This is a genomic window from Neobacillus sp. GCM10023253, assembly GCF_042653105.1.
GTDB classification, from domain to species: Bacteria; Bacillota; Bacilli; order Bacillales; family Cytobacillaceae; genus Neobacillus; species Neobacillus citreus.
Map to the genome: position 1 here is coordinate 173,014 of NZ_JBHSHV010000027.1, position 115,343 is coordinate 288,356.

General features: G+C 45.6%; 114 protein-coding genes, 2 pseudogenes and 1 riboswitch (1 of these 117 running past the window's edge). Of the genes and pseudogenes, 91 read left to right on the forward strand and 25 right to left on the reverse strand.

The genetic code is table 11. The features are described 5' to 3' along the window. The first annotated feature begins 125 nt into the window (after window positions 1-125). The 7 genes from ACFPA1_RS24370 (at window position 126) to ACFPA1_RS24400 (ending at window position 9,526) form a co-directional block, all read left to right on the forward strand. The gene (locus ACFPA1_RS24370) at window positions 126-1,256 is read left to right on the forward strand and encodes an acyl-CoA dehydrogenase (RefSeq protein WP_378586557.1); all 1,131 of its coding nucleotides are present in this window, start codon (window positions 126-128) and stop codon (window positions 1,254-1,256) included. A 141-nt stretch (window positions 1,257-1,397) separates the two neighbouring features. Beyond that, the gene (locus tag ACFPA1_RS24375; protein WP_213147953.1) at window positions 1,398-2,537 is read left to right on the forward strand and encodes an acyl-CoA dehydrogenase; all 1,140 of its coding nucleotides are present in this window, start codon (window positions 1,398-1,400) and stop codon (window positions 2,535-2,537) included. A 142-nt stretch (window positions 2,538-2,679) separates the two neighbouring features. Beyond that, on the forward strand, window positions 2,680-3,312 hold the full coding sequence (locus ACFPA1_RS24380) for a TetR/AcrR family transcriptional regulator (protein WP_213147954.1): 633 nt from the start codon (window positions 2,680-2,682) through the stop codon (window positions 3,310-3,312). A gap of 45 nt (window positions 3,313-3,357) precedes the next feature. Beyond that, complete coding sequence (icmF, locus tag ACFPA1_RS24385) at window positions 3,358-6,618, forward strand: fused isobutyryl-CoA mutase/GTPase IcmF (protein ID WP_378586562.1); 3,261 nt, start codon at window positions 3,358-3,360, stop codon at window positions 6,616-6,618. A gap of 135 nt (window positions 6,619-6,753) precedes the next feature. Next, window positions 6,754-6,951: a hypothetical protein gene (locus ACFPA1_RS24390; protein ID WP_213117109.1), complete on the forward strand. Its 198-nt coding sequence runs from the start codon at window positions 6,754-6,756 to the stop codon at window positions 6,949-6,951. A 114-nt stretch (window positions 6,952-7,065) separates the two neighbouring features. Further along, complete coding sequence (gene rpoE, locus ACFPA1_RS24395; RefSeq protein ID WP_378586566.1) at window positions 7,066-7,665, forward strand: DNA-directed RNA polymerase subunit delta; 600 nt, start codon at window positions 7,066-7,068, stop codon at window positions 7,663-7,665. 265 nt (window positions 7,666-7,930) lie between these two features. Next, window positions 7,931-9,526, forward strand: a complete 1,596-nt coding sequence (locus ACFPA1_RS24400) for a CTP synthase (protein ID WP_213147956.1) — start codon at window positions 7,931-7,933, stop codon at window positions 9,524-9,526. 178 nt (window positions 9,527-9,704) lie between these two features. Here the strand turns inward: ACFPA1_RS24400 and ACFPA1_RS24405 are convergent, their stop codons facing one another. Next, the gene (locus ACFPA1_RS24405; RefSeq protein WP_378586568.1) at window positions 9,705-10,235 is read right to left on the reverse strand and encodes a DUF2529 domain-containing protein; all 531 of its coding nucleotides are present in this window, start codon (window positions 10,233-10,235) and stop codon (window positions 9,705-9,707) included. 181 nt (window positions 10,236-10,416) lie between these two features. On the opposite strand from ACFPA1_RS24405, the gene ACFPA1_RS24410 reads away from it, so the two are divergent. From ACFPA1_RS24410 to spoIIR, 12 genes are all read left to right on the forward strand, one after another. After that, window positions 10,417-10,788 carry a response regulator gene (locus ACFPA1_RS24410; protein WP_213117113.1) on the forward strand — a complete coding sequence of 124 codons (372 nt, stop codon included), beginning with the start codon at window positions 10,417-10,419 and terminating at the stop codon, window positions 10,786-10,788. A 257-nt stretch (window positions 10,789-11,045) separates the two neighbouring features. Further along, the gene (locus ACFPA1_RS24415) at window positions 11,046-11,900 is read left to right on the forward strand and encodes a class II fructose-bisphosphate aldolase (RefSeq protein WP_213147958.1); all 855 of its coding nucleotides are present in this window, start codon (window positions 11,046-11,048) and stop codon (window positions 11,898-11,900) included. Window positions 11,901-12,006: 106 nt separating this feature from the next. After that, window positions 12,007-12,657: a fructose-6-phosphate aldolase gene (gene fsa, locus ACFPA1_RS24420; RefSeq protein ID WP_213147959.1), complete on the forward strand. Its 651-nt coding sequence runs from the start codon at window positions 12,007-12,009 to the stop codon at window positions 12,655-12,657. A 335-nt stretch (window positions 12,658-12,992) separates the two neighbouring features. Beyond that, entirely contained in the window at window positions 12,993-14,279 is a 1,287-nt protein-coding gene (locus ACFPA1_RS24425) for a UDP-N-acetylglucosamine 1-carboxyvinyltransferase (RefSeq protein WP_378586571.1), read from the forward strand. Window positions 14,280-14,337: 58 nt separating this feature from the next. Further along, window positions 14,338-15,297, forward strand: coding sequence for a class II fructose-bisphosphatase (glpX, locus tag ACFPA1_RS24430; protein ID WP_213147961.1), 960 nt, complete (start codon window positions 14,338-14,340; stop codon window positions 15,295-15,297). A 291-nt stretch (window positions 15,298-15,588) separates the two neighbouring features. Continuing rightward, the gene (gene rho / locus ACFPA1_RS24435; protein ID WP_213147962.1) at window positions 15,589-16,854 is read left to right on the forward strand and encodes a transcription termination factor Rho; all 1,266 of its coding nucleotides are present in this window, start codon (window positions 15,589-15,591) and stop codon (window positions 16,852-16,854) included. A gap of 203 nt (window positions 16,855-17,057) precedes the next feature. Then, window positions 17,058-17,267 carry a 50S ribosomal protein L31 gene (rpmE, locus tag ACFPA1_RS24440; protein WP_378586575.1) on the forward strand — a complete coding sequence of 70 codons (210 nt, stop codon included), beginning with the start codon at window positions 17,058-17,060 and terminating at the stop codon, window positions 17,265-17,267. A 124-nt stretch (window positions 17,268-17,391) separates the two neighbouring features. Then, window positions 17,392-18,003, forward strand: a complete 612-nt coding sequence (locus ACFPA1_RS24445; RefSeq protein ID WP_213147964.1) for a thymidine kinase — start codon at window positions 17,392-17,394, stop codon at window positions 18,001-18,003. 240 nt (window positions 18,004-18,243) lie between these two features. After that, window positions 18,244-18,708 carry a hypothetical protein gene (locus ACFPA1_RS24450; protein WP_378586578.1) on the forward strand — a complete coding sequence of 155 codons (465 nt, stop codon included), beginning with the start codon at window positions 18,244-18,246 and terminating at the stop codon, window positions 18,706-18,708. A gap of 631 nt (window positions 18,709-19,339) precedes the next feature. After that, window positions 19,340-20,413, forward strand: a complete 1,074-nt coding sequence (gene prfA, locus ACFPA1_RS24455; RefSeq protein WP_378586581.1) for a peptide chain release factor 1 — start codon at window positions 19,340-19,342, stop codon at window positions 20,411-20,413. Then, a complete protein-coding gene (gene prmC, locus ACFPA1_RS24460) occupies window positions 20,406-21,275 on the forward strand; it encodes a peptide chain release factor N(5)-glutamine methyltransferase (RefSeq protein WP_378586933.1) in 870 nt (289 codons plus the stop codon). The genes prfA and prmC overlap by 8 nt, the downstream gene beginning before the upstream one ends. Window positions 21,276-21,380: 105 nt before the next feature. After that, window positions 21,381-22,340, forward strand: coding sequence for a stage II sporulation protein R (spoIIR, locus tag ACFPA1_RS24465; protein WP_378586935.1), 960 nt, complete (start codon window positions 21,381-21,383; stop codon window positions 22,338-22,340). A 159-nt stretch (window positions 22,341-22,499) separates the two neighbouring features. Here the strand turns inward: spoIIR and ACFPA1_RS24470 are convergent, their stop codons facing one another. After that, window positions 22,500-22,745, reverse strand: coding sequence for a hypothetical protein (locus ACFPA1_RS24470; protein ID WP_378586583.1), 246 nt, complete (start codon window positions 22,743-22,745; stop codon window positions 22,500-22,502). 152 nt (window positions 22,746-22,897) lie between these two features. On the opposite strand from ACFPA1_RS24470, the gene ACFPA1_RS24475 reads away from it, so the two are divergent. From ACFPA1_RS24475 to nuoN, 30 genes are all read left to right on the forward strand, one after another. Continuing rightward, window positions 22,898-23,344, forward strand: coding sequence for a GNAT family N-acetyltransferase (locus tag ACFPA1_RS24475; RefSeq protein ID WP_378586586.1), 447 nt, complete (start codon window positions 22,898-22,900; stop codon window positions 23,342-23,344). 186 nt (window positions 23,345-23,530) lie between these two features. Beyond that, window positions 23,531-24,574 carry an L-threonylcarbamoyladenylate synthase gene (locus ACFPA1_RS24480; RefSeq protein WP_213147968.1) on the forward strand — a complete coding sequence of 348 codons (1,044 nt, stop codon included), beginning with the start codon at window positions 23,531-23,533 and terminating at the stop codon, window positions 24,572-24,574. Window positions 24,575-24,718: 144 nt separating this feature from the next. Next, complete coding sequence (locus tag ACFPA1_RS24485) at window positions 24,719-25,276, forward strand: manganese efflux pump MntP family protein (protein WP_213147969.1); 558 nt, start codon at window positions 24,719-24,721, stop codon at window positions 25,274-25,276. Window positions 25,277-25,347: 71 nt separating this feature from the next. Next, window positions 25,348-25,788: a low molecular weight protein arginine phosphatase gene (locus tag ACFPA1_RS24490; RefSeq protein ID WP_378586590.1), complete on the forward strand. Its 441-nt coding sequence runs from the start codon at window positions 25,348-25,350 to the stop codon at window positions 25,786-25,788. Between the two features lie 239 nt (window positions 25,789-26,027). Continuing rightward, complete coding sequence (gene rpiB, locus ACFPA1_RS24495; RefSeq protein WP_213147971.1) at window positions 26,028-26,474, forward strand: ribose 5-phosphate isomerase B; 447 nt, start codon at window positions 26,028-26,030, stop codon at window positions 26,472-26,474. A 114-nt stretch (window positions 26,475-26,588) separates the two neighbouring features. Further along, window positions 26,589-27,155 (forward strand): TIGR01440 family protein, encoded by a 567-nt coding sequence (locus ACFPA1_RS24500; RefSeq protein ID WP_378586593.1) that lies wholly within the window; start codon window positions 26,589-26,591, stop codon window positions 27,153-27,155. A 175-nt stretch (window positions 27,156-27,330) separates the two neighbouring features. Beyond that, window positions 27,331-28,572: a serine hydroxymethyltransferase gene (glyA, locus tag ACFPA1_RS24505; protein WP_378586595.1), complete on the forward strand. Its 1,242-nt coding sequence runs from the start codon at window positions 27,331-27,333 to the stop codon at window positions 28,570-28,572. A gap of 159 nt (window positions 28,573-28,731) precedes the next feature. After that, window positions 28,732-29,361: a uracil phosphoribosyltransferase gene (upp, locus tag ACFPA1_RS24510; RefSeq protein ID WP_213117131.1), complete on the forward strand. Its 630-nt coding sequence runs from the start codon at window positions 28,732-28,734 to the stop codon at window positions 29,359-29,361. A gap of 273 nt (window positions 29,362-29,634) precedes the next feature. Next, window positions 29,635-31,965 carry a S8 family serine peptidase gene (locus ACFPA1_RS24515; RefSeq protein ID WP_378586598.1) on the forward strand — a complete coding sequence of 777 codons (2,331 nt, stop codon included), beginning with the start codon at window positions 29,635-29,637 and terminating at the stop codon, window positions 31,963-31,965. Window positions 31,966-32,324: 359 nt separating this feature from the next. Beyond that, window positions 32,325-32,549 carry an AtpZ/AtpI family protein gene (locus tag ACFPA1_RS24520; RefSeq protein WP_378586938.1) on the forward strand — a complete coding sequence of 75 codons (225 nt, stop codon included), beginning with the start codon at window positions 32,325-32,327 and terminating at the stop codon, window positions 32,547-32,549. Between the two features lie 2 nt (window positions 32,550-32,551). Next, window positions 32,552-32,926, forward strand: a complete 375-nt coding sequence (locus ACFPA1_RS24525) for an ATP synthase subunit I (protein WP_213147975.1) — start codon at window positions 32,552-32,554, stop codon at window positions 32,924-32,926. Window positions 32,927-32,947: 21 nt separating this feature from the next. Next, window positions 32,948-33,661, forward strand: coding sequence for a F0F1 ATP synthase subunit A (gene atpB, locus ACFPA1_RS24530; RefSeq protein WP_213117134.1), 714 nt, complete (start codon window positions 32,948-32,950; stop codon window positions 33,659-33,661). Window positions 33,662-33,717: 56 nt separating this feature from the next. Beyond that, window positions 33,718-33,930, forward strand: coding sequence for a F0F1 ATP synthase subunit C (gene atpE / locus ACFPA1_RS24535; RefSeq protein WP_027323467.1), 213 nt, complete (start codon window positions 33,718-33,720; stop codon window positions 33,928-33,930). A gap of 108 nt (window positions 33,931-34,038) precedes the next feature. Then, window positions 34,039-34,569 (forward strand): F0F1 ATP synthase subunit B, encoded by a 531-nt coding sequence (locus ACFPA1_RS24540; protein ID WP_378586603.1) that lies wholly within the window; start codon window positions 34,039-34,041, stop codon window positions 34,567-34,569. Beyond that, window positions 34,566-35,102: a F0F1 ATP synthase subunit delta gene (locus ACFPA1_RS24545; RefSeq protein ID WP_213117136.1), complete on the forward strand. Its 537-nt coding sequence runs from the start codon at window positions 34,566-34,568 to the stop codon at window positions 35,100-35,102. Before ACFPA1_RS24540 ends, ACFPA1_RS24545 begins: the two co-directional genes overlap by 4 nt. Before the next feature lie 16 nt (window positions 35,103-35,118). Beyond that, window positions 35,119-36,630 carry a F0F1 ATP synthase subunit alpha gene (atpA, locus tag ACFPA1_RS24550; protein ID WP_378586606.1) on the forward strand — a complete coding sequence of 504 codons (1,512 nt, stop codon included), beginning with the start codon at window positions 35,119-35,121 and terminating at the stop codon, window positions 36,628-36,630. Between the two features lie 90 nt (window positions 36,631-36,720). Next, on the forward strand, window positions 36,721-37,578 hold the full coding sequence (gene atpG, locus ACFPA1_RS24555) for an ATP synthase F1 subunit gamma (protein WP_378586608.1): 858 nt from the start codon (window positions 36,721-36,723) through the stop codon (window positions 37,576-37,578). A gap of 65 nt (window positions 37,579-37,643) precedes the next feature. After that, a complete protein-coding gene (gene atpD / locus ACFPA1_RS24560) occupies window positions 37,644-39,065 on the forward strand; it encodes a F0F1 ATP synthase subunit beta (RefSeq protein WP_378586941.1) in 1,422 nt (473 codons plus the stop codon). A gap of 21 nt (window positions 39,066-39,086) precedes the next feature. Further along, entirely contained in the window at window positions 39,087-39,491 is a 405-nt protein-coding gene (locus tag ACFPA1_RS24565; RefSeq protein WP_378586611.1) for a F0F1 ATP synthase subunit epsilon, read from the forward strand. 652 nt (window positions 39,492-40,143) lie between these two features. Continuing rightward, window positions 40,144-40,518 carry an NADH-quinone oxidoreductase subunit A gene (locus tag ACFPA1_RS24570; RefSeq protein WP_213117141.1) on the forward strand — a complete coding sequence of 125 codons (375 nt, stop codon included), beginning with the start codon at window positions 40,144-40,146 and terminating at the stop codon, window positions 40,516-40,518. Further along, a complete protein-coding gene (locus tag ACFPA1_RS24575) occupies window positions 40,509-41,021 on the forward strand; it encodes a NuoB/complex I 20 kDa subunit family protein (protein WP_213117142.1) in 513 nt (170 codons plus the stop codon). The genes ACFPA1_RS24570 and ACFPA1_RS24575 overlap by 10 nt, the downstream gene beginning before the upstream one ends. Before the next feature lie 3 nt (window positions 41,022-41,024). Then, window positions 41,025-42,431 (forward strand): NADH-quinone oxidoreductase subunit C, encoded by a 1,407-nt coding sequence (locus ACFPA1_RS24580; RefSeq protein ID WP_378586615.1) that lies wholly within the window; start codon window positions 41,025-41,027, stop codon window positions 42,429-42,431. Between the two features lie 3 nt (window positions 42,432-42,434). Further along, window positions 42,435-43,535, forward strand: a complete 1,101-nt coding sequence (locus ACFPA1_RS24585) for an NADH-quinone oxidoreductase subunit D (protein WP_213147981.1) — start codon at window positions 42,435-42,437, stop codon at window positions 43,533-43,535. Continuing rightward, on the forward strand, window positions 43,535-44,539 hold the full coding sequence (gene nuoH / locus ACFPA1_RS24590) for an NADH-quinone oxidoreductase subunit NuoH (protein WP_378586618.1): 1,005 nt from the start codon (window positions 43,535-43,537) through the stop codon (window positions 44,537-44,539). Before ACFPA1_RS24585 ends, nuoH begins: the two co-directional genes overlap by 1 nt. A gap of 79 nt (window positions 44,540-44,618) precedes the next feature. After that, window positions 44,619-45,038, forward strand: coding sequence for an NADH-quinone oxidoreductase subunit NuoI (gene nuoI / locus ACFPA1_RS24595; protein WP_213147983.1), 420 nt, complete (start codon window positions 44,619-44,621; stop codon window positions 45,036-45,038). Then, the gene (locus ACFPA1_RS24600; protein ID WP_213147984.1) at window positions 45,035-45,562 is read left to right on the forward strand and encodes an NADH-quinone oxidoreductase subunit J; all 528 of its coding nucleotides are present in this window, start codon (window positions 45,035-45,037) and stop codon (window positions 45,560-45,562) included. Before nuoI ends, ACFPA1_RS24600 begins: the two co-directional genes overlap by 4 nt. Beyond that, on the forward strand, window positions 45,559-45,873 hold the full coding sequence (gene nuoK, locus ACFPA1_RS24605; protein ID WP_213147985.1) for an NADH-quinone oxidoreductase subunit NuoK: 315 nt from the start codon (window positions 45,559-45,561) through the stop codon (window positions 45,871-45,873). Before ACFPA1_RS24600 ends, nuoK begins: the two co-directional genes overlap by 4 nt. Window positions 45,874-46,042: 169 nt before the next feature. Further along, complete coding sequence (nuoL, locus tag ACFPA1_RS24610) at window positions 46,043-47,911, forward strand: NADH-quinone oxidoreductase subunit L (RefSeq protein WP_378586624.1); 1,869 nt, start codon at window positions 46,043-46,045, stop codon at window positions 47,909-47,911. Next, window positions 47,908-49,413, forward strand: coding sequence for an NADH-quinone oxidoreductase subunit M (locus tag ACFPA1_RS24615; RefSeq protein ID WP_378586627.1), 1,506 nt, complete (start codon window positions 47,908-47,910; stop codon window positions 49,411-49,413). Before nuoL ends, ACFPA1_RS24615 begins: the two co-directional genes overlap by 4 nt. A gap of 6 nt (window positions 49,414-49,419) precedes the next feature. Continuing rightward, window positions 49,420-50,958, forward strand: coding sequence for an NADH-quinone oxidoreductase subunit NuoN (gene nuoN, locus ACFPA1_RS24620; RefSeq protein WP_378586629.1), 1,539 nt, complete (start codon window positions 49,420-49,422; stop codon window positions 50,956-50,958). A gap of 406 nt (window positions 50,959-51,364) precedes the next feature. Here the strand turns inward: nuoN and ACFPA1_RS24625 are convergent, their stop codons facing one another. The 6 genes from ACFPA1_RS24625 to ACFPA1_RS24650 all read right to left on the reverse strand — a co-directional run bounded on the left by ACFPA1_RS24625 (window position 51,365) and on the right by ACFPA1_RS24650 (window position 56,746). Then, window positions 51,365-52,513, reverse strand: coding sequence for a Ger(x)C family spore germination protein (locus tag ACFPA1_RS24625; protein ID WP_378586632.1), 1,149 nt, complete (start codon window positions 52,511-52,513; stop codon window positions 51,365-51,367). A gap of 31 nt (window positions 52,514-52,544) precedes the next feature. Continuing rightward, complete coding sequence (locus ACFPA1_RS24630; RefSeq protein WP_378586634.1) at window positions 52,545-54,080, reverse strand: spore germination protein; 1,536 nt, start codon at window positions 54,078-54,080, stop codon at window positions 52,545-52,547. A gap of 12 nt (window positions 54,081-54,092) precedes the next feature. Continuing rightward, complete coding sequence (locus tag ACFPA1_RS24635) at window positions 54,093-55,190, reverse strand: GerAB/ArcD/ProY family transporter (protein WP_378586637.1); 1,098 nt, start codon at window positions 55,188-55,190, stop codon at window positions 54,093-54,095. Between the two features lie 241 nt (window positions 55,191-55,431). Then, window positions 55,432-56,211, reverse strand: coding sequence for a general stress protein (locus ACFPA1_RS24640; protein ID WP_378586639.1), 780 nt, complete (start codon window positions 56,209-56,211; stop codon window positions 55,432-55,434). A 48-nt stretch (window positions 56,212-56,259) separates the two neighbouring features. Then, window positions 56,260-56,430 carry a CsbD family protein gene (locus ACFPA1_RS24645; protein WP_213147992.1) on the reverse strand — a complete coding sequence of 57 codons (171 nt, stop codon included), beginning with the start codon at window positions 56,428-56,430 and terminating at the stop codon, window positions 56,260-56,262. Window positions 56,431-56,497: 67 nt separating this feature from the next. Then, window positions 56,498-56,746, reverse strand: a complete 249-nt coding sequence (locus ACFPA1_RS24650) for a hypothetical protein (protein WP_378586643.1) — start codon at window positions 56,744-56,746, stop codon at window positions 56,498-56,500. Between the two features lie 203 nt (window positions 56,747-56,949). On the opposite strand from ACFPA1_RS24650, the gene ACFPA1_RS24655 reads away from it, so the two are divergent. Both ACFPA1_RS24655 and ACFPA1_RS24660 read left to right on the forward strand, forming a co-directional pair. Then, window positions 56,950-58,452 carry a mechanosensitive ion channel gene (locus ACFPA1_RS24655; RefSeq protein ID WP_378586646.1) on the forward strand — a complete coding sequence of 501 codons (1,503 nt, stop codon included), beginning with the start codon at window positions 56,950-56,952 and terminating at the stop codon, window positions 58,450-58,452. Window positions 58,453-58,524: 72 nt separating this feature from the next. Continuing rightward, the gene (locus ACFPA1_RS24660) at window positions 58,525-59,823 is read left to right on the forward strand and encodes a hemolysin family protein (protein WP_378586649.1); all 1,299 of its coding nucleotides are present in this window, start codon (window positions 58,525-58,527) and stop codon (window positions 59,821-59,823) included. A 262-nt stretch (window positions 59,824-60,085) separates the two neighbouring features. Here ACFPA1_RS24660 and ACFPA1_RS24665 read toward each other — a convergent pair whose 3' ends face one another. Next, complete coding sequence (locus ACFPA1_RS24665; protein WP_378586652.1) at window positions 60,086-60,772, reverse strand: hypothetical protein; 687 nt, start codon at window positions 60,770-60,772, stop codon at window positions 60,086-60,088. Between the two features lie 215 nt (window positions 60,773-60,987). Further along, window positions 60,988-61,266 (reverse strand): hypothetical protein, encoded by a 279-nt coding sequence (locus ACFPA1_RS24670; RefSeq protein WP_378586654.1) that lies wholly within the window; start codon window positions 61,264-61,266, stop codon window positions 60,988-60,990. Between the two features lie 125 nt (window positions 61,267-61,391). On the opposite strand from ACFPA1_RS24670, the gene ACFPA1_RS24675 reads away from it, so the two are divergent. The 5 genes from ACFPA1_RS24675 to ACFPA1_RS24695 all read left to right on the forward strand — a co-directional run bounded on the left by ACFPA1_RS24675 (window position 61,392) and on the right by ACFPA1_RS24695 (window position 65,409). Next, window positions 61,392-62,318 carry a magnesium transporter CorA family protein gene (locus ACFPA1_RS24675; RefSeq protein ID WP_378586657.1) on the forward strand — a complete coding sequence of 309 codons (927 nt, stop codon included), beginning with the start codon at window positions 61,392-61,394 and terminating at the stop codon, window positions 62,316-62,318. 180 nt (window positions 62,319-62,498) lie between these two features. Further along, window positions 62,499-62,810: an anti-sigma factor antagonist gene (locus ACFPA1_RS24680; protein ID WP_378586659.1), complete on the forward strand. Its 312-nt coding sequence runs from the start codon at window positions 62,499-62,501 to the stop codon at window positions 62,808-62,810. Between the two features lie 12 nt (window positions 62,811-62,822). Next, window positions 62,823-63,296, forward strand: a complete 474-nt coding sequence (rsbW, locus tag ACFPA1_RS24685; protein WP_213147998.1) for an anti-sigma B factor RsbW — start codon at window positions 62,823-62,825, stop codon at window positions 63,294-63,296. Next, window positions 63,262-64,053 carry an RNA polymerase sigma factor SigB gene (gene sigB, locus ACFPA1_RS24690; protein WP_378586662.1) on the forward strand — a complete coding sequence of 264 codons (792 nt, stop codon included), beginning with the start codon at window positions 63,262-63,264 and terminating at the stop codon, window positions 64,051-64,053. Before rsbW ends, sigB begins: the two co-directional genes overlap by 35 nt. A 219-nt stretch (window positions 64,054-64,272) precedes the next feature. Further along, entirely contained in the window at window positions 64,273-65,409 is a 1,137-nt protein-coding gene (locus tag ACFPA1_RS24695) for a PP2C family protein-serine/threonine phosphatase (protein ID WP_378586664.1), read from the forward strand. Window positions 65,410-65,712: 303 nt separating this feature from the next. Here the strand turns inward: ACFPA1_RS24695 and ACFPA1_RS24700 are convergent, their stop codons facing one another. Then, window positions 65,713-66,183 carry a Dps family protein gene (locus ACFPA1_RS24700; protein WP_378586667.1) on the reverse strand — a complete coding sequence of 157 codons (471 nt, stop codon included), beginning with the start codon at window positions 66,181-66,183 and terminating at the stop codon, window positions 65,713-65,715. Window positions 66,184-66,300: 117 nt separating this feature from the next. Between ACFPA1_RS24700 and ACFPA1_RS24705 the strand changes: the two genes are divergently transcribed. Then, window positions 66,301-69,114, forward strand: a complete 2,814-nt coding sequence (locus tag ACFPA1_RS24705; protein WP_378586670.1) for a CHASE3 domain-containing protein — start codon at window positions 66,301-66,303, stop codon at window positions 69,112-69,114. Beyond that, window positions 69,107-70,006, forward strand: coding sequence for a CheR family methyltransferase (locus ACFPA1_RS24710; RefSeq protein ID WP_378586673.1), 900 nt, complete (start codon window positions 69,107-69,109; stop codon window positions 70,004-70,006). The genes ACFPA1_RS24705 and ACFPA1_RS24710 overlap by 8 nt, the downstream gene beginning before the upstream one ends. 50 nt (window positions 70,007-70,056) lie before the next feature. Here ACFPA1_RS24710 and ACFPA1_RS24715 read toward each other — a convergent pair whose 3' ends face one another. Then, window positions 70,057-70,311, reverse strand: a complete 255-nt coding sequence (locus ACFPA1_RS24715; protein WP_378586676.1) for a GlsB/YeaQ/YmgE family stress response membrane protein — start codon at window positions 70,309-70,311, stop codon at window positions 70,057-70,059. Between the two features lie 143 nt (window positions 70,312-70,454). Then, a complete protein-coding gene (locus ACFPA1_RS24720; protein ID WP_213148003.1) occupies window positions 70,455-70,772 on the reverse strand; it encodes an IDEAL domain-containing protein in 318 nt (105 codons plus the stop codon). A gap of 213 nt (window positions 70,773-70,985) precedes the next feature. On the opposite strand from ACFPA1_RS24720, the gene ACFPA1_RS24725 reads away from it, so the two are divergent. From ACFPA1_RS24725 to ACFPA1_RS24755, 7 genes are all read left to right on the forward strand, one after another. Then, window positions 70,986-71,312 (forward strand): general stress protein, encoded by a 327-nt coding sequence (locus ACFPA1_RS24725; RefSeq protein ID WP_378586679.1) that lies wholly within the window; start codon window positions 70,986-70,988, stop codon window positions 71,310-71,312. 77 nt (window positions 71,313-71,389) lie between these two features. Further along, window positions 71,390-71,569, forward strand: coding sequence for a hypothetical protein (locus tag ACFPA1_RS24730; protein WP_241113944.1), 180 nt, complete (start codon window positions 71,390-71,392; stop codon window positions 71,567-71,569). Between the two features lie 167 nt (window positions 71,570-71,736). Beyond that, window positions 71,737-71,970 (forward strand): DUF1146 family protein, encoded by a 234-nt coding sequence (locus ACFPA1_RS24735; RefSeq protein ID WP_378586683.1) that lies wholly within the window; start codon window positions 71,737-71,739, stop codon window positions 71,968-71,970. Window positions 71,971-72,172: 202 nt separating this feature from the next. Next, window positions 72,173-73,009, forward strand: a complete 837-nt coding sequence (locus ACFPA1_RS24740) for a YwmB family TATA-box binding protein (protein WP_378586686.1) — start codon at window positions 72,173-72,175, stop codon at window positions 73,007-73,009. Between the two features lie 32 nt (window positions 73,010-73,041). Continuing rightward, on the forward strand, window positions 73,042-74,352 hold the full coding sequence (gene murA, locus ACFPA1_RS24745) for a UDP-N-acetylglucosamine 1-carboxyvinyltransferase (RefSeq protein ID WP_213148007.1): 1,311 nt from the start codon (window positions 73,042-73,044) through the stop codon (window positions 74,350-74,352). 390 nt (window positions 74,353-74,742) lie between these two features. Beyond that, on the forward strand, window positions 74,743-75,780 hold the full coding sequence (spoIID, locus tag ACFPA1_RS24750) for a stage II sporulation protein D (RefSeq protein ID WP_213148008.1): 1,038 nt from the start codon (window positions 74,743-74,745) through the stop codon (window positions 75,778-75,780). Between the two features lie 559 nt (window positions 75,781-76,339). Further along, the gene (locus ACFPA1_RS24755) at window positions 76,340-77,320 is read left to right on the forward strand and encodes a nuclease-related domain-containing protein (protein ID WP_378586691.1); all 981 of its coding nucleotides are present in this window, start codon (window positions 76,340-76,342) and stop codon (window positions 77,318-77,320) included. A gap of 23 nt (window positions 77,321-77,343) precedes the next feature. Here the strand turns inward: ACFPA1_RS24755 and ACFPA1_RS24760 are convergent, their stop codons facing one another. After that, window positions 77,344-77,811: a VanZ family protein gene (locus ACFPA1_RS24760; RefSeq protein ID WP_378586694.1), complete on the reverse strand. Its 468-nt coding sequence runs from the start codon at window positions 77,809-77,811 to the stop codon at window positions 77,344-77,346. Window positions 77,812-77,942: 131 nt separating this feature from the next. Between ACFPA1_RS24760 and ACFPA1_RS24765 the strand changes: the two genes are divergently transcribed. The 4 genes from ACFPA1_RS24765 (at window position 77,943) to ACFPA1_RS24780 (ending at window position 83,665) form a co-directional block, all read left to right on the forward strand. After that, window positions 77,943-78,800: a peptidoglycan DD-metalloendopeptidase family protein gene (locus tag ACFPA1_RS24765; RefSeq protein ID WP_378586697.1), complete on the forward strand. Its 858-nt coding sequence runs from the start codon at window positions 77,943-77,945 to the stop codon at window positions 78,798-78,800. A gap of 367 nt (window positions 78,801-79,167) precedes the next feature. Beyond that, window positions 79,168-79,280: riboswitch (TPP riboswitch) on the forward strand. Window positions 79,281-79,433: 153 nt separating this feature from the next. Then, window positions 79,434-81,197, forward strand: a complete 1,764-nt coding sequence (gene thiC, locus ACFPA1_RS24770; RefSeq protein ID WP_378586700.1) for a phosphomethylpyrimidine synthase ThiC — start codon at window positions 79,434-79,436, stop codon at window positions 81,195-81,197. Beyond that, window positions 81,172-81,375 carry a hypothetical protein gene (locus tag ACFPA1_RS24775; protein ID WP_378586703.1) on the forward strand — a complete coding sequence of 68 codons (204 nt, stop codon included), beginning with the start codon at window positions 81,172-81,174 and terminating at the stop codon, window positions 81,373-81,375. Before thiC ends, ACFPA1_RS24775 begins: the two co-directional genes overlap by 26 nt. A 244-nt stretch (window positions 81,376-81,619) precedes the next feature. Next, window positions 81,620-83,665 (forward strand): penicillin-binding transpeptidase domain-containing protein, encoded by a 2,046-nt coding sequence (locus tag ACFPA1_RS24780; protein WP_378586706.1) that lies wholly within the window; start codon window positions 81,620-81,622, stop codon window positions 83,663-83,665. 654 nt (window positions 83,666-84,319) lie between these two features. Here the strand turns inward: ACFPA1_RS24780 and ACFPA1_RS24785 are convergent. Beyond that, on the reverse strand, window positions 84,320-84,649 hold the full coding sequence (locus tag ACFPA1_RS24785; protein ID WP_378586943.1) for an MGMT family protein: 330 nt from the start codon (window positions 84,647-84,649) through the stop codon (window positions 84,320-84,322). Between the two features lie 676 nt (window positions 84,650-85,325). On the opposite strand from ACFPA1_RS24785, the gene spoIIID reads away from it, so the two are divergent. From spoIIID to ACFPA1_RS24810, 5 genes are all read left to right on the forward strand, one after another. Next, the gene (gene spoIIID / locus ACFPA1_RS24790) at window positions 85,326-85,598 is read left to right on the forward strand and encodes a sporulation transcriptional regulator SpoIIID (protein ID WP_007086083.1); all 273 of its coding nucleotides are present in this window, start codon (window positions 85,326-85,328) and stop codon (window positions 85,596-85,598) included. A 223-nt stretch (window positions 85,599-85,821) separates the two neighbouring features. Beyond that, window positions 85,822-86,823 (forward strand): rod shape-determining protein, encoded by a 1,002-nt coding sequence (locus tag ACFPA1_RS24795; protein ID WP_213117187.1) that lies wholly within the window; start codon window positions 85,822-85,824, stop codon window positions 86,821-86,823. Window positions 86,824-87,331: 508 nt separating this feature from the next. Further along, entirely contained in the window at window positions 87,332-87,652 is a 321-nt protein-coding gene (locus ACFPA1_RS24800) for a DNA-directed RNA polymerase subunit beta (RefSeq protein ID WP_378586708.1), read from the forward strand. Window positions 87,653-87,743: 91 nt separating this feature from the next. Continuing rightward, the gene (gene fabZ / locus ACFPA1_RS24805) at window positions 87,744-88,178 is read left to right on the forward strand and encodes a 3-hydroxyacyl-ACP dehydratase FabZ (protein ID WP_378586710.1); all 435 of its coding nucleotides are present in this window, start codon (window positions 87,744-87,746) and stop codon (window positions 88,176-88,178) included. 216 nt (window positions 88,179-88,394) lie between these two features. Beyond that, window positions 88,395-88,778, forward strand: coding sequence for a hypothetical protein (locus ACFPA1_RS24810; RefSeq protein WP_378586713.1), 384 nt, complete (start codon window positions 88,395-88,397; stop codon window positions 88,776-88,778). 48 nt (window positions 88,779-88,826) lie between these two features. Here the strand turns inward: ACFPA1_RS24810 and ACFPA1_RS24815 are convergent, their stop codons facing one another. After that, window positions 88,827-89,084 (reverse strand): hypothetical protein, encoded by a 258-nt coding sequence (locus tag ACFPA1_RS24815; protein WP_213148018.1) that lies wholly within the window; start codon window positions 89,082-89,084, stop codon window positions 88,827-88,829. A gap of 118 nt (window positions 89,085-89,202) precedes the next feature. Continuing rightward, entirely contained in the window at window positions 89,203-89,637 is a 435-nt protein-coding gene (locus ACFPA1_RS24820) for a YwpF-like family protein (RefSeq protein WP_378586717.1), read from the reverse strand. A gap of 245 nt (window positions 89,638-89,882) precedes the next feature. Between ACFPA1_RS24820 and ACFPA1_RS24825 the strand changes: the two genes are divergently transcribed. Beyond that, a complete protein-coding gene (locus ACFPA1_RS24825) occupies window positions 89,883-90,401 on the forward strand; it encodes a single-stranded DNA-binding protein (RefSeq protein ID WP_378586720.1) in 519 nt (172 codons plus the stop codon). A gap of 26 nt (window positions 90,402-90,427) precedes the next feature. Continuing rightward, window positions 90,428-90,613: a hypothetical protein gene (locus ACFPA1_RS24830; RefSeq protein ID WP_213118011.1), complete on the forward strand. Its 186-nt coding sequence runs from the start codon at window positions 90,428-90,430 to the stop codon at window positions 90,611-90,613. Window positions 90,614-90,623: 10 nt separating this feature from the next. Here the strand turns inward: ACFPA1_RS24830 and ACFPA1_RS24835 are convergent, their stop codons facing one another. Next, complete coding sequence (locus tag ACFPA1_RS24835; RefSeq protein WP_378586723.1) at window positions 90,624-90,872, reverse strand: hypothetical protein; 249 nt, start codon at window positions 90,870-90,872, stop codon at window positions 90,624-90,626. Window positions 90,873-90,954: 82 nt separating this feature from the next. Further along, window positions 90,955-91,368, reverse strand: a complete 414-nt coding sequence (locus ACFPA1_RS24840) for a helix-turn-helix domain-containing protein (protein WP_241113941.1) — start codon at window positions 91,366-91,368, stop codon at window positions 90,955-90,957. 217 nt (window positions 91,369-91,585) lie between these two features. Here ACFPA1_RS24840 and ACFPA1_RS24845 point away from each other — a divergent pair, with 217 nt between their 5' ends. The 3 genes from ACFPA1_RS24845 to ACFPA1_RS24855 all read left to right on the forward strand — a co-directional run bounded on the left by ACFPA1_RS24845 (window position 91,586) and on the right by ACFPA1_RS24855 (window position 94,707). Beyond that, a complete protein-coding gene (locus ACFPA1_RS24845; protein WP_378586726.1) occupies window positions 91,586-92,032 on the forward strand; it encodes a hypothetical protein in 447 nt (148 codons plus the stop codon). A 432-nt stretch (window positions 92,033-92,464) separates the two neighbouring features. Then, entirely contained in the window at window positions 92,465-93,559 is a 1,095-nt protein-coding gene (locus tag ACFPA1_RS24850) for a 3D domain-containing protein (protein WP_378586729.1), read from the forward strand. Between the two features lie 440 nt (window positions 93,560-93,999). Next, window positions 94,000-94,707: a hypothetical protein gene (locus ACFPA1_RS24855; protein ID WP_378586732.1), complete on the forward strand. Its 708-nt coding sequence runs from the start codon at window positions 94,000-94,002 to the stop codon at window positions 94,705-94,707. A gap of 458 nt (window positions 94,708-95,165) precedes the next feature. Here ACFPA1_RS24855 and ACFPA1_RS24860 read toward each other — a convergent pair whose 3' ends face one another. Beyond that, complete coding sequence (locus ACFPA1_RS24860; protein ID WP_378586735.1) at window positions 95,166-96,005, reverse strand: bifunctional 5,10-methylenetetrahydrofolate dehydrogenase/5,10-methenyltetrahydrofolate cyclohydrolase; 840 nt, start codon at window positions 96,003-96,005, stop codon at window positions 95,166-95,168. A 261-nt stretch (window positions 96,006-96,266) separates the two neighbouring features. On the opposite strand from ACFPA1_RS24860, the gene ACFPA1_RS24865 reads away from it, so the two are divergent. Both ACFPA1_RS24865 and ACFPA1_RS24870 read left to right on the forward strand, forming a co-directional pair. Next, window positions 96,267-97,037, forward strand: coding sequence for a diguanylate cyclase domain-containing protein (locus ACFPA1_RS24865; protein WP_378586738.1), 771 nt, complete (start codon window positions 96,267-96,269; stop codon window positions 97,035-97,037). Window positions 97,038-97,272: 235 nt separating this feature from the next. Then, a complete protein-coding gene (locus ACFPA1_RS24870; RefSeq protein ID WP_378586742.1) occupies window positions 97,273-97,989 on the forward strand; it encodes a DUF7507 domain-containing protein in 717 nt (238 codons plus the stop codon). A gap of 508 nt (window positions 97,990-98,497) precedes the next feature. On the opposite strand, the pseudogene ACFPA1_RS24875 reads toward ACFPA1_RS24870, so the two are convergent. The 3 genes and pseudogenes from ACFPA1_RS24875 to ACFPA1_RS24885 form a co-directional block, all read right to left on the reverse strand. Beyond that, window positions 98,498-100,108: pseudogene (locus ACFPA1_RS24875) on the reverse strand (DEAD/DEAH box helicase); the annotation flags it as partial. Window positions 100,109-100,284: 176 nt separating this feature from the next. Next, window positions 100,285-101,656 (reverse strand): annotated as a pseudogene (locus ACFPA1_RS24880) (SNF2 helicase-associated domain-containing protein); the annotation flags it as partial. A 455-nt stretch (window positions 101,657-102,111) separates the two neighbouring features. Then, complete coding sequence (locus tag ACFPA1_RS24885; protein ID WP_378586745.1) at window positions 102,112-103,515, reverse strand: SWIM zinc finger family protein; 1,404 nt, start codon at window positions 103,513-103,515, stop codon at window positions 102,112-102,114. A 532-nt stretch (window positions 103,516-104,047) separates the two neighbouring features. Here ACFPA1_RS24885 and ACFPA1_RS24890 point away from each other — a divergent pair. Further along, window positions 104,048-104,575, forward strand: coding sequence for a hypothetical protein (locus ACFPA1_RS24890; protein ID WP_378586748.1), 528 nt, complete (start codon window positions 104,048-104,050; stop codon window positions 104,573-104,575). A 432-nt stretch (window positions 104,576-105,007) separates the two neighbouring features. Here ACFPA1_RS24890 and ACFPA1_RS24895 read toward each other — a convergent pair whose 3' ends face one another. Next, window positions 105,008-106,252 carry a LysM peptidoglycan-binding domain-containing protein gene (locus ACFPA1_RS24895; protein WP_378586751.1) on the reverse strand — a complete coding sequence of 415 codons (1,245 nt, stop codon included), beginning with the start codon at window positions 106,250-106,252 and terminating at the stop codon, window positions 105,008-105,010. Between the two features lie 229 nt (window positions 106,253-106,481). Between ACFPA1_RS24895 and ACFPA1_RS24900 the strand changes: the two genes are divergently transcribed. Beyond that, a complete protein-coding gene (locus ACFPA1_RS24900) occupies window positions 106,482-106,634 on the forward strand; it encodes a hypothetical protein (RefSeq protein ID WP_378586754.1) in 153 nt (50 codons plus the stop codon). Between the two features lie 189 nt (window positions 106,635-106,823). On the opposite strand, the gene ACFPA1_RS24905 is transcribed toward ACFPA1_RS24900, so the two are convergent. Then, on the reverse strand, window positions 106,824-107,672 hold the full coding sequence (locus tag ACFPA1_RS24905; protein ID WP_378586757.1) for an SGNH/GDSL hydrolase family protein: 849 nt from the start codon (window positions 107,670-107,672) through the stop codon (window positions 106,824-106,826). Between the two features lie 230 nt (window positions 107,673-107,902). Between ACFPA1_RS24905 and ACFPA1_RS24910 the strand changes: the two genes are divergently transcribed. The 8 genes from ACFPA1_RS24910 to ACFPA1_RS24945 form a co-directional block, all read left to right on the forward strand. Continuing rightward, window positions 107,903-108,652, forward strand: a complete 750-nt coding sequence (locus ACFPA1_RS24910; protein ID WP_378586760.1) for a YveK family protein — start codon at window positions 107,903-107,905, stop codon at window positions 108,650-108,652. Next, window positions 108,642-109,358: a CpsD/CapB family tyrosine-protein kinase gene (locus tag ACFPA1_RS24915; protein WP_378586763.1), complete on the forward strand. Its 717-nt coding sequence runs from the start codon at window positions 108,642-108,644 to the stop codon at window positions 109,356-109,358. The genes ACFPA1_RS24910 and ACFPA1_RS24915 overlap by 11 nt, the downstream gene beginning before the upstream one ends. Window positions 109,359-109,456: 98 nt before the next feature. Beyond that, window positions 109,457-110,221 (forward strand): tyrosine-protein phosphatase, encoded by a 765-nt coding sequence (locus tag ACFPA1_RS24920; protein ID WP_378586766.1) that lies wholly within the window; start codon window positions 109,457-109,459, stop codon window positions 110,219-110,221. Window positions 110,222-110,548: 327 nt separating this feature from the next. After that, window positions 110,549-112,375, forward strand: a complete 1,827-nt coding sequence (locus tag ACFPA1_RS24925; RefSeq protein WP_378586769.1) for a polysaccharide biosynthesis protein — start codon at window positions 110,549-110,551, stop codon at window positions 112,373-112,375. A gap of 75 nt (window positions 112,376-112,450) precedes the next feature. After that, on the forward strand, window positions 112,451-113,332 hold the full coding sequence (gene galU, locus ACFPA1_RS24930; RefSeq protein ID WP_378586946.1) for a UTP--glucose-1-phosphate uridylyltransferase GalU: 882 nt from the start codon (window positions 112,451-112,453) through the stop codon (window positions 113,330-113,332). A gap of 140 nt (window positions 113,333-113,472) precedes the next feature. Next, window positions 113,473-114,627, forward strand: coding sequence for a DegT/DnrJ/EryC1/StrS family aminotransferase (locus ACFPA1_RS24935; protein WP_378586772.1), 1,155 nt, complete (start codon window positions 113,473-113,475; stop codon window positions 114,625-114,627). Further along, a complete protein-coding gene (locus ACFPA1_RS24940) occupies window positions 114,588-115,253 on the forward strand; it encodes a sugar transferase (RefSeq protein ID WP_378586775.1) in 666 nt (221 codons plus the stop codon). The genes ACFPA1_RS24935 and ACFPA1_RS24940 overlap by 40 nt, the downstream gene beginning before the upstream one ends. Continuing rightward, window positions 115,228-115,343: the beginning of a GNAT family N-acetyltransferase gene (locus tag ACFPA1_RS24945; RefSeq protein WP_378586778.1), read on the forward strand. Its footprint extends 379 nt past the window's final position; the window shows 116 of its 495 coding nt (coding positions 1-116); the start codon lies at window positions 115,228-115,230; the stop codon falls past the right edge of the window. Before ACFPA1_RS24940 ends, ACFPA1_RS24945 begins: the two co-directional genes overlap by 26 nt.

Consider the following 115,343-nt stretch of genomic DNA (forward strand, 5'->3'; position numbering starts at 1 on the left):
AAGAATAGCAGTAGGGGTCTTAAAAATAGGGGTAGCAAGATTCAAGCAAAGAATACAGTATCCTCGAGAAAGGGGCTTTAAAAATGAGTTCGGTCACACTACTTTCTCCAAAAGGGGAGTTCAGCATGAATCTTACATTTACAGAAGAGCAAGAAATGATGCGCAAAATGGTGCGCGACTTTGCCGCCATTGAAGTTGCGCCGTTTATAGAAAAAATGGAGAAAGGGGAATTTCCGCGTGAGATTCTCCGCAAAATGGGCGGGCTAGGCTTAATGGGCATCCCGGTTCCAGAGCAATACGGCGGTGCTGAGATGGATTTCACCTCCTACATCATCGCGATCAACGAGCTTTCCAAGGTCAGCGCGACAATGGGTGTGATCTTGTCGGTACACACCTCTGTTGGTACGAACCCGATTCTTTACTTTGGAACGGCGGACCAGAAGCAAAAGTACGTACCAAAGCTTGCTTCAGGCGAGTATCTTGGGGCCTTTTGCTTAACCGAGCCGAGCGCCGGGTCGGATGCTGCCAGCATGAAGTCGCGGGCGGTTCGCGACGGCGGCCATTATGTGATTAACGGTTCCAAGGTCTTCATCACCAATGGCGGCGAGGCCGATGTTTACATCGTTTTTGCAAAAACTAATCCGGAATTGGGCGCCAAAGGGGTATCTGCTTTTATTGTAGAAAAAAATACCCCTGGACTGGTGATTGGCAAGGACGAGAAGAAAATGGGCCTGCATGGCTCGAGAACGGTACAGCTTACATTTGAGGATATGCGCGTTCCGGTTGAGAACTTGCTTGGTGCTGAGGGCGAAGGTTTTAAAATTGCGATGGCGAACCTCGATGCCGGACGCATCGGAATTGCCGCCCAGGCGCTTGGAATTGCCGAAGCCGCACTGTCGGCCGCAACCGAATATGCGAAGGGGCGCCATCAGTTTGGGAAACCGATTGCCGCCCAACAAGGCATCGGGTTTAAACTTGCCGACATGGCAACAAATGTGGAGGCTGCTAGATTACTAGTCTACCGAGCTGCAGATTTGCGTGGGCAAGGCTTGAAGTGCGGTATGGAAGCGTCGATGGCGAAGCTTTTTGCAACAAGAACAGCGGTTGAGGTGGCGACAGAAGCGATTCAGGTCTTCGGCGGCTACGGCTATACGGAGGATTATCCGGTTGAGCGCTACTTCCGCGATGCCAAAGTGACGGAGATTTATGAGGGAACGAGCGAGATTCAGCGGATTGTGATTAGCAAGCATCTTTAAGGATGGAATTGTAGATATCCTTTGAAAATTTGTAGATATATTTTAAAAATTGTAGATATCCCTTGGAATTTTGTAGATAAATTTAAAAATTTGTAGATATCCAATCAATATTTGTAGATAAATATGAGGAGGACACCCAAAATGAACTTCAAATTAACCGAAGAACATGAAATGATTCGCAAAATGGTGCGCGATTTTGCGCAAAACGAGATTGCTCCGACGGCCGCTGAGCGCGATGAGGAAGAGCGCTTTGACCGGGAGATTTTTGACAAAATGGCGGAGCTTGGCTTAACCGGAATTCCATGGCCGGAAGAGTACGGCGGCATCGGCAGTGATTATCTTGCTTACTGTATCGCGGTTGAAGAGCTTTCCCGCATCGATTCATCAGTCGGGGTTACCCTTTCCGCACACACATCTCTTGCCAGCTGGCCAATTTACAAGTTCGGTAATGAAGAGCAAAAGCAAAAATACCTTCGTCCACTGGCCGAAGGTTCAAAAATCGGTGCTTACGGCTTAACGGAGCCTGGCAGCGGCTCTGACGCAGGCGGGATGAGAACGATGGCACGCCTTGAGGGCGATCACTACGTGCTGAATGGTTCAAAAATTTTCATTACCAATGGCGGTGAGGCCGACATTTATGTCGTATTTGCACTAACCGATCCATCCAACAAGCAGCGCGGTACAACAGCATTTATCGTTGAAAAGGATTTCGCGGGATTCTCTGTTGGGAAAAAAGAAAAGAAACTGGGTATTCGTTCCTCACCGACAACAGAAATTATTTTTGAAGATTGCAAGGTTCCGGTTGAAAATAGACTTGGCGAAGAGGGCGAAGGCTTTAAAGTGGCGATGATGACACTGGATGGCGGCCGCAACGGCATCGCGGCGCAGGCAGTCGGTATTGCTCAAGGCGCGCTTGATGCAGCAGTTGACTATGCGAAGGAACGCGTTCAGTTCGGCAAGCCAATCGCCGCCAACCAAGGCATCAGCTTCAAGCTTGCCGATATGGCGACAAACATTGAAGCAGCAAGACTATTAACCTATCAGGCAGCATGGCTTGAGTCCAACGGTCTTCCGTATGGTAAGGAGTCCGCTATGTCTAAACTGTTTGCAGGCGATACCGCGATGAAGGTAACAACAGAAGCAGTTCAAGTGTTCGGCGGCTACGGCTATACGAAGGATTATCCGGTCGAACGCTTCATGCGCGATGCGAAAATCACGCAAATTTACGAGGGCACTCAGGAAATTCAGCGCCTTGTTATTTCTAGAATGATTACGAAGTAAAACGAAAAGCGGAAGCGCCTTGACCAGGGGCACGAGGCTAGACGAGCCGGCGAGAAGGCTGCTTTTTAGCCTTCTTGACGGATTGGCTGTAGACCTTCGAGCCCCTAGGCGCTGTAGCTAGACAAGGAGCGGTTCGAGCGCGATGAATAAACGGGAGGTTCAGGCCTCGGTCAAAGACGAACGCCTTGTGCAAAAAAGGCGTGATCAAATGATCAAAGGGGCCGTTGCACTTTTTAAAGAAAAGGGGTTTCATCGGACAACGACCCGGGAAATTGCCAGAGCGGCGGGCTTTAGCATCGGGACATTGTACGAGTACATCCGGACGAAGGAAGATATTTTATATCTGGTCTGCGACAGTATCTATGATCATGTGAAGGAGCAGCTCGAGGAGAACCTTGATCACAAGCAAGGGACATTAGAGAGCTTAAAAGTGGGAATTGCAAACTTTTTCTATGTTATGGATGAATTGCAGGACGAAATCCTCGTCATGTATCAGGAAGTAAAATCCTTATCCAAGGACGCCCTTCCATATGTGTTAAAAAAGGAATTAGAGATGGTCGCCATGTTTGAAAATATGCTCCACAAATGTGTGGAGAACGGCGAACTTGAGCTGTCGGAAAAACAAATCAAAATCATCGCCCACGATATTTTTGTCCAGGGGCAAATGTGGGGCTTCCGCCGCTGGGCGCTCCGTAAGCTGTTTACGCTTGAGGAATACATCGAATTGCAGACTGAGTTTATTTTTAAAGGGCTTGGGGTAAAAAGGGACGGTTAAAAGAAGTAATTCAAGAATTTTAAAATACAAGGGGGCCAAATTGAGATGAGTACAACCGGAAAATATCAGCCGAAGCATCATATTCGCTTTGTGACCGCGTCGAGTTTGTTTGACGGCCATGATGCTTCCATCAATATCATGCGGCGCATCCTTCAATCAAGCGGAGCCGAGGTTATTCACCTTGGCCACAACCGCTCGGTCGAGGAGGTTGTCAACGCCGCCATTCAGGAAGATGCCCAGGGAATTGCGATTTCCTCTTATCAAGGAGGGCACGTTGAATACTTTAAATACATGTACGACCTATTAAAAGAAAAAGGCGCATCGCATATCCGCATTTATGGCGGCGGCGGGGGCGTCATCATCCCAAGAGAAATCAATGAACTCCAAGAGTACGGCATTGCCGGAATCTTCTCTCCGGAAGACGGCCGAAAGCTCGGGTTGCAGGGCATGATCGACCAGATGATTCAAGAGTGTGATTTTTCAACGGTTGCTTCAGAAAATATCCCAGAGCAAATCGAAAAGCTGCCGACGGGTGACACGAATGCCATTGCCAAGTTGATTACAATTGCGGAAAATCATGTTGACCAAAAAAATGAGGCGGCTGCCACGGCTGAGCAGGTTCTTGAAAAAGTGAAGGAGCTTGAGAAGTCGATTCCGGTTATCGGGATCACCGGTACGGGCGGCGCGGGAAAAAGCTCACTGACGGACGAGTTGATCCGCCGTTTTATCAACGAATTTCCAGCCAAAAAGGTTGCGATCCTTTCCGTTGACCCAACCAAGCAAAAAACGGGCGGGGCGCTTCTTGGCGACCGAATCCGTATGAATGCGATTTTTTCACCAAACGTCTACATGCGCAGCTTGGCAACCCGTGCTTCAAGGAGCGAATTGTCGCTGGCCATTAAAGACGCCGTAGCGGTCACGAAGGCAGCCGGCTTTGACTTGGTCATCGTCGAAACAAGCGGAATCGGCCAGGGCGACGCCGGCATCACGGAAATTTGCGATGTCGCGATGTACGTCATGACCAGTGAGTTCGGGGCGCCGTCACAGCTTGAAAAAATCGACATGATTGACTTTGCCGATCTGATTGTCATCAATAAATTTGAGCGCAAGGGCTCGGAGGATGCGAAGCGTCAGGTGCAGAAGCAGTACCAGCGCAGCCATATGCTTTTTGAAAAAGATCCATCCGAAATGCCGGTGTACGGAACAATCGCCAGCCAGTTCCATGACCCTGGCACGAACGCCCTGTTTGCAGCCCTCGTTGAAAAAATCAATGAAAAAGCGGCGACCAATTGGGTGACATCATACAGCAAAGAGGCGAAGGTCGAAAAGCAAAACATCATCATCCCGACGGACCGCCGTTATTACTTACGGGAAATTTCCGAGACCGTTCGCGGCTATCATAAAAAAGCGGAGCAGCAGGCGAATATTTCCCGGAAATTATTCCAGCTGGAAGGCGCCATAGAAGCGGTGAAGGACCAGCCGGAAGTCGTTGCAGCCCTTGAAGCGGTTAAACAGCAAACCGAAGCGCAGCTGACACCAGAGTCAAAGCGTATTCTTGACGGCTGGGAAAAAACAAAAGAAGCGTATTCCTCTGATAAGTTCGTCACAAGAATCCGCGACAAGGAAATCATTACAATTTTAAAAACAAAGAGCTTATCAGGGCTTGATATTCCAAAAGTGGCCCTGCCGAAATACAAGGATTACGGCGAAATCCTGCGCTGGGTGTATCGTGAGAACCTGCCGGGCTCCTTCCCATACACAGCAGGGGTATTCCCGTTCAAGCGTGAAGGGGAGGATCCAAAACGCCAGTTTGCCGGCGAAGGCACACCGGAACGGACCAACCGCCGTTTCCACTATTTATCGAAGGACGATTCGGCAAAACGCTTAAGTACGGCGTTTGATTCAGTAACCCTATACGGAGAAGACCCGGACTACCGTCCCGACATTTACGGTAAAGTCGGCGAAAGCGGCGTCAGCGTTTGTACGTTAGACGATATGAAAAAGCTGTACGATGGCTTCGACCTTTGTCATCCGTCGACATCCGTATCGATGACGATCAATGGTCCGGCACCAATCATCCTGGCGATGTTCATGAACACGGCAATTGACCAGCAGGTGAAACGTAAAGAAGCTGAACTAGGCCGCGTTCTGACCGTCGAAGAATTTGCTGAAGTCCGCGCCTACACGCTGAAAACCGTCCGCGGTACGGTCCAGGCTGATATTTTAAAAGAAGACCAAGGCCAAAATACATGTATTTTTTCAACAGAATTTGCTTTAAGGATGATGGGCGATATCCAGCAATATTTTATCGACCATCAGGTGCGTAACTATTATTCCGTGTCGATTTCCGGGTACCATATTGCCGAAGCGGGAGCGAACCCGATTTCGCAGCTGGCATTTACCTTGTCGAACGGTTTCACGTACGTTGAGTATTATTTGAGCCGCGGCATGAACATTGATGACTTCGCGCCAAACCTGTCGTTCTTCTTCTCGAATGGTTTGGATCCGGAGTATACTGTGATTGGCCGGGTGGCTCGTCGCATTTGGGCGACTGTCATGCGTGACAAGTATGGTGCCAACGAGCGCAGCCAAAAGCTAAAGTACCATGTGCAGACATCGGGACGTTCGCTGCACGCGCAGGAAATCGATTTTAATGATATCCGCACCACGCTTCAGGCATTAATGGCGCTTCACGATAACTGTAACTCGCTGCATACGAATGCATACGATGAGGCGATTACTACACCGACCGAGGAATCGGTCCGCCGGGCAATGGCGATTCAGATGATTATCACTAAGGAGCACGGCTTGACGAAGAATGAAAATCCGCTTCAGGGCTCGTTTATCGTAGAAGAGCTGACTGATTTAGTTGAAGAAGCGGTACTTCAAGAATTCGAACGGCTGAATGACCGCGGCGGCGTGCTGGGCGCAATGGAAACTCAGTACCAGCGCGGCAAGATTCAGGATGAGTCAATGCACTATGAAATGTTAAAACATACGGGCGAACTGCCGATTATCGGGGTAAATACGTATTTGAATCCAAATCCTCCATCCGAGGAAGCGATTGATAATATGGAATTGGCTCGGGCAACGACGGAGGAGAAAGAGCTGCAGATTCACAATTTGCGTGCCTTCCAGGATGCGCACGCAGCAGAATCCGATGCAGCGCTGAAGCGGTTGAAGGAAGCGGCCACAAGCGGCGGCAACATCTTTGCCGAACTTATGGAAACCGTCAAAGTCGCCAGTCTCGGCCAAATCACACGCGCCCTATACGAAGTAGGCGGACAGTATCGCCGAAATATGTAATGAGTGGAGACGTTAATCAAAAGGGGGGCACTTCCCCCTTTTTTGATTTTCAAAAAATATTTTCCAATATTATGATATATCCTATATAATCAATATAGTATTTTACCTCCAGAGGTTATGGGCAGGTGTCAGCTTATGAGAGTAAATCATATCATCATGGTTTTAATAATTACAGCCTGGCCATTATATTATCTTTATGAACTGCAACTAGGTGCTGTTTCGTTCCTGTTGCTGGCCATCTTCTTTTTGTACATATCTCTTAAAGAGCTAAAAATAGTAAGAGAACAGATTAAAAAGAATGAAGAGAAGCCAAAAAAGGAAAAAATCAAGTAAAACAAACAGCTAGAACTAGCATAAACCTCTAGAATTTGTTTATAATGAGGAATATGTATTTTTTTAGATTAGCCCTTATTCATTCTACATAAGAGTGTTAAATAGAGAAAGGAAGTGCCGATATTGAGTTTAGCAATGTACTCAAAAGAGGAGCTGCAAGAGTTATCGCTCATCGAAATGGCTTATGAATTTATGAAAAATAGTAAGCAGCCAGTCGCCTTCGCCGATTTAGTGAAGGAAATTACCAAGGCTGCGGGTATTTCTGAATCAGAAATGCGTGCTCGTCTGGCACAGTTTTACACCGATTTAAATATCGATGGCCGATTCTTGACTTTAGGTGAAAACCGCTGGGGACTTCGCGTCTGGTATCCGGTTGATACCCAAGAGGAAGAAGTTGTCGCAGTCGTCAAATCGAAGAAGAAGAAGAAGAAGGTTGTCGAAGACGAGGATATCGATGAAATCGACGAATTTGCAGAACTTGATGACGAAGACTACGACGATGTCGACGACTTTGAAGAGGAAGATGATCTCCTTGACGATGAAGAGGAGAACCTTGACGAGATTGATGAAATCGACGACGAATTCGAAGATGAAGATGACGTTCTTGAAGATGACGAAGAACTTGAATTCGAAGATGATGAAGAACTTGAAGATGACCTGGAAGAGGAAGAAGAACTTGAACTAGAAGATGAGGAAGAGGACGAGGATCTCTAATCTTAAACATCTCATCTCGGGATGAATAGGCTTGACTTTTTCATCAGCCCCTTGTATCATCTTGTTTGGGCTCCTTAAAAAGGACCATTCGAACGAATGTATACGCGCTCCCTTACAATGCGTAAGAGGAGCGCTTTTTATTTTGATAAAAACCCAGCTTTTATGGGGTTTTTTATTTTTTGGAGCAGCAGAAAAATAATTTTTGCAAAAATACCCTTTAACATTCTGAATAATGCACAAACTGTATCTGAGGGGGAATATTTACATGACAAAGTATATTTTTGTAACTGGCGGTGTTGTTTCATCGCTTGGAAAAGGAATTACCGCCGCATCTTTAGGACGCTTATTGAAAAATCGCGGCTTAAGCGTGACCACTCAAAAATTAGACCCGTACATCAACGTTGACCCGGGAACAATGAGCCCGTATCAACACGGCGAAGTGTTCGTAACCGATGATGGTGCGGAAACCGATTTGGATTTGGGCCACTATGAGCGTTTTATTGATATTAACGTAAACAAATACAGCAACGTGACAACTGGAAAAATCTATTCTACTGTCCTTCGCAAAGAGCGCCGCGGTGACTATCTTGGCGCAACCGTGCAGGTTATCCCGCACATCACGAACGAAATTAAAGACCGTGTCTTCCGTGCCGGCAAAGAAACCAATGCTGATGTGGTGATTACGGAAATCGGCGGTACTGTCGGTGATATCGAGTCCTTGCCGTTTTTAGAAGCAATCCGCCAAATTAAGAGCGATATTGGCAGTGAAAACGTCATGTATATTCACTGTTCACTTGTTCCTTATATTAAAGCGGCTGGTGAAATGAAGACAAAGCCAACCCAGCACAGCGTAAAAGAGCTGCGCAGCCTTGGCATTCAGCCAAATATTATTGTTGTTCGTACTGAAATGGAAATTTCGCAGGATATGAAAGATAAACTAGCGTTATTCTGTGATATTGATGCAAAAGCGGTCATCGAGTGCCGTGATGCCGATACGCTATACTCCATTCCGCTAGCTTTGCAGGAGCAGAACATGGACCAAATCGTCTGCGACCATTTGAAGCTGCAAACTGGGGAAGCGGATATGACTGAGTGGAAAGCGCTGGTTGACCGCGTGTTGAGTCTTGCTAACAAGACTCGCATCGGGTTAGTCGGTAAATACGTGGAACTTCAGGATGCCTATATTTCCGTTGTCGAAGCGATGAAGCATGCTGGTTATGCATTTGATTCCGATGTAGAAATTAAATGGATCAATGCCGAAGAGGTTACCCGTGAAAATGTGGTGGAACTTCTTGATGAGGTAGATGGAGTGCTGATTCCAGGCGGCTTCGGCGACCGCGGTGTCGAAGGGAAAATAGAAGCGATCCGCTATGCGCGTGAGTCTAAAAAGCCATTGCTTGGCATTTGCTTAGGCATGCAGCTGGCGACTATTGAATTCGCCCGCAATGTCCTTGGCTATAAAGATGCTCATTCTTCTGAGTTCGTACCGGAAACACAGCATCCGATCATTGACCTGCTTCCAGAGCAGAAGGATGTCGAGGATTTAGGCGGAACGTTACGTCTTGGACTGTACCCTTGCCGTGTTGTTGAGGGAACAAAAGCCCATGAAGCGTACGAAAATAATGTCGTTTACGAGCGCCATCGTCATCGTTATGAGTTCAACAATCATTATCGTCAAGAAATGGAAGAGGCAGGCTTTGTCTTCTCAGGGACAAGCCCAGACGGCCGTTTAGTGGAAATCATTGAGTTGAAGGATCACCCATGGTTTGTGGCATCCCAATTCCATCCGGAATTCATCTCTAGACCAAACCGCCCTCAGCCATTGTTCCGTGACTTTATTAAGGCTACTTTACAGAAATAATTTTTTGAAATAATAAGACCAGTTATCCGGGTGCGGGACTGGTCTTTGTTTTTTGGTTAAAAATGGGCGGTTGGCGGGTGAAATGAGGAATTTGGCGAGTAAATGGTGATATTCGGCGAGTAAATTTCTATTTTAGGCGAGTAAATCAAAACGGCCCTCATTACAAGGACCGTTTCGCTTACATTTCGTATTCCGCCAAGATCTCTTCAATCGTAAATTTCAATCCATAGTACACAAACAATGCTGCCATCGAGGACGGATAGCCAATTCGGTTCCCGAACTCGTCCGGCAGCAAGCCTTTTGTCAGCCGCAAATCAATATGAACATCAGCAATTTCTGCTAACCCACCCGCAGAATCATCCATCACAGTCGAAATAGCCACGAACGGAATTCCTTTTTCCTGAAGTTGACTCGCAATCGACAAAGCTGCCTCATCCGCAGAAGTCCGCGCGAAAATCAATACACGATCGGCGATATCCAGGTCAGCCGCAGATTCCATAGACAAAGCTTTCGCTGATTTTAAAGGCTCAGCACCATCCACAGCTTCAGCTGAAACAGCCTTCATTTCTTTTTCACCATAAATATAAATAGAGCCGTCGCCGACAGGGGCCTGGGCAAGCAGGCGGGCAGCATCCTCAAACGCAAACTCTTCTTTTTCCTCTATTCTTTTAAATAAACCCATTAATTGAGTAGTGAACATTTTTAACATAAAAACCCTCCTCATATGCACTAATATTATAGACCTTTTTATAAAAATGCCAAAATAAATAAATTTCCATAAAATAACATGGTCAGTTTCTAAAAATGATGCAGGATTTTTTCCTCGAGGAGGAGAATTTAATAAAGATATATACATATGGAATATATTAAATGAGGGAAGAGGTGGAAGAATGAAGGAGAAAATTTTAATCGTTGACGACCAGTTTGGCATCCGCATTTTATTGAATGAGGTTTTTCAAAAAGAAGGGTATCAGACCTTTCAGGCAGCCAACGGGGTGCAGGCGCTGGAGATTGTGAAAACACATGACCCGGACCTAGTGCTGTTGGATATGAAAATTCCAGGCATGGACGGGATTGAAATTTTAAAAAGAATGAAAGTGCTCGACCCGGACATTCGCGTTATTATCATGACCGCTTACGGCGAACTGGACATGATTCAGGAAGCAAAAGACCTTGGCGCCATCACCCACTTTGCCAAGCCGTTTGACATCGACGACATTCGCGCTGCCGTCAGAAAACATATCCCGCAAAAAACGAATTAATATATTTTTGAAAAAAAGCAACGTCATATCGTTTGCTTTTTTTCATCCAGCGGAATGACGGCGTTTTCATTATGACACTTTTACAAAACGCTGTTAGATTAATAGCAATTCTTACTTTCTTTTGATATGATACATAGTGAAAATTTGATTGGCTGCTATCTTTTGGAAACGATACATAATCAGCCATATGGTGGGGAAAATCAATATGGATAAACTCATTTCTGAAAGATACCGACCGAATTTAAGGAGGAAGAGATATGCCATTAGTTTCCATGACAGAAATGCTCAACAAAGGTAAAGCAGAAGGCTATGCTGTAGGGCAATTTAACATCAATAACTTAGAATTCACACAAGCTATTCTTCAAGCTGCTCAAGAAGAGAATTCACCTGTAATCCTTGGTGTCTCTGAAGGCGCTGGCCGTTACATTGGCGGATTCAAAACCGTTGTGAAAATGGTAGAAGGCTTATTGGAAGATTATAAAATTACGGTACCAGTGGCTATTCACCTTGATCACGGTTCAAGTTTTGAAAAATGTAAAGAAGCAATTGATGCAGGTTTTACATCTGTTATGATCGATGCTTCACACCACCCATTCGAAGAGAACGTGGAAATTACTAAAAAGGTAGTAGACTACGCTCATTCAAAAGGTGTTTCCGTTGAAGCTGAACTAGGAACAGTTGGCGGACAAGAGGACGACGTTTCTGGAAGCATTATCTATGCTGACGCTAACGAGTGTGTTGAATTAGTTAAACGCACAGGTATAGACTGCCTAGCTCCTGCATTAGGTTCAGTACACGGCCCTTATAAAGGCGAACCAAATCTTGGTTTCAAAGAAATGGAAGAAATCGGTAAACTTACTGGTATGCCACTAGTATTACACGGTGGTACTGGAATCCCAACAAAGGACATCCAGCGTTCTGTTTCACTTGGAACTGCAAAAATTAACGTAAACACTGAAAACCAAATTGCTTCTGCAAAAACAGTTCGTGAAGTGCTAGCTGCTAAACCAAACGAGTATGACCCACGCAAATACTTGGGCCCTGCTCGCGATGCCATCAAAGAAACCGTAATTGGCAAAATGCGCGAATTCGGTTCTTCAGGCAAAGCCTAAAAAGCACTTTTTTGTAGTTATGATAAAATAAACCGCCCTACCAATAGGGCGGTTTCCGTGTGTTCAAAGTATATAGAAAATTTAGGCAAAAATGGAGGAGAGCAACATGAAATTTTTTATTGATACAGCCAACCTGGAAGAAATCCGCGAAGCGCATGACCTTGGTTTATTAGCAGGTGTTACGACAAACCCATCCCTTGTGGCTAAAGAAAAAGGCGTTTCTTTTCACGATCGTTTAAAAGAAATTACCGCCCTTGTTCCTGGTTCTGTTAGTGCAGAAGTAATCGCCCTTGATGCTGAAGGCATGATCAAAGAAGGCCTAGAGCTTGCTGCCATCGCACCAAATATCACCGTCAAAGTTCCAATGACTCCAGACGGCCTGAAAGCGGTCCATGCTTTTTCAAAAAAAGGCATTAAAACAAACGTAACTTTAATCTTCAACGCGAACCAAGCTCTGCTTGCTGCCCGCGCCGGTGCAACCTATGTATCTCCATTCTTGGGAAGACTGGATGATATCGGCCAAAACGGCTTAGACTTAATTTCCACGATTGCTGATATTTTCGCCGTTCATGACATTAAAACGGAAATCATCGCGGCGTCTATCCGCCACCCGCTGCATGTTACGGAGGCAGCATTAAGAGGTGCGCATATCGCGACCATTCCTTACAAAGTATTGATGGGACTTACTCAGCACCCACTAACAGACAAAGGGATTGAAGCTTTCTTGAAAGATTGGAATAACCGCCAAGAAGCGTAAGATTTTTATGGAAATTTCCGCCTTTTTAAAATGCTGGAATCCCTGTAAAAAAGGCATAATGATTCCGCTGTTTTTCCATTTTCGTGTAAATTTTTTTATTTGTCATACATGAAAATATAATTTTCGTGTAAACTATAAATTAGACAACCTGTCGGAATTTGACTTATAATGTTGGAAAAATATACCTGAGGCCTTATTTTGGTTTAAAGGTGCTTTTTTTCGGGCAGTCTGCTAGAAAAGCTCGGTGAAAAAACAGACTTGCGTCACGGTCAAAAAAGTACCATTCCATTCAATCGATAAATCAATTTTTACATAGGCTTAGAAGGGAGTCGAAAATGGAAAAACTTAAAATTGCGGGCGGATATCCATTAAAGGGAACTGTAAGGGTCAGCGGTGCCAAAAATAGTGCTGTTGCCCTTATACCTGCGACGATTTTAGCGGAATCACCCGTTACAATCGAGGGACTGCCTGATATTTCCGATGTTGAAATTTTAAAGGACTTGCTTGAGGAAATTGGCGGCACAGTGAATATTACAGACGATGAAATGACGGTTGACCCATCGGCAATGATCTCCATGCCGCTGCCAAACGGCAAAGTTAAAAAGCTGCGCGCTTCTTATTATTTAATGGGCGCGATGCTCGGCCGCTTCAAAAAGGCAGTGATTGGTCTGCCCGGCGGCTGTCACTTGGGACCAAGACCGATTGACCAGCATATCAAAGGCTTTGAAGCGCTTGGTGCTCAAATCACGAACGAGCAGGGAGCTATTTATCTGCGCGCGGACGAGCTTCGCGGCGCCCGGATTTATCTGGACGTCGTCAGTGTCGGAGCAACGATTAATATCATGTTGGCAGCGGTAAGAGCGAAAGGCAGGACAATAATTGAAAACGCCGCCAAAGAGCCGGAAATCATTGATGTCGCCACTTTGTTAACTAACATGGGCGCGAAAATTAAAGGTGCCGGAACCGATGTTATCCGGATTGACGGGGTGGACAGCCTGCATGGCTGCAGACACACGATCATTCCAGACCGGATTGAGGCCGGAACCTATATGATTCTTGGTGCGGCAATGGGCGAGGGCGTGCTGATTGATAACGTGATTCCGCAGCACTTAGAATCGTTGATTGCTAAGCTTCGCGAAATGGGCGTGAATATCGAATCCGGCGATGACCAGGTGTTTGTCAACGGCCCTTCGAACCTGAAAGCCGTCGACATCAAAACGCTTGTTTATCCGGGCTTTCCAACCGACCTGCAGCAGCCATTTACAGCCCTGTTAACAAAGGCAGCGGGCTCAAGTGTGGTAACTGACACTATTTATGGTGCCCGATTTAAGCATATTGATGAGTTAAGAAGAATGAACGCCAACATTAAAGTGGAGGGACGATCTGCTATTATCAACGGACCGATCCAGCTCCACGGCGCCAAAGTCAAGGCGAGCGACCTTCGTGCCGGAGCAGCGCTGTTCATTGCCGGTCTGATGGCGGAAGGAATCACCGAAGTAACCGGTCTCGACCACATCGACCGCGGCTACAGCAACCTGGTCGAAAAATTAAACGGCCTTGGCGCCACCGTCTGGCGGGAGGCATTAACGCAGGAAGAATTAGAGCACCTTAAAAACACATAATGAGATATACTTATGAAGGAACGAAGTCTCATCAGAAAAAAATGGGGGATGGAGAACAATGGAAAGAAGTTTAACGATGGAGCTTGTCCGGGTAACTGAAGCAGCAGCGCTTGCTTCCGCACGCTGGATGGGCCGCGGTAAAAAAGACGAAGCAGATGGAGCAGCCACTTCGGCGATGCGCGATGTGTTTGACACCATTCCGATGAAAGGAACTGTTGTCATCGGTGAAGGGGAAATGGACGAAGCGCCAATGCTTTATATTGGAGAAAAGTTAGGGAATGGCTACGGGCCTCGTGTCGATGTTGCCGTTGACCCGCTTGAAGGTACCAATATTTTGGCGTCCGGCGGCTGGAATGCATTAGCTGTTCTCGCTGTGGCTGACCATGGCTGCCTGCTCCATGCTCCAGATATGTATATGGAAAAAATCGCAGTCGGACCGGAAGCCGTTGGGCTAATTGATATCGACGCTCCTGTCATTGATAACCTGAAGGCTGTAGCGAAAGCAAAAAATAAAGATATTCAAGACGTGGTTGCGACTGTGCTGAACCGTCCGCGCCACGAGCATATCATTGCCCAAATTCGTGAGGCGGGTGCCCGCATTAAACTTATTAATGACGGTGATGTGGCCGGGGCCATCAATACTGCTTTTGATAATACCGGTGTTGATATTCTGTTCGGTTCGGGTGGTGCACCGGAGGGTGTTATTTCAGCAGTCGCCTTGAAATGCCTTGGCGGTGAACTGATCGGCAAATTGCTGCCGCAAAATGATGCTGAACTTGAACGCTGTAAAAAAATGGGCTTGGACGTGAGCCGCATTCTCCGCATGGAGGATTTGGTCAAAGGCGACGACGCTATCTTTACGGCAACAGGCGTAACGGACGGGGAACTGTTGCGCGGTGTCCAGTTCAAGGGCTCTCACGCTTCGACCCATTCTGTTGTTATGCGGGCAAAGTCAGGAACTGTTCGTTTCATCGACGGGCGACACAGCCTAAACAAAAAACCAAATTTAGTACTATAGGTAGCGAACACCGGGTGGTGCCTTCCACCACCCGAAATTTGCAGAAATCTCCCCATTCTCCATGAGGATTCCTTCCAGAAAATATTTCCAATAAGGGATGTTTGAAAAATAAGTTGATTAACTTTTCGCTGAGAGGGTAAAATAGAGATTGTTTTATCATGCAAGTTTTCTGCCAATCTATTCATTTCTATCAACTTCTATTCATTTCCTCAACTCTATTATCTTACTATCATTTCTCGCTCCTAATTGACAGCGGATATGAAGGAAAAATTTAAAAGCGTGGTGTACACATTGGAATTAACGATTTCAAGTTTAGAAAATATGAAGCTGAAGGAGCTTTATGAGCTTGCGCGCGAATATAAAGTGACCTATTACAGCAAATTAACGAAAAAAGAATTGATTTTTGCAATTTTAAAATCCCGTGCCGAGCAGCAGGGCTATTTCTTCATGGAAGGCGTTTTGGAGATTATCCAGTCAGAAGGCTTCGGCTTCCTGCGCCCAATCAACTATTCGCCAAGTTCGGAGGATATTTATATTTCGGCATCGCAGATTCGCCGTTTTGACCTCCGCAATGGGGACAAGGTATCCGGTAAGGTTCGTCCGCCAAAGGAAAATGAGCGTTATTTCGGATTGCTTCATGTAGAAGCCGTTAACGGTGAAGATCCGGAATCTGCGAAGGAACGCGTTTACTTCCCGGCGTTAACGCCTTTATATCCGAACCGGATGATGAAGCTCGAAACAACGCAAAAGCATTTATCAACCCGGATTATGGACCTTGTGGCACCAGTTGGTTTTGGCCAGCGTGGTCTGATTGTCGCGCCTCCGAAGGCTGGTAAAACAATGCTTCTGAAGGAAATTGCTAACAGCGTTACCACAAACCACCCGGATGTCGAGTTAATCGTCCTGTTGATCGACGAGCGTCCGGAAGAGGTGACCGACATCGAGCGTTCCGTTGCCGGTGATGTAGTCAGCTCGACGTTTGATGAGGTTCCCGAGAACCATATCAAGGTTGCTGAGCTTGTTCTTGACCGGGCGATGCGTCTTGTTGAGCACAAACGCGATGTTGTTATCCTGATGGATAGCATTACTCGCTTGGCGCGTGCCTATAACCTAGTGATTCCGCCAAGCGGCCGGACGTTGTCCGGTGGTATTGACCCGGCGGCGTTCCACCGTCCGAAACGCTTCTTCGGGGCGGCCCGTAATATTGAAGAGGGCGGCAGCTTGACGATCCTAGCGACGGCGCTGGTTGACACCGGTTCGCGTATGGATGACGTCATTTATGAAGAATTTAAAGGTACGGGTAACATGGAACTGCACCTTGACAGACAGCTTGCAGAACGCCGTGTGTTCCCTGCTCTTGATATCCGCCGTTCCGGAACGCGTAAGGAAGAGCTGCTTATTCCGAAGGATCACTTGGATAAGTTATGGGCGATTCGCAAATCAATGTCAGATTCCCCAGATTTTGCCGAGCGTTTCTTGAAAAAGTTGCGTCAGACGAAGTCCAACCAGGAGTTTTTCGATCAGCTTGGTGAGGAGCTTAAGGCGCGCCGCTCTTAGGTTTTGAGTTTGGGGCGAGGTACCTGAGCGAACCCGATATTTTGGTTTTGTTTTTTCAAAAAGGCTGAAAATCCCAACTTGCAAACAATTAGTCTGGCTGTTATAATGTGGTCAGTGTGTTTTTTGTAATTCTGTGACTTGTTAAGACAAGCACTGTATATAACTCTGTTTCGAATGATTCAGGGCGGAAGGAGATGAAAAGAATGAAAGCAGGAATTCATCCAAATTTTAAAACAGTAATGGTGACTTGCGCATGCGGCAACACTTTCGAAAGCGGTTCTGTAAAGAACGAGATCCGCGTTGAGACTTGCTCTGAGTGCCACCCATTCTATACTGGTCGTCAAAAATTCGCTGAAGCAGGCGGACGTGTTGACCGTTTCAACAAAAAATACGGTCTTAAGACACAAGAATAATACTCGCGCAAAAGACAGGCAAGATGCAACATTGGCTTGCCTGTTTTTTATTGGCTAATAATAAAAATATGATTTTGTATATGATAAATAGAGATGGTTTCGTTTGAGGAAGGAGACGCCGTTAATGTATGTTATGACGCAAAGCGGATGGGTTGAGGTTATCTGCGGCAGTATGTTTTCTGGAAAATCAGAGGAGTTAATTCGGCGCGTGCGGCGTGCCCAGTTTGCTAAACAAAAAATAGCTGTATTTAAACCGAAAATCGATAATCGCTATCATGACCAGTCTGTTGTTTCCCATAATGGCACTTCTTTTGAGGCGAAGCCGATTTCCCATTCGATTGAGATTTTGCATCATGTGGAAGCGGATATGGATATTGTCGCAATTGATGAGGCGCAGTTTTTCGATGAAGGCATCGTAAGAGTTGTCCAGCAGCTGGCGGATTCCGGCCACCGCGTGATTGTCGCGGGGCTTGATCAGGATTTCCGCGGCGAGGCGTTCGGACAGATGCCGAAGCTGATGGCGATTGCCGAGTCAGTGACAAAGCTGCAGGCTGTCTGTGCTGTTTGCGGATCACCGGCAAGCAGGACGCAGCGTTTGATTGACGGACATCCGGCTTCCTACCATGATCCGGTGATTTTGGTTGGTGCCTCGGAAGCATATGAGCCGCGCTGTCGTCATCATCATGAGGTGCCTAGGACTGCGGCGGTGCGCCAGGCGGTTGAAGAGGGCGTATAAGTTTAGGTTTTATTTTTGAAGGGTGTCAGTGCTGCCATGTTCGCGTGGTGCCGGGCACCTTTTTGTTGTTTTTAGGAGGCCGGCGGCAATGGGTGGGGAGAGTGACAGGTATTTATGTGAAATTTCGAAAAGGTGCCTGTCACCTTTTGCTGTATTAAGACTGTGTTTAAGGTTGGAAAGAATTCACTCGGGGATGGCTGCGTGTGGCAGGGCATGCTAGTACCATGGAGGTGTAATTCGATGAAAAAGTTGATGTTTCTTGTCGGTATCATGCTTTTATTGGCGACGGGCTGCCAAAATGGCCGTAGTGCCGATGATGATGCGGCTAATGACTTGCGCGGCGACCGACAGACGAGGAATCTTGTGTCCAATCATGATATCAACGATCAGCATATGGTCGAAGACGATGTGACCAACCAAAACCCGAACTTCCTTGACCTGACGGGGACCGGAAGCGGCAGCGAAGCCGGTGCTAACAACCAGGGCAACGATATCGCCAAAGCTAAGCAGGTGATTGCAGACACGCATGAATTTGTGACGGATTCTGTTTGGATTAATGGCGACAGAATGTGGGTGAAGGTTTACAAAAAAGGGATGCTTTCTAGTGGTGACAAACGGGATGCGGAGGCTAGGCTGCATAAGAAGCTGATGCGTGCGTTGCCGCGTTATAATATTGAAGTTAATGTACAGGAAGATAGGAGATAATGGGCATGCTCTGGGGACCAGGGCATGTTTTTTTGATGTGATGTGTGTATATTTGGTGATTTTAGAGGTAATTTATAGAGTTAATTAAGGGGGTTTTTTAAAAAAAGGTATCTTGCTCGCCTGATTTAGGGATTTACTGGTCTGATTTGGCGGTTTACTCGCCCAAATTTAGAATTTACTCGTCATTTTTATCTATTTACTCGCCAACTAACACAATTCTGATATTGGAAGTGCCTCTTTTGCACCCTTTTGATACACGAGATCCGTCCCCGCGCATCAAAATTACCAGTTATTTGGATATGCTTTCCGATTTGGGACGTTTACTTTCCAATTCAGAGTGGGTACTTTCCAATTTGCCGGTTTTACTTACATTTTTTGAACAAATACTTTCCAAATTTCCTGTTTTACTTTCCTGGAGTATCAATTCGGATACGATACAGAAATTGTGAGGCATGAGAACCGTCCCCGTGCATCACTTGTGCATCAATTTGTGAGGCATGAGAACCGTCCCCATGCATCACATTGACGCGGGTTTTTAGCTATACTATAATTAGAATGTTATGGACAATTTTCGGCCCGGTGTTGCGGGTGTTTAGATAGAAGTTTTGAATTTAATTTGAGGTGAATGACTGTGTTTGATCGTCTACAATCGGTAGAGGACCGTTATGAGCGGCTTAATGAGCTGCTGAGCGATCCGGAAATTATAAATGATTCTAAAAAGCTTCGTGATTATTCGAAGGAACAGGCGGATCTGCAGGAGACTGTGCAAGCGTACCGCCAGTATAAGGAAGCGAAAGCCCAGCTGCAGGACGCAAAGGCGATGCTTGAGGACAAGCTTGATGCGGACATGCGCGAAATGGTTAAGGAAGAGGTAAGCGAGCTTGAGGCGCAGATTGAAGAGCTTGAAGGGAAGCTGAAGATTTTGCTTGTTCCGAAGGACCCGAACGATGACAAGAACGTTATCATGGAAATCCGCGGCGCAGCGGGAGGCGACGAGGCGGCTTTGTTTGCCGGTACGCTTTACCGTATGTACAGCCGCTATGCTGAATCGCAAGGCTGGAAGACGGAAGTAATCGATGCCAACGAGACGGGTCTTGGCGGCTTCAAAGAGATTATTTTTATGATTACTGGCCATGGCGCGTTTTCTAAATTGAAATTTGAAAATGGCGCGCACCGGGTACAGCGTGTGCCGGAAACGGAGTCTGGCGGCCGGATTCATACATCCACAGCGACGGTTGCTACCCTTCCGGAAGTTGAGGAATTTGATATCGAAATTAACGATAAGGATATCCGCTTTGATACGTTTGCATCAAGCGGTGCCGGCGGACAGAGCGTTAACACCACAATGTCAGCGGTTCGTTTGACGCACATTCCGACTGGTATTACGGCAACCTCCCAGGACGAGCGTTCTCAGCACAAAAACAAGGACAAGGCGATGAAAATCTTGCGGGCCCGTATTTATGATAAATTCCAGCAGGAAGCCCAGGCAGAGTATGACCAGGTGCGGAAATCAGCGGTTGGTACGGGTGACCGTTCTGAACGGATTCGGACGTATAACTACCCGCAAAACCGGGTGACCGACCACCGGATCGGCTTAACGATTCAAAAGTTGGATCAGATTATTGAGGGCAAGCTGGAAGAAATCATTGAGGCATTGGTGCTCGATGACCAAGCGAGAAGATTGGAAAATGCCACAAATGAGTAAAAAGGTATTCGAAGCTCTGAAATGGGCTTCTTCTTTTTTAGTTGAAGCAGGACGGGATGAGAATGCAGGGGAATTGCTGCTAAGGCATTTCACCGGCATGACACGGTCGCAGCTGTTTGCGAATGTGCGCGAGGAGTTGGAGCCTGAAGTGTGGGGGCATTTTGAAAAAGCAGTCCACGAACACGCCACGGGGGTTCCAGTGCAATATATTATTGGCACGGAGGAGTTCTACGGACGGACGTTTGTGGTTACACCGGAAGTGCTCATTCCAAGGCCGGAGACGGAGGAGCTGGTTTACGGGACGTTGCAGCGGATTGGCCGGCTATTTAGTGAGCGCGAGGAAGTTAGGCTTGCTGATATTGGAACAGGCAGTGGGGCAATTGCTATTAGCTTAAAGCTGGAACAGCCGTCTTTAAAAGTAACTGCTACAGATATTGCTGAATCCTCTTTGGAGGTGGCGAAGGAGAATGCCCGCCAGCTTGGCGCGGATGTCCAATTCATCCAAGGTGACTTGTTGCAGCCGTTTATAGCGGCCGGTGAGAAGCTAAATGTAGTGGTGTCAAATCCGCCGTATATTCCGGTTGCTGACATTGAGAGCATGTCCGAGGTGGTTACTGATCACGAGCCGCACCGGGCACTCTTCGCAGGCGCGGATGGACTGGATTTTTACCGCCGCTTTATGGTGGAGCTTCCGCAGGTGCTCGCGCCGGGCGCGCTGGTATGTTTCGAGATTGGGGCCGGTCAGGGCGAAGCGGTAGCGGAGCTTTTTCGAAAAGGATTTGAGAATGTTAAGGTTGAAGTAGTGAATGATATTAACGGCAAGGACCGGATGGTGTTTGCGGAGATTGGCTTCGGGAGTTAAGAACCCGGGGCTTTTTTTGTACTTGAAAAATAGTAAAATTTAATAGTTTAAGATTCTGGCATTTTGTCCACAATGGTAAGGCAAAGGGAAGGGACGGTGCTAGAGATGAGAGGGAAACTGGTAGTTTGGGGATATTTGGTGGTTTTATCGTTAGCGACAATGCTAAATTTATATATGCCGAAAACAGAAGCAGCTCAGAAGGAGTCGATTGTGATTCCTGGAGAGGCAATTCGCTTAAGGATTTTGGCCAACAGCGATTTTGAAGAGGATCAGGCGATTAAGCGCAAGGTACGCGATGCGGTGAATGCACAGATTACACTGTGGGTGCAGGATTTAACTTCGATGGAAGAGGCTCGGAAGGTGATCAAGGGCCATTTACCGGAGATTCAAGCGATTGGGGAAAAAGTGGTCCGTGAATCGGGTTCGGATCAGTCGGTGAAGGTAGAGTTCGGAAAGGTGCAGTTCCCGACGAAGCTGTACGGGCAGTTTTTGTATCCTGCAGGAAAGTATCAAGCAGTGTTAATTACGCTGGGTGCGGGTGAAGGGGCGAACTGGTGGTGCGTGCTGTACCCACCGTTATGTTTCCTTGATTTTTCAAATGGGGTAGCTGTCAGTGAGGGGTTTGAGGAAAAAGAAACGGCTGCTGTTGCTGAAGCGAAAGAGGAAGCTCCTGTAGCCGTCCAGGTGGAAGAGAAGCGGTCCAATGTGAAAACAAAGTCTGTGGAAGAAAAAAAGGAAGTTGCTGTTCAAAAAAAGAATACTGAGGTAAAAAAGGTGCAAAAGCCGGACTTTGAAGAGACGCGTTCAGTTAAGGATAATGATGATGATATACCTGTGATGAAGAGCAGGGATTTTGAAAAAACGGAAACGGCTGTGGTGAAGAAGCAGGATTCATCGAAAAAAATGAAAACGGCTGTGGAGGAGGAGCAAGATTCAGAAGAAGCCGAAGAGATTGTGGTCAAGAAACCGGTAAAGAAGGATAAGCCAGTTTACGTTTCGGAGGACGAGCAGCCAGTAAAAGTGAAGTTCTTTGTGGTTGAGATGTGGAATAAGCTTTTTAACTAACAGCTCTTTGAGGGGGCTGTTTTTTTGTGTGTATGAGGACAAATGGACTGGAAAATTGAGAGGAAGTGTTCTCATAGAGGGTTCATGAGGACACCTCTGCTTCTTTTTCAAGCGGTTTCGTCCGAAGGTTGTTCTGGTTCGGACACTTCTGTCACTTTTTCAAGTGGTTCTGTCCGAAGGGTGCATGGGTTCGGACACTTCTGCCGCTTTTTCAAGTGATTCTGTCCGAAGGTTAGACTGGTTCGGACACTTCTGCCGCTTTTTCAAGTGATTCTGTCCGAAGGTTGGACTGGTTCGGACACTTCTGCCGCTTTTTCCAGCTATTCTGTCCGAAGGTTGTTCTGGTTCGGACACTTCTATCACTTTTTCAAGCGATTCTGTCCGAAGGTGGACTGGTCCAGACATTCCTGACTAAAAATTGAAAGGAGTTGTCCCCATACACTCTCTCACCTAGGTCCGAATGTTCAAAAAATATGCTAGAAATAGCCCCAACCTGTTCTACTTTTTCTATTTTTTCATATTCATAGAGTAGAATCTAAAAAAATGGGGTGGATGGGATGCAGACGTTGATTCGCAAGGCTACTAAAGGGGATTTGGACAGGCTGAAAGGCTTTCTTACGAGGGCTAATCTAGGGACGGATGGACTCAGCGAAGAAACAATAGAATGGTTTTTGTTGCTAGAGGACGAGCAGGGAGAGCTGGTCGGATCACTTGGAATGGAGGTTTGTGAACAGTTTGGGTTGCTGCGCTCGCTAGTGGTCACGGCGGGGCAAGCTGAAAAGGAAATCTTCGTTCTGTTTGACCAAATGGTGAAGCTCGCTAAAGAAAAGGAAATGGAAAGTTTATTTTTGGCCACAAATAAGGGGGCGGCGTTGCCGCTTTTTGAACTGATGGGGTTTGAAAAGATTGGGCGCGGGGAACTGCCGGTCGGGTTTTATCAATCTGAGCACATTCGACACGTTTTAAATGTGGATAACTCGTTGTTTTTGAGACTAACGATATAATATTGTGGATATACCGCCAAAGTTATCCACTTTTTCGGGTGAGTTATGCACAATTTGTGGATATCACTTGTGTTTAGGTCTGCCTTCTTTTATACTTTCAAACGTATCATGCGAAAAATATGAGTTTATACGCCGAAATTCGTCAAAATTCGATAAAAAACGAGATAGGTTTTGAAGGTGGATAACATGAACACAAAAGTTTGGAAAGTGGATAAGTATGTGGATAATTTAGAAAGTAATCCACATATTGTGGATGCTGCACATTTTTTAAAGGAAAATGAAGTTGTTGCGATGCCGACGGAGACGGTTTATGGGTTGGCCGGGAATGCCGAGAATGACGAGGCTGTGGCGAAAATTTTTGCAGCCAAGGGGAGGCCTGCGGATAATCCCCTGATTATCCACATTGCTGAACAGGAACAGTTGAACCGCTTTGTGGCAGAGGTTCCTGAGAAGGCGGCCATCCTAATGGATAAGTTTTGGCCTGGGCCGCTGACGATTATTTTTAAAATGAAGGAAGGCGTGCTTTCGGAAAAAGCATCAGCGGGTCTCGGGACGGTTGGAGTGCGGATGCCGGACCACCCGGTGGCACTGGCGTTGCTCAAAGTGAGCGGGCTGCCGATTGCTGCACCGAGTGCGAACTCCTCAGGGAAACCGAGCCCGACTACGGCCGGGCATGTGCTGGATGATCTTGAAGGAAAAATTGCCGGCGTGGTGGACGGAGGTCCGACCGGAGTCGGTGTTGAATCAACTGTCATCGACTGTACGGAAACAGTACCAGTAATCCTACGGCCAGGCGGGGTGACCAAGGAGCAGCTTGAGGCCGTGGTGGGCGAAGTCCATATCGACCCGGCTTTAACAAATGAAGCGGCAAAACCGAAGGCGCCGGGTATGAAGTACCGCCACTACGCGCCAAATGCTCCGCTCTATTTGGTGTCAGGCACCCGGGGATTTTTGCAGGGGCTTGCTGCCGAAAAACGTGCGGAAGGTTTGCGTGTCGGGGTGCTGACGACAGAGGAGCATGCGGACGAGTACGAAGCCGATGTCGTCCTCACCTGTGGAAGACGCGCTGAACTCGAGACCGTCGCAGCTGCGCTTTACGATGTTTTGCGTCGATTCAATGAGCAGCAGGTCGATGTGATTTTCAGCGAAATGTTCCCGTATGAAGGCGTGGGATATGCCATTATGAACCGGTTGGAAAAAGCGGCCGGGAATAAAGTGATCAAGGAATAAAAAATAACCACCTAGACCAGTTCTCCTTAAATGGAGGGCTGGTCTTTTTTTAAAAAGGGCTTTCCGCTAATTTCCCAGCTTGGCTTCTAAACCGATTTGGACGTGCATATGCTGAAATAGTTAGTCCAAGGGGGAGAAGTCAGAATGTCTGAAATGGTTGGGGAAATTATCACACTCATGTTGATGGCAGCGGCTCTAGGAATGGATGCTTTCTCAGTCGGCCTTGGCATGGGGATGTACAAATTGCGGCTTCGAAAAATATTTGAAATAGGAATTGTCATTGGAATCTTTCATGTGTTGATGCCGCTAGCTGGCATGACGGCTGGAAGGTTTTTATCAGAAAAATTTGGAGCGCTGGCCTCCTTTATCGGCGGCCTGCTGTTAATCCTTTTAGGGATGCAGATGATTTGGTCGAGCCTGAAGGACGATGATGAAAAGGTGATTACCCCGGTCGGCTTTGGCCTTTTGTTTTTTGCGTTGAGCGTAAGTCTGGACAGCTTTTCCGTCGGTTTGACGCTGGGGATTTATGGGGCAAAAACTGTTTTGGTCCTGATCTGTTTCGGTGTTATGGCCACCGTGCTGACATGGGCAGGCCTGCTTTTGGGCAAAAAAGTCCGGGGCTGGCTCGGTGCCTACAGCGAGGCGCTTGGGGGAGCGATTTTACTGGCGTTCGGCATTAAGCTGATGGCTGTGTTTTTATAAGAAATTTTTAGAAAAACAACGGTTTGAATGTGGAAAATTGTTCTATAATAGGTGGGGAAGGGGGCGTACATATGCAGCGGATATTATTTGTTTGTACAGGAAATACCTGCAGGAGTCCGATGGCGGAGGCCATTTTAAAAAATAAACAGCTGGACGGAATCGAGGTCAAGTCCGCCGGAATTTATGCCGCAAGCGGAAACGATGCCTCGGCGAACGCAAAAGAGGTGCTCGCGAACAACAAGATTACGCAAAATCACCGCTCCACCTTGCTGTCCAGTGATGAGGTCGACTGGGCGGATTTGATTTTAACCATGACAACCTCGCATAAGTTCGCCATCCAGCAGCAATACCCAAAGGCGATTGAAAAAGTGTTTACATTAAAGGAATTTACCGGCGAAGATTTCGACCACGACGTTACCGATCCGTACGGCGGCAGCCTTGCTATCTATGAAGAAACCTACCAAGAACTCGAAAAGCTGATTGACAAAGCGATTGAAAAGATAAAGCCATAGAAAAAGGTCAGGAGTGTCTTACTCTTGGCCTTTTTCTATGGAAGGTGTTAGACGCCGCACGTGTACAAATTGACGTTTTGTTCGGATCGAATGGACACAATTTTTCATTCAGTTAATTCTATTGTTTTTTGGAGGGTCTTTCATTATTTGATTTAGTTGCGGTGTTCTTGCTTTATATTTTTAAGGCTGTATGTCAAAATTAAGTACAGATTGATGTTATGAATAGGGGGATTTTTGAGATGAGAGTGGCTTTAGCGTCTGACCATGGCGGCATGAATATTCGTAAGGAAATTGCCAGCTTGCTTGAGGAATTAAAGATTGAGTATGTGGATTTTGGCTGCGAATGTGAGTCGTCTGTTGATTATCCGGATTATGCCCTGCCTGTAGCGGAAAAGGTAGCGAGCGGCGAGTTTGACCGCGGGATTTTAATTTGTGGGACAGGCATTGGCATGAGCATTGCCGCTAACAAGGTGAGAGGTGTACGTTGTGCACTTGTGCACGATACCTTTAGTGCAAAAGCAACACGTGCCCACAATGACAGCAACATCTTGGCGATGGGCGAACGCGTCATCGGTCCTGGACTGGCCCGTGATATTGCCCAAATATGGCTCACTGGCGAATTCGAAGGCGGACGTCACGCCAACCGCGTCGGTAAAATCACGGATTATGAGGAGAAACAACAATAGATACCACATCGGATTAAGCAGCGGAGTGGCTGGGGACAGGTCCCCCAAGAGAGTAAAATATTAAAGTGGCGGGGCCAGGACACTTGGAACATGAATGATGGGAGGTCAATGGGTATGATTCAGCAATGGGAGAACGAACTTGAAGCAATTTTAACGGAATTTAAGGAGCAGGCATCCTTGAGTCCGGGGCAGCTTCTCGTGATCGGCTGCAGCACAAGCGAGGTTATCGGCGAGCGCATCGGAACGGCTGGAACGATTGAAGTAGCCGAAATGATTTTTCGCCAAATGCAAAAATTCCAAACCGAAACCGGAGTTCACCTAGCCTTTCAATGCTGCGAGCACTTGAACCGGGCACTCGTGGTGGAACGGTCGGTTGCCTTCGTGCGAGGCTTCGAAGAGGTTTCGGTCGTCCCGGTCCGGAAGGCAGGCGGAGCGATGGCAACATTTGCTTTTGAAAAAATGAACGACGCCGTTGTGGTCGAGTTTGTAAAGGCGGAGGCAGGCATTGACATTGGCAGCACCCTGATCGGCATGCACCTGAAACATGTTGCCGTCCCCGTCCGTGTTAAACAGAAGTTCCTGGGACATGCCCATGTGACAATGGCTAAAACAAGACCAAAACTTATCGGCGGGGCCCGCGCGGTTTACGAACGGACCGACGCTAATTCAAGCTGCAGTTAGAAATATTTGACTAAACACGAACGATTAAGTTGTAGAGTAACTTATTTGTTATATGAAACACGAACGATAAAAATGACAAAAATGAAATCTTACGTGTTTACATAATAAAAAAACATGTTACAATAAAGAGGGAATTTTCTAACGTCTTTTATTTACATATGAGGGGGAATGAATCATGAACCATTTACCTAAAGCCGATGAACAGGTTTTTCAAGCAATCCAGCAAGAATTAGGCCGTCAACGTTCTAAAATTGAACTGATTGCCTCCGAAAACTTTGTCAGTGAAGCAGTAATGGAAGCCCAAGGCTCCGTTTTAACGAATAAATACGCAGAAGGCTACCCTGGACGCCGTTACTATGGCGGCTGCGAATATGTTGATGTTGTTGAGGATTTAGCTCGCGAGCGCGCCAAGAAAATTTTTGGAGCAGAATATGTCAACGTTCAGCCGCACTCTGGTGCACAGGCAAACATGGCCGTTTACTTCACCGTCCTTCAGCAAGGTGACACAGTGCTTGGCATGAACTTATCCCATGGCGGCCACTTAACACACGGAAGCCCAGTTAACTTCAGTGGTGTTCAATATAACTTCGTTGATTATGGTGTCGACAAAGAAACGCACCGCATCGATTATGCTGATGTTCGTGCGAAAGCTCTTGAGCATAAGCCAAAAATGATTGTTGCCGGTGCCAGCGCGTATCCTCGCGAAATTGATTTTGCGAAGTTCCGTGAGATTGCTGATGAAGTTGGCGCGTACCTAATGGTCGACATGGCGCACATCGCCGGTCTTGTTGCGGCAGGTCTGCACCAAAACCCAGTGCCATATGCTGATTTCGTAACAACTACTACTCATAAAACCCTTCGCGGTCCACGCGGCGGGATGATTCTAACCTCTGAGGAATGGGGCAAGAAAATCGATAAGTCGATCTTCCCTGGAATCCAAGGCGGTCCGCTTATGCACGTTATCGCTGCAAAAGCTGTTGCTTTTGGCGAAGCGCTTCAGGACAGCTTTAAAGATTATGCTCGTCAAATCGTGGCGAACGCTCAGCGTTTAGCAGAAAGCCTGCAAAAAGAAGGTTTGAAGCTTGTTTCCGGCGGTACGGACAACCACTTAATGCTTGTCGATGTGACAAGCCTTGGTTTAACCGGGAAAGTAGCTGAAAAAGTGCTTGACGAAGTCGGCATTACTGTTAACAAAAACACCATTCCATTCGACCAGAACAGCCCGTTCGTCACTAGCGGCGTCCGCATTGGTACTGCTGCTGTAACAAGCCGCGGCTTCGGGCTAGAAGACATGGACGAAATTGCTTCCATCATCGCCTTCACGTTGAAAAATCACGAAGACGAAGCAAAGCTTGAAGAAGCGCGCAAACAAGTTGACGCATTAACAAGCAAATTTACCCTTTACCCTGAATATTGATGCATGGGGACGGTTCTCATGCCTCACTTTTGTGAGGCAGAAGAACCGTCCTTTTGTTTCAGAAAAATCTAACATCAGTCTGCGAGTTGCTCGCGGGCTTTTTTTTCTGTAAAATGAGACGACTGCAAAAATTAAATCTTTAAAAAAGGGGCGATCGCTGTGGCAAAGGTATATGTTTTTGACCATCCACTCATTCAGCACAAGCTTACTTACATACGTGATAAACATACAGGAACAAAGGAATTCCGAGAGTTGGTCGACGAAGTGGCAACCTTGATGGCGTTTGAAATCACAAGAGACATGCCGCTTGAAGAAACTAACATCGAAACACCTGTGTGTCCGGCAAAATCGAAAATTCTTTCTGGTAAAAAAATCGGCCTTGTGCCAATTTTACGCGCTGGTATTGGCATGGTGGACGGAATCTTGAAATTAATCCCGGCTGCAAAAGTGGGCCATATCGGTCTATACCGCGATCCGGAAACGCTAAAGCCGGTTGAATATTACGTCAAGCTTCCAAGTGATGTCGAAGAGCGCGACTTCATCGTAGTTGACCCGATGCTCGCAACTGGCGGCTCAGCCGTTGAAGCGATTCATGGCCTGAAAAAGCGGGGAGCCAAAAATATCAAATTTATGTGTTTGATTGCCGCACCAGAAGGCGTTGAAGCTTTGAAAGAGGCGCACCCTGACGTCGACATTTACATCGCTGCCCTTGACGAAAAGCTGAACGACCATGGCTACATCGTACCAGGACTTGGTGATGCTGGAGACCGGTTGTTTGGGACGAAATAATTCTAAAAATAAGGTAATTTTTTAAAAAGTCGGGTGCTGCCCGGCTTTTTTTTCTGGGAAATTGTTGGTTTGTTACCCTATTGGGTATTTGGGAGTTACCTTTTTTTGTTTTACTCGTCACTATGTCCAGTTTACTCGTCTAAATTTAGGATTTACTCGCCAACTTTTTACTTTTACTCGCCAAAATAACAAATTTACTCGCCAACCCCTCATATAAACCTGCATACTTTCCCCTTCCAAAGAAAACGATATGGAAAAAAGGGGGATTTTCACATGAAATTGGTACTCGCACTGCTCCTCACGTTCGGAACTATTAATGTTGGGACCACCGGCATCCCGGCCATACCGAAAATCCTAATCCATCCCCCAATCCAAAAATCAACAAAAGATACCGTCGCCATCGTCATGCTCAACCATCCGAAAACAGAACAGGAAATCAAGCAGCTGCTCGCACCCTATAAGGATATCAAGCTGCGCCGCGTGTATGAGAAAGCCATTGACGGTTTCTCGATACAAGGGCCGCCAAACGCCATCGCCAGGCTAACCGAAGACCAGACCCGGAACAGCCAGCTCACCTCTATCCAGCATGTCTCCCCGGTAACAGAGTATCGGGTCGAAACTGAGGAAAGCGTGAAAATCATTGGCGGTGAGGCGGTGCGCGGTTTTTTTTCAAAGAAGAATGAACGTCTGACCGGCCGAGGTGTGACGGTCGGGGTCATCGATACCGGGGTGGACTACACCCATCCAGACCTCGCTCGGAATTATGCGGGCGGCCATGACCTTGTTGATAACGACCAAGACCCGATGGAAACACTCACGCAAGGCCGGGCGACCATCCACGGTACCCATGTCGCCGGCATCATTGCCGCCAATGGAAAAATCAAAGGCGTGGCCCCCGAGGCAAAAATTGTTGCGTACCGCGCGCTTGGTCCGGGCGGCGGGGGAACGACCGAGCAAGTGCTGGCTGCGATTGACCAGGCCATCAAAGACAAGGTCGACATTATGAACCTCTCGCTTGGCAACAGTATTAACGGTCCAGACCTGCCAATCAGTCAGGCGCTCGACCGTGCTGTCGAGAATGGGATCGTCGCCGTCGCTGCATCGGGCAATTCTGGACCGAATGTATGGACGGTCGGTTCACCGGGAACATCCGCAAAAGCAATTTCGGTAGGCGCCTCGACGCCTACCATGGAAATTCCCCAACTATTAATAGAAGGAATGCAAAATCCGCTCCGGGTCCAGCCAATGGAGGGGTCGGGGAATTGGGCGCTTGACCGGACGCTCCCAATCGTCGACGGCGGCATCGGCCAACCCAACGAACTCGAGAATGTTCAGGGGAAAATCGTTCTAATGAAGCGTGGCGAATTGACTTTTTCGGAAAAAGCAAAAAATGCCCATGAGGCGGGGGCTAAGGCGGTGGTAGTCGCTAACAATCTCAAGGGCACCTTCATCGGCAATCTCGATGCGCCCGCTGCTATACCGATCGGGTCGATTACCAAAAGCGAGGGGGAATTTTTACGAAAAAAACTGAAAAACACCAGTGTGACGGCAAGACTCAAAATAAATGAAGAAATTGACCGGCTTGCTGACTTCAGCTCCAGGGGGCCGGTCACGGATACATGGGATATCAAACCGGACCTCGTTGCCCCGGGGGTGGCCATCAATTCGACGATTCCTGGCGGCTACTTGAGCCTGCAGGGGACGAGCATGGCCGCACCGCATGTAGCCGGCGCCTGTGCACTGATCAAGCAGGCCCATCCGGATTGGACGCCGGAGCAGATTAAGTCGGCGCTGATGAATACCGCAAAACCGCTGGCCAAGGAACCCGGTGAGCCAAGTAGCAGCATGGGCCCGGGGACAACCCGGAAACCAATCGAAATCGGTCCAATCGGCAAGAACCAAAACAAAACCAAGCTTACCCCCGGACCCTATTACCGCACATACGAGCAGGGGGCCGGCCGCATCCAGGTCGATGATGCGATCCAGACGGACTCGCTAGTCATGCCGGGGAGCATACGGTTCGGAAAGTTTAGCAGCCTGAAAAATGTTCATAAAGCCCAATTAAAAGTCGAAAATATCTGCGACAGTCCAAAACGCTACACGTTTGACATCCCGCAGCACATCGATGGCCTCGAGTGGCGTTTCCCGCTCGCATTCACCCTGGAGCCGAAAGAAACAAAAGACATTACTGTGGAGCTCGCCGTCGACCCGCAGATTTTTAAAGGTAAAATTCACGATGGTTTTCTAACCTTACATGCTGGGAGCCAGTCCATTCATATCCCGTTTTTGTATGTTCTTGAGGAGCCGGGATACCCAAGGATTATGGGCTTTGATTTTGCAGAAGGAGATGAGCCGGGCACTTACCAGTATGAGGTCTACGTACCGGGGGGAGCGGAGGAATTTGGAATCGCCTTATTCAACCCTGACGATTACCGCTTTGTCGGCTTTCTTGACACAAGCACCGATGTAAAGAAGGGACTGATCCGTAAAGCCTTCAAAGCTGAAGACCTTCCATACGAAGGGACTTACCGAGCCAAAGTCTTCGCCAAAAAGGCGGGCAAAGAGGATTTTATTGAAACGATGATTTCTATTTATAAAAATTAAGACAAAAATTAGGGCGGTAAACGAAGTGAGAATGCCGCCCGCAATTCCGCCTAACCTTTGGGAAATTATTTAAAAAGTCAGAAATAAATGTTCACAAAATGGACACAAAATAGCCAAAAAAACTTCAAAAATTACAATACAATAAGAGTGTTGACTTTCACTTCCAAATCACAAAAAAATTGGGAAATTGTTTGTGGAATAATTCACGTAAATTCATTGACAATGCATGGTGCCTATTGTATGCTAACAAAGGGTGTGCATGGTAGGGTTTTCATCAAAATTTAATTTGACAAAATCCCGCGCATGATTTATCATAATCACCTTTTGTTTTTCATTCTCTACGCAGTGAGGATGATTTTATTATGCAAAAGAACCGCAATCCTTTTCAAGCCATGGCTTTAATGTCTGCAATTGTTTCCCAGTTGGTCGGCTCCATCCTGATTGGCATTTTTGCCGGAAGGTGGCTGGACGGAAAGTGGGGTACAGAACCAATATTCTTAATAATCGGACTGCTCCTGGGTCTTGCGGCAGGGGTTTATTCTATGCTTGTCTCAATCCGCCATTTCTATTCAGGAGATAAATAACCATGCCAGATTTCAGAGAAATGTACAACAGGCAGAGAAAATGGATGTTTTACTTGTTGTCCATCTATGTTCTTGGCTGGGGCTTCACTACATACAAAACGACTTTCCTTGGGTTGATCCTTGGGACATGCTTTAGCTTCATTATGCTTTGGATGTTAGTGAGAAAGACAGAGAAATTCGACAAAGCCGTTTCGGCAGGGAAAAAGGTCAAATCATTGGGCTCGCTGCAAAGAATGGCGATCTCGGCAATAGCGGTAATGATTGCGTTAGAATACCCTGATTATTTTCAAATAGTTAGTGTTGTTTTGGGACTAATGACAGCCTATATTGTCATTATGATAGATTATTTTTATCATGCTCTGCATGCTCAAAAGTGAAGGGAAGCGAGGTGAGTTTATATGCATCATGGGGCTCCTGAGTTTGAATTGTTTGGTCTCTGGTTTAACGGGGCAAACGTTCTTATGATCACAATTGCAAGTGCAATTGTATTTCTTATTGCCGTATTAGCAACCCGCAAGCTGGCAATGAAACCTACGGGGATGCAAAACTTTATGGAATGGGTGATGGACTTTGTAAAAGGCATCATCAACAGCACAATGGATTGGAAAGAAGGCGGGCGATTCCACATCCTGGGGATTACATTAATCATGTATATTTTTGTATCAAATATGCTGGGTCTTCCTTTCGCAATCGTCGTTGACGATAAGCTTTGGTGGAAATCACCGACAGCTGACCCGATTATTACGTTAACCCTAGCGGTCATGATTTTGGGTCTTACCCATTATTACGGCGTCAAGCTAAAGGGCGCAAAAGGATATGGAGAAGGCTTCTTCACTCCAATGAAATTCTTATTCCCGTTAAAGATTATCGAGGAATTTGCGAACACATTGACGCTTGGTCTGCGTCTTTACGGTAACATTTACGCTGGTGAATTGCTTCTATCGCTCTTGGCAGCGGGATTAGCACACCAAGGAATCGCCGGCACAATCGCCGCCATTCCGCTTACACTTGTATGGCAAGGCTTCTCGATCTTCGTCGGATCCATCCAAGCGTACATCTTTACTATGTTAACGATGGTTTATATGGCACACAAAGTGAGTCATGACCATTAATATAATTTTTTATAAAAAATAAAACATATTTATACATTTTAAGGAGGAACAAAATAATGAATCTTATAGCAGCAGCAATTGCAATTGGTCTAGCAGCAGTAGGCGCAGGTATTGGTAACGGTCTTATCGTAGGACGTACAGTTGAAGGTATCGCTCGTCAGCCAGAAGCACGTGGTTTACTACAAACTACAATGTTCATCGGGGTTGCGTTAGTAGAAGCATTACCGATCATCGGCGTTGTTATCGCGTTCATGGTCTTAAACCGATAAAATTAAAAAACTCCAGATGGCGAAGAGACTTTCATCTAACTTCGCCATTCATTTATGTTCGTTTATGCATTTCTAGTGTGAGCAACTCTTGAAAGGAGTGAACCCAGGGTGTTAACAAGCAGTTTAGTATTAGGTGCAGCCGAGCAAGCGGGCGGCCACGTTAATTATGGAGATATCTTCTTCCAACTGATCGTGTTTATTGTCCTCTTGGCATTGCTGAAAAAGTTTGCGTGGGGTCCATTAATGGGCATCATGAAACAGCGCGAAGAGCATATTGCAAGTGAAATCAACGCAGCTGAAGAAAGCCGCGGAGAAGCGAAGAAGCTTTTAGAAGAACAAAGAAATCTTTTAAAAGAAGCCCGTGCAGAAGCACAGAGCTTAATTGAAAGTGCGAAAAAGCAAGGCGATATCCAGCGTGAGGAAATCATCGCAGCGGCCCGACAAGAAGCGGAACGCCAAAAGGATTCTGCCAAGCTTGAAATCGAACAACAGAAAGAAAAAGCTGTTGCCGCTATTCGCGAACAAGTGGCTTCATTGTCTGTGTTAATTGCTTCTAAAGTAATTGAAAGAGAATTATCTCAAGCGGACCAAGATGCGCTTATTAACGAATATATCAAAGAGGCAGGAGAAGGGCGATGAGCAACCAACTAGTAGCAAAACGCTACGCGTCGGCTCTTTTTCAAATTGCAAAGGAACAGCAGATTCTAAGTACAGTAGAAGAAGAACTTCGTGTAGTCAAGGAAGTTTTACAATACAATCCTGATTTAAAAGCTGTTCTCAAATCTTCGAAGCTTCCTATTGAAAAGAAAAAAGAGATTGTGAAAAACGCTTTTACATCTGTTAATCAATATGTCTTAAATACAGTATTGATCCTAATCGAACGTCATCGTGAAGGCGAAATCGTGGAAGTTGTGAATCAATTCACGGAGTTGACAAATGATGAACTCGGCATTGCCGAAGCGGAAGTGACCAGCATCCGCCCGCTTTCAGACGCGGAGCGTGAAGCTATTTCTGCGACATTTGCAGCTAAGATTGGGAAGAAATCATTACGAATTGAAAATATCGTGGATTCCGATTTGCTCGGAGGCGTTATGCTTCGCATCGGAAACCGTATATATGATGGATCATTACGCGGCAAGCTAAGCCGTTTAGAACGTAAATTGTTATCGTAGATAAGGGGTGAAACTCATGAGCATCAAAGCTGAAGAAATCAGTGCCCTGATAAAGAAGCAGATTGAAAACTATCAGGCAGAAATTCAAGTGACCGATGTTGGTACTGTTATCTCCGTTGGTGACGGTATCGCACGTGTCCATGGTCTTGACAATGTCATGGCCGGAGAACTTGTTGAATTCTCAAACGGCGTTATGGGTATGTCGCAAAACCTTGAAGAGAATAACGTCGGTATCATTATTTTAGGACCTTTCACTGACATCAAAGAAGGTGACGAGGTTCGCCGTACAGGACGCATCATGGAGGTTCCGGTTGGTGAGGAACTAATTGGACGTGTAGTTAACTCATTAGGACAACCAATCGATGGCATGGGTCCAATCAATGCAAAAAAAACCCGCCCAGTTGAGCAAGTAGCAACAGGCGTTATGGCTCGTAAATCCGTTCATGAGCCACTGCAAACTGGTATTAAAGCGATTGACGCACTAGTGCCAATCGGACGCGGACAGCGTGAGTTAATCATCGGTGACCGTCAAACAGGTAAAACATCCGTTGCAATCGATACGATCATCAACCAAAAAGGTCAAAACATGATCTGTATCTATGTTGCGATTGGACAAAAAGAATCAACAGTACGTAACGCCGTTGAATCACTTCGTAAAAATGGCGCATTAGAATACACTATCGTTGTTTCTGCATCTGCATCACAGCCTGCTCCAATGCTATTCTTAGCACCATATGCAGGGGTTGCAATGGGTGAAGAATTTATGTTCAACGGTAAGCACGTATTAATCGTATATGATGATTTAACAAAGCAGGCATCTGCATATCGTGAGCTTTCCTTGTTACTTCGCCGTCCTCCAGGCCGTGAAGCATATCCAGGGGATGTATTCTACTTACACTCACGCTTACTAGAGCGCGCTGCAAAATTAAATGATGAGCTTGGCGCTGGTTCGATCACAGCATTGCCATTTATTGAAACACAAGCAGGTGACGTTTCTGCTTATATTCCAACAAACGTTATCTCCATCACTGATGGACAGATTTTCTTACAATCCGACCTTTTCTTCTCTGGCGTACGTCCAGCGATCAACGCAGGTCTTTCCGTTTCCCGTGTAGGGGGTTCTGCGCAAATCAAGGCAATGAAGAAGGTTGCCGGTACATTGCGTCTTGACCTTGCATCCTACCGTGAATTAGAAGCATTTGCTCAGTTCGGTTCTGACCTTGATAAGGCAACTCAAGCAAAGCTTAACCGTGGTGCGCGTACAGTTGAGGTTCTAAAGCAGGATCTTAATAAGCCGCTATCTGTTGAAAAGCAAGTTATGATTCTTTATGCATTAACTCGCGGTTTCCTTGATGATATTCCAGTACAGGATATTCGCCGTTTTGAAGGAGAATTCCATAGCTGGTTAGACCACAACCGTAAAGATCTGTTAGACCACATCACGACTACGAAGGATCTTCCTAAAGACGATGATATGGCTGAAGCAATCAACGCCTTCAAAAAGACGTTTGCTTCTTCTGAACAATAAGGTCTAGCAATTTGAACGGCGGCGATGGTTTTGGGCCCGGTGTCTGTAGCCATCGCCTGACATTCTTTGAATGAGGGTGGTGAGAACCTAATGGCTTCATTACGCGATATAAAAACGCGGATTAATTCGACGAAAAAGACAAGTCAAATTACAAAGGCAATGGAAATGACTTCCGCTGCGAAGTGGAATCGCGGTGTTATGAACGCGAAATCATTCGTGCCTTATATGGAAAAAATCCAAGAAGTGACTGCATCGATTGCCCTTGGTGCAGGCGGCGTGAGTCATCCGATGCTGACCCATCGTCCTGTGAAAAAGACAGGCTACATCGTGATTACATCCGACCGCGGTCTTGCTGGTGCGTTTAACAGTAACGTAATCCGTCGCGTCCATCAATCAATCAAAAGCCGTCATACATCCAATGACGAATTTGCGATTATTGCGATTGGCCGAGTGGGGCGTGACTTTTTTGTGAAGCGGGGTTACAACGTTGTCCTTGATATCGTCGGGGTTAACGATCAGCCAAGCTTCCAAGATATTAAAGACATTGCAAGCACAACTGTCGGCATGTTCTCTGATGGAACATTCGATGAATTATTTGTTTATTACAGCCACTATATCAGTGCGATTTCTCAGGAAGTAACTGAGAAGAAGCTGCTTCCGTTAACGGATATTTCTACTTCTCATAAGCTCACTTCCTATGAGTTCGAACCAAGTGCAGAAGAGATTTTAGAAGTCCTTCTTCCACAATACGCGGAAAGCTTGATTTATGGTGCACTGTTAGACAGTAAAGCAAGTGAACACGCTGCCCGGATGACCGCAATGCGTAACGCAACCGACAATGCGGGCGAACTGATCCGCGGCCTGACATTAAGCTACAACCGTGCCCGCCAAGCGGCGATCACGCAGGAAATCACGGAAATCGTCGGCGGTGCCGCAGCGTTAGAATAGTAAGTATTTGGTGTTTAGCGCCAATTTGATAGTTTTTGCAAAGAGTAAGTTAGGAGGGAAAAATGATGAGCAAAGGACATGTTCTTCAGGTTATGGGTCCGGTTGTTGACGTTAAGTTCGAAAATGGTCATCTTCCTGAGATCTATAATGCGCTTAAAGTCGTGAGAAAAGCGCAAAACGCATCTGAAGTAGATATTAACCTAACCCTTGAAGTAGCCCTTCATTTAGGTGATGATACTGTTCGTACAATCGCGATGGCATCTACAGATGGTGTAACCCGCGGTTTAGAAGTAGAAGATACTGGTAAGCCAATTTCCGTACCAGTTGGGGAGCCAACACTTGGACGCGTATTTAACGTACTAGGTGAGGCAATCGACTTAAAAGAGGAAATTCCAGCAAGTGCACGTCGTGATTCCATTCACCGCGAAGCACCAACATATGAAAATCTTTCAACTGAGGTTGAAATTCTTGAAACTGGTATTAAGGTAGTTGACCTTCTTGCTCCATATATTAAGGGTGGTAAGATCGGTCTATTCGGTGGTGCCGGTGTAGGTAAAACCGTATTAATCCAGGAATTAATCAATAACATCGCGCAAGAGCACAGCGGTATTTCTGTATTCGCAGGTGTAGGTGAGCGTACTCGTGAGGGTAACGACCTTTACCACGAAATGACAGATTCCGGCGTTATCAAGCAAACAGCGATGGTATTCGGACAAATGAACGAGCCGCCAGGAGCACGTATGCGTGTTGCCTTGACTGGTTTGACAATGGCTGAATATTTCCGTGATGAGCAAGGACAAGACGTGTTATTGTTCATCGATAACATCTTCCGTTTCACGCAAGCAGGTTCTGAGGTTTCCGCGCTACTTGGCCGTATGCCATCTGCCGTTGGTTACCAGCCGACACTTGCAACTGAAATGGGTAAATTGCAAGAACGTATTACTTCTACTAATAAAGGTTCTGTTACATCGATCCAAGCGATTTACGTACCAGCCGATGACTATACCGACCCGGCTCCGGCGACAACTTTCGCTCACTTAGATGCAACAACAAACCTTGAGCGTAAGCTTTCTGAAATGGGTATCTACCCTGCGGTAGACCCACTTGCTTCTACTTCTCGTGCATTATCACCTGATATTGTTGGTGAAGAGCATTACAATGTTGCTCGTCAAGTACAGCAAACATTACAAAAATATCGTGAATTACAGGATATCATCGCGATCCTTGGTATGGACGAACTTTCTGATGATGATAAGTTAGTCGTTGCCCGTGCGCGCCGTATCCAGTTCTTCTTATCACAAAACTTCCACGTTGCTGAACAGTTCACTGGTCAGCCAGGTTCATATGTACCTGTTAAAGAAACAGTTAAAGGATTCAAAGAAATCCTTGAAGGTAAATATGACCATCTTCCAGAAGATGCATTCCGTCTTGTCGGCCGCATTGAAGATGTGGTTGAGGCCGCAAAACGCATGGGCGTAGAGGTCTAACCTTTCAGGGAGGGGTAAAATATGAAGACGATTAAAGTCAGTGTTGTAACTCCCGATGGTCCGGTTTATGAATCAGATGTGGAAATGGTGAGTACAAAAGCAAAAAGCGGCGAGCTAGGCATTTTGCCAGGTCACATTCCATTGGTGGCACCACTAGAAATCGGTGCTGTCCGTTTGAAATTGGCTGGCGGCAATCAAGAGCAAATCGCGGTCAGCGGCGGCTTTTTAGAAGTCCGTCCTGAACAGGTAACCGTTCTTGCTCAGGCTGCTGAAAAAGCCTCAGATATCGATATAGAACGTGCGCAGCGTGCAAAGGAACGTGCCGAACAGCGTCTCCAGCAGGCACAGCAGGAGCATGTCGACTTCAAACGTGCTGAATTGGCATTACGCCGTGCGGTCAACCGTTTGAATGTAGCAGGTAAATAATGTTAATCCAACCCCTTTGGCCGGGCTTTGATCCCGGTTGGAGGGGTTTTTTATTTTTGTTGTGGGGTTTTGGTTGGTTTTATGGGGTTGGCGAGTAAATGTTCGATTTTGGCGAGTAATATGGGATATTTGGCGAGTAAATTTAATTTTAGGCGAGTAAATTTGAATACTCGGCGAGTAAAATCCCAATATAGACGAGTAAACCTTTTGAAGCGGCCAAATCGAGTTCCGAAATTCTTTAAAATGAATGAATTTTGATTTTTGGAATATGAATGTAGGGAGCGGGGAGTACAAACTGCGAAGCCTGGACCAATTTTTATGTGAAAAACCAATCAAACAGTAATTTTTCAAAAAGGTTTGGGCTAAAAATGACAAACCTCACTGACATGGGCGGGATTTTGGTTTTAAATAGGGGTAGTTGTCGAATTGGGAGGCGTATTGTGGGGCAATCGGGGGACTAAAGACCCGAAAAATTATGTAACAAAATACCTTTTTGAGGGGCAGTTTTTCAACATCCTTAATTTGGAAATTGAGTTTGTGAATAGATTTCCAAATTAAAGGATTGGCTTGTCGACATGGGTTTGTAACAATGCTATAATGAATTCGGTTACAATCATATTAATGAAAATTCACAACATTGGAGGGGATAGGCATGGAACTTTTGAATGTATATCAGAATAATTATCTGATAGTTTTCGTGTTCCTATGTCTCGGGGTGTTGCTGCCGGTGGTGGCATTATATTTAGGTAAGCTTTTGCGTCCGCACAAACCTAGCGAAGCAAAGTTGACCACATATGAGAGCGGTGTTGAGCCATTTCACGATTCCCGTGTACAGTTCAATGTCCGCTATTATATTTTTGCCCTAATGTTTGTTATTTTTGATGTGGAAACGGTGTTTTTGTATCCATGGGCGGTTGCCTATGATAAGCTAGGCGTTTTCGCATTGATCGAAATGTTAATTTTCGTATTCTTACTATTATTAGGCCTAGTGTATGCTTGGAAAAAGAAGGTGCTACGATGGATCTAAAACTAGATGGCGTTACCGATTTGGAGATGCAGGAGTTAAAACAGAATGTGTTTATGACTTCGCTGGAGCAAGTGAAGGCCTGGGCGCGAAGCAGTTCGCTGTACCCGGTGACATTTGGTCTGGCTTGTTGTGCGATAGAAATGATGGGTGTGGGTGCGGCTCACTACGACTTGGACCGGTTTGGATCGTTTTTCCGTCCGTCACCGCGTCAGTCTGACTGTATGATCGTTTCTGGGACAGTTACGAAAAAGATGGCGCCGATTTTGCGCCGTTTGTATGACCAGATGCCAGAGCCAAAATGGGTAATCGCGATGGGTTCCTGTGCAACCGCTGGCGGACCGTACATAAAATCGTATTCCGTCGTCAAGGGTGTTGACCAGATTGTGCCGGTTGACGTGTATATCCCAGGCTGCCCGCCAAACCCAGCTGCCTTAATTTATGGAATCAATAAATTAAAGGAAAAAATTCGTTATGAAGCGAAGACTGGGAAGAAGGTGACCTGATAAATGAGCGGGGAAAAAGATCTCGAACAATTAAAGCGAGAGGCCGTGGCAAAGGCAAAGGCCGAAGCGGCAGCGAAACGAGCAGCCCGTGCAGCCGGGGAAGCTCCAGGTCAGAAGCCGGCTGAGTCAGCTGCTCCAAAGCAAGAAGCTGAGCCGAAGCCTGTTGAACCGGAAAAGGCACCTGCTGCATCAGGAGCAGGCGACGCTGACGATTTAGCAAAGAAGAAAGCAGCAGCCGCTGCGAAAGCGAAAGCAGCAGCGTTAGCGAAAAAGAAACGCGAAGGGATCGCGGATGAAGAGCCAGCAGCAGAGGCCGCAGCACCAGCACCGGAGGCACCTAAAGCAGGAGCCGGGGACGCAGGAGCGGGAGACGCAGATGACCTAGCGAAGAAAAAAGCCGCAGCTGTAGCGAAAGCAAAAGCAGCCGCAGCAGCGAAGCGAAAGGCGATGGAGCTAGCGGGTGGTGTAGACCAGGCCGCAGAACCTGCTGCAGCACCAGAAGCACCGGCAGCAGCAGACGCTGGAGCAGGCGGGGACGCCGATGACCTGGCGAAGAAAAAAGCCGCAGCCGTAGCGAAAGCAAAAGCGGCCGCAGCAGCGAAACGGAAAGCAATGGAGCTAGCGGGTGGCGCGGACGAGGGCGCAGAACCTGCTGCAGAAGCATCCGGAGACGACGCCAAAGCGAAAGCAGCGGCAGCGGCTAAAGCAAAGGCAGCGGCAGCAGCGAAGGCCAAAGCAGCGGCAGCAGCTAAAGCAAAACGCGAAGGCGGAGCGGAAGACGCACCAGCAGGTGATGATGAAAAAGCAAAAGCCATTGCCGCCGCCAAAGCGAAAGCAGCCGCAGTAGCAGCAGCGAAGGCCAAAGCGGCCGCAGCAAAAGGCGGTGCAGCCGGAGCAGGAGCTGCCGAGTCAGCAGGCGAAGCAAAACCATCACCGAACCAACCGTACCTTGATAAATACGTTAAAGTAATCGAAGAAAACATGGGTTCCAATGTTTTAGAAGATTTTTATATTAATAAACTATCTAAGGATGTTCCTACCCTTGTGGTGAAGCGGGAAGCCTACTTTAAGCTTGCACAATTTTTAAAATATAATGAGCTGTTAGGCTTCGACTATTTATCAGAGCTGCACGGAACTGACTTTGAAACACATATGGAAATTTATGTTCACTTATACTCATACAAAAACCGTCAATCCGTCGCCTTCAAGGTGAAGATTGACCGGAATGAGCCGATCATCGAATCCTTGCAGCCAGTATGGGCGGGCGCTGACTGGCCTGAGTGTGAAGCATACGACTTACTTGGCATCAAGTTTACCGGGCATCCAAACCTGCACCGGATTATGCTTGGCGAAGAATGGGTTGGCTATCCACTGAGAAAAGACTATGAGCCGTATGATGTGGAGGTGTAACCAGTGATCAAAACAGAAGAAATGATGCTTAACGTAGGTCCTCAGCATCCAAGTACGCACGGCGTATTCCGGCTTGTCGTTAAACTGGACGGGGAAATCATTACCGAAGCACAGCCTGTCATCGGTTACCTGCACCGCGGGACTGAGAAATTGGCTGAGAACCTGCAATATACACAAATTATTCCGTACACAGACCGGATGGACTACCTTTCGGCGATGACCAACAACTACGTGCTCTGTCACGCAGTAGAAACGATGATGGGCATCGAGATTCCGGAACGGGCGGATTTCCTGCGCGTGATTGCGATGGAATTGGGCCGGGTAGCGAGTCACCTGGTTTGGTGGGGTACATACCTGCTTGACCTTGGGGCAACATCCCCGTTCATCTATGCCTTCCGCGAGCGGGAAATGATTATTAACATGCTGAACGAGCTTTCAGGCGGACGATTGACGTTTAACTACATGCGTGTCGGCGGCGTCAAGTGGGATGCGCCGGAGGGATGGATTCAAAAAGTAAAAGAATTTGTTCCGTATATGCGCGAGCAGCTTGCCGGCTACCACGACCTAGTAACCGGGAATGAGATTTTCTTAAACCGAGTAAAAGGAATTGGCAAGTATTCGAAGGAAGACGCGCTGCAATACAGCTTGAGCGGTGTTAACCTGCGCTGTACCGGCGTGAAATGGGATCTGCGCAAAGACGAGCCGTATTCCATCTACAACCGCTTCGACTTTGATGTTCCAGTTCAGGAAAGTGGCGATGCCTGGGCGCGTTACCAGTGCCGCCTGGCGGAAATCGAAGAATCGTTGAAAATTTTAGAGCAGGCTGCTGAGCAGTTCCCTGAGGAAGGCGAAATCCTCGCGAAGGTGCCGAAAATCATTAAGGCGCCAAAAGGGGAAGCTTTTGTCAGAATTGAATCGCCGCGCGGGGAAATTGGCTGCTATATTTACAGCGACGGGAAGAAAGAACCGTACCGCTTAAAATTTAGAAGACCATCTTTCTATAACTTGCAAATTCTTCCGAAGCTATTAAAGGGAGAAAACATTGCAAACATGATTGCCATTTTAGGGGCAATTGACATTGTCCTTGGAGAGGTGGATGGCTAATGATACAGGATCTGCTGCAATCAAGTCCTGGTTGGTTTAACTTTTTCTTCTTCTTTATTTTTGGAGCTGTCTTACTACTAGTTGTATTAGGGTTTGTTACGTACTCTATCCTGGCGGAACGGAAGGTTATGGGTTACATTCAGCTCCGCCACGGTCCGAACCAGCTCGGCGGACGCTTTGGCCTATTGCAAACCGTTGCCGACGTTTTAAAGCTGTTATTAAAAGAAGATATCATCCCGAAACTGGCTGACCGTCCAATGTTTATTTTGGCACCAGTCATCGCCTTCGCACCATCGTTCATGGTGCTGGCAACGATTCCGTTTACAGACCGTTTTCAGTTCGCTGACCTTGGCGTCGGGCTGCTCTACTATGTGGCCGTATCCGGTTTGACGGTTTTCGGAATTCTGCTTGGGGGCTGGGCTTCCAACAACAAATACTCCCTGCTTGGGGGAGCGCGGGCAACAGCGCAGATGATTTCATATGAAATTCCGCTTGTTATGTCCGTTCTTGGTGTTATTTTATTATCGGGCAGCTTGAACCTAAATGATATCGTTCATGCCCAAAAGCACGGCTGGTTCATTTTACTGCAGCCAATCGGGTTTATCGTGTTTTTAATCGCATCGACTGCGGAACTGTCCCGGACACCGTTTGACCTTCCGGAATCAGAGTCCGAGCTTGTTGCCGGTTATCATACCGAGTACACCGGTTTCCGCTGGGCATTCTTCATGCTTGCAGAATATGTGTATTTGTTCGCAATGACGGCCTTAATTACCGTATTATTCTTTGGCGGCTGGATGGCCCCATTCGGATTCCTTGACTTTATCCCGGGAGCCGTTTGGTTCGCGTTGAAGTTCTGCGCAATTTTGTTCCTCTATCTGTGGTTCCGAAGCACATTCCCACGGATGCGCGCCGATAAACTTATGGAATTCGCTTGGAAAGTCTTAATGCCAGTGGCATTAGCAAACATTATGTTGACGGCCATCATCAAATCGTTGTTTTTTTAAAAAAATAAATGGGTGTCAGGCACCGCTTATAGGCACCACATATTAATAGAAGTGAAAATTTTTAAAAGGGGTGAAAAACGTGCTTGGATTAGCTAAAGGCTTGAAGTATACCCTGAAGCAGTTGTCTCGTGAGAAGGTTACTTATGATTATCCGAATGAGCCGCTGCCGCTTCCGGACCGGTTCCGCGGGATTCAGAAGTTTTATCCTGAAAAATGTATCGTCTGTAACCAGTGTGCAAATATTTGCCCGACGGATTGCATTCAGTTAACGGGTAAGAAGCATCCGGACCCAACGAAAAAAGGGAAAATCATCGACACATATGATATTAACTTTGAAATCTGTATCTTGTGCGACCTTTGTACAGAGGTCTGCCCGACAGAGGCGATCGTTATGACCAATAACTTTGAGCTGGCAGAATATAGCCGGGACATGTTATTTAAGAACCTTGAATATTTGGATGAGAACGACGAAAACGTACGGCAGGTGAATAAAGCATGACATTAACAGGCGAGTTTTTCGCATTTATGGCCCTTGCGCTTGTGGCGATTATCGGCGGCGTGCTTTTACTGAACCTGAACAAAGTCGTACACATGGTCGTGGCCTTAATCTTCACATTCGTGGCCATTGCCGGAATCTACATTCTGCTCAATGCCGAATTCGTGGCAGCGGTGCAGATACTGATCTATTCCGGTGCGATTACGATCATCATGCTGTTCGGGATCATGTTAACGAAGCCGTACGATGATGAGGGTGATAGTGGCTCTCATGGCAGCAAGTGGAGAAAAATCTTGTTATTCCTAGGTGTTGTGGGCTTTGCCTTTGCCGTTTACGTCGGCATTTACAATTTCCCAATCGAGCAGGTTCCTTCAACCCTGCATGAAAACAACACGCTGGAAGTTGGTAAAGCATTATACAGCAAATATATTATTCCATTTGAATTTGTATCTGTTTTACTATTAGCATCTCTGATCGGCGCGATTATTTTAGCAAAACGAGAGGATAAGGAGGGGGATAGCAAATGAGTTCAGTCCCCGCTTCAGCGTTCCTGGCACTAGCACTCATTTTATTTTGCATCGGCTTGTACGGTGCGCTTACAAAAAGAAATACCGTGATTGTGTTGATTTCCATTGAATTGATGCTGAATGCTGTGAACATCAATCTCGTCACCTTCAGCAAATACGGCTTGAGCCCGTCCATCACCGGACAGGTTTTCGCGTTGTTCGCTATGGCCGTCGCTGCTGCCGAAGCAGCTGTAGGTCTGGCTATCCTAATGTCGCTTTACCGTAACAGGAAAACGGTCAATATTGACGAAATGGACCAAATGAAACACTAAAAGGTGGCAGATGGGCCCGGTCAGGCGGGCATTGCCACTGTAACAATAGTGCACAGCACACTAAGGGTGTCAGGCACCAGGCGTGGACATTTGTCCGCCCAAGGTGGAGACGACGCCAATTTCGACTAATTCCGGGTGGGGCATTCAACCACCCAGACAAAGGATGATAATGATGGAAAATGCATGGCTTATACCGCTTTTCCCGCTATTATCGTTTTTGATCCTTCTTCTCATCGGTAAGCGGCTGAGGGAGGCGAGTGCGTATGTGGGGATTCTGCTTACGCTTGCATCGCTTGTTTTCTCAATTCTCGTGTTATTCGAGCGCTTTTCAGAGCCAACCTATATCAACAAGTTTGACTGGCTCACGATAGGAGATCTGCATCTAACAGCGGGCTTTGAAGTGAATCAATTAAATGCATTAATGCTGTTTATCGTATCGCTTGTCAGCTTTCTTGTACATACCTACTCCAAAGGGTACATGCATGGGGATGAGCGCTTTCCAGTGTTCTATGCATACTTAGGACTTTTTACGTTTGCGATGCTCGGTCTCGTCATTTCGCCGAACCTGCTCCAAACTTATATCTTCTGGGAACTTGTCGGTGTCGGTTCGTTCCTATTAATCGGTTTTTATTTTTACAAAGAAGAAGCGAAGGCAGCGGCTAAGAAAGCCTTCATCATGACGCGGATCGGGGACGTTGGTCTGTTTATCGGGATGATTCTTCTTTTCTGGCAAACAAAAAGCTTTGAATACAGCGAAATTTTCCAGGCAGTGGAAGGCGGCGCTGTATCACAGACGATGATTACCTTGACAGCCATCTTAATCTTTATCGGAGCGGTTGGTAAATCTGGTCAGTTCCCGCTTCATACCTGGCTTCCGGACGCAATGGAAGGTCCAACACCAGTTTCGGCGTTAATCCACGCCGCAACAATGGTTGCCGCCGGTGTGTACTTGGTTGCTGCGCTTTTCCCGCTTTTCGAAGCGAGCCAAACAGCGCTGTTGACTGTAGCAACTATCGGTGCGTTTACGGCCATTTTCGCAGCCAGCATCGGCTTGGTGCAAACGGATATTAAACGCGTTCTTGCGTACTCGACGGTTTCACAGCTTGGTTACATGATGCTGGCGCTTGGTTCTGCCGGTTATGTGGCCGGTGTGTTCCACCTGATGACACACGCATTTTTCAAAGCATTGCTATTCTTGGCAGCCGGTTCCGTGATCCACGCTGTTCACACTCAGAACATCGAGGAAATGGGCGGCCTTTGGAAAAAGTTAAAATTTACCGGTCCGTTATTTTTAATCGGAACTCTCGCCATCAGCGGGGTGCCGGGACTATCCGGTTTCTTCAGTAAAGATGAAATTCTAGTCGCAGCATGGGAAGGCGGCCATCCGGTGCTATTCCTATTAGCGTTAATCGCGGCGTTCTTTACCGCATTCTATATGTTCCGCCTGTTCTTCCTGGTGTTCACTGGCGAAGCGCGCGGCGAACAAAAACATGTTCACGAGTCACCATCCGTAATGACCCTGCCAATGCTTGTCCTTGGCGTATTGGCTATCATCGGCGGTTACGTGAACACACCATGGTTCGGTTCGTTCCTTGGCGACTGGCTTGTTGACGGCAACGAAGCACTCGGACATAGCCATATCGAAGGTCCAGCCTGGATCATGATTGCGGCCACCGTCGTTTCCTTACTAGGAATCTTCTTGGCATGGTTAATGTACAGCAAGCGGAGTGTAGCCCGCGACTGGCTCAGCGGCGCAGGCGGCACATTGCATACGATTTTACTGAACAAATATTACGTGGACGAATTCTATCAATTAATCGTCGTTAATTTTGTCAAAGGCTTCAGCTACTTCCTGCGCTTCATTGACGTGTTCTTAGTGGAAGGCATCGTCAAAGGCGTGGCCGGGTTCGTGCAAGGGCTTGGCAGAACAGGTTCGAAAATGCAGAATGGACAGGTGCAAACCTACGGGGCAGTGGCCTTTATCGGACTCGCAGTATTAGCGGTCATCTTTGCATTAACAGGGGGGTACTTGAAATGAATTTATCTTGGGTTCTGACAACACTAGTATTCTCCCCTTTACTAGGTATTGTCGTGTTAGCTTTTATGCCAAAATCGCAGGAAAAAGCGATCAAATTCGTCGGCTTCCTGGCAACACTGCCAGCACTAGCTTTAGCGCTTGCTGCGTACGCTCATTATCTTGCCGGAAAAAAATTATCGGACTTCACATTTGGACATGAATGGATTCAATTCCGCGGTATGAGCGGCGATGCGCCAATTTTTTCAGTGTATTATGAGCTTGGTTTAAGCGGCTTCCAACTGCTGCTCGTCGTGTTAACTGCCGTTGTCGCAACACTTGCGGCCATTGCAGCACGGTTTGTGAAAAAAGAATGGAAAGGCTACTTCATGCTGTTCCTTCTTTTAGAAGTCGGCATGCTCGGCGTATTCACAGCGGAAAACTTAATCCTGTTTTTCATCTTTTTCGAGATTACGCTTATCCCAACTTTCTTCTTGATTGGAAAATGGGGTTATTTTGAAAAAGAAAAAGCAGCTTACAGCTTCTTAATCTATAACGGATTAGGTTCAGCGGTTCTGTTAATCGTGATCATGATTCTTTTTGCCAAAACAGGCACGACCAACATCGACCTGTTAACAAAAATTATGGCGGACCCAAGTGCGCCGCTGTCAGATGACTTGAAATTAGGTTTATTGATTTCCTTATTAATTGCGTTCGGTGTAAAATTACCGATTTTCCCACTGCACAGCTGGATGCTGAAAGTCCACGTGCAGGCACCGCCATCCGTAGTTATGATTCACTCTGGGATTCTACTAAAAATCGGTGCGTACGGTTTAATCCGCTTTGGAATGGGAATTTTTCCAAAGCAATTCGAAACGCTTGCGACTTTGATTGCTATTCTTGGCGTGATCAACCTGCTTTATGGAGCGTTCCTGGCGTTTATTCAATCTGACTTTAAAATGGTCTTGGCTTATTCGTCGATTTCCCACATGGGCATTGTGCTTATCGGACTGGCGGCCATGAATGAGGCCGGCGTCCAAGGTGCGATTTTCCAAGTGGTATCGCATGGTTTGATTTCAGCTTTATTGTTCTTCTTAGTAGGAGTTTTATACGAGCGGACCGATACGTCGCTCATCGAAAACCTTGGCGGTGTGGCGAAAGGCATGCCACTTGCAGCCGGTTTCTTATTGGCTGGTGCAATGGCGTCGCTCGGCTTGCCAGGCATGTCCGGATTCGTCAGCGAATTCATGGCCTTCCTTGGCTTGTTTAAGGAACTTCCATGGGTGGCCGCAGTCGGAACGATCGGCATCATCATGACCGCAGCGTACCTGCTTCGTGCTGTACTTGGCATGACGTTTGGCAAGGCGCACCGCGAGTTCACCGGTGTGGTCGATTTGAAGGGCGTAGAGTTCGTGCCGGTTGTAGTTTTACTAGCATTAATCGTGTTAATTGGTGTTTACCCAAGTGTCCTAAGCTCACCGCTTCAAGCTACACTTGAGACTATCATGCTTGGGTTAGGAGGGTGATGAAGGATGAGTTTTGAGCAATTTCAATCGTTAAACTGGAGCATCATGACACCGGAATTCATCATCCTTGCTGTGATTGCAATCTTGGTGATTATGGATCTGTTTATGCCAAAACATATGGACCGAAAAATCCTCGGCTGGATTGGCATTGCGGCCATCCTTGCGGCGATGGTTTCGGTCTTCGGAATGGCTGGCGGTCACGTCGAGTCGATTCTGCATGACACGTTCCGCCTCGACAGCTTTGCGATCGCATTTAAGCTGCTGATTCTAGGCGGCGGGGCGCTGGTATTGTTCTTGGCGACTAGCTACAAAGCGACCGATGGCTTGGAAAGATATACGGGCGAGTTTTATTACCTATTATTATCAGCGTTATTAGGCGCCATGGTGATGACCTCAAGCGGCGATTTAATCACGCTTTATATCGGCCTTGAGCTGTTATCGATTCCGTCTTATATTTTGGCGGGGATTCAGAAGGACCGGTTAAGCTCCAACGAGTCCGCGATGAAATACGTCATCAACGGCGGTATTTCGTCCGCAATTGCGTTGTTCGGGATGAGCTATGTGTACGGCTTAACTGGTTCGACGAACTTACTGGAAATCGCGGGCCAGCTGTCGATGCTAATGGACGGGCAGCAGGCGTACTTGCTTGGCTTATCGTTCTTGATGATTTTGGTTGGTTTATCTTTTAAATTGGCGGCTGCTCCATACCACATGTGGGCACCAGACGTGTACCAAGGTGCGCCAACGCCGGTTACATCGTTCTTGAGCGTTGTTTCGAAAACAGCCGGTTTTGTGATTGTCGTGCGGATTTTGTTAACGGTATTTGGTTCTGCGGCCACAAACGGTCCGGGTTCGATTCCAATTTTGTTAGATATGCAAAATTACCTTGCTGTGATTGCAGCGGCTACGATGATTATTGGTAACGTTGTGGCATTGCGGCAGTCCGATATTAAGCGGATGTTCGCGTATTCAAGTATCGCGCACGCTGGTTATTTATTAGTGGCTGTAACAACGTTAACATCGAATATGTTCTACTCCATCTGGTTCTATTTGCTGGCGTACTTGTTCATGAACATGGGTGCGTTCGCAGTGATTCAGGTGGTGTCAGAAAAAACGGGTTCCACGAAGATTACGGACTTTGCCGGCTTGTACCGCCGCTCACCGTGGCTGGCTGTGACAATGGGAATCCTGTTGATTTCCTTGGCAGGCTTCCCAGGAACAGCAGGCTTTATCGGTAAATTAAACATTTTTGTGGGTGCCTTTGCCGGTCAGCCGCATTACGTGTTGGCTTCGGTGATGATTGCCACGACGGTGGTATCGTATTTCTATTATTTCGGCGTGATGACACAAATCTTCTTCCGTCCGGCTCCGGCCGCATCTGAAGGCGAGGGTGAGGGCAAGGGCAGCAAATTCAACATGCCGTTCGGAATTGTGGTTGTGTTGATTGTTGCAGTGGTTGGTTCGGTGTTGTTCGGTATCATGCCAAACATCGCGCTCGATTTTATGCATAATAACCTGGATATTGTTCAGGATTTCTTTAGTTAAAATTACCTAAGCCAGGCGGATCGCCTGGCTTTTTTTATGTTTAGAAAGGGGGGTGGCGAGTAAAATCTAGATTTGGGCGAGTAAATCGTAAAAGTTGGCGAGTAAAAGTCAATATTAGGCGAGTAAACTCGGTAAAGTGACGAGTAAATGGAAAAAGGTAATCTTAGAAGTAACTAATCTGAAGTAAAACAATCAATTTTTCACCATCACCACAATCCAAATCAAATTAAATCCCGTATTACACCAATGATACATAATACTAATCCGATCAAAGTTAAAAAAGAAAAGATAATGAGTTCTTTTATTTCCTTTTTTCTCAATAACCCTGATGTTTCCCAAATGAATATGACGACAAAAACGAGGGCGATGATAAGGGTCCGTAGCATGGTCATGTCCCCTTTTGGAATTATTTAGTTACACCGGTTCTTTTTATAATAGAATTCGTGTGGATGGTGACCGCCAATCTAGGAAATTCTTGATCCCAGTTCTTTTGATAGCTGGTTTTCCATTGTTTCGGGTATTTCCTGTAGACCGCTTGCCCGAATCCTAAAATGTCCGACTGATACTCCTTTTGGACCTTATCAACCGTCATTTGAATACGTCCGTCAATTTCTTTATCCACTTTGTTTTGCAAATCCTTGATTACTTTTGTATCAAATAAATTTAACTGTGAATCATTTTCTATTAAATTCAATCTAGTGGAGACAGTTAGGTTCATTTGTAAATGACCACTTTTTAGTTTCGGTTCCAACTTTGTATCTGTTTTGAGGATTTCCATACTGATATTTCCTCCGCCTTGCTCCTTCGGTATTTTAATGGAAACAATCCCTGATTCTATTTCATTCTTGATCCATAAAAGACCCCGGGTTTCCAATTGATCCATCCAGCCGATTAGCTTGTCCCCTTTAAACACGGCCGTTCCCTTGATGCTTTGGACGTGCTCTGATTTATTATTCGGTTTTACTTCCAATGCTTCTAATGTAAACAGTGGTGCGTATGGCTCCAAGCCATCTGTAAGAAGCATATTGAGAAAATCTCGTATATAAACTTTCAGCCCAATGTTCAGCTTGTTAAGTTCTTTTATTTCTTCGGCGGAAATATTCTCAAACTTTGGCATGCTATTGATGACTTTAGATGCTTCGCCTTTTGTAAACATAATAAAACTGTTGATCCGCGTTTTATTGTACCTTGTATGGAAATTGATAACCGGTGAGACGCCCTTTTTGGCATAATCCTCGCCAATTAACAGAACCCGGCTTTGGGAAAAGAAAATCCGTCTTGGAAGCTTGCCTTGAATATTTCGGAATGCTTCAGAAATCGTGACACCGGTATCGGAAATAACCAATGAACCTTTGCCGCTTTCTCCGCCGCTTCCTGATGTCGAACCCAGCTTTGATGGAATGGCTACTTGAAGGGAGAGATGGACCTTATCGTCTTCCACAAGGTCTAATCCAATTGCTGTCACGATGGCAATATCATTAATCTCAATACGGTTCCAGCAGCCTGTCAGAAACATGGTTATGACTAATAGGAAAAACAGTCTCATCACGTTCATTCATATCCCTGCCCTTTTTTAAAAAAACAAACTAGTATTTACTAGGTTTATAATTCATCTTCTTCAAATTACTTTTACCTGTTTCATGAGGCCGTTCATTCATTTTCCACCAAGGGACGCGAATGATGATATCCTTCATATTGTTAAAATGAAACGGAGCGAGCGGTGCAAGATAGGGAACACCGAACGATCGAAGCTGTACAAGGTGAGCCAAGATAAAGAAAACGCCGAGAAGAATACCATAAAAACCAAGCGTCCCAGCCATAAAAATCAAAAAGAAGCGAAGAAGCCGGATGGCCCCTGTCAATGGATAACTCGGAAACATGAATGAGGCAATCCCTGTCGTTGCGACCACAATGACTAACGGAGCGGAAACAATTCCCGCTTCAACAGCAGCCTGGCCAATCACCAACGCACCAACAATACTGACAGTCGACCCGATCGGTCTTGGCAAGCGGAGCCCGGCCTCACGCAGCGCCTCGAAGGTGATTTCCATCAATAACGCTTCGATAACTGCAGGAAAGGGTACCTTATCCCTTGAGGCTGCGACACTGAACAAAAGATTAGTAGGCAGCAATTCCTGGTGGAACGTAGTCACCGCAATATAAATAGAGGGAAATAATAAGGCAATTAATAAAAATAAGTACCGTAATAAGCGAATAAACGTTGTCATAATAAACCTTCCATAATAGTCTTCTGGAGAGTTCATCATTTGAAAAAAAGTGACTGGAACAATCAGGGCAAACGGGCTGTTGTCCACGATGATGCCGATTCTCCCCTCAAGCAGGTTGCCAGCCAGCCGGTCGGGCCGTTCTGTTTGTAATATCTGGGGGAACACGGAGAACGGCTCATCCTCAATAAACTCAACAATATAGCTGCTGTCCTCAATCGCATCAATCTCAATCCTGTTTAATCGGCTGCGAACCTCCTCCACAATCGATGCCTCTGCAATACCTTCTAGATAGGTAATGACCACATTCGTTTGCGAGAGATTTCCTAACTTCAAATATTCCAATTTCAGTTTCGTTGTTTTTAAACGTCTACGAATCATACTGGTATTCGTACGGATATTTTCCGTAAACCCTTCGCGCGGGCCCAACACAACCGCTTCAGAAACAGGTTCATCAATGGAGCGCTGCTCCCATTTCTGTTCGCTGATAACAAGCACTTTTTTAAACGTATTAATTAAGACAATGGTCCCGCCTGTCAAAAGTTGGTCCACGATTGTTTGGAACGTTTCTTCCTGAACCACTTGAGATGCATTCAGAACGCCCTTAAATTGGTCAAGGGCCGGCTTAGGATGCTGGAGCAGTTCCTCGTTTCGGCTTATCAAAGGCTGGATGACATTCAGTTCCATTCTTTCCATATCAACCAATCCATTCAGGTATAAAACAACGGCTGAATAGTTAGAACCTATTTGCAGCTCTCGATAACTAAAATCAGCAGCCCCTTCAAAAAGCTGTTTAAACCGATGAAGGTCTTCCTCGAGATTTCCTGATAATGGATTATTTTCACTTTGCTCCTGAAGAAGAGCTGGTAATTTTTTTTGTCGCTTGAAAAATCTCAAAGGCGGCACCACCTATTTAGACCCTAGTTTTTTACGAATGAAGGCAATACATAGAAACAGAATCGGCAAAATAATTTGCAAAACGGTATGGACATATGGGACATAAAACTTAAATCCAAATTCTAAATGTTCAACATAACTTAACGCGGTTATCGACGATAAAGGGACAATGATGGTACCAAGTCCCAGCACGACAGAACGGGTTTGTTTTAATTTGAATAAATGAGAGGTGGCAATAGCTGCCGCTAAAATGAAACCACCAACCTTAAAAAATACGCCAGATACCATCATTAAAATAACAAGAGCATCAAATCGCTCGAGGAAATCGGCGACGGAAACCATCTGCGTCGCAGAGAGCAGTGAAAAAAGGTCGAAGTTGTAAATTTCCGGTCCCAATATCGCAATCAGCATGATGGAATTGATCGTTAACAGGACGCCTCCTACAAGAAGGAAGGACATGCCAATCTTTCGAACCTGCCCCTTGTGGGTCAAAAACGGGAAAAACAACAGGACGACAATGGTTTCGCCGAATGGAAAGTTGATTGCGGTAGGGACTGCTTTTTTTAAAACTGGTGTTACACCATTTCCAAGTATGGGAGTGAGGTTTTTTAAACTAAATTGGTCGACACTAAACAAAAGAATCCAAATCAGAATGAGAGAAAATATGTAAATTGGAAAGACGATTTCGGCCATGCGGCCAAACGTTTCCACTCCGCCCCGCAGACAATACACCATCAGTGCCATAAAGCTTCCGATGATCACAACCAACGGGGTTTCACTTAATATGGTCGAGTCAATCAATTCCCCCAATTCCCTGCTCCCTCTGGCAGCCGAATAGGTAAAATGGAAAATATACAACAGGATGATTGGATAGGAAAGAAACTTCCCGAGCAGTTTAGGAAGTATCTGGGCCAGCGAATCACCCGGATAATAGGAAGCCAATTGAGTATAGACGGCCATTAAAATCAGGCTGGAAGACATACCAATCAGAATAAAAATCCACGAATCTTGTTTTGCTTCATGGCCAAGCCCTAAAATCATCGCAGTTCCTAATACAAACCCAGTCATTAAATAAAAAAGCTGGAGTCCGCTGATTTTTTCAACTTTCATCCAATCACCCTTAAAAGGAAAAACCCATTTGGAAATTAATTCACGCATATTTACTATTTTCCATTAAGTGGTTCCTTATGCATGGGGGAGATGGGCATGTGAAGGGGACACGGGGAGGGTTCTCATGTCTCATCAACAGCAAAATGATGCACGAGAACCGTCCCCATGCTTCCTTCATGCACACAAAAAAGAGGCCTAAGCCTCTTTTTTAGGATGGTAGATGTAAGTGGGTGAATGAATCTTAAGCTTTTTTAGTTGATTGCAGCGGGTCTGGTTTAAGATGTTCGTCTCGGAGCTTTTCCTCTGTAGGTTGTTGTTCCATTTCACGGCCAAGCTTCTTTATTTCAGAATAATCCTGGGCCATTGAGCTATTGTTTGCTTTCTTTAAGGTGCGGTCATCTTTAAGTGACGACTCTTCCTCCATGTTCGAGCCAAATTCATTAGATTTATAGCTTGAACCCTGAAACGGCGGCCCCTCCTTAATAAATCCATCTTCCTTAAGATTCCGATTCCGCCCATCTACTCCCACTAATGGCGGGTGATCAAGCTCGGTATCCTCATGTAAATAGTTCCGGTCATTTCGATTATCACAGCGCTTTTCAACCAATACTAAAATTTTTCCTTCTTTAACTGACTTTTCATAGGACTCCGCCTCTTCGTGGGGAATGCCCATTCCGACAAACGCTCCGGTCAAGCCGCCAATACCAGCTCCGGTAATGGCTCCCATCAGCCCGGCCGCAATCGGTCCGGCCGCGACAAGCGGGCCAATCCCCGGTATAGCCAGCGCGCCCGCCCCTGCCAGTAATCCTGGTATTCCACCAAGGACACCGCCGACAGCTGCTCCGGTCGCCGCGGTTTCTTCTATCGCAGTACCTGTGTCCACGGAAACCTGTTCAACGTTTTTTCCAATCATAGAGATTTCATTCTTGTGGTATCCTTGATCTAATAGTCGATCAATCGCATTAATCGCTTCCTGTTCCGTGTCATATACACCAACCACATTCTTCATATGCTTGTCCATTTCATTTCCTCCTCTATTTTTAATAGATTACTAGATGCCATGCTTACACTAGTCCGACAGCTTGTCCTTGACTTCTCCGTATCCTTCCTTTACCTTTCCTTTCGCCTTGTCGACCTTTCCTTCTACGACCTTGGACTCGTCATCCGTTAAACGGCCCCATTGTTCTTTTAGTTCACCTTTTACCTGATCAACACTGCCTTTTACCTTTTCTTTATTCATTGTTTTTACCTCCTTTAATTTGTTGCTTTCCCTAATCGGTTTACCGTGAAACCTTTTTAGAAAAATTTTAATTTTGTTCTTTGCTTTTTTCCTTCATTTCCTGCTCGACATCTTTCATTGCTTCCTTAATATTATCTTTTGCCTCTTTCATGGTGCCTTTGGCGTCGGCCTTTGTATCGTTATCAATCTGATCCTTTTGCTCGCCATCGCTAAGGCCATTATCCTGGTCGACGCCATCACCGCAGCCGGCCAACCCGCCAAATGTCAATAACGCAGCCATTCCGGCAACAGCTAAATTCTTGCGATTCAACATCATTCTATTCCCTCCCAAAAATTTTTAACGAACCAAATCAGCTTGACGCCTCCCGGTTCGTTTGCCGTGCACCATCTATATTCCCAGCGAAAAAAAGGATGAAACATTTTTTTGAAAAAACTTTTCTGCTAGAAAAAGAGGTTTCAATTTTTCCAAACGGGGTTAAATACGTATCAGAGCACGACAAACAAAAAGGAGAGATGAATATGAACGTAAAGGACATGTTGGCCGAGTGGTACATATACACGGATCGGCTGCCGATCTTAATCCTCGCACTACTTCTATTAATAGTAGGCTGGCTGGTGGCCAAAAAAATAGGGAAAGTAACGGAAAGGGCCCTCAAAAAAACTAGCTTCGATGACAAGCTTTTTTCTGGCTACGGAAGCCGAAAGTATTCTTCAGAAAAAATCATTGGAAAAATTGTTTACTACCTATCACTGGTGTTTGTGTTAATTATCTTCTTTAATATGTTGAACTTGAGCTTTATTGCTTCGCCACTGGTGCATATGCTGTCTTCAATTACCGGCGCGATACCTAATGTATTAAAAGCTGCATTAATTCTATTGTTTGCTTGGATTGTCGCGACTGTCCTGCGTAAAGCCTTTGAAAAAGGGGCGGCGGCGCTTCATTTGCCAGACAGGTTGACTCAATGGAAGATGGCGAAGTCGGAAATCGATGGCCGTGAAAAAGTGGCGAAGATCTCCAAAGCGCTATTCTATTTCGTCCTGCTGCTGTTCCTTCCGGGTGTGCTTGGCGCCTTGCAAATCGAAGGCGTATCAGAGCCGGTTGCCGGAATTCTGACAAGCTTCTTATCGTTTATTCCGAAGCTGTTTGCGGCCGCGTTGATTATGTTCATTGGCTGGCTGCTGGCGAAATTGGTCCGTGATATTTTAACGAATTTTTTAAAGAGCATTGGCAGTGAAAAGCTTGGCGAACGGGTTGGCCTGAAGGGGAGCCTAGACCTGGCTGGGATCGTCGGAAATATTGCGTTTATCTTAATTTTAATTCCTACGATTATTACTGCTCTGGAAAAATTGGACCTGCAAGGGGTATCTGCACCGGCGATTGCAATGCTGCAAAAAGTGGTGGCATTGATTCCAAATATCGCGGTAGCAGTCGTCTTGATATTGGCGGGAATCTGGCTTGGCAAGTGGGTTGAAAAACTGGTTGCGCAAATGCTGTGGCGTCTGCGGTTTGATGGTTTGCTGCACCAGCTGGGTATCGGTGGTGGTGCTGGTCCTGAGTCAGCGAAGTACAGCCTTTCCCAGCTTGTCGGTATGGTAGTGAAAATTGTCATTGTCTTGTTATTTACCGTGGAAGCATTGCAATTGGTTGGCTTGGACTTCTTAGTAACCCTTGCGTCGGCGGTGCTGGCTTACCTGCCTATGCTGTTCGCCGCTCTGGTGATTCTGGGGGTTGGCCTGTATGTCGGGAACCTGGCTGAGCGCATTGTCAAAAATGTGGTTAAGAAAAGCTATGCCCGTACGCTAGCGGTGGTTGCTAAGTATGCCATTTTTGCAGTTAGTATTTTTATGACGCTCGATCAGCTTGGCGTGGCCCATTCGATTGTCAATGCAGCGTTTATTCTCCTCTTAGGCGGTTTGGCCCTGGCGTTCGGCCTGTCATTTGGTCTCGGCGGCAAAGAATTTGCGGCGAAATATTTACGCAAGCTTGATAACAAACTGGACCAAGGAGGAAACAACCAATAATGGAAGATCACAATCCGGAATCGATAAGCCGATTTCGGATTGTTATTTTTTAAAAAAGGAGGGAAGACGTCAATGCTGATCTTTAAATTAGTGACAATCGCGGTTTTGATTATCCTGACGGGATTTTTTGTGGCGGTGGAGTTTGCGATTGTCAAGGTACGGCCGTCGCGGCTTGATGAATTAGTGCTCGCCGGGAAGAAGGGGGCGTTGCCGGCAAAGCAGGTCGTCAGCAAGCTCGATGAATTCCTCTCGGCCTGTCAGCTCGGCATTACCGTTACGGCGCTAGGACTCGGGTGGTTAGGGGAGCCGACCGTTGAAAAATTGCTGCATCCATTGTTCAGCGTCTTGCATTTAAATGAATCTGTTTCTCATTTTCTAGCCTTTGTGCTAGCCTTCGTTTTGGTTACCTTTCTGCATGTTGTGGTCGGGGAACTGGCGCCAAAGACCGTGGCGATCCAAAAGGCGGAGGCGATTGCGCTGCTGTTTGCCCGGCCGATGATCTGGTTCAACAAACTCATGCATCCATTTATTTGGGCATTGAACAGCTCGGCACGTGCACTGGTCGGCCTGTTCGGTTTCAAGCCTGCAACGGAGCAGGAACTGGCCCACTCGGAGGAAGAGTTGCGCCTGCTGCTAGCGGAAAGCTTGGAGCAGGGCGAGATTAATCAGAATGAATATCAATATGTCAGCAATATTTTTGAATTTGATGAGCGGACCGCCAAGGAAATTATGGTGCCGCGGCTGGATATGAGCTGCATCTCGGTCGATGAGCCCGTTCAGGAGGTGCTCCAAAAGTTGAAGGAGGAGGGGTATACCCGCTATCCCGTTGTCGAAGGCGATAAGGACCATATAATCGGGGTGCTGAACGTAAAAAGGTTTTTAACAGCGAGATTGATGAATAAAGGTCTCTATGAAAATTGGAAAATTAAATCGTACATCCAGCCGGTGATTACGGTGATAGAGACGATCCCGATTCATGATTTGCTGGTCAAAATGCAGATGGAACGAATTCATATGGCGATTTTGCACGATGAATATGGCGGCACCTCGGGGCTGGTGACGGTTGAGGATATCATTGAGGAAATTGTCGGTGAGGTGCGGGATGAGTTTGATGCCGATGAAGTCGCGGACATTCGGCGGGTAGCGGAAAACCACTATATAATTGATGCCAAAGTTCCAATTGACGTGGTCAATCACCTCCTCGACACAAGTTTAGCAGCCGAAGACGTCCACACCATCGGCGGCTGGTTCCTCACCCAACACAACGCACCCCAACTCGGAACCGGCGCCACCCTCGAAACCCAAGGCTGGCTCTTCAAAATTAATGAAGCAAACGGATCCCACATAATGTATCTGGATGTCCAAAAGTGAGGCATGGGGACGGTTCTCATGCCTCACTTTTTAATGCAAGAGGGCTTCTAAAAAACAAAATGAAGTGGAATTGGGGTGAAAATGTCTTTAATAAGGCCTTTAAAAGACAAAATGGTGTGAAATTGAGGGAGAAATATCTTTGATAGCACTTCTAAAAGACAAAACAGCCCGGATTTGAGCTAAATTGTCTTTAATCCGGGTTGCCTACGATGGTTGCCTTTTTGGAGTAGCGGGGCACACAATGTCTAAGGTTCAGTAAACTCTAATGTTTCTCCATAATCTCCATATCATGCTGGAATGTTTCGAACATCACCTGCTTATTGCCGTATAGCAGAATTTGATCGGCTTCATGGAGCGGACTATCATAGACCTTCTTTCGAATGACAGTATCACCGCGCTTGATGAACATGACTTCAAGGTCGAGGGCATCGATGTTAGGAAGGACCTGCCGGATGGTACAGTTAGCAAGCTGGGAATCTTGGTAAATGGTAAGAAAAAGCATCGTGTCTTGATGGTTTTTTAAAAATACTTCCCTTATCGGCAGATCGGCGAGCTCGATGTTTTGTTTCATTTTTCGATTAAAAAGATTGGATAAGTGCTTTTGAACGTGGCGTTGCCTTAGGATGCCAAAAACAATTAGGACTGACGCAGCACTAAGAAGAATCTCCTTTGTTCTCAGTCCGTTGGAAAGGAATTCGCTGATGGAAGAGATAATCACGGCCAGGGAAAAGGCGCCAAACAGGATGAGAAAGGTGGCGAGCTTGCGGCGAATCGGATGCCCTGAGATTAACTCCGATTCTTTAGTCGTGAACCCTGTCCCCGTCATCATCGAAATCACCTGAAACCTCGATATCTCCACCTTTAACCCTGTCAAACGAAACAAAATCACAAAAATTTCAATCACGGTTAGAATGATTACGAAATAAATGAATAGAAAAACAGCTATCATGGTCACCTCCAGTTAAGACAGAAGAATGAGACAAGGGGCGCTTCCCTTGTCTCATTTTTTAATAAGCCTCGAATTTGGTTTTAATGGTCTACTAATGAAAGTTCGATGGTACTTGTGAACGATTTCGCTGTTTCTTCCCCAAAAATGAGGCAGGAGAACCGTCCCCATGCATCACTCTAAAAATGAGGCAAAAGAAAAAGAACCGTCCCCATGCATCACTGCATTTTTTCGTTGTAGAATTGGACGGCGTAGGTGGCGCCTTCGTCTACCATTTTGTTGTCTTCGATGTCGTGCGGGTGGGGGTGGCCGCCTTTATGGATTGGGAGTTGTTCCGCTTTTTCAAAGACTGTCGGCATCACTTTTCGCTTCATGTCTCTTAGAAAGCTTTCCGCTTTGAGGCGGTTCGGTTTATTTGATAGCCACATCGCAGCCGCTGAGGCTCCAGCTCCTACTCCTACTGCCACTATCGATCCTATACCTACAACTCGTTTCATATTAAAAGCCTCCTTATCGATTTTCTATATGCATACCCCAAGCTCCCTCACATGAAACGTGTTTGGGGCGGCTAATTTTTGGGGAGAAAAAGAAAATAGGAGTTTTTGAGAAGGGAGCGAGTAGTTTGGAGACTTACTTTGGCAAACAGAATTGGAAATGGGTGTCGCTGCACCAAATGGAGCTGGAGAATATCAATCCGCCGCTTCCTCAAGATCCTGCCTCGGATGCCTGGCTTGAACATGCCCGTAAAAATCAAACCAACTATGTTAAGGTCGGCAGTCTTGAAAACGGAGAAAAGGTATTGAAAGGATCGCTGATTTATCAACAAAATTTTAGTGAGGAATGGGACTTTAAAATCTTTCATTTTTATTTGAAAAAGGACCTGCTGGTAACGGTCGGTCTGGAATTGCCGGGGGATGAGCAGGAAGAAATACAACAGCAGCTGGGCAGTGCGGAAAACGCCGTGGACGGCTTTTTATTTTTCCTCGGGGAAATTGTCAATGGATTGCTCGTGGAGATCGATAAGTTTGAATTGGCGCTGAAAACGTTGATTTGGGGTGTTCGAAAACGAAATGAGACGAAGATTCTCGAGCTGCTCTACACTCGCCGGCATGAATTATTAGTGGCGAAGAACGTGTTAATTCCAATCAAAGAACTGCGGATGGCGATTGAAGAGATCAATCTTCATGGCAACAGCGAGGTATATAAGAGCACCTGCAGGCGGATTGAGCGGGCGATGGCGCTGCTTGGCGAATATGAGCACGAGCTCGATGCGATGATCAACCTAGAGGAGGTCATTTCCTCGCATCGCGGCAATGAAATTATGAAAACATTGACAGTGATGACAACCATTTTTACGCCGGTGATGGCCTTCGGGGCGTTATGGGGGATGAATTTCAAGCACATGCCGGAGCTCGAGTGGCGTTTTGGCTATATTTTTTCGCTCTTGTTGATTGTGGTATCGACCGCCCTATTATATGGCTATTTGAAAATGAAGGGCTGGACAGGGGACTTGTTGAAAGGGAAAAAGAGAGGATCGTTTTTTAAATAAGACACGTCCTTAGGGCGTGTTTTTTTGTGCGGATATCCCACTTTTTATCTAGGCCATCCGCTCGATTCGGGCCTTTAGCATATTTTGGTATAATACTAGAAAAAATTTTTTCAAAAAAATAGGTTTCAGATATAAACAACGTGGGTATATACCCTATAAATCATGTAGAGGTGAGGATGGATGAATTTAACGATAGACAAGCAGCAAAATGAGAATGAAGTAGTAGTTAAAGTGTCAGGGGAAATTGATGCGTTTACGGCACCGAAGCTTAGGGAGGAATTAGCGGCACTTGTGGATGGAAAAAATAAGGTGATTACCATCGGTTTAAAGGACGTATCGTATTTGGACAGTACAGGCTTAGGAGTGTTTGTCGGCTTGTTCAAGCAATTGAAAAATAATGACGGCGAGCTAAGGCTGATTGAAATGTCAGAGCGGCTGAAGCGGCTGTTTCAAATTACAGGATTGAGTCATGTTATGGAAATTAAAGGATAGGGGAAGAACGATATGATGGATTATATTGAAATGAAAATTCCGGCCAAGCCGGAGTATGTGGGTGTCATGCGTTTGACGTTATCGGGAATTGCGAGCCGGATGGGGTATACATACGAGGAAATTGAGGATTTAAAAATTGCCTTAAGCGAGGCGGTTACAAATGCGGTCCAGCATGCGTACACCAAGGATGAGGGCGGAGAAGTGATTGTCGGCTTTGGCATTTACGAGGACAAGTTGGAAATGGCTGTAGCCGACAGCGGCAAGAGTTTTGATTTTATTCAGGCAAAAAATGAATTGGGTCCTTACACCGAATCAAGTACTGTGGAGCAATTGACAGAGGGAGGGTTAGGACTATTTTTAATAGAAACGCTGATGGATGAAGTCCGAGTGTTGAACAATTCCGGAGTGACGGTCTTCATGGCGAAGTATCTGGGCGGGGAGCGTGAAAATCATGACACAGCCATCGCAAACCATGAAACGAACTAAGGAAGAAATCGAAGCGTTAATTGCCGAATTCCAAAAAAATGAAAGTCCAGAAGCCCAGAACATCTTAGTCGAGCATTACACGGCTTTGGTCGCAAGCATTGCGCAGAAATATTCAAAAGGGAAAAGCTTCCACGAGGACATCATGCAGGTGGCGATGATTGGGCTGTTATCGGCAATCAGAAGATTCGACCCAAGCATTGGCCGGCCGTTTGAGTCCTTTTTGATCCCGACCGTGATTGGGGAAATTAAGCGGTTTTTACGGGATAAAACCTGGAGTGTCCATGTGCCGCGTCGGGTCAAGGATGTTTGGCCGAAGCTAAAAAACGTGGTGGACGAGCTAACCAACCAGTATCAGCGGTCACCGAAGGTTCATGAAATTGCCGAGTATCTGGAGATTTCCGAGGAGGAAGTGCTGGAGGCGATGGAAATGGGCAAGAGCTATCAGGCTACATCTGTCGACCAATCAATTGAAGCAGGCTCGGACGGCAGCACCGTGACGGTATTGGATATTGTCGGCGCCCCCGATGAAGGCTTTAAAAAAGTCGACCAGAAGCTGTTGCTCGAAGACGCGCTCCAAGTACTGTCAGAGCGCGAAAAGCTGATCATCCATTGCACGTTTATCGAAAACAAAAGCCAGCGGGAAACCGGAGAATTTCTGGGAATCTCACAAATGCACGTTTCCCGGCTGCAGAAGAAGGCGCTTAAAAAATTGCGGAGAGCACTGGGGAGTCAGGCACCTGATGAGGTGGCGCGGTAAAGAACTGGGGTTAGCAGCCGTTTGAGGTGGTGCGGTAAAGAACTAGGGCTAGTTGCCGAATGAGGCGGTGGTTGGGTAAAAAAACTGTGGCTAACTGCCGAAGAGGTGGCGCGTGATCGACCCAGGGTCAGCCTCTCCGATAAGGAATAAGGGTAATCGCCGCGAGACAGGACCTCGATGCACGCTGAAAAAAGCATCAAAAGATTGGGGGGAGCAGCTATGAATATAGTAATTGTCGACGATAATCGCACAAACCTGATGATTATAGAAAAAATCCTGCAGAAGGCGGGTTACGATAAATTGGTGCTGTTGACATCAGCCCGGCAAGTTTATGACTATTTGCAGCTGGAGGCGGATAGACCGCAAGAGGTTCTGGTGGATTTAATTCTGATGGATTTGATGATGCCGGAAATCGACGGAATCGAGGCGTGCCGGACGATTCTCGCCAACGAGCGTTTCCACGACCTGCCGATTATTTTTGTCTCGGCTATGGGTGATTCCTATAAAATGGCCGAAGCAATGGATGCCGGAGCGCTCGATTATGTCATGAAGCCCATCAACAAGGTTGAACTGCTGGCGCGAATTCGCTCGGTGCTGCGGCTAAAGCATGAGAAGAATTTGCGCAAGGAACGAGATAAGCGGATTCAATTTGAGCTGGATCTGGCCAAGCAGGTCCAGCGCAGTGTGCTGGGCAGTCCGCTTGTGAACGAAGATGTGACGATTTCTGCCGTTTATAGGCCTTCCTTTGAACTGGCCGGCGACCTGTACGCCTGGTACCAAATCAGCCCCCATCGCTATGGGGTTATTTTGCTTGATATGATGGGGCACGGGATATCCTCATCACTTGTCTGTATGTACATATATTCTGCATTAAAGGACGCGATTACAGGAATGGGCGATCCGGATGCCGTGATGCAGGAGCTGAATCGACGCATGAATCAGCTGCATATGCCTGAAAGTCTGATAAACTATTATTTCACTGCGATTTATTTTGTGCTGGATACGGAAAAACAGACCATCGAGTATGTGAATGCGGGGCATCCGGCAGGGCTTGCGCTGATTGATGGGGAAGTGCAGCAGCTTGACCAAGGTTCTTCTGCAATTGGTTTTTTTGAAAAAATAGAGGTAACCAAGGGTGTGATTTCTTATAAGGAAAGTGCTCGGATCCTGCTGTTTACCGACGGGTTGTCGGAATGGCTGGAGGAGGAATACGAGGATGCATGGGAAAAGCTAATCAGCGGTTTACAGCAGAACGACAATCCGGAGCGCCTGCTCGAGCAGCTGCTGCCGGGCGCGGAGCCGCTGAAGGACCAGAAGGATGACTTGTGCCTGGTGATGATTTCGGCGAATAATTAGATGGACGGGCAAAATGAGAGGGTGCCGGCTGAGAGCTGACACCCCTATCGGACGTTGGTATGGGTTATGGGCGAAAGTAATAACACTTTATCCGACATGTAATGCGCGCTATCGCAAGTAAGAAACGTTTATCCGCAAGTTGCAACTGCTTATCCGCAAGTTGGAACTTCATACGCAAGTAGCCAAACGTTATCCGCAAGTAAGACGGCCCTATCCGCAATTAGGCCGTCCGTATGCGCAAGTAGCCATCACTTATCCGCAAGTTGAAACATCGTGTGCCAGTAACCAACCCTTATCCGCCAGCTACGACGCCAAATACGCCCTCAGCATCCACCCATGCTTCTCCAACGAAGCGCGAATCTCCGTGAACAAGTCGGCGGTTGGCTCGTCTTCGTGCTCCTCGGCCATTGTAATGCCTTCGCTAAGCTCTCTGCAAATGGTGTTCACATCATCAACCAGTGTCTGAACCATGTCGTTTGCGGATTCTTCGCCAAGTGCTTCATCAAGCGACGAAAGCTTTAAAGTTTCTTCGAGTGTGGATGCCGGCGCCGCACCCAGGGCCAGCATCCGCTCAGCGATGGTGTCGACATGCAGTGCCGCCTCGTTGTACAATTCTTCAAATTTTACATGCAGCGTGAAGAAATTTTCCCCTTTTACGTACCAGTGGTAATGATGCAATTTCATATACAGGACCGAGAAATTGGCCACTTGCTTGTTCATCGTATTGGTTAAACGTGTGCTTTTATCCTTTGCTTTCATTCTAGTATTTGTCATTCTAATAACCTCCCATTTCATGGTGATACTTAGTAAATACCCGTCACTCAGGCGCATGAAACAATAAATGTTTAAAAGGGTCTATCGTCCCGTCTGACTCTCGGGACCTGCGACTCATTGGGCGAATGTAATAGAAACGATATGATAGTTTTAAGAAAAAAACACAGGGGGGGTGACGCAATGAAAGGCGTCCATTACAGCATTCATGCAAAAATTATCACAGGCTATTTCGCAATCCTGATTTGCCTTGTGCTGTCCCTGCTCGTTGTGGTGAACCGGATGACCGCACTGCAGGATGAAATAAAATTCATTTCGCAGCACGACATTGAGGTCCATGACCTGGCAAATCAGATTCAAAAAAATGTCCTCGATATGGAAACTGGAATCCGCGGCTACGCGTTAACCGGACAGGAGGAGTATCTCGAGCCATACCACGAAGGGAATCGCAGCTGGCTAGACAACTACAACAAGCTCCATTCCTTGCTTGCTGATAACAGCAGTCAGCAGCAAAACCTCGAAGACATCAAGCCGGTGATTGAAAAATGGATCATGAATACTGGTGAATTTACCATCAATCAGAAAAAGGCAGGGAACGAAACAGCACTGTCTAAGAATTTTGCAGAACAAACTGGGAAAAAGGTGACCGACCAGATCCGCACCCAGATGGATTCCTTTTTGGAAAAGGAAAAGGAGATGACGTCAAAACGGACAGATGAGCTCCTTCAGAACAATAACAATTTAAAAATCATCCTATATGGGATTATTATTTTTGTAACCTTCTTAACCATCCTAACGGCGCTTTTCTTGTCAAACTCGATTGTCAACACGATCAAACAAGTCGTAAAAACGATCCAGAGCATCACCGACTCGAAGGTTGACTTGACGACACGGATCAGCGTGAAAGCGAAGGACGAGACGCGTGAGCTTGCCGAGGCCATGAACTGCCTGCTCGGCAGCCTCGAAAGACAGCAATGGGTGCAAAAAAGTCTCACAGATATTTCTATACTGTATCAGGGAATTACCGATATTAATGAGCTGGCGCAGCGGGTCATCAACAAGCTGGCACCACTATTTGAAGCCTGTTACGGCGTGGTCTATCTGCGCCGGGAACAGGGCGGCGAGGTCGACTTCGTCAAGGTGGCAGGCTATGCTGTCTCCGATGAGGTCGACGTTAAGGCCAGCTTCCGCTTTGGTGAAGGGCTCGTCGGCCAGGCGGCACTCGACCAGCGTATTTTTCTAATCGACCGTTTGCCGGAAGAGCATATGAAAGTGACCAGCGGCCTCGGGGCGTCGTCACCAAGAAATTTATTGGTGGCGCCGATTATCTATCAGGGCCGGGTCGAAGCTGTTGTCGAGTTTGCGGCACTACAGCCGTTCCTTTCGCAGCACCTAACATTGCTCGACCTCCTGCAGGATAAATTCGGCTCCTCCATTACCAATGTGCTCGGACGGATGGAGGTTGAACGGCTGCTTGCAGAATCACAGGTCATGACTGAGGAGCTCCAAGCTCAATCCGAAGAGCTGCAAGCCCAGTCCGAGGAATTGCAAATGCAGCAAGAGCAGCTGAAGCACACGAACGAATATTTAGAAGAGCAAAATCGGTTAGCCGAAGAGCGGGCGCTTGAGCTGAAAAAAGCGAAGGATGAGCTCGAGGAGTATTCACTCCAGCTGCAGCAAAGCTCGCAGTACAAATCCGACTTTTTAGCAAATATGTCACATGAACTACGGACGCCGCTGAACAGTATTTTGATTCTGTCACAAATGCTGATGGAAAATGGCGGCATGGACCAAGACGAGGTTGAGGAATACGCCCGCGTCGTCAACACTGCTGGCGGTGATTTGTTACGGCTTATTGATGATATCCTCGATTTATCAAAAATTGAGGCAGGGAAAATTGAAATCCTGACAGACGAGGTCAACGTAACCGAGCTGCCGCAAACATTAAAGCGCCTGTTTGATCCGGTTGCAGCCAAAAAGAATGTAACGTTTGAGGTCCTGACAGACGCGAACGTGCCGCCGGTGATTTCGACAGACGGCCAGCGCTTACAGCAAATTTTAAAAAATCTGCTATCAAATGCGTTTAAATTTACGGAACAGGGTTCAGTCACCGTCCAGATTGCCGTATCGCCTCCGGAAAAAGCGGAGCAGCTGCGTTGCGGGGGTCCGGTTCTGGCCATATCGGTAGCCGATACAGGAATCGGCATCCCGGATGATAAACAGCAAATTATTTTTGAAGCGTTTCAGCAGGTGGACGGGACGACGAACCGTCAATATGGCGGCACCGGACTTGGCTTATCGATTTGCCGGGAATTTACCCGCCTGCTTGGCGGCGTCATCGAGGTCGAGAGCGAGATCGGGAAGGGAAGTACGTTTACCCTATATATTCCGAGCCAGCTGGAGCCGGAGCCGGTGGTGTTCACGGCACTGGAAGAAGTGGCGCCAACCCGTGAGGCCGAGATGCCGAGGGGGCTGCTTCCGGAAGAGCCAGTTCAGGACGCCGATATCATTGAGGCAGAGCACTGTACCGATGACGAGCTGTTTCATGAAAAAAAGGTCCTTCTTGTTGAGGATGATGGCCGCAATATTTATGCGTTGGTTACGGCCCTTGAGCGCAAGGGGATTAACGTACAAGTGGCGAAAAACGGAAAACAAGCGATCGAAAGATTACGTGAGCAAGCCGATTTTGACCTGATTTTTATGGATATCATGATGCCGGTGATGGGCGGCTACGAGGCGATGAAAATAATTCGGAACGAGCTTGGGCTGTACAGCCTGCCAATCATTGCCTTGACCGCCAAGGCGATGAAGGGCGAGCGCGACAAGTGCATGGAAGCGGGGGCGTCCGATTATATCATGAAGCCATTGAATATAGAGCAGCTATTCTCATTGATGCGGGTTTGGCTGACAGAGCAGGTGAATCCAGATGAGTAACAAAACGAGCATATCGCCGAGCGATACGCGTGATACACCATTACCAGAGACCGAACCATTTGCCTTAACAGAGGTACAGGAGGTTGAGCTGAATTTGCTGCTCGAGGGGCTGTATCAAATGTATGGTTACGATTTTCGCGGTTATGTCCGGGCCTCGTTGACGAGGAGGATTATGAACCGGATGAAGGCAGAAGGACTGCCGACGATTACGGCCTTATTGGAAAAAGTCCTCCACAAACCTGGCTTTTTGGAGCGGCTTTTGAATGATCTGTCAATCCGGATGACGGAAATGTACCGCGATCCCAGCTTCTTTGCGGCGTTTCGCGAGCAAGTGGTCCCGCTCTTGCGGGAGCTTCCTGAAATCCGGATTTGGCATGCCGGCTGTGCAACCGGGGAAGAGGTTTATTCGATGGCCATCCTCCTGCATGAAGAGGGGCTTGCGAAAAAAACGGAAATCTACGCAACTGATATGAATGAAAAAGCGCTTCAGGCTGCCCAGAAAGGGGCCTTCCCGCTTAAAAAAATGCAGCAATATACGAAAAATTACCTGAAAGCGGGCGGGCGCAAGGCATTTTCGGAATACTATACGACCGACCACCAGTATGCTTATTTTAAACCGCTGTTGGGAGATAACCTGATTTTTGCCCAGCATAACTTGGTGACGGATGGATCCTTCAATGAGTTCCATGTGATTCTCTGCCGGAACGTGATGATTTATTTTAACAATAACCTACAGCAGCAGGTCCACCGTCTCTTTTACGGCAGTTTGGCGAGCGGCGGCTTTATCGGGCTCGGCAGCAAGGAGTCGATTCTGTTTTTGCCAAAAGGCTTGCATTATGAAGAATTCAATGCCCAGGAACGAATTTATCGAAAAGGTAATGGGGCAGGGTGAAATGAAAAAAGAGACTGTCCAGCGGTGACAGTCTCTTTTTTCTTACTATATTAATGAGAATGTTTGGCGCTTCTTAGAATCAGACTGAGGATAAAGACCAGAGCCGCTGCGCCTATTAGGGCCGGAAAGACGTAGAAGCCGCCAATTACCGGTCCCCAGCTCCCCAACAGAAACGATCCAAGCCAAGCACCGATAAAACCGGCAATAATATTACCGATAATGCCTCCCGGTACATCACGCCCAAGAATCAGTCCGGCCAGCCAGCCAATGACGCCTCCAATAATTAATGACCAAATAAATCCCATAAATAATCTCCCCTTTCAATTGGATATAGACTAAATACCCGTTTGTAATGAAAATGAAACCATTTAGTGAACATGGGGACGGTTCTCGTGCCTTACAAAGTGAGGCACAAGAACCGTCCCCATGCCTCTTTCCCATGCCTCTTTTACACTTTTTCTGAATGATTTCTTCCTATATGTAGGGCTCGCCAACAGATCTTTAATTCTTCCGTCAGTTCTTGAAACCGCGACTCATCCCGGTTATCGAGGCAACTGTCTATCTCACGGGTTAACAGGCTGATTTTTGAGATGAGTTCGGCCTTGCGTTTTTGTTCCTTTCGAAAAAGCTGCTCCCACTTGGCATCCCTTTCAGTGTGATAATCACTAAACTTCTTTAAACGCATCCCGCATTTGCACAGCGTCTCATTTACACTTAAAACGTAAAATTCCTTGTTCCCACAATACCTACATGATAATTTCTTCATCTAAACCACCTCCGCTTCCTATATACCCATGCTTTGAATCGGAGTAACCTGCTTCCAAAAAATTTTGATGCACGGGGACGGTTCTCTTGCCTCACTTTGTGATGCATTAGAACCGTCCCCATGCATCATTTCAAAAAAATCCGAAAAAAATAGGTTTCAATTTTCAACGGAGCGGTTATATAACCTGTACAACGTTAAAAGGAGGAATGGAACATGAATACAATTAAAGTAGTAGAAAATGGTGTGCAAGCGAAAAGGGAAATTGAGGATTTAATGATGCAGGGCTATTCCAAGGATGAAATTTATTTACTGGCCCATGATAAGACTCGATTTCAGGATTTAACTGACTCTCTGGATATTAATGAGATTGGCGTCAAGGAGCAAGGCGTCATTGAATCTTTTGCCAACGTGTTTCGAAAGCGGGGAGATGAACTGCGCGCCAAGCTGGAGTCATTAGGGATGTCGCCGCTTGAGGCGGAGCGCTATGAAGAAGAATTGGACCGAGGAAAAGTCGTCGTCGTCGCGGGAAAATCAGCTTAAGGGGTTAAAGGAAAAGAGCTGCCGCCCTCATCAATAGGGCGACGGCTCACTAAATAATCGGGAAGGGAGAATCTTTTATGAAAACTTCATCAATAAAATTTGAAAAATTAATGGGAGAACGCACCAGAGCAAGACGCAAAAGTCGGGCAAGGCTTCACTTGGAGCAATTTTTCGAGGAGCCCATCCTTCATCGAGAAATTCATGGAGAAAGGGTGTATGTACCACTAAGATTACAGCAGATATGGAATGAGGTGTAAATTGGTCTTCCTTAAATTACCTGCCTAAACACGTTTAACCGGTTCAATCGTGCTTAGGCAGGTAATTTATTATGGGCAAAAGTCTCCTCTCTAAGTAACCCCTAAATAAAGGAAATAAGTTGGAGGGTATGGTAGAATAGGGATTGTGTGAAAAGGAGGCGAAATAGATGGATGATTTTGGGCAAATTGCGTTAGTCAGCATTCTGTCTCATTTGGTGTGTATTGCGGTTTCCTGGTGGGCCCTGCAAGCGATTCGCCTGGATAAACTGCTTAAGCCTAACCATGTATTTCAAGCACGTTTATTGTACATATTATTGGCAATTTTCATTGGATCATCAGTTAGTAACTTTTTCCTTGATTACCTGCAATGGTCGAGACAACTACCGTTAATCTTTCAATAAAACATTAATTGGAAAAAAATTAAAGGTTCCAAAATGGTTATAGATTGAGTACAATCAAATTTATGTGGAAAAATAACCTGAAGCTTGTCAGACGTTTTACCACCTATAGATAAAAAACGGGATTTTGTCTAAAAGTGACGAGAATTCCCAAGTATGCTCTCTCTCTCCTTGGAAACAATGGTATTAAGGGGGAGACGAGAGAATGAACAGAAATAGAGTCACTTATATATGCCTGATTATATGTTTTAGTATTATTCTGGTTGTGATGGGGAACCGAACCACTGAGGCAAATGGCGGCCTAGCATCACTTTTTAAGGGAGAAACGAGCGTCGGCGAAACCGTATCCCAGAAACAAGGCGAGACGCGCGTCCGGGAGGTATTTTTCCAAGAAGAAAAGGATCTTGGAAAAATGGCAGCTATTTTTCAGGCCCAAGATATTATGCTTCAGGATTGGTCTATTTATGCAAGGGAGCAGGCGGCTGGTATTGACGTGAAGGAATACGCGAATGTTTTACGGAAGAAGTTTCCCGACTGGCGTTGGACGGAGAGGACAACAGGCGAGGCGTGGGAAATGACGGCAGTATCCACAGCATCTAACCACCACACGGAAAAGCTACAATTCTTGGCAACCCGCACAAAACAACCTACGACTGCGTATATAGTATATAGTGTAAGGGGCAATGAGTGGAACGAGGCCTCTAAATCCTTTATCATGAGCGGTCAATTTGGAAATAGGCTAAATGACATATTTCGTGGTAAACCAACAGTTTTTTCTTGTATGAAAGGCGTTGTGAGTGATAAGATTGATAAGGCTTTAGAAAAAACGGCGAGTAAACTGATGTCGGGCTTTCAAGCTAAAGAGATCGAGGCGTTAAAAGAGGAGAATTTCATGTCTGTTTCGGCCAAGTCGCCGATGTTCTCAGACGATATTGACTTGAAAAATAATAACATGAATTTGCAAATTGGCTTACGCTCCGAAGGATTGGGCGGTCCGACTACGGTTGTAGTAGGAACCCCTATCATTACGATTGAATATTAATATAGAGAAAATGGACGCGGAGGGGAATACTCTTGGAAAAGATCATCGTCCGCGGCGGACAAAGGCTATACGGAACGGTTAAAGTTGAAGGAGCAAAAAATGCCGTTCTGCCTGTTATCGCTGCAACATTATTAGCAAGTGATGGAAAAAGTGTGATACGTGATGTACCGACACTCTCCGATGTATTTACAATTAATGAAGTGCTACGTAACCTAAACGCTGAAGTGGCTTTCGATAATAATACCGTTGTTGTTGATGCATCTAGAGTGTTAAAAGAGGAAGCGCCTTTTGAGTATGTTCGCAAAATGCGCGCGTCTGTGCTTGTCATGGGATCACTTCTTGCACGTAATGGCCGTGCCCGGGTGGCTTTGCCTGGCGGTTGTGCGATTGGATCCCGGCCGATTGACCAGCATTTGAAGGGTTTTGAAGCCATGGGTGCGAAGGTCAAGGTGGGCAATGGCTTTATCGAGGCGGAGGTTGAAGGCCGTCTGCATGGAGCAAAGGTTTATTTAGATTTCCCAAGTGTTGGCGCTACTGAAAACATTATGATGGCGGCAACGTTGGCTGTAGGTACAACTACAATTGAAAATGCCGCAAAAGAACCAGAAATCGTTGATTTAGCTAACTTTTTAAATAAAATGGGTGCGCGCGTGAAGGGTGCCGGCACTGGTACGCTTCGCATCGAGGGTGTCGATGTGTTGTTTGGCGCGGACCACAATATTATTCCGGACCGGATCGAGGCAGGCACGTTCATGACGGCGGCTGCGATTACGGGCGGAAATGTGCTTGTAAAGGGTGCAGTTCCGGAACATCTTTCTTCATTGATTGCGAAAATGGAGGAGATGGGTGTGACGATTATTGAGGAAGAGGATGGCGTTCGCGTCATCGGGCCTGAGCGCTTGAAGGCGGTCGACATCAAAACCATGCCGCATCCAGGCTTCCCGACTGATATGCAGTCACAGATGATGGCTTTGCTGCTTTGTGCAGATGGCACGTCAATGATTACGGAAACTGTGTTTGAAAATCGTTTTATGCATGTTGAGGAATTCCGCCGCATGAATGCCGATGTAAAAATTGAAGGTCGTTCTGTGATTTTAAATGGTCCTTCTAACTTACAAGGCGCCGAAGTGGCGGCAACAGACCTTCGTGCTGCAGCTGCACTGATTTTAACCGGGCTGGTTGCTGAAGGTGTAACACGCGTAACTGAATTGAAGCATTTGGACCGCGGCTACGTGAATTTCCACGAAAAGCTTGCCGGCTTAGGTGCTGACATCGAGCGTGTGAAGGAAGCAGATGAAACCTTTATCGAACTTGGAAAATATGTTACGGATCTAAATGCCTAAGGGGCGTGCAAAGTTCCATTTTAAAATTGGACTAAATGCCGCGGGTGTTTAGTTCTATACTCAGCTTAAATCCTATTTTAAGGGTACAACTGAACACAACCAAAGCAACGGGGCCTGGAATAACGGGTCCTGTTTTTTTGTGTCTGTTTAGGGGGTGTTGCGGGTTGTCCACAAGCGGTTTCGGTTTTTATTATAAATAACGTGGAATTATACCCAATTGTGTCTGATAACTCTGTGGATAAGTCGAATAACTCTGTGATTTGTGGATAACTTTTCAACGAGTTGATTTTTTGAAAAAGAAGTAATAAATGCTTGTCTGCCTCCATATGTTGTAATGTGACGCATCCCGGGCGCAAGTGGGCTGTGAATTTACAAACTGGAGGCACAATCATGAAAAATATCAAACCACTCATCGTACTAGCAGCATTTCTTATTGCCTTGACACTGATTATCCCCGCTGTGTTGGTATTGCCTTTTTCGAGCGAGAAGGCGAGCGGCAAGCTGGGCGAGGATCTCGCCAAGAAGCAGCCGGCGGCGCAGGAAACTACTTCCCCATCCTCTGACGCGGCAATTGACGTGGCCGTGTTCCGCACCGCCAAATCTGCGATTGAAGAAACCCCATTGGAGGATTACCTTGTTGGGGTAGTCGCTGCCGAGATGCCGGCGGATTTCAATGAGGAGGCGCTCAAGGCCCAGGCGCTGACGGCGAGGACGTATATTGTTAATCGGTTGGTTAAAGGGGATACGATTGGTGCCCCAAAAGGTTCGCAGGTAACGGACACCCCACAGCTCCATCAAGCCTACATAGATGACGCTCAGCAAAGGAAGAACTGGGGAAAAGATTATGAATGGAAAAAGAAAAAGATTATGGAGGCTGTTCGGTCAACGAGCGGACAGATTTTGACTTATAATGGCGAGCCAATTGATGCGTTGTTTTTCTCCACCAGCAACGGCTTTACGGAGAACTCGGAGGACTACTGGTCTGGAAGTATCCCGTATTTGCGAAGTGTTTCAAGTCCTTGGGATAAGGATTCCCCTAAATTCACCAATCAGAAGGTTGTAACCGTGAAAGAGTTTGAATCACGGCTTGGCGTGAAAATAGGGTCAAGTAATGCGCTTGGAAAAATTGTCGCCCGGACCGAGGGCAAGCGCGTGGCGAAGGTTGACTTTAATGGCAAGGTATTGACCGGAAGAAACATCCGCGATAAGTTGGACTTGAAGTCATCCGACTTTTCGTGGGAGCGTAAGGGGAATAATATTGTGATCACCACACGCGGCAATGGCCACGGCGTGGGCATGAGCCAGTACGGCGCGAACGGAATGGCCGCGGAGGGCAAGAACTACAAGGATATCGTCCAGTACTACTACAAGGGCGTAGAGGTCACCTCGGCGGAGAACATGATGGCGACGATTACGGCGAAGAAATAGGGTGTGTGTGTGGAAGCCAGGCGTGTGGGGGTGCCTGGCTTTTTTGTGTGGGTGCTGGGTGTAATTAATTGGTTGTCGACGAGTAAAATTTAGATTTGGGCGAGTAAATCGCAAAAGTTGGCGAGTAAATTTTAGTTTTAGGCGAGTAAACTGGGCAAAGTGACGAGTAAATGGAAAAAGGTAATCTAAAAATGACCTAATTCGAAGTGAGATATCCATATTTAAGGAAAAAACAGGTGGAGTGGCGGTTGAATTTTAAAATAGGTAATTAAAAAAGATGGGTGGAGATCATAAAATAGCAGAAAGTTACCTGCGCCAGGCTGACCGCCTGGCTTTTTTCATGTTTAGATCCTGGTTGGCGAGTAAAATCCAGATTTGGGCGAGTAAATCGCAAATGTTGGCGAGTAAAAGTCAATATTAGACGAGTAAATCACAAAATTAGACGAGTAAACCAACTAGCAGCAATATCCCTAGTCTAAAAATTCAAAAAGTTGTCAAAGTAATTGTCGATTTTTGGAGTAAAAGGTTTGGATAGTAATTTTAGAAAGGAATGATGCATTTGCGTGAGAAAGACTATGATATTTCGCGGACCATTCTTAAATGTGAGGCACTTTTAAGAAGAATTACCCCTAATCATCCAACAAAACCTGATGTGACGGAGAAATTACGTACCAAGAAGGCTGGGGAAAAGGGTGAACGTTCACTGGAATTTCACTTGAGTATGCTGTCTGACTCAAGGTATCACATTTTTAATGGGCTCCGCCTTAAACTAGGCAAATACTTCTTTCAAATCGACACCTTCATCCTCTCTCCATCCTTTGGATTTAGCCTCGAATCGAAAAACAGGTCGGGGGAAATCACTTATAAAAAAGATTTCAATCAAGTATTTTGTAAAAAGAATGGTGTAGAGGAAAGAATCAAAAATCCTATATTGCAGGCAAGGCTGCAGATCATTAAGCTGCAAAAATGGCTGAAGGAGCACAATTGTCCGGATATACCGCTGCAATACTTTGTTGTAAATACAAATGAAAAAACAATCATTAGACTAGAATCACGCGATGATAGGATTGTTCACCATCTTTGCAACAGCGAATGCCTCATGGATAAGATAGAGCAACTGGCAGGCTACTACAAAACGGACAAGCTGAGTGACAAAGATATAAAAAAAATTAAACGTCTCCTATTAACAAATCACACACCCGAAGACCCCGATATTCTTCAAATGTTTCACCTTACTCCAATGGATGTTCTTACAGGTGTTCAATGTCCCGAATGCTTTTTTCTCGCAATGGTATATAAAAATGGAATTTGGTGTTGTCCGAGATGTGAGGCAAATTCTAAAACTGCGCACATACAAGCGATCCATGATTACTTTCTTTTAATTAAACCTACAATAACCAATTCGGAACTTCGTGCTTTCCTCCATCTAAATTCAATCCATGTAGCCAGAAAGATTCTTAAATCTATGAAATTGCCGTACACTGGCAAGTTTAAAGACCGCGTCTATCATCAGCCGCCTTATATTTTTTCGAAAAAGTAAAACCACCGCCAACCAGCAGTGGTTTAAGAAACAGACCGAACGCGGCCTAGCAGCTTCGCCAGCCCCTCAAATTTACCCTTAAACAGCGCACCGCGAATAAAATAGTAGCAGACGCTGATGCCGAGGAAGTCCTTAAACAGGTCAAATAGCGACGCGGAGCGGTATGGATAGAACGATTGGTGGATTTCGTCACTGATGCCGTAGAAGGCCGCAAACAGGGCACAGGCCAAGTTCCAGCCTGGTGTAAAACTGAAACCGGCGACAGCATTGCTGCGCAGGTCAGCGTCACCGCGTCTAAACGTCAAACATGCGAGGACTAGTAATACATATAAAATCGCAAACTCTATTAAATGCAACGATTCTTTAATAGTGTGGTCAATATTCGAATCGGGCAGGCGCACGAAGTGGTCCGATGGCAGGCTCGATTGAATAAAGATGGCTGCCATATAAAGCACGGGCAGGACCCGCAGCACCCATTTTAAAGCTTTCATGAAACAATTCCCCCTAAAAATTTTTCAAAAAGATGCATAAAAACGCAGGCGATTACAAAAAATAAAATTTTTTTCAGACTAGTGTATATAATTCTAGTTATCTGTTCAGAATGATTGCTGAGGTGATGAAAATGAGAGAGGAAGAAAACAAACGATCTTCTCAAAGTTCCAGCGTAAAACGCTTTTTCAAGAAGCGTTGGGTATTTCCAGCCATCTATATCGCAAGTGCAGCAATCATTTTAACAGGTGTTCTTTGGTATCAGTCCAGTGCAGGAGACTCAGACAAATACGATTACAAGTCTACTGATATTACTGGCAAAAAGACCAACCCGCCTGCAGTTGAAGTTAACTCGGCTTTAGAAAACGTCAAAATGCCGGTGAAGGATGCAGCATCAGCAGTGATCAAGACAAAGTTCTATGATTTCACAGCCAAAGCTGAAGACCAGGAAGCCGCATTAGTATTCTACGAGAACACATACAACCCAAATACTGGTGTCGACATCACCATGAAGGACGGCGAAACGTTTGATGTATTAGCATCACTCAGCGGAACTGTCACTCGTGTTGAAGAAGACGCGGTGCTTGGAAATGTCATCGAAATTGAACACGACAAAGGTATTGTAACACAATATCAGTCTGTGAAAGACATTAAAGTTGAAGTTGGCGACAAGGTAAAACAGGGAGATGTTCTTGCCAAGGCTGGGCAAAGCATGTTCAATGAAAAAGCTGGAACACACGTCCATTTTGAAATTCGTAAGGATGGCGTCGCGGTTAACCCTAGTAAGTATATCGACAAACCGGTAAGCACTTTACAAGAAGCGACTCCTTCAAACAGCAAGGAATCTATGCAAACAACTCCTAGCGAAAAAAAGCAGCAGGAGTTGGAGGATCCAGCTGGCTCCGACGACCAGTCTTCCGATAAGGAAACGGACGACGGCAAGAGCAAAGAAGACGAGTCCACTAACTCAAAAGAAAAGACAAATTCTTAATATTGAAACTGTAAGTAAGGGGAAGGGGATACTTTCCTCTTTTTTTTTGTGTTTTTTTCAAAAAAAAGAATCTGGCCCGCCTGCCAGATTCCGCACATTAAGCAAAAAAATAGGACCCGGCCGATTGCCGGATCCAACACGATATATTAAAAGGGGGGGTTATGAAAAAGTGTGACTGAGATTGTCCTTTTCACACTCTTATCTTACCCTCCAGATATGAACAAACTATGAACAAAAGGTGAAAGTTTGAAAAACAGTTATGAGAATTATCTGTTCCGATAACCACAAAGTTTACCAAAAGGCTTTTCATTTTCAAAAATTTCTGATATATTTACGAATGTAAGATTATAACTTAATATTGTTTGAAATGCTCTACTGGGGGGGTCCGATGGCTCGGACTGAGAGAAGAATGCATAAATTCTTTGACCCTTTGAACCTGATCTGGATTATACCAGCGTAGGGAAGTAGTATCAAAGGTGTCTGTGTTTAATTTGGGTACCGCTACTTTTGGATGAAAAAATCAGGTTCTGTGAAAACAGAACCTTTTTGTATTGTCCTCCATTACTTTCCAGTAATGAACTGCGCTGTAACTCCCAGAGTGCAAAATCAAACCATTTTGAAGGAGGAAGTTACATGCAGAAGCAAGTGGAAGGGAACATCGAGTTAAAATCACAATTCACTGGAAGTAAAAAGGTATATGTCGAAGGGGCAAGACCCGATCTTAAGGTTCCGATGAGAGAAATTCAACTTAGTCGAACCGTTGCTGCTTTTGGAGAAGAAGAAAATGAGCCTGTTCGGGTCTATGATACGAGCGGCCCCTACACAGATTTGAATTATCAGGTCGATATTCAAAGCGGACTTCCAGCATTACGTAAGAATTGGATTCTCGAGCGGAATGATGTGGAGGCATATGTTGGAAGAGAAATAAAGGCCAAGGATAACGGATACCATGAAGGGGACCAACGTGCATCGCTTGAATGGTATCCCAATGTAAATAAAACACCCCTAAAAGCTAAAGCAGGAAAAAATGTCACCCAGATGCATTATGCCAAAAAAGGCATTATTACCCCTGAAATGGAGTACATAGCCATTCGTGAACATAGGGAACCGGAATTTGTTCGTGCGGAAGTTGCCAGCGGGAGAGCGATTATCCCAGCCAATATCAATCACCCAGAAAGCGAACCGATGATTATAGGACGAAACTTTCATGTGAAAATTAATGCAAATATCGGGAATTCGGCTGTTACCTCCTCTATAGAGGAAGAGGTTGAAAAAATGACGTGGGCAACTCGCTGGGGCGCCGACACCATCATGGATTTATCAACGGGAAAAAATATTCATACAACGAGAGAATGGATCATTCGCAATTCTCCCGTACCAGTTGGAACGGTCCCAATCTATCAGGCACTCGAGAAGGTAAATGGGATTGCCGAGAATTTAACATGGGAAATTTACCGTGATACTTTAATTGAACAGGCGGAACAAGGCGTCGATTATTTTACGATCCATGCCGGCGTTTTGCTGCGATATATTCCTTTAACGGCAAAACGGACAACGGGCATTGTATCCCGCGGCGGCTCGATTTTGGCGCAATGGTGCTTGGCTCATCATAAGGAGAATTTCCTCTATACTCATTTTGAAGAAATATGTGAAATCCTGAAACAATATGATATCTCTGTTTCTCTTGGAGACGGGCTCCGTCCAGGCAGTATTGCCGATGCAAATGATGAAGCACAATTCGCAGAGCTTGAAACGCTCGGAGAATTAACAGACATTGCCTGGAAACATGATGTGCAGGTGATGATTGAAGGGCCTGGTCATGTACCAATGCATATGATCAAAGAGAACGTCGATAAGCAAATGGAAATTTGTAAAGAAGCTCCATTTTATACGTTAGGACCTTTAACCACCGATATCGCACCAGGATATGATCATATTACTTCAGCAATCGGAGCAGCGATGATCGGCTGGTTCGGAACAGCGATGCTCTGTTATGTGACACCCAAAGAGCATCTGGGCTTACCGAACAAAGATGATGTCCGGGAAGGAGTCATTGCTTATAAAATTGCCGCTCATGCCGCTGATTTGGCCAAAGGGCACCCCGGTGCGCAAAAAAGAGACAACGCGTTATCGAAAGCCCGTTTCGAATTCAGATGGGAAGACCAGTTTAATCTTTCTTTGGATCCGGAGCGTGCAAGGGAATACCATGACGAAACATTGCCATCGGAGGGGGCAAAAACAGCCCATTTTTGCTCCATGTGCGGGCCAAAGTTCTGTTCGATGAGAATATCACATGATATTCGGGAAAAGGCAGCGAGTAAAGAAGTGGACATTGAAGAAGGCATGAGGAAAAAAGCGGAGGAATTTATTCATGATGGATCAAGAATTTACCGTTGAGACGAATTCCATTAAGGTAATAAAAATGAATGAAGAAATAGATATCCTAAAACAAAAAATTCATATCTTGGAAAAGGAAATTGAAAACATCCAGCAACATTGCCGGCATCTATTTTCCGAAACATACGGTATGAGGAAATGCCGAAAGTGCGGTTTCGCAGAAAGCACCTATTATTAATTTCATTCACCTAGTTACAAAGCAAATCCCGGTTTAATAGCCGGGGTTTTTTAATGCCGCTATTTTCCTTAGGAGTTTTGTCCTGAAATTGGCGGTGGGGTGTTTTTGTTGCGGTAGATTGGAGGGCTTGGGCATATGTTAAAGAGTCAGCTGATTATACCTGGAATACAGGATGACCTACGTTGCTTTGATGAGAAATCTGTCTAAGGTTGTGTTAAAATGGTAAAAAAAGGAGGGGTTTGCCTTGAAAAAAGTTGCCGGGCTGTTGCTTGCCGTGGTGCTGGGTGTTTTGCTTGCCAGCTGCAGCAAGGAGCCAACGCCGCAGGATCGATTTTCCGAGTACATAGCCTTATGGAATAAGCAGAAGTTTGCTGACATGTATAATTACCTTTCGAATGATGCCAAAAAGAAAATCTCGAAAGAGGACTTTACGAACCGCTATAAGAAAATCTACGACGATTTACAGATTACTGACCTCAAGATTGACTTCAAAAAACCGAAAGACGATAAACAGGCGGATAAAGAGCAAGCCAAGTATTCTTTTACCGCTAAAATGAATAGTGTCGCGGGGCCGATTGATTTTACCGAAGAAGCCCAGTTGAAAAAGGAAAAAAAGGACGATAAGGAAAACTGGTTTGTGGACTGGAATCCGGGGTTCATTTTTCCAAAAATGCAGGAGGGAGACAAGCTGAGCTTGAGCACGGTGCCGGCGAAACGGGGCGAAATTGTTGACCGGAACGGCACGGGGCTGGCGGTGAACGGCCAGGTGTACGAGGTCGGGGTGACGGCCGGGGACATTGCCGCGCCGGTGAAGGAGCAGCTGGCTTCTTTGTTGAAGATGACGCCGGATCAGGTCGACAAGGCGTTGAAGGCGAGCTGGGTACAGCCGGGGATGTTTGTGCCTTTGAAGAAGGTGTCGATGGACGATTCTGAGCGGATTGCTCAGCTCGTGGCGCTCGAGCCAGTGAAGACGCGCAAGGTGGACGCGCGGATTTATCCGTACAAGGAGGCCGCGGCGCAGCTGATTGGCTATGTCGGGTCGATTACCGCGGATGAGCTCGAGAAGCGCAAGGACAAGGGCTACACGAGCCGCGATGTGATTGGGAAGCGCGGACTGGAGCAGGTGCTGGATGAGCAGCTGAAGGGCCAGAGCGGCGTGAAGATTGTGATTAAGAAGAAGGCCGGTGGCGAGGAAGTGCTCGCGGAAAAGCCGGTTGCCGATGGAAAAAATGTCAAGCTGACGATTGATGCGGATTTGCAGGCGGTGGTGTATGCAGAGATGGCTGGTGGTGCAGGTGCGGCTGGTTCCGGGGCTACTGGAACTGCTGGGGCTCCGGCTGGCGAGGTTGGGACGGCGGCAGCGATGAATCCGGTGACAGGGGAAACATTGGCGCTCGTCAGCAGCCCGTCATTTGACCCGAATCAGGCTTCATTGGGCTTTACCGCCGACGAATGGAAGGCGCTACAGGACGATGCCCGCCAGCCGCTGTTAACGCGCTTTAAACAGGCATTTGCGCCGGGCTCGGTGATGAAGCCGATTACGGCCGCTGTAGGGCTCGCAAGCGGCGCGATTAAGCCGGACGAGGGCGTGCAGATCCTCGGTCCGAAATGGCAGAAGGATGCGTCCTGGGGCGGCTATTTCGTGACCCGGGTGCACGAGGGCAGCCCAATCAATCTCGAAAAAGCGTTGGTGTTCTCTGATAATATTTATTTTGCACAGGCAGCGCTGAAAATGGGGAAAGATGGCTTTTCTGATGGCTTGAAGAAGTTTGGCTTTGAGGAGCAGCTGCCGTTCGCTTATCCTCTTGAGACTTCAAAAATTGGTTCAATGGGAAGCGATATTGCGCTAGCCGACTCAGGTTATGGCCAGGGACAGGTGCAGATGAGCATTGTTCATTTGATGAGCACCTATACGCCATTTATCAATAATGGCAATATGATTAAGCCGATTCTATTGGATGAAGAGAAGCGCGGGCAGGTGTTGAAGGAGGGCGTGGTTTCTCCGGAAAACGCCGGATTGATTGCTTCTGATTTACGCAAGGTCGTTGGTGATGCTGGCGGGACTGCCCACGCGGCAGAAATGGCCGACAAGCCGCTTGCTGGAAAAACCGGAACAGCGGAATTCAAGCAGAAGCAGGGCGAAACCGGGCTCGAGAATGGCTGGTTTATCGGCTGGAATGTCAATTCGCCGAATCTGATGGTGGCCATGATGGTCGAGAACGTAAAAGACCGGGGCGGCTCTGGGATTCCTGTAAAAATGGTGAAGAATATTTATATGAAATGGAAATAAGTTAGTGGTTGAAGCACCTGGCCCGAGGGTCAGGTGCTTTTTTGTGGAGAAAGTACCTGGTTTGAGTGGGCTATGGCCATTGAAAATTACCTTTTTTTAAAATTTACTCGCTTTGTTTGTGGGTTTACTCGCGGAAAATTAGGATTTACTCGCCAACTTTTGGATTTTACTCGTCTAATTTCATGATTTACTCGCCTGAATCAAGATTTTACTCGTCAATCCCCATCTCGAGCGACTAAACTACCCAAAAAAGCCAGGCGGCGAGCCTGGCTTGGGTAACTTATGAGAACACAAAAATACCTTTTTAAAATTTACTCGCTTACTTTTGGATTTTACTCGTCTAATTTCATGATTTACTCGCCAACTTTTTACTTTTACTCGTCTATTTTCATAATTTACTCGTCAAAAATTACATTTTACTCGCCCAACCCCATTTCAAGCGTAACCAACCACCCAAAAAGCCAGGCGTTTAGCCTGGATTAGGTAATTTTTCAATGACCTTTTTGGGGTGATTACCAATAATTTGGATATACTTTCCGATTTGGTGTGTTTACTTTCCAAATGGGGAGAAATACTTTCCACAATCATGATTTTACTTACATTTTCTAGCCAAATATTTTCCAAAATACCTGATTTACTTTCCTAACCCATTTTTTACGGGGAATCCGAGTGCTCAAGAGCCGGCCGCCACTGATATTTTTCCAGATCAATTACCCCATTTAAACCCACTGCCACGCCCTCGGCCTCGAGCGACAGCCATTGTTCGTTGTAGCCCTCGTCATCCTGCAGGGCGATTTTTCCTTGGGCATTGACGACCCTGTGCCAGGGCAGGCGGTGTTTCCTGCTCATGGAGTGGAGGACGCGGACGACCTGGCGGGCGGCGCGGGGACTTCCGGCGAGCCCCGCAATTTGTCCGTATGTCATGACTCTCCCCGGGGGGATATTTTTTATAATCGAAATAACTCTTTCCGTAAAAGGTGTCAATGTCGTAAAATCCTTTCTTAAATAACTTAACCACATTATATAATATTAAAAACGATTCAATATCCCGGACACTACAAACCCTACATCTTTTTCAATGTTACTTACCACATTTCAATGTTTTTTTACCAAAAACCCAAATTTTCACAACACAAACACATCAAACACATATATTTTTCATCCGACAAATTTCTTGGGAAATAACGAGCGGCCCGCGATTATTTCTACATAAACCATAGACGTGGCGCGGGTTTGGGGCTTTTTGCCTAAATGTCGAAAAACCACATTATATTTGAATTTTCTAAAAATAGTCCAATACCTTGTCCCGTTTGTGTATTTTGTGCATAAACCCGTATCCAAGCTAATACAATGTTACAAACCTTTATACAAAGAGAGTGTTTGAGGTGAGGAGTCGTTTGAAGTTAGCGGGTATCCAGCCGGGGACATGATTATTCATCGTATGATCAGAAAGTGATAACTTTCTGCCGTGTGACATGCAAGAGCGAAATTTGGTGCTTGATACCATCCGTGGACACTGTCCATGTGGACTGGGCATTTCTAATTTCGCGTAAGCGCAAACAAGAGCCAGTCAGCAGCTCGCACGGAAGCAGTATTCAGTCGAAGTGATAAGCGGGTCTCATTTCACACGTCTCACATCCAATTTAGGGAGGGCGAGAGTGTGCACGATTACATCAAAGAGAGGACTATCAAGATTGGGAAGTATATCGTGGAGACGAGGAAAACGGTTCGCGTCATTGCGAAGGAGTTTGGCGTATCCAAGTCTACAGTCCATAAGGATCTTACAGAGAGACTACCTGAGATTAATCCAGAGCTTGCAAACGAAGTGAAAGAAATTCTAGATTATCATAAATCCATTCGTCACTTAAGGGGCGGCGAGGCGACTAAAATGAAGTACCAGAAAGAAGAAAAAGAAGGAGAGGCTGTCAAGTAGGCCGAGATTTTTTCAAAAATGAATGCCAATTAAAGAACTGGTGCCTTACACCATTTCTTTTTTTTACAAAAAAATGTCCCACCTTCTCAAAGAATTTCCGATTCCGACAAGATTCAGCAAAAAATTACATTGATTGTTTTAAAATGTTATGGATATTTTAATGAATGTGATAGAATAGACAATTAGGTAGAAGGAATCCGTCTTGAGGAGGAAAGGAAAGAGAATGTTTGCAAGGGATATTGGGATTGATTTAGGAACAGCCAACGTGTTAATCCACGTGAAGGGCCGCGGCATCGTATTAAACGAGCCTTCCGTAGTTGCAATCGACAGAAACACAAACCGGGTTTTGGCGGTCGGCGAAGAAGCTCGCCGCATGGTTGGACGTACACCAGGAAACATCGTTGCAATTCGCCCGTTAAAGGACGGCGTTATTGCTGACTTTGATGTAACAGAAGCAATGCTGAAGCATTTTATTAATAAACTTAACGTTAAAGGCTTTTTATCAAAGCCGCGCATCTTAATTTGCTGCCCAACGAACATCACAAGTGTTGAGCAAAAGGCAATTAAGGAAGCTGCTGAAAAAAGCGGCGGGAAAAAGATTTATTTAGAAGAAGAGCCAAAAGTGGCGGCGATTGGCGCGGGCATGGACATCTTCCAGCCAAGCGGCAACATGGTAGTGGATATCGGGGGAGGAACGACGGATGTGGCCGTTCTATCAATGGGCGATATCGTGACTTCTTCCTCCATCAAAATGGCGGGCGACAAGTTCGACATGGAGATCTTGAACCACATCAAGCGCGAATACAAGCTGTTGATTGGTGAGCGCACAGCTGAGAACATCAAAATCAACATCGCTACTGTTTTCCCAGGCTCTCGTTCTGAGGAAATGGAAATTCGCGGCCGTGACATGGTCAGCGGGCTGCCGCGCACAATCACCGTTCGTTCAGAGGAAATCGAGCAATCATTGCGGGAATCTGTGTCAGTCATCGTTCAGGCTGCCAAAAGCGTTCTTGAGCGCACACCACCTGAGCTATCAGCAGACATCATCGACCGCGGCGTCATCTTAACAGGCGGCGGTGCACTTCTTCACGGCATCGACATGCTGCTTGCGGAAGAGCTAAAGGTACCTGTTTTAGTAGCGGAAAATCCAATGGACTGCGTCGCCATCGGAACAGGCATCATGCTAGATAACATCGACCGAATTCCAGGCCGTAAACTAGGATAATAAAACTGAATGTGGTAAGACCTCTTGCCAATTTCCAAAAGTCTAATGATAACGGCCGGACAAGCCTGGGTCATTGGGCTTTTTTTGATGCATGGTGAAGCATGGGTGATGCATGGGGACGGTTCTCGTGCCTCAAAATGGACTCAGGAAAGTAAATGGACCCAAAAGGGAAGTAAACCTCAAAAATAAGTAAGTAAAATACCCAAAATGGAAAGTAAATTTCCAAATCGGAAAGTAAATCCTAAAACTCGGAAAGTATTGGAAATCAACTTCCAGAAAACACCCCTTGGACCTCCAGCTTGACCCCATTTTCTGCGCTTTTTTTACATCAATTTACTTTTTCTCGCAAAAAGTTAATGTATAATCATGAATAATTTTTTATAATAGAATAAAATGAGCATCGTGTGTGGCTTCAAAATGGTTATAATATGTATTAACTCTAGTCCCGTGTTGGGTGATAGGCAAAATCCTTTAAAAAGGGATGGCGGGATTCAAAGGGGAAATTAAAATGTCATTAAATAATGTAGAACAACAGCAATTTCAATCGCGAGAGGAATATAAAAAGGCAAGGACAGATGCCTTGCAAAAGGTGGACACAGCCTCTGTTAAAGAAAGAAAGACAGCGGAGGCGGAGCCGCAGAACCATGCCCGCATCAGAGTCCGGCTTATTCCAATCTGGCTTCGCCTTGTACTCTTGGTGGTGTTTGTATTTGTCAGCCTTGTAGCTGGGGCGGTGGTCGGTTACGGCATCCTTGGCGGCGGCAATGCAGCCGATGTTTTTAAGGGATCTACTTGGACACATATTCAAGATTTAGTTGATAAAAAATAAACTGGGAAGGGCTTAGCCCTTCCCTTTTACATATCACAAATAGTACAATAAGAAATAAATATCTGTTCCTAGTAGGAGGTACTAATTCAAAATGCTTGATATTAATGAAATCAAAGAAATCATCCCACACCGCTATCCATTTTTGCTGGTGGATCGAATTTTAGAGGTGGAAGAGGGAAAAAGAGCGGTTGGCATTAAGAATGTTTCCGCCAATGAAGAATTTTTTAATGGCCATTTTCCGGATTATCCAGTCATGCCTGGGGTTTTAATCGTTGAAGCACTCGCGCAGGTCGGGGCAGTCGCTGTTTTGAAAAAGGAAGAGAACCGCGGCCGGCTGGCATTTTTTGCAGGAATAGACAGCTGCCGTTTTAAAAAGCAAGTAAAGCCGGGCGACCAGCTGCGCCTTGAGGTGGAAATGGTGCGTTTGCGCGGACCAATTGGCAAGGGCAAAGCCGTGGCGACCGTTGACGGTGAAATCGCCTGCGAAGCGGAAATTACTTTTGCGCTTGGGGAAAAGAAGGAATAAATTTAGGATGTCTGTGGGGTTTGGCGAGTAAAATTTGGTTTTAGGCGAGTAAATCCCGAAATTAGGCGAGCAAACTTTAAAGTTGACGAGTAAAATCACAGAACTGACGAGTAAAGGCCGGGGGACAACCCTCGGCCTTTTTTACATGCAAAAAAATTCCATTCAAATTTTTAAAAACAACGGGAAAGCTATAAGTGTTAGGCAATAACATGATAGTTGAAGGGAGTTTTTTGCTTGAAGAAGAAGCTGTTTATGCTGCTCACCGGTTCTGTATTGTCGGCGATGATGCTGGTTGGCTGTAATAATGCAAGGAACGACATAAACCCGCCGCCGCCGAGGGTAGATAACGATTTGAATGACAATATGGATCGGAACAACCTGAACGACAGGAACAACCTGAACAATCGGAACGACAACCTAAATAACCGATTGCAAAACGATTTAAATGACAATCCGATGGATCGACGCAACCATTATCCGGAGTCTGAGGACAAGAACACACCAACTGACAAGGACTGGATTAAGGACAACAACACCAAGCAGGAAGATATTATCGAGGATGATATCGACCGCAAAGACAGAGACAACAAAGACGAATAATGTAAAAGGGGACAGGCGCCACATCGGCTCGCCTTGTCCCCCTTTTATTTAAGAAAATCCCGTCATCATTAATGCTGCTGCGAGAATAGCAAAAATGAAAATCAAAATATAAACAATAATGGCCAAAATCGTGATAATCCAGCCAAGCACCTTTCGTCCGGTCTGAATTAAATAAATTCCAAGCGCAATGGCCCCGAAGAAAAATCCCAATATCGCCCATAGCCAGGGCCTCTTACCGCGCTTCGGTGCGTCCACGGCTAAAAAAATGGCAATTATGACGTTTACAATCCAACTAGTCCAACTCATCTCTTTCTCCTGCCTCCCTCCCAAATTTCTCCATATACATCAATAGTATGGGGAGGATTTGTCGAAAAAGCAAGATAATTTTTCCAAGAAAAAACCAGTCCGAGGACTGGTATACACTTTACGTATTGTGGACCTTTAGCTTCGGCTTGCTCTTCATTTTATCCTTGAATTCGGCAAGGAGGGCGTCTCCTGATAAGCCTTTTTGGATGAGGCTGTCGAGCAATAGTTCGGAATAGTCGCTTTTGTTGCGGCGCAGGTGGCCTAAAAACAGAACGCTTGCGTGTTTTTCGAATTTCGTCAGCGAAGCGATTTTCGTTTGAAAATAAGCGGGTGCGTTTTCCTTCTTCGTAATAACGGCCTCGACAATGACTTCGCGGTTTTGCTCAGATATTTTTTTAAAATAATCATACAGGGAGAGATCAGTGGTGTACGCCTCAATCAGCCAGGTGGAGCGTTCGTCTTCTTTGTTGAGAATCAGGCCGTCTTCAAGCGGAACTTCAACCGATTTGTCATTTTCCACAACTTCCAGCGAGAATAATTTAAACGTCTTCATTACCAACCTCCTGTTTGTTTTTTCCTAATTATAACATACGCAAAAAAGAAGCAAATGTCGAAAAATATTTGACCGAAATAGGATTTTTAATTTATTTGTAAAAAATTGCCCCCGTCCGTGACAAAAACCCTCTCGAAAATTGCTTTTTCGAGAAAAATCGACCTTGAAACGGGCTGTATCGCAATTTTACTTTGCTCTGGACCGGGTCTAAGATGAAATCATCAAATGTTGGAGGAGATGATACCTTGATTAATCAAGTAACGCTGGTTGGCCGCTTGACGAGGGACCCGGAATTGAATCAAACGACGGAGGGAACGCCGGTGTCGCACATTACCTTGGCGGTGAACCGGAATTTCCGTAATCACAATGGCGAATTTGACACGGATTTTGTGCAGTGCACCCTGTGGCGAAATGCCGCGGAAAACACGTACAAATATTGTCGAAAAGGGGCGGTCGTCGGGATCACCGGACGGCTGCAAACCCGCCATTATGACGGGCGGGATGGAAAAAGGGTATACGTAACAGAGGTTGTGGCGGAAACAATTCGGTTTTTGAGTACGAAGCCGCAGGGGGCGGGAGCCGGGGAATCAAGAGCTGGGTCTACGGCGTCGGTTTCGGGTGCGGCAAATGGGCAGGGGGCGAATCCCTCAGGACAAAGTTCAGCCGCGTCATCTGGACCTTCGGGTGCAGCAGGCCAGTCCCAGGCTGCTGCACCTGGGCCAGCCCCAACAGCTGAATCGGTTGCTGCATCATTACCATTTTAAGTGGTGGAAAAAGGAGGGGCTCAACCTTGGGTGCTCATGAAGAAGAATACGTCCACAACCTCGAGCAGTTACTCGAAACGTTAATAAAAATGGTTGGAAAGGCCAATCAAAAGGTCGACAGCCTGCAGCTGCGGGTCAGCCAGTTGGAATGGCTGATTAAGGAACAGCAGCAGGAAAAAAGGGAGCGCAGCCCGATTAGGATTTACTCGTAATAATGGGGTTTCACTTTGACGACGACCTTGGATTGGCGGAGATATTGGTAAAAGTAAATGCAGGCAGCGGCGCCACTGCCTGCTTCTCAAGAAAAGTATGTCGGTCACGATTCTCAACCAATTTCCCCGAACTGCCTACATTGAAAAAGAGAATCAAACATCTCTCCTGAACCAGCCTCATTTTTGGAATTCCGGCAGTATCTTTGCCGGGATTTTTTTTGTATGAAGGGATTGGTATAAAAACCCACGATTTGGCCATAATAATAGCAAAACCCCCTGTTTTTTAAAAAGAAGCCGCTGACCTCGTGTCAGCGGCTTCTTCGATTTTCTAAAACCTCACGCTAAATCTTATCCCTATGCCGCTTATTAGCCCTAACAAGGCTCGCGATCATATCCGCATAAAACGCCCGGCGCTTGGGTGCCATTAAGTGGAGCTCTACCAGGGCCTTCTTTAACTCAGGCTCTTTTTGAAGCAACTCGTAAATTATTGCCAAATCGGGATTCTCCAGGGTTTCCTTGGTAAGAAAGCCTGGCTCCACCTGTGAGAAATCGCCCTGATTCAACTCCCCGAGCAAATAATCCTTGTCTATTTTAAAAATTTCCGCAAACTGCAGCAATGTTTGATAAGTGGGTACGCTGCGGCCGTTCTCAAATCGGCTGATCGTCGAGCGATGCAAATTCATCATGCTGGCCAGCGTATCCTGAGACCAGTTTTGCCGATCACGAAGCTTCTTCAATTTTTCCGCTAGAGACATCCTTTTCACCGCCATCATAAAAACAAATCCTGACTTTACCTTAACGGGAAAAAATGGCCCATAGTCTAAATGTGCGTATCCTTCACATCGAGTGTCGTGAAAAGAGTGCACGTTGAATAAAAAATATGATTTCCTCAATTTTATTGAAAAGGAATATTAAAATTATTGTCGAATAATATGAAACGGTGTAGATAAATGTCAAAACAGGAGGTCTTTCATGGAAAAAACTTTTTTAGTAATAGTGGGTGAACAAATTAGCAGCAAGGAATGGCGATTAAAAAGAAAACCTAGCTTTATTGACATATTTATCCTTTCATTTCAGTTATCTCACACAACTATGAACCCCTCATACCAATATATCCCCCTTGAAAACGGTGGGAAAATGCCCATCAATTTCTGTGATCAAGACTTCCAAATAATATACAACGAAAATAAAATACAGATTCTAGTAGGTGAAAAAGATCTCCCGGAGGAGGTAATCTATGAGATTCTGAGTCACTTTGTTCTAATTGAAGGAAGCAAAGTGACAGCCCTTCGACATTTCCCTTTTGAAAAAACAAGTCTATTAATAAGGAAAAAACGGCGTACCTTGTCAGCGGAAAAGAAACTTAAAGATACTAGTGATTGTTTTAAACTACAAGGAGGAATACTTCGGAAATTGTAGTGAAAAATACCTGAGCCAGGCTGGATGCCTGGCTTTTTATGTAGTTGGGGTCCGCTTGAGATGGGGGTTGGCGAGTAAATCATGAAATTCGGCGAGTAAAAGTCAATAGTCGGCGAGTAAATCCTGATTTTTGACGAGTAAATTCACGAAATCGACGAGTAAATTTTAAAAAAAATGTAAATTTCAGCCCCAATACTGGACTCTCACCTAAATGGAAGTGTCCACCCCACACAGACAAATGTCCACGTACAGTGCCTGACATCCTTATCCACCATTTTCCAAAAAGCTCCCAAATTTTTGATTTATGACACTTTTTTGCCTTAAAACAGCCATTTTTATCCTGTTTAAGTCGATTTGTGATATTCTTTTAATATTTTTGTAACATAACTGGTAAGTTTGTCTGTTATAAATAGATTAATAGGAGGGGAGTATATGCAATCCACGATCAAGCGTATTTTACTAGTAGTACTTACAATTGCTACATACGCATCAGGCACCATGGTTACATATGCACAAACAAGCAGTGAAGCACTTCGCAATGCTCAACAGCAGCTCCAGGAAAAACAGCAAATTGTTAATCAGCAGAAACAAGAACAGCAAGCTGTTAATCAAGAAATACAAGGAATTCAGAAAGAACTAGATTCAATATATGCATATATTACAAAGAACCAAGAAGAAATGGCCCAAACTCAGGCCAAAATCGACGAAGTGAACCAGCTGATTGAACAAAAGAAAGAAGAGATTGTCGCGCTTGAGGACAAAATCCTCGGCCGGAGCGAAATCATGAAAAAGCGGGCCGTGGCCATGCAGCAAAGTGACAACTTCAATATCATCATGAACGTATTCTTAGAATCTGAAAGCATTTCCGATCTCATTAAGCGTGCAAGCGCGGTCTCGACATTGATGGATGCTGACAAGGACATTTTGAATTCCCAAAAGGCAGACCTTCAGAAAATTGAAGACGACAAAAAGGAAATCGATAAGCAGGAACAGGTTTTACTGGAGCAGCAAAACGTTCTTGCCACAAAGCAAGCTGAACTTGACCAAAACCTGCAAAAGCGTCAGGAAGTCTTAACGGCCATGCAGGATAAATATAATCAAATTACGCAACAATTGGCTCTAGCCGAGCAGGACAAAGCGAAAATCCAGTCACAAATGGCCGGAATTCAAGCGGCAATTGCCCAGCAGCAGGCAAGCGCACGCCCAGCCCCAGCGCAGGATACCTCTAGCGCAGGCATTAGCGGCAAGGAAATGTACGTAACCGCAACCGCTTACAGCCACGAGGATTCAGGCTCGATAACGGCGATGGGTTATAACATCGAGGCCAATCCAAATATGAAATTGATTGCAGTCGATCCGTCTGTTATCCCGCTTGGTTCGCGTGTATGGGTCGAAGGCTACGGCGAAGCGATTGCCGGAGACACTGGCGGCGCCATCAAAGGCCACCGCATCGACATCCTTAAGCCAAACAGTGCAGAAGCAAGAGCATGGGGCAGAAGAACCGTAAAGCTGATTATTTTAAATTAATTTTTGAAAAATAAAGTTCATGTGAGGTGGAGACCCGGTACTGGAGCGTGCCGGGTCTTTTTAAGTGGGTTCGAATTTTTGGTTGGTCACACAATGTAAAATGACTTCGAATAAAGAGCAGGAACCATTAAATCTATTCAATATCGGTTCTTGCAGGAAATTTGTCCAAGTTTGTCGAACTATACTTAATGTGGAATTTTGACTTTATAACCATACAGATTTAAAGGACTTTTTTGTGTTTGTATCGCTGGGCGATATGACACGCGTATAGCGTTACGCGATACAGCTAAAGGCATGAGTTGTGGCGGTTGAGAACCTCAATCAAAAACAAGCATCATCCTTAATAGAGTTCCTCCAGAAAGGAGCTTTGTATCGCTGGGCGATATAGCTTGAAATAAATCGAAAATACTTTCATAATGTAATAGAATAGGAGGTCCGATATGAGACGTGATATACAACCGAATGAGCGAGCTTTCTCTTCCAAAGAAGTGGCGGAAGAAGTGGGGATTGCAACACCCACTGTCCGAAAGTATGGCCAAATCTTAGAACGAAATGGATATGAGTTTTTAAAAGATGGCGATCGGCGTATCTTTGTTCAATCCGACCTCGAAGCACTTATATCGTTACGCGATACTGACAAGCCCCTAGACGATACAGCTAAAGACCTTGTATATCAACAAAAAGAAAGATTAGAACAATTCAATGAAACAGAGATAGCGGTATCCGATACATATGAAAATTTACCCGAAGACCCCAATCAATTAAAAGAGGTATTAAGGTTTTTAGTCAATGAGCTCGCAGCCACACGTGAAATGAATGTCCAACTGACAAACGATATGTCAGAGCTTAGAACTGCGGTTTCTCGGTTACAACAAGATCATCATAGCATAAGTTCTAATATTGCAAATTCAGCGCAAAAAACTCAGGTTAAAATAGAAAAATTATCTGAACAACAAATGACCCAATATGAAACATTACTTGAACAAGAAAAACAAATGAACGAATTCTTACAAGCAGAAATACAAAATATGCGTGACGAACAGAAAAAAGAATGGCATTCACAAAATGATTTTAATAAACGTCTAGAGGAAGCGATACAAAAACCTAAAGGGATATGGGAGACACTTTTTTTGTTATTCCGAAAATAAGGTGCCTATTTAATTTTTTTTGCTTAACGGTGTAAAAATTTGTAAAAACAAATTCCTAAAAGTACTTAGCTAATCGATTATAGCGTAAGGATGTAACGGCTCTTATTTTTGTTTCGTATCGCTATGCGATATAGGTGGAATTAACTTCTTTTTCAATCCGAAATCAGAGCGTTATAGCGATACCCGATACAGACAAGCCTAGACGATATCACAATAAAATCAAAACATATATTCCTTTGTTTTGAATAGTCGGATTCATTATTCTTTCAAATTTCAACAAATTCCCGGGAAATACCTAAAATTTTGCTAATGATTACGCCAAAAAACGCTCAGAAAAATCTGAGCGTTTTTACTTGTCATTCATATTGCTTATTTACTGTTAAAACATATGTTAATTCGTTTAGCATCTTTCCCATCAACATCCGAACCCGTTAACCGAAAACCAGCTTGTTTGTAACTTAGATCGACATTTTTTCTGCGGAATCAACCGTATGTTTCAATAAGGTCGCAATGGTAATAGGGCCGATACCTCCTGGAACAGGAGTGATGGCACTTGCCGCTTCGTAACATGTTTCATAATCAATATCCCCGACATTGCCTTTGTTATAACCTGCGTCTAATACGACGGAACCCTGCTTTAACCAGCTTCCCTGAATAAATTTAGGCCGTCCAACTGCTGCAACAACAATATCTGCCTGCTTTAAGATTTCAGGTAAATTGGCTGTTTTTGAATGGCAAGTCGTAACGGTCGCATTGGCATTAAGAAGTAACGCAGAAACAGGTTTCCCTAAGATCGGACTTCTGCCCACTACGACTGCATGTTTACCCTCAATTGGAATCTGGTAATAGTCTAACATTTTCATAATGGCAGCGGGTGTGCAGGAGGGGTATTCTCCAAATCCTAATGCAGTCTGCCCGTACCCTGCACTTGTGACACCATCCACATCTTTTCGAATATCAATGGCCTCAAACGCGGCGCGTTCATCAATATGCGATGGAACCGGATGCTGCAAAAGAATGCCATGAACCGCTGGATCGTTATTTAACTCATTAATTTTTTCGATCAGCTCTAAAGTCCCTGTTTCTTCGGGTAATTGCACGCGAATAGACTCCATGCCAAGTCTTTTGCAAGCATTTCCTTTCATTCTTACATAGGTCTCTGAAGCGGGGTTATCACCAACTAAAATCGTTGCGAGGCATGGCGTGATGCCTTTATTTTTTAAAACTTCAATTCGTGCTTTCAAGCCTTCCTTAATTTCCGTTGCAACGACATTTCCATCCAAAATGATTTTTTCCATAACGAATCCTCCTGAAAAAATGTAATAAAAAAGAGATAAGGATATAATCCTTATCTCTGCCCAGACGACCCGACACTATATAAAACACAGCTTCCTTGTGGTTAATTCCACATTTGTCGTCAGTAACTGTGTCCCATTTGCTTTTTATAAGTAAAAGATAACATATAAGCACAAAATGTCAATGGAATAAATCCTTAATTGATATTGTACTATTGTTTTAGTAATCTGTTTAAGGAAATTAGAAATGGGAGAGAAACTCATTTGGAAATAAAGAAAAAGAAGTATACAAAATGGTCATTTAAAATTATTTTGATATTAATAGGTTTGCTGTTTATAAAAGTTTCAGAAGCAGTTGTATTGCAACGAATCATTCATTGGATTTGGAAGATCCCGTTGGATGGAATGGAAGAAATCATTGACATTATTGTTACGGTATTAATTTTTATGCCCTTCCTCTTTATTGTGATGAAACAACGGATTACTCTAGAGAGAGCGGAAGAAAAGTACAAAGAGCTGGCCTATTATGACCCCGTGACAGGGCTCTCGAATCGTCGTTACTTTGATATGCAATTAAGCCATTCTCTTATGCGAAAAAGCAATACAGGTGCTGTCTTGTTACTTGATATTGATGGGTTTAAGCAGGTAAATGATACGTATGGACATGATGTTGGCGATCTTTTATTGAAGGAAATAGGAAGTCGACTTATGGCTTGTATAGGTAGCGACAATACGGTCTCGCGTTTCGCCGGAGATGAATTTATCATTTATCTTCCAAACACAGACAAACCGTTAGTGTTAGAGTATGTGGAAAAAATCATCAATGAAATTAATAAGCCTGCTACGATTGACGAAAATCAAATTATGACTTCGACAAGTATTGGAATTGCCTTTTTCCCGGAACACGGAATAGAGGCAAATACGTTAATGAAAAATGCGGATATCGCCATGTATAAAGCTAAATTACGCGGGAAAAACACGTTTGTTATATTTGAGCTGCCGCCCGAATTGATCTTAAAAGACGGGAAGGGATAGACTAGGCGGCTTAGGAAGGAAGAACAGTCATTATAATTTGAGTATGTTTAGTTCTCCTTAGATTTTGCTATGCTTCTAACTTTATCAACAGTAAGTCCAGTACGTTTAGCAAAAGGAGATCGGGCATTGGGCCGATGAAGATAAAGAAATTTATCCATTAGGGACAATTGCACAGACTCATTAAAAAAAATCCAGTAGAATATCAAGGACTATGATTTTAAGGAGATGAAGAGTAGTGTCTTTACCCGGCATACCGAATATAACGCCTACCATTTCGCTTAGTGTGGGGCAAACTGTTCCATTGTTACTGTCTTCCGTTGCTCTTGAGGAGTTGGCTCTTGCTCACCTTTTGAATGCAGAAGCTGAAAAACTTCAACTTGTTCTTGGTACATTAACCCCAACAAGAACTACATTTTCCCCTGCAACCGTTTCATTGACTAATCTTCTTGATATTGATGCAAGTGTTCAAAGGACCCTTCGTGACGTCATCAAGAAAGAAATGCTGTTGGAATTCAAGTTTGAAAATATCCTAGATTTAATCCCAACTATCACCACAACTCCAGCGGGGGTTGGTACCCTGACAATGACGAAAGCGGCAGCGCCAAATCCTGTGCAGGTAGGGCAACTGCTTACCTACACATTTGTGGTGTCAAATACGGGAACCGCACCCCTAACCAATTTACTGATATCCGAGCCGATACCAGCAAGTACCAACCTTGTGTCAACGAATGCCCCAGTAGGATTTACCACTACTGAAACACCAGCCGGAAACCCAACATTGGTAACCTTCACAACACCTTCACTTGCTCCTTCAAGTTCTGCCACTATAACGGTTGTCGTAAGGGTGCTAGGTTCGGCAGGACCTTCTGTTACAAATATCGCCACTGCGATTGCAGATGGAGTAGCTCCTGTAAGTGCAACAACTACTGTAACAGTGCAGAGGGGGGGATAACTCCTGTAACTAGATCAACAACTACAACGGTAGGTTGACCACTTGCATTAACACAAGAAGGGGAGATTGTTTTTGGTGTCCCTGATGACGCAAAAGGTTTGTCCTTAAAGTACGTGGAGGATTTACAGGAAAAGAAATGACACTTAAAGTGGAATAGGAGCACATGATTTTATGGAATCCTGACAAAAACAGACCAAGGATGGGATCACAATGATTCCATCCTTTCATTCTGTATTCATCATTTAACTACTCCTACTATTTATTCGATCATTTTCAATTATGATATTTTTTATAATTAGAATTAGTTTCTTTATAATGGTTTGTTAAACAATTCACATAATTGTTGTAAAGTGCTTTATGAAATATTAAAAAAACAAAAAGCCACCTTAATCTAACAAAAATTAGGAGCTTTATACTTACAGAAACGAAATAAAAAAACAGCGGCCTCTAAAGCCGCTGTCCTCCCGAAGTGGACAAATGTCCACGCGCGGTCCCTGACACCACTACATTACCCCAAATGTACCAAATCCCTAAGCTCATCTGTAGAAAGCTCCGTAATCCAATTCTCACTCTGGATAATCTGATCATTTAAAAATTGCTTCTTCTCCAGCATGGCGTCGATTTTTTCCTCGAGTGTGCCGGTGCAGATTAGTTTGTGCACGTGCACGAAGCGTGATTGGCCGATGCGGTAGGCCCGGTCGGTCGCTTGGTTTTCAACGGCAGGGTTCCACCAGCGGTCGTAGTGAATGACGTGGTTCGCCGCCGTCAGGTTCAATCCGGTTCCGCCCGCCTTCAAGGATAGCAGGAATACCGGGAACTCCCCGTTCTGGAACCGCTCAATCATCGTATCACGCTGCGTCTTCGGCACACTGCCGTTCAAAAATGGTACCTCGATGCCAAATTTCTTCTTCAGGGCACTCCGAATCATTTCGCCCATTTCGATATATTGGGTGAAAATCAGACAGCTTTCGCCCTGGTCCAAAACCGAATCGACCAGCTCGACAAGCTTCTCCAACTTGTTCGATCGCTCGAGAAGTTCCCGGCTCGCTGACTTTTCCTTCAAGTAGAGGGCAGGGTGGTTACACAGCTGCTTCAAGCGGCCCAGCATTTGCAACACTAACCCCTTGCGTTCAAAGCCGGTCAATTTTTCAATCTGTTCAAATGTATCGTGAATGAGCTGCTCATAAAGCGATGCCTGCTCTGCTGTAAGCGGGCAGTATTCCTTTTGTTCCAGCTTGTCAGGCAGGTTCAGCGCTACTTCCTCATCCTTTTTCGTCCGCCGTAGCAGGAACGGCCGAATCAACGACTGCAGCTGCTGGATTTTATCTTTCTTTTCATCCTTTTCAATCGGGATGATGTACCGTTTCTGGAACTGGCCTAGGCTGCCAAGATAGCCATGATTGGTAAAATCAAAGATCGACCACAGTTCGGATAGGCGGTTTTCCATCGGCGTCCCGGTCAGGGCCACATGATGGCGTCCGCGCAATCTTCGAACCGCTTTTGATTGCTTCGTTTGGGCATTCTTAATGTTCTGCGCTTCATCGATGGCAATCGTGCTCCATTGAACGGACTCGAATTCCACGGAATCTAGATGACTCAAGCCATAGGAGGTAAGCACAACATCTACATCCCTAGCTTTTTCGGAAAAATTAGCCTCTTTAAGTCGGTTCGAGCCGTAGTGGAGGTACACGTTCATCTCCGGAGCAAACCGCTCAATTTCCTTTTGCCAATTGCCGAGCACCGAGGTAGGGCAGATGATTAAGGCTGCGTTCGTCGGTAACTTGGCAGGTGCGGCATCCTCTTTTTTCTTGCGGCGCGGTTTCGTATCGGCAGGTGCAATAGGCAGGGCGGAGGGGGTGGTTTCCGTGTCTGATGCCGTGACCTGACTATCCAGCAAATTGTCCCCAACAAGGTCATCAGCAACAACTGGCGCTTCCACAACATCTCCCGGAACCACCTTCACCACATCCCCAGCTTCATCCTTCACCTTCAACAAATAAGAAATCAACTGAATTGTCTTCCCAAGCCCCATATCATCAGCTAACACGGCACCAAATCCGTACTGCCGTAAAAACCAAAGCCAGCTCATCCCAAGCTGCTGATATGGTCTCAATTCGCCGTTCAATCCCTCAGGCACATCCACAAGCGGAATTTCATTTGCCTCCGACAGCTGCTTTACCATCTGCTTCCATTGCCGGTTCAGCTCAATCTGAATCTTCGCGAACACCTTGGGATTCTCTAGTTCCTCTTCGCTGCCCTCACCTGAATTCACTAGCTCCTGCTCAATCAAATCCCGAACTTGCAGGCCTTCTTTTTCGGCACGTTTCATCAAATCCTGAATTTGCCGAATGAACTGCGGATCGAGCTTCACCCAACGGCCGCGAATATAGACGAGCCTCCGCTTTTCCTCGACAAGCTGATGGAACTCATCCTCGGACAAATCGACACCATTCATCGAAAAACGCCAGTTGAAATCGAGCATCGCATCTAGCCCGACAAACGACGGCCGGTGGCTCGACGTCCCCTTAAGCGACGCCTTTACGCGCAGATTGGCATTTTTCATCGCTTGCCACCAGGAAGGGAGGAGGATTTCGACATCCAGCGCCAACAGCGTTTCGCTCGCGTCCGTCAAAAACATCCACGCTTCTTCCTCGGTCAGCTCCGTTTTCAAAGCCGCAGGGCTGCTCTCGTCATCCGCATCCGTCGATGCCCCGTCTCCCAGCCACGGAAACAGCCGTACCCAGCGGGCCTGCTCACGGTCAACCTTATCCAAAAACGGCCGCCATCTGGCTGGAATCCGCTTCACATCCTCGACATCGACAATCTCATCGATATTTTTCTTCCCGCGCAAAAATACATCCAGGCTCCAGTCGCCTTCGCCGTCTTCAGGCTCATCCAGCCGCAAGCCAATCGTAAACGGAGCCTCGCTCTCCTTGATGCCGACCCACTCGAGCCAGCTTTCCTCATCAAAATAACGCGCCAGCTCCAAGCCCGACAAATTCTGTTTCTTCAATAAATCAAGCTTCGGCCCAAACAGCTCCTTCGCCGCATTATTCCTAGTCAAAAAAGAATCCAGCGCACTGTTATACAAATCCGAAATATAGTTGAGAGCGGTGGGTGAGGCATGGGGACGGTTCTGATGCCTCACTTCATCTGCCTCTGATGATGCGAGAGAATCGTCCCCATGCACCATTTCATCTGACTGCAATGATGCAGAAGAACCGTCCCCGTGCACCATTTGTTCCCAAAACTCGGGATGGAATTCATCCATCACGCGCTCGGGCAGCTTCCAGCGGAATTCGCCGTCCGGGCCCCATACGGAAAAGTCCGGGTGCCAGTCTTTTTCGACAATGCCCTCGTACATGGAGTTGGCGGCTGCCAAGCAAATTTCGGACTCTTCGTTCCAGTCCCATTCGATAAAGCGGTTGAATGACTCCTTGGCAAAAAGCGACACAAGTTGCCAGCCGTTCACAACCACGCCTTCGACATCATCCACGGTCATCTCATCCAGCACTGTCCCGAAAAAACTCTCCTCGTGACTGCTGAAGACAAGATTCCTCCACCTGAAAGGACTCATAAACCTGCCGTGCTCATCCTGGGCCGTCAGCAGAAACCGATCATCACCTAATTTAGTTGTCAGCAATTTCAAAAACCTGGTTTTAAGCATGGAAAACGTACTCCTTTATAGGAGGGCCGCTTAAAGTTAGACCCTCGAATACCTTTTTCTTTTTAAAAAAGGTAATTTAAAAGTAAATGTATGTATGTAAATCTATAATTGCCTTCAAAAAGTCTTCTAAGATAGATATTTTCAGCTGAAAAGTCACCCGACTGCAATAAAATTGCCCTTAAATAATGAGTTTACATTTTCTATCGGCGAATTTTAAGGTTCTATCGGCGATTTATAGCATTCTATCGGCGGATTTCCGGCTCCAATCGGCGAATTCAGCCACTTTATCGGCGAATCAAAATTGCGAGGTTTCCCAATCAAAAAAACCAACCTCATAAGTGTCAGGCACCGCTCCCGACCAACCAATCCAGAGCCCTAAACCCCAAATTGTCCACTCCACATGGATATATGTCCACGAGCGGTGCCAGCCACCATTATCACCAACAAACACTATCCTAGATCAACTTACTCCTCTGACACTCCTCATGAAAAGCCCGCAACCGCTTCGTTCGCTCCAATAGTCCTTCAATAAAGTACTCCCAATCATCAACGCGTTTCAGTTTCTTATATAAAGTCCGCAGCTTCTTCAAGTGCCGAACTGCCGCCCTGTAGCTCGAACGGTTTTTCTGGTCAATCTCCCGCTGCGCCGTTTGATGCAGCATCCCCAGCAGTACCTCGGGCCGCTCCTTCTCGACGACCTTAACCCGATCCTTCGGCAATTCATAATAATCGAACCCGACAAACGCCTGAAGCTCGCCCCAGCGGTCATAATCGCCGCGCTCAAACAACAAATATTCATAATCTGCAAAGCTGTATGGCAGCGACACCAATAGTGCCCGCTCATACAATTCCACGCGGCCATTCTCCGAACAATACGGTGCAATCGACCGCATTACACTCCTCACAAAGGCCGAACAGCTTTGATACGAACCAATCCAATCCAAATACTCCTTCAGCTTTCCCAAAAACATCTCAATCACAGGCTCCGCTCGGCGCCACAGTTTCGCACCTGTAAAATAATCAATCCAGTACACCATATACGGTACAAACCGAACATCAGACACACCGCCAGCAAGCTTCAACGCCAGGTCATCATTCCCAAGCAGGAAATATAAATGAATCATGGCAGCCGAGAAAGGCAGGGGATTCTCCGATTCCCCAAGCGCCTTCAACCTAGAACCAATCCGGAGCGCTTCCTCCTGCCGCCACTCCTTCTTCCGGAACAGCTCCGTCCACAACTGGCGGTGCATATATACCCGTTCAATTTCATACCCCGCAACACACGTCAGGACCTCAAACGACTCATCCCGCAGCCGCTCAATAAACTCATCGAACGCAAATGGCATCGTCTGTACGACCAACCGTTCCACCAAATCCGCCGAATCCTCCAGCAAATTTTCAAAACAATGCCCATAAGCCTTCCTTACGACATGTTCCTCAAAACCAAGCTCTTCGCTCAACGCCAGCAGCTTCCGAAACGATACGATCGACGCGACCAGCTCATACAGCAGGCGCCATTCCTTCTCCACCGGCGCACTCGCCCCGACCCGCTTCATATGAATCCCGAACAGCTCTGAGACCACATACGGGTTCGTATGTTTTTTAGAGGCAACCAACGTATCAAAACTTGACTCAAACGACTGTACCCAGCGGTCATAGTCGGGCTTCATAAGCCCAGCCGCCTTCACCAAATCCTTCGCAGCCTGCAGACCCCAGCTCGCCACCGACTTCGTTTCTCGCACCGGCTCACGCCACTCCGCTAGCCAATCCGAAACACTCGCTTCCTTTGAGTATGCTGCAAAAAACACGGCTAACTGATGCCGGCAAAGCTCCTCACCAGGGCACGAACAATCACTCATCCCCAAAAACTCCGGGTCCAACCGCACCTTCGCCGGCGACACATCCTGCACCACCGCCGTATACTCCCCGTTCTCAAAGCGAAGCTGCGTCACCAGACCCTGCCGGTACAGCATCATCCCCTTCTGAACCAGCCGTGCATCATCCGCCACATTCGCATTCAGCATATCCTTTAACTCATTCGCAAGCCCCTGTAACACCTCGTTCACAGGCATCGCTCCCTTTACCCAAAAAATCCATATTCCTCTATTATACCCAAAAATCCGCAACACGAGGAGCAAATGCTCAAGCCTCTAGGAAAAACGGTATCATTTCACCAAAAAGGTGTCAGGCACCGCTCGTGGACAATCCGAACTCACAGCCCAAATTCCGCTGTTATTGTCCGATGGCTGACAAATTCTTTACACCTTAGGTACTACTGCCTAAGTAGTAGAAAGTTGTATGTCCAAATTCCCAAAATTTGTGAAATTAGCAGGAGATTTCCACTTCTGCGCTGAAATTATATAAATATACTTCTTATGGGAGGAAGACCGAATGAGAACTACCCACCAATATAGATCTCCTTATGCCGCGATGTTGTGGTCGACGGTGCTGCCGGGGTTCGGCCAATTTTACAACCGCGATTATATAATGGGATTTACGTTACTGATATTGGAATTCGTCATCAATGTGAAATCGAAATTAAATCTTGCCATAATCTTCTCATTTGATGGGACCCTGCCTGAGGCCAAGCCACCTATCGATTACAGCTGGGGATTGTTTTATCCGTCACTTTACGGCTTCGCCATTTGGCACGCCTACAATACGGCCAAGACGAATAATCAGAAACTGGAAGGAAATGTGGAGAACAGGACTTATCTGTCGGGCTTTTTTCTCGGAATCGTCCTCGGGATGGATTTCGGCCTATTCTGGCATGACGGCCCCATATTGAAAAGTTTGCCGCTTTTCGACGCTCCAGTGTTCAATGGAATCTTTTTCGGCCTGGTGATGGGGTTAATCGGGCAGCTTATGGAAAACAATGTTTATCGAAAAAACAAAAGGAAGAAGATGAGATCAACTTAATATGGAAAATGACCAGAGCCAGGCTGCCCGCCTGGCCTTTTAGCTGTTTGGTTATAGCGGAAAAATAGGTCTGGCGAGTAAAATGCAGATTTCGGCGAGTAAATCCTGAAATTAGACGAGTAAATTCAAAAAATAGACCAGTAAACCCGACAAAGTGCCGAGTAAATCCCAAAATAGGTAATTGAATAGGGGGGCGAGTGTAGAATTGAGTTCCAAATCGCTAAAGATAGTGGGGTAGACCAATTAAAATTACCTTTTTTCTGGATATACTTCCCTGTTTTATAAAAATACTTTCCAAAATAGACGATTTACTTCCCACTACGAACAAAATACTTTCCAAATTCAATAGTTTACTTTCCAAAAACCCCAACTTTCTTTCCAAACACAAAAAAACCAGCCCCATAACCAATAGGGCTGGCTGGAAAACCTAGTTTAATAGAGCCGCTTAAACGCAGCAAAGTGCGACGCGTAATACGTACTTTTTAAATTGGATATCGTCACGCCGGTGCCGTCGTTGGCATGGATGAACTGGTCGTTGCCCAGGTAGATCCCGATATGGGAGATGCCTTTTTTATAGGTATTCTCAAAAAAGACCAAATCGCCCACCCGAGGCTGGTCTACATAATACGAGCGGTCGTAGTAGCCGGCGGCGGAAGTGCGGCTGATTTTGTAGCCGGCTTGGTTGGCCACGTAATAGATGAAGCCGCTGCAGTCGAAGCCGGACGTCGTGCTGCCGCCCCAGGCATACGGGATGCCCATTAAGCTTTTGCCCACGGAAATCATCTGCGTGGCCAAATCGGCAGCTGGTGTGGATACCGACGTCTGCCCTGGCACCTTTAGCGTCTGGCCGGCATAAATCATATCATAAGTTAAATTGTTTAGCGCCTTCAATTCCTGAACAGTGATGTTGAATTTAGCAGCAATAGCACCGAGTGTGTCACCGCTTTTGATCACATAATTGGAAACGTCCGATGCCGCTGGAGGCGGAGTCACCGGCGCTGGTGCCGTGGGAACGGCTGGAGCAGCTGGCTGTGCGGCATCACCCTGCCCAGGGACCTTCAGCGTTTGTCCGGCATAAATCATATCAGAACTTAACCCGTTCAAAGACTTCAATTGCGCCACGGTAGTTCCGAATTTTAGCGCAATTTTGCTCAGGCTGTCGCCTGGGACAATCGTATAATCCTGCGTCGCAGCTGCACTAGGGGCCGGAGCGGGAGTCGTAGGAGCCGGCGGCGGTACAACCACCACAGGCGCAGGAGCCGGTACACCCCCAGCCGAGACCTTCAATACCTGTCCTGGAAAAATCAACGTGCCGCTAAGGCCGTTCCACTGTTGAAGCTCGCCGACTGTCACGCTGAAGCGGTTGGCAATCTTGATCAGGGCGTCACCCTTCACAACCGTATAAGTAGCCGCTGGCTGCGCAGATGGAGATGGGGCAGGAGCAGGAGCTGCACTAGCACCAGGGCCCGGAATCTGCAAGGTTTGTCCAGCATAAATAAGATCGGAACTTAACCCGTTTAGCGATTTAAGATCATTTACTGTCGTTTTATATGTATTGGCGATTTTCGATAAGGTGTCGCCTTTTTGTACCTTATATGTATCCGCATGGGCCGCGCCCGCATAGGCGATGGAGAGTAGGGCGGTTGTCGACAGAGCCCGAACGACGGTTTTACTCACGAAACAGTCACCTCTTTTTCTTCTATTTTTCTATGTATTTTACCATAGATTGCTAATTTTTTGTTCGAAAGTCGAAAAATTTGTGAGAAATTAACAAAAGAGGGCACTCACTACAGAAAATTCTACAATATTCACAAATTTGCTACAAAATTCAACTGGAAATCTATTTACATTCCGCTACTTTTCTATTATTATGAAAAACAATGAGATGATGGAGGGACAGGTCGGAGTGGATAAAAATACAGAGAATATCAGCGTGAAAGCTGATTTTTCAGAGATTGTCAAAAGAGCATACGACAAGGCCATGCAAGAAAATGAAATTTCCCTGAATCAGTTAATCGAGGATTTAAAAGAAGACCTTAGACATTTGGTAGCACTTTAATAATAGATGGGAGACTGCTGGACTACAACCTGGCAGTTTTTTTTGTGCCCTTTTTCGGAGGGCCTGTCCTTTTCCTCGCCGCCTTTTTGAGGCAGAAGAACCGTCCCCGTGCATCAAAAAAAGCGAACCTTTCAGTCCGCCTTCAACAATAACTCACTAATTATGATGCAAAAGAACCGTCCCCATGCATCACTTACTGATCAAATAGGCTGTCAAAGCGTCGCTCCATAGTTGTACGCCTTTGTCGCTTGGTCCGCTCTGGTTGGGTGTTAAGTACTCTTTAATCGCTTCGGTATTTGCATCTGGCCAGGCTGTCCAGTGGTCCAGGTAGGCGATTCCGTTTTTCTTTCCGTAGTCCTTCAGCTGGGCTACCTGTACAGGGTAATTTTTCGCCTTATAAAGGGGAATTGAAGGCTGCAGGATAAAGGTCACATCAGGTTTCTCTGCCTTCACAGTCTCCATCACGGCCGTTAAATCCGCTAATGACTTATCCATCCCGACAGCCCCGTTATTCTGTAAAATAAACGGTTCATAAATAATCAAATCTGCCCCGACTCCAGCAACGTCCTTCTCTTTATTGTCCTTTAAAAATTGGCTGGAGTTTGAGCTGTATGTAATCAAATCCACTTCAACATGTTTCGCCCCAAAAGCATCCTCAAGCTGTTTCTTCACAAGCGGAAAAGTCCCGTCACCTTCTGAGCCGATAGCCCCAGATCCGACAAACAAGATCTTAAACTTGGACCCATCAGCCAGCGTCTTCTTGAACCGCTCCACAGCGCCAGAAGGCCAATTTTTCGTTAACGAAACCAAATCCTCCTGCCCGTTAGCTGCAGCCGAACCGGCACCACCAGCAGCTGCCCCGCGCGTCTTCTTATATTCCTTCTGAAGCGTCGTGTAGTAATCCGTCTTCATATTCGCAGAGGTATCCGCAATTTGCTGTTTCCAGTGGGACTGCCCTAAATATAAAACGATAATAAAAATAATCCCTAATAATGCCACAATCACTTTCTGCATCTTTATATATAACCCCCAATCCATGTTGCACTCCTATTATAACAGAAAACTACCAATTTTCTCCTTAATTCTTCAAAAGTCCCCAAGAACTGCAACCTAATGAATTGAAATTCCTACCAAATTCCTAAATTCTCTTCTAATTTCTTACAAAAAGGTGTTTAATAGAGTAAGTGAGTTTTCTTTGACAATTTTCGCATAAACATGACAAATTATGCTATAATACTCTATTGTATTCAGTTATTCAGGAGGACGAAATGGAAGAGACTATTAGTTTAAAAGAGCTGCTCGAAACGTTGAAAAAGCGTTTAGCATTAATTGTATCCATCACCCTCATTGCTGCCATCATCAGCGGTGTGGTCAGTTTCTTTTTCTTAACCCCGATTTACCAAGCTTCAACGCAAATCCTTGTTAACCAAACGAAAAATGACCAAACGGCGTACAGTCCGAGTGAAGTACAAACAAACCTGCAATTAATCAATACCTACAATGTCATCATCAAAAGCCCGGCCATCTTAGATATCGTGGCAGACGAGCTTAAATTAGGCTTGAATGCAACGCAATTAAATCAAAAAATCACTGTCGGCAGTGAAAAGGATTCCCAGGTCGTCAACGTATCCGTACAGGACTCGAACCCGGACACGGCCGCCCTGATTGCCAACAAAACGGCAGAAGTGTTCCAATCGGAAATCGTCAAGATCATGAATGTCGACAACGTCAGCATTCTGGCAAAAGCACAAACCGGGGAAAATCCATCGCCGGTTAAACCAAGACCATTATTAAATGTCGCCATCGCCTTAGTAGTTGGCTTAATGGCGGGTGTCGGTCTGGCTTTCCTACTAGAGTATTTCGATAACACCATCAAAAACGAACAAGATGTCGAAAAAGAACTCGGTCTGCCAATCCTGGGAATCATTGCCCAAATTGATGATCAGCAAATCGAAGAGTTAAAGCAGCGCAGAGCCGCGAAAAAAACAGCAGTAAGAGGTGAGACTTATGGCTCTTAGACGAAAAAAGAAACAGATAACGAAGGACCCAAGCCGTAAGTTAATTACATCGATTGCGCCAAAGTCACCGATTTCCGAGCAATACCGGACAGTCCGTACCAATATTCAATTTTCATCGGTCGATAAAGAAATCCGAGTGATCATGGTGACCTCTTCCGGTCCGGCCGAAGGAAAGTCGACAACAGCAGCCAATCTGGCAGTGACCTTCGCCCAGCTTGGAAAAAAAGTTCTCTTAGTGGATGCTGACCTGCGCAAACCAACCGTTCACCATACGTTTGGCGTCACCAATTTATTTGGTTTTACAACGGTCCTAACCAAGCAAAGAACGCTCGAAAACACAATCAACGAGACGGAAGAACCGGATCTTTATGTGTTAACAAGCGGACCGATTCCACCAAACCCTGCGGAACTTCTAAGTTCTAAATCAATGGAGCAGTTTATCGAAGAGGCCAAAAGCGTATTCGATTATGTGATCTTCGACACACCGCCATTACTAGCGGTAGCAGACCCGCAAATTCTAGCGAATCAGTGCGACGGCACTATTTTGGTGGTCTATAGTGAAAAAACAGAAATCGACCTGGCAAAGAAAGCGAAAGAATTGCTTGAAACTGCCCAAAGCAAGCTGTTAGGTGTGGTATTAAATCACAAAGAAGTTCAGAAGAGTGACTATTACTATTATTATGGTGCATATGGCACGAAAAATTAACATCAGTCGACAAAATTCGTCATACTTTATCCCTATGAATGTGGTAATATAGTGGAAAGTGTTACGGATGACGAAATTATCAGAAAAGAGTGTTGGTGATGATTGACCTACATTGTCACATTTTGCCCGGGGTCGATGATGGGGCAAGGGAATTGTCAGAAAGTATCGAGATGGCAAGAACGGCAGTCAAGCAAGGGATTCAAACCATCGTGGCGACACCTCATCATCTAAATAATCAGTACGAGAACCCAAAACAAATCATTTTGGAAAAAACAGTGGAGCTCAACCGCCAATTACAACAAGAAAATATAGATCTGAAAATTGTCCCAGGGCAGGAAGTCCGCATCCACGGCGAACTGCTCGAGGGCCATAAAAAGGGCGAAATCCAGCCGATTCACAACACGAATTATGTATTGGTGGAATTCCCCTCCAATCACGTCCCACGTTATGCCAATCAGCTGTTTTATGATATGCAGCTGGAAGGGCTGATTCCGATTATTGTCCATCCAGAACGAAACCTGCAAATTGTCGAAAATCCGGATATCCTCTATCGAATGGTGGAAAAAGGTGCGTTAACCCAAGTAACTGCCGCCAGTATCTGCGGTGATTTTGGGAAAAAAATCAAACGCTTCACGCAGCAATTAATCGAAGCAAACTTAACGCACTTTATCGCTTCTGATGCCCACAATGTGAAGAATCGCACGTTCCGGATCCGAGAGGCCTTCGACATCATTCAAAAAACCTACGGCAATGAAATGGTTTACCTTTTGCAAGAAAATGCAGCCAATGTCGTGAACGGGTATCATGTGTACAAAGAAGTACCCGAGAAGATTAAAAAGAAGAAGCTTTTTGGTATCTTTTAACCGATTAAGCCGATAGGAATGATTGAACAAAACTGAACATTCATTTCAAGGCTTGATACCTTGAACGGCGAGGCTTCCCTGTCCGTTATCAATGGGGGCACTCGGTCATGCTGTGGGACCGCTCTTCGGCAAAGAGCGGGACCTTAGACGCAGGTCGTCAGGAGCATGATGTGAGGGCGGGTTAGATGCCCGGTTTAAAAAATAAAACAAAAAACAATAAATATCTAATGAAAGGATAAGTGATCACCACTTGCATTTCCATTAGGTATTTATTTTTTTGTCCAAACGATATCCAAATATACATAGAAAAAAAGGGGGAAAATATCGGTGACATATGGGAAGAGACTGACCACACTGGCGCTGTTGGATTCGGCGATCATCCTGACAGCAATCTACATAAGCTACTGGACGCTTAATCCGATGATTCAAATTCTCGAGAGCCCGATTGTGCTCGTGACCGCGCTGACATTATTAATCTGCCATCATCTATTTGCTTTTTATTACAAGCTTTATAACAAAGCGTGGCAATATGCGAGTGTGGGCGAACTTATCGCGATTGTAAAGGCCGTGACACTGACGATTGCGGCAGCGGCCGTCATGCAGGAACTCGTGTTTGACAATATTTATGTCCGGGTATTGATGATCACCTGGATGATCCATGTCCTGTTTATCGGGGGTTCACGTTTTTCATGGAGAATGTTCCGCGATAACATCATGAACAAACAGAAAGATATCAGAAAAACGCTGATTATCGGGGCCGGTTCAGGCGGAACGATGGTGGCCCGTCAGCTGCTTCATAATCATGACATTGATTTAAAGCCGGTGGCGTTTATCGATGATGATCCAAGAAAGTATAAATTGGATATCCTAGGCATTCCGGTGGTTGGGAATTCCAGTGATATCGTAAAGGCCGTTGAAAAATATAAAATTGTCAACATCATCATTGCGATTCCTTCCTTAAGCAAAAAGGAAATCAACCGCATCTTTGATGAATGTGCAAAAACTAAAGCGAAAACGCAGATTATTCCAAAGCTGGAAGACCTGATGACTGGCAAACTATCCGTAAATGAATTCCGCGATGTCCAGGTGGAGGATTTACTAGGCAGGGAACCGGTAGAGTTGGATATTAATAGTATTTCAGAATATGTATCGGGAAAAACAGTTTTGGTAACTGGAGCAGGCGGTTCGATCGGTTCAGAAATCTGTCGCCAGGTTTGTAAGTTCAATCCTCGAAAAATTGTCCTGGTAGGGCATGGCGAGAATAGCATCTATTTGATTGATATGGAGCTACGCCGTCAATACGAGGGACAAATTGAGATTGTTCCTGTAATTGGTGATATTCAGGACCGTAACCGGATTTTTGAAGTGATGGAAGAACACAAACCGTTTGTCGTATATCATGCTGCTGCACACAAACATGTTCCATTAATGGAATATAATCCGCGAGAAGCGGTGAAAAACAATATCTATGGGACCAGGAATGTGGCTGAAGCGGCGGACACATTCGGTGTTCATACATTTGTATTGATTTCTTCGGATAAGGCTGTAAATCCACCTAACGTGATGGGTGCGACGAAACGGTTTGCGGAGCTGATTATTCAGAGTCTGGCGCAACAAAGCTCGACAAAATTTGTTGCTGTTCGGTTTGGAAACGTACTTGGCAGCCGCGGCAGTGTGATTCCATTATTTAAAAAGCAAATTCAAGCGGGCGGACCAGTTACCGTTACTCACCAAGACATGACACGATACTTTATGACGATCCCTGAAGCTTCACGGCTTGTCATTCAGGCAGGCACCCTTGCTCGTGGGGGAGAAGTATTTGTCCTAGATATGGGTGAGCCCGTAAAGATTGTCGATCTAGCTAAAAACCTTATTAAATTATCTGGATTTTCAATAGAAGAAATCGGGATCCGATATACAGGTCTTCGTCCAGGCGAGAAGATGTACGAGGAACTGCTGAATGCCAATGAAATTCATCAAGAGCAGGTTTTCCCTAAGATTCATATCGGGAAGGCCAATGTGATTAACGCCGACGTTTTAAATCGTTTAATAAACGAATTATTAAATATGTCGGAAATGGAAATGCATGATACGTTGATTGCTGTAGCTAACAATAAGTATGATACTTCTTCGTTATTAGCTGTTGCCTATTAATCGTTTCTTGATAGAGATTTCGATTGTTTCGATAAATTTTTGACCGTAAAAATATTTGAAGGTGAAGAAATGAAAATGAAAAAAGTACGTAAAGCGATTATTCCAGCAGCAGGCTTAGGAACACGTTTCCTGCCTGCTACAAAAGCGATGCCAAAAGAAATGTTGCCAATTGTTGATAAACCAACGATTCAATATATCGTTGAAGAAGCGGTAGCTTCTGGTATCGAAGATATTATTATTGTGACAGGTAAAGGAAAGCGGGCCATTGAAGACCATTTCGATTTTGCCCCTGAGCTTGAACAAAACTTAATCGAAAAAGGAAAAACTGACTTACTCGACAAAGTCCGCTATTCCACAAATTTAGCCGATATACATTATATACGGCAGAAAGAGCCAAAAGGTTTAGGGCATGCCGTATGGTGTGCAAGAAATTTTATTGGTGACGAGCCGTTTGCGGTTTTGCTTGGTGACGATATTGTTCAAAGTGAAACTCCTTGCTTAAGACAGCTTATTAATATATATGAAGAAACTCGGTCATCTGTTATTGGGGTTCAGACCGTTCCTGATAATGAAACACACCGGTATGGAATTGTTGACCCATCGATACAAGAGGGTAGAAGATACCAAGTTAGTAATTTTGTAGAGAAGCCTAAGCAAGGAACTGCTCCTTCTAATTTGGCAATTATGGGTCGTTATATTCTCACCCCAGAAATCTTTATGCTCTTAGACCAGCAAGAAACAGGTGCTGGTGGAGAAATTCAATTAACAGATGCCATTCAAAAATTAAATCAAATCCAACGAGTGTTTGCTTATGATTTTGAAGGTAAACGTTATGATGTTGGAGAGAAATTAGGGTTTGTAAAAACAACAATAGAGATGGCACTACAGGATTTTGAGTTAAGATCCGAGTTAATTGCTTATCTTGATCAAATAATGGATGAAATAAAGGTGAAATAAAATTTTACCCATGCACATATTAGTAGCTTTTTATGTGCATGGGTATTACATTGAGGATTTTAGTGGATTAGTAGTTGGTTAAATAGGAATGGTCTTTGAACTAAGTACTAGGCTACTAAATTGGAAAGGAAGTTATAAAAATGGCAGATAGAATATTCCTATCATCACCCCATATGAGTGATGAAGGTTATGAAATGAAATATGTATTTGAAGCTTTCGATACGAATTGGATTGCTCCTCTTGGGGAAAACGTTAATCAATTTGAAAAAGAACTAGCAACAAAGGTTGGTTCAAAAGATGCTGCGGCATTAACTTCTGGAACTGCTGCAATTCATTTGGCTCTTAAAGCGGCTGGAGTTGGTGAAGGAGACATTGTTTTCTGCCAATCGTTAACATTTTCGGCAACAGCCAATCCGATCATCTATCAAAATGCCATTCCAGTTTTTATAGATAGTGATAAAGAAACTTGGAATATGTGCCCCAAAGCATTGGAAGAAGCTTTTGAAAAGTATCCTAATGTTAAGGCAGTCATTGTTGTTCATTTATATGGTTTATCTGCGGATATGGATAAAATAGTAGAGCTTTGTAAAAAGCATAAAGTTGTTTTAATAGAGGATGCCGCTGAATCCTTAGGGACTTATTACAAAGGGCAACATACGGGTACATTTGGCGACTATGGGATTTTTTCTTTTAATGGCAACAAGATTATTACTACATCAGGTGGTGGAATGCTTGTTTCCAATAACTCAGAGAGAATTGCAAAGGTCAGATTTTGGGCCACACAATCTAGAGACCAAGCAAGGCATTATCAACATAGCGAGTTAGGATTTAATTACCGAATGAGTAATGTTGTTGCTGGTATAGGCAGAGGGCAGTTAAAGGTATTGGACCAAAGAGTTGAAAGAAAGAATTACATTTATGATTTTTATAAGAGAGAACTAGGTGGACTCGAAGGTGTTGAGTTTATGCCTGCTAATGAATGGAATAAGCCTAATTATTGGCTAAGTAGTATGACATTGAACGGGAAGGTTAAACCTTTAGATATTATGGAGGCCCTTGAGAAAGAGAATATTGAGTCAAGGCCGATTTGGAAGCCAATGCATATGCAGCCATTCTTCGAAAAATTTGATTTTATTGGTAATGGAGTTTCTGAAGAATTGTTTGAAAATGGGGTTTGTTTGCCGTCAGATACGAAAATGACGGATCAAGATTTAGATAGAGTTGTAAAGATTATTAAAGGGTTGTGGGTTGAGGAATGGAAAGATCAAAAGGTGGCATCTATCGCAGGTTCCTAAAAAGACCGATGGATTTTATATTATCATTGATTGCTATAGTAGTTCTTAGTCCGATATTTTTAATTGTTGCTATTCTTGTGAGAGTAAAGTTAGGGAGTCCGGTGTTATTTAAACAAAAAAGGCCTGGATTGAATGAAAAGATTTTTATGATGTATAAGTTTAGGACGATGACGGATGAAAGAGATGAGAATGGGAAGTTACTTCCTGATAGTGTTAGGTTGACAGAGTTTGGAAAGTTTTTGAGATCTACTTCACTCGATGAGTTACCTGAACTATTTAACATCCTAAAAGGGGATATGTCGGTAGTTGGACCTAGACCATTGTTGATTAGGTATTTGCCATATTATCGTGAAGAAGAAAGGCTAAGAAGCAAAGTAAGGCCTGGAATTACAGGGTTAGCTCAAATCAACGGGAGAAATGCTCTTACTTGGGATGACCGCTTCAAAACAGATGTTGATTATGTAAATAACCTTTCATTAACATTAGATATCAAAATCTTAATTAATACTATTTTAGTAGTATTTCAGAGAAAGGATATCTTGGTTGGAACAGAACATATTCTGAAGGATTTGGATGTCGAGAGGAAAGAGGAATTTGACTATGTTTTTAAAGAACAGAAATATTGAGGTCGGATTTATTAATGAAGAAGAACTTATTGGAAATAAAGAGAATTTAATTGAACTATTAGAGGATAATCTAAAGATAAATTTACCTAA

What these genes read in the sequence shown, in the direction of transcription:
- ACFPA1_RS24370 (WP_378586557.1), top strand. Translation starts at nt 126, where the DNA reads ATGAATCTTACATTTACAGAAGAGCAAGAAATGATGCGCAAAATGGTG.
- ACFPA1_RS24375 (WP_213147953.1), top strand. Translation starts at nt 1,398, where the DNA reads ATGAACTTCAAATTAACCGAAGAACATGAAATGATTCGCAAAATGGTG.
- ACFPA1_RS24380 (WP_213147954.1), top strand. Translation starts at nt 2,680, where the DNA reads ATGAATAAACGGGAGGTTCAGGCCTCGGTCAAAGACGAACGCCTTGTG.
- icmF (WP_378586562.1), top strand. Translation starts at nt 3,358, where the DNA reads ATGAGTACAACCGGAAAATATCAGCCGAAGCATCATATTCGCTTTGTG.
- ACFPA1_RS24390 (WP_213117109.1), top strand. Translation starts at nt 6,754, where the DNA reads ATGAGAGTAAATCATATCATCATGGTTTTAATAATTACAGCCTGGCCA.
- ACFPA1_RS24400 (WP_213147956.1), top strand. Translation starts at nt 7,931, where the DNA reads ATGACAAAGTATATTTTTGTAACTGGCGGTGTTGTTTCATCGCTTGGA.
- ACFPA1_RS24405 (WP_378586568.1), bottom strand. Translation starts at nt 10,235, where the DNA reads ATGTTAAAAATGTTCACTACTCAATTAATGGGTTTATTTAAAAGAATA.
- ACFPA1_RS24410 (WP_213117113.1), top strand. Translation starts at nt 10,417, where the DNA reads ATGAAGGAGAAAATTTTAATCGTTGACGACCAGTTTGGCATCCGCATT.
- ACFPA1_RS24415 (WP_213147958.1), top strand. Translation starts at nt 11,046, where the DNA reads ATGCCATTAGTTTCCATGACAGAAATGCTCAACAAAGGTAAAGCAGAA.
- fsa (WP_213147959.1), top strand. Translation starts at nt 12,007, where the DNA reads ATGAAATTTTTTATTGATACAGCCAACCTGGAAGAAATCCGCGAAGCG.
- ACFPA1_RS24425 (WP_378586571.1), top strand. Translation starts at nt 12,993, where the DNA reads ATGGAAAAACTTAAAATTGCGGGCGGATATCCATTAAAGGGAACTGTA.
- glpX (WP_213147961.1), top strand. Translation starts at nt 14,338, where the DNA reads ATGGAAAGAAGTTTAACGATGGAGCTTGTCCGGGTAACTGAAGCAGCA.
- rpmE (WP_378586575.1), top strand. Translation starts at nt 17,058, where the DNA reads ATGAAAGCAGGAATTCATCCAAATTTTAAAACAGTAATGGTGACTTGC.
- ACFPA1_RS24445 (WP_213147964.1), top strand. Translation starts at nt 17,392, where the DNA reads ATGTATGTTATGACGCAAAGCGGATGGGTTGAGGTTATCTGCGGCAGT.
- ACFPA1_RS24450 (WP_378586578.1), top strand. Translation starts at nt 18,244, where the DNA reads ATGAAAAAGTTGATGTTTCTTGTCGGTATCATGCTTTTATTGGCGACG.
- prmC (WP_378586933.1), top strand. Translation starts at nt 20,406, where the DNA reads ATGAGTAAAAAGGTATTCGAAGCTCTGAAATGGGCTTCTTCTTTTTTA.
- spoIIR (WP_378586935.1), top strand. Translation starts at nt 21,381, where the DNA reads ATGAGAGGGAAACTGGTAGTTTGGGGATATTTGGTGGTTTTATCGTTA.
- ACFPA1_RS24470 (WP_378586583.1), bottom strand. Translation starts at nt 22,745, where the DNA reads ATGTCTGGACCAGTCCACCTTCGGACAGAATCGCTTGAAAAAGTGATA.
- ACFPA1_RS24475 (WP_378586586.1), top strand. Translation starts at nt 22,898, where the DNA reads ATGCAGACGTTGATTCGCAAGGCTACTAAAGGGGATTTGGACAGGCTG.
- ACFPA1_RS24480 (WP_213147968.1), top strand. Translation starts at nt 23,531, where the DNA reads ATGAACACAAAAGTTTGGAAAGTGGATAAGTATGTGGATAATTTAGAA.
- ACFPA1_RS24485 (WP_213147969.1), top strand. Translation starts at nt 24,719, where the DNA reads ATGTCTGAAATGGTTGGGGAAATTATCACACTCATGTTGATGGCAGCG.
- ACFPA1_RS24490 (WP_378586590.1), top strand. Translation starts at nt 25,348, where the DNA reads ATGCAGCGGATATTATTTGTTTGTACAGGAAATACCTGCAGGAGTCCG.
- rpiB (WP_213147971.1), top strand. Translation starts at nt 26,028, where the DNA reads ATGAGAGTGGCTTTAGCGTCTGACCATGGCGGCATGAATATTCGTAAG.
- ACFPA1_RS24500 (WP_378586593.1), top strand. Translation starts at nt 26,589, where the DNA reads ATGATTCAGCAATGGGAGAACGAACTTGAAGCAATTTTAACGGAATTT.
- glyA (WP_378586595.1), top strand. Translation starts at nt 27,331, where the DNA reads ATGAACCATTTACCTAAAGCCGATGAACAGGTTTTTCAAGCAATCCAG.
- ACFPA1_RS24515 (WP_378586598.1), top strand. Translation starts at nt 29,635, where the DNA reads ATGAAATTGGTACTCGCACTGCTCCTCACGTTCGGAACTATTAATGTT.
- ACFPA1_RS24525 (WP_213147975.1), top strand. Translation starts at nt 32,552, where the DNA reads ATGCCAGATTTCAGAGAAATGTACAACAGGCAGAGAAAATGGATGTTT.
- atpB (WP_213117134.1), top strand. Translation starts at nt 32,948, where the DNA reads ATGCATCATGGGGCTCCTGAGTTTGAATTGTTTGGTCTCTGGTTTAAC.
- atpE (WP_027323467.1), top strand. Translation starts at nt 33,718, where the DNA reads ATGAATCTTATAGCAGCAGCAATTGCAATTGGTCTAGCAGCAGTAGGC.
- ACFPA1_RS24545 (WP_213117136.1), top strand. Translation starts at nt 34,566, where the DNA reads ATGAGCAACCAACTAGTAGCAAAACGCTACGCGTCGGCTCTTTTTCAA.
- atpA (WP_378586606.1), top strand. Translation starts at nt 35,119, where the DNA reads ATGAGCATCAAAGCTGAAGAAATCAGTGCCCTGATAAAGAAGCAGATT.
- atpG (WP_378586608.1), top strand. Translation starts at nt 36,721, where the DNA reads ATGGCTTCATTACGCGATATAAAAACGCGGATTAATTCGACGAAAAAG.
- atpD (WP_378586941.1), top strand. Translation starts at nt 37,644, where the DNA reads ATGAGCAAAGGACATGTTCTTCAGGTTATGGGTCCGGTTGTTGACGTT.
- ACFPA1_RS24565 (WP_378586611.1), top strand. Translation starts at nt 39,087, where the DNA reads ATGAAGACGATTAAAGTCAGTGTTGTAACTCCCGATGGTCCGGTTTAT.
- ACFPA1_RS24570 (WP_213117141.1), top strand. Translation starts at nt 40,144, where the DNA reads ATGGAACTTTTGAATGTATATCAGAATAATTATCTGATAGTTTTCGTG.
- ACFPA1_RS24575 (WP_213117142.1), top strand. Translation starts at nt 40,509, where the DNA reads ATGGATCTAAAACTAGATGGCGTTACCGATTTGGAGATGCAGGAGTTA.
- ACFPA1_RS24580 (WP_378586615.1), top strand. Translation starts at nt 41,025, where the DNA reads ATGAGCGGGGAAAAAGATCTCGAACAATTAAAGCGAGAGGCCGTGGCA.
- nuoH (WP_378586618.1), top strand. Translation starts at nt 43,535, where the DNA reads ATGATACAGGATCTGCTGCAATCAAGTCCTGGTTGGTTTAACTTTTTC.
- ACFPA1_RS24600 (WP_213147984.1), top strand. Translation starts at nt 45,035, where the DNA reads ATGACATTAACAGGCGAGTTTTTCGCATTTATGGCCCTTGCGCTTGTG.
- nuoK (WP_213147985.1), top strand. Translation starts at nt 45,559, where the DNA reads ATGAGTTCAGTCCCCGCTTCAGCGTTCCTGGCACTAGCACTCATTTTA.
- nuoL (WP_378586624.1), top strand. Translation starts at nt 46,043, where the DNA reads ATGATGGAAAATGCATGGCTTATACCGCTTTTCCCGCTATTATCGTTT.
- ACFPA1_RS24615 (WP_378586627.1), top strand. Translation starts at nt 47,908, where the DNA reads ATGAATTTATCTTGGGTTCTGACAACACTAGTATTCTCCCCTTTACTA.
- nuoN (WP_378586629.1), top strand. Translation starts at nt 49,420, where the DNA reads ATGAGTTTTGAGCAATTTCAATCGTTAAACTGGAGCATCATGACACCG.
- ACFPA1_RS24625 (WP_378586632.1), bottom strand. Translation starts at nt 52,513, where the DNA reads ATGAACGTGATGAGACTGTTTTTCCTATTAGTCATAACCATGTTTCTG.
- ACFPA1_RS24635 (WP_378586637.1), bottom strand. Translation starts at nt 55,190, where the DNA reads ATGAAAGTTGAAAAAATCAGCGGACTCCAGCTTTTTTATTTAATGACT.
- ACFPA1_RS24640 (WP_378586639.1), bottom strand. Translation starts at nt 56,211, where the DNA reads ATGGACAAGCATATGAAGAATGTGGTTGGTGTATATGACACGGAACAG.
- ACFPA1_RS24645 (WP_213147992.1), bottom strand. Translation starts at nt 56,430, where the DNA reads ATGAATAAAGAAAAGGTAAAAGGCAGTGTTGATCAGGTAAAAGGTGAA.
- ACFPA1_RS24650 (WP_378586643.1), bottom strand. Translation starts at nt 56,746, where the DNA reads ATGATGTTGAATCGCAAGAATTTAGCTGTTGCCGGAATGGCTGCGTTA.
- ACFPA1_RS24655 (WP_378586646.1), top strand. Translation starts at nt 56,950, where the DNA reads ATGAACGTAAAGGACATGTTGGCCGAGTGGTACATATACACGGATCGG.
- ACFPA1_RS24660 (WP_378586649.1), top strand. Translation starts at nt 58,525, where the DNA reads ATGCTGATCTTTAAATTAGTGACAATCGCGGTTTTGATTATCCTGACG.
- ACFPA1_RS24665 (WP_378586652.1), bottom strand. Translation starts at nt 60,772, where the DNA reads ATGATAGCTGTTTTTCTATTCATTTATTTCGTAATCATTCTAACCGTG.
- ACFPA1_RS24670 (WP_378586654.1), bottom strand. Translation starts at nt 61,266, where the DNA reads ATGAAACGAGTTGTAGGTATAGGATCGATAGTGGCAGTAGGAGTAGGA.
- ACFPA1_RS24680 (WP_378586659.1), top strand. Translation starts at nt 62,499, where the DNA reads ATGAATTTAACGATAGACAAGCAGCAAAATGAGAATGAAGTAGTAGTT.
- rsbW (WP_213147998.1), top strand. Translation starts at nt 62,823, where the DNA reads ATGATGGATTATATTGAAATGAAAATTCCGGCCAAGCCGGAGTATGTG.
- sigB (WP_378586662.1), top strand. Translation starts at nt 63,262, where the DNA reads ATGACACAGCCATCGCAAACCATGAAACGAACTAAGGAAGAAATCGAA.
- ACFPA1_RS24695 (WP_378586664.1), top strand. Translation starts at nt 64,273, where the DNA reads ATGAATATAGTAATTGTCGACGATAATCGCACAAACCTGATGATTATA.
- ACFPA1_RS24700 (WP_378586667.1), bottom strand. Translation starts at nt 66,183, where the DNA reads ATGACAAATACTAGAATGAAAGCAAAGGATAAAAGCACACGTTTAACC.
- ACFPA1_RS24710 (WP_378586673.1), top strand. Translation starts at nt 69,107, where the DNA reads ATGAGTAACAAAACGAGCATATCGCCGAGCGATACGCGTGATACACCA.
- ACFPA1_RS24715 (WP_378586676.1), bottom strand. Translation starts at nt 70,311, where the DNA reads ATGGGATTTATTTGGTCATTAATTATTGGAGGCGTCATTGGCTGGCTG.
- ACFPA1_RS24720 (WP_213148003.1), bottom strand. Translation starts at nt 70,772, where the DNA reads ATGAAGAAATTATCATGTAGGTATTGTGGGAACAAGGAATTTTACGTT.
- ACFPA1_RS24725 (WP_378586679.1), top strand. Translation starts at nt 70,986, where the DNA reads ATGAATACAATTAAAGTAGTAGAAAATGGTGTGCAAGCGAAAAGGGAA.
- ACFPA1_RS24730 (WP_241113944.1), top strand. Translation starts at nt 71,390, where the DNA reads ATGAAAACTTCATCAATAAAATTTGAAAAATTAATGGGAGAACGCACC.
- ACFPA1_RS24735 (WP_378586683.1), top strand. Translation starts at nt 71,737, where the DNA reads ATGGATGATTTTGGGCAAATTGCGTTAGTCAGCATTCTGTCTCATTTG.
- ACFPA1_RS24740 (WP_378586686.1), top strand. Translation starts at nt 72,173, where the DNA reads ATGAACAGAAATAGAGTCACTTATATATGCCTGATTATATGTTTTAGT.
- spoIID (WP_213148008.1), top strand. Translation starts at nt 74,743, where the DNA reads ATGAAAAATATCAAACCACTCATCGTACTAGCAGCATTTCTTATTGCC.
- ACFPA1_RS24760 (WP_378586694.1), bottom strand. Translation starts at nt 77,811, where the DNA reads ATGAAAGCTTTAAAATGGGTGCTGCGGGTCCTGCCCGTGCTTTATATG.
- ACFPA1_RS24765 (WP_378586697.1), top strand. Translation starts at nt 77,943, where the DNA reads ATGAGAGAGGAAGAAAACAAACGATCTTCTCAAAGTTCCAGCGTAAAA.
- thiC (WP_378586700.1), top strand. Translation starts at nt 79,434, where the DNA reads ATGCAGAAGCAAGTGGAAGGGAACATCGAGTTAAAATCACAATTCACT.
- ACFPA1_RS24775 (WP_378586703.1), top strand. Translation starts at nt 81,172, where the DNA reads ATGATGGATCAAGAATTTACCGTTGAGACGAATTCCATTAAGGTAATA.
- ACFPA1_RS24795 (WP_213117187.1), top strand. Translation starts at nt 85,822, where the DNA reads ATGTTTGCAAGGGATATTGGGATTGATTTAGGAACAGCCAACGTGTTA.
- ACFPA1_RS24800 (WP_378586708.1), top strand. Translation starts at nt 87,332, where the DNA reads ATGTCATTAAATAATGTAGAACAACAGCAATTTCAATCGCGAGAGGAA.
- fabZ (WP_378586710.1), top strand. Translation starts at nt 87,744, where the DNA reads ATGCTTGATATTAATGAAATCAAAGAAATCATCCCACACCGCTATCCA.
- ACFPA1_RS24815 (WP_213148018.1), bottom strand. Translation starts at nt 89,084, where the DNA reads ATGAGTTGGACTAGTTGGATTGTAAACGTCATAATTGCCATTTTTTTA.
- ACFPA1_RS24820 (WP_378586717.1), bottom strand. Translation starts at nt 89,637, where the DNA reads ATGAAGACGTTTAAATTATTCTCGCTGGAAGTTGTGGAAAATGACAAA.
- ACFPA1_RS24835 (WP_378586723.1), bottom strand. Translation starts at nt 90,872, where the DNA reads ATGGCCAAATCGTGGGTTTTTATACCAATCCCTTCATACAAAAAAAAT.
- ACFPA1_RS24840 (WP_241113941.1), bottom strand. Translation starts at nt 91,368, where the DNA reads ATGTCTCTAGCGGAAAAATTGAAGAAGCTTCGTGATCGGCAAAACTGG.
- ACFPA1_RS24845 (WP_378586726.1), top strand. Translation starts at nt 91,586, where the DNA reads ATGGAAAAAACTTTTTTAGTAATAGTGGGTGAACAAATTAGCAGCAAG.
- ACFPA1_RS24850 (WP_378586729.1), top strand. Translation starts at nt 92,465, where the DNA reads ATGCAATCCACGATCAAGCGTATTTTACTAGTAGTACTTACAATTGCT.
- ACFPA1_RS24855 (WP_378586732.1), top strand. Translation starts at nt 94,000, where the DNA reads ATGAGACGTGATATACAACCGAATGAGCGAGCTTTCTCTTCCAAAGAA.
- ACFPA1_RS24860 (WP_378586735.1), bottom strand. Translation starts at nt 96,005, where the DNA reads ATGGAAAAAATCATTTTGGATGGAAATGTCGTTGCAACGGAAATTAAG.
- ACFPA1_RS24885 (WP_378586745.1), bottom strand. Translation starts at nt 103,515, where the DNA reads ATGAGTGATTGTTCGTGCCCTGGTGAGGAGCTTTGCCGGCATCAGTTA.
- ACFPA1_RS24890 (WP_378586748.1), top strand. Translation starts at nt 104,048, where the DNA reads ATGAGAACTACCCACCAATATAGATCTCCTTATGCCGCGATGTTGTGG.
- ACFPA1_RS24905 (WP_378586757.1), bottom strand. Translation starts at nt 107,672, where the DNA reads ATGGATTGGGGGTTATATATAAAGATGCAGAAAGTGATTGTGGCATTA.
- ACFPA1_RS24910 (WP_378586760.1), top strand. Translation starts at nt 107,903, where the DNA reads ATGGAAGAGACTATTAGTTTAAAAGAGCTGCTCGAAACGTTGAAAAAG.
- ACFPA1_RS24915 (WP_378586763.1), top strand. Translation starts at nt 108,642, where the DNA reads ATGGCTCTTAGACGAAAAAAGAAACAGATAACGAAGGACCCAAGCCGT.
- ACFPA1_RS24920 (WP_378586766.1), top strand. Translation starts at nt 109,457, where the DNA reads ATGATTGACCTACATTGTCACATTTTGCCCGGGGTCGATGATGGGGCA.
- galU (WP_378586946.1), top strand. Translation starts at nt 112,451, where the DNA reads ATGAAAAAAGTACGTAAAGCGATTATTCCAGCAGCAGGCTTAGGAACA.
- ACFPA1_RS24935 (WP_378586772.1), top strand. Translation starts at nt 113,473, where the DNA reads ATGGCAGATAGAATATTCCTATCATCACCCCATATGAGTGATGAAGGT.
- ACFPA1_RS24940 (WP_378586775.1), top strand. Translation starts at nt 114,588, where the DNA reads ATGGAAAGATCAAAAGGTGGCATCTATCGCAGGTTCCTAAAAAGACCG.